Here is a 114021-nt window from a genome sequence, read left to right as displayed (position 1 = left end):
ACGCCGGTCACGGCGGCAAAGATCGTGTTGGCGGCAACGGTGGCGACGCCCAGGCCGCAGACCATGCGTCGCAGCAACTCTTCTGCCACCTCGAAGGTATCGCGCCCGACGTTGGACACGCTGACCAGCAACCCCATCAGGACAAACAGCGGGATCGTGGCAAAGAGGTAGTCGGCGATGCCGGAATAGGCGGTCAGCTCCAGCATCCGGAACGCCAGGCCGATGTTGTCGCGGATCAGCCAGATCCCGACAAAGGCCACGCCGAACAGCGCATAGGCGATCTGCATTCCCAGGAGGACCAGCAGGACAAGTACGCCGATCAGGACGAAACCGAAAGCAAGCGTTGTCATGTCGCGCGCCCCATGCTGCGCAGTTCGGCAACCGCGCGGTAAAGCGCGGCAAGAACGGCGGTAAAGGCCCCAAGCACGGTGATTGCGCGGAAAGGCCATGTCGGGATGGTCCAGACACCCTGTACGCCAAAGAACTCTGCGCTGTGCCAACTCTGGATGAATTTCGGCCACGAAGCCCATAGCACCAGCGCAAAGACCACCGCCCCGGCAATGCAAAAGACCGCTTCGAGCAGGGACACCGCCGTCGGAGAGGCACGCTCGATCCGCCGCACGAGGAAATCGGCCCGCGTCAGGCGACTTTGCAGGATGGCGGCGGGCACCTGAAGAAAGACGATGGCCACCACGGACCGCGCCGCGATCTCGGACACGCCGGTGATCGGCATGTTCATGAAGTTGCGCCCAAGCACATCGGCCACGATCAGCAGCATCAGCGCGCCAATGGCCGCCGTGCCGACCGCGGACATGGCCGCCGCGACTCCGCCCAGCGCCGCGCCCAGGGGCGCCTCGGAAAAGGACGGGACAAACCCGTCGTCGAACTCGGCCGTGTTGTCTTCGCTCATGCCCCGATCCTGCTTTCAAGAACGCACCCGCCCGGCGCCAGACTGCCGGGCGGGTGCCGTGCCATTACGTTCCGATCAGAGACCTTCGTCCCAGTCCCGCAAGGGGGTTGCCCCTCGCTCGCGAAGGGCCGCGAAATAGGCCTTGAGCACGGTCTTGCCCGCCTCGCCGGTCTGTTCCAGCCAGGGCTCGACAATGTTGGGCAGCCCGTCGACCCACTTGGCCTTTTCGGCATCGGGCAGCTGGTGGATGGTCAGCCCCGCTTCCTTCATCTCGTCCAGGGCGCGCGCGGCGAGGTCGGCGACATAGTCGCCATGCGCGATCGAGGTCGCCTGTGCTGCCTCGCGGAAGGCCTCTTGCACAGGCGCGGGCAGCCCCTCGTAAAAGTCCTTGTTGGCCGCGATCCCGCCGAAATACATCGAACCGATGCCGACACGGGTCAGCTCCGGGGCGACCTCGTAGACACGGGTCGGCAGGATGCCGGAGGCAAAGGACAGGGTGCCTTCGGTCACGCCGGTCTGGATGTTGGTGTAATAGGTGGTCAGGGCGCCATCCACCGGCGTCGCTCCGGTTTCGCGCAGCCAGTTGGCCGAGGTTCCCGGCGCGTTCAGCTTGCGGTTCTGCAGGTCGTCCATCGAGGAGACCGGGAAGGTGGCGTAGATATCGTAGCTGTCGGTGATCAGAGACGACAGGTGCACCATGCCGTTCTGCGCCCAGCTGTCTTTCAGCTCGGGCAGGTTCTCGGACAGGTCGTCGAAGATCTCGATGATCATGCGGTGATCTTCGGTGGCGAAGGGTGTGAAATAGGTCACGTTCTGCAGGGGCATGTTGGCGCCTTCCCAGACCGTGCCCACCATGCCCACGTCGACGATACCGTCCATCACGGCCTCGCGCGTGTCGGTGAACTTGTAGAGCGTTCCGGCGTAGCTCTCGACCCAGTTCACGGTGTATTCGTTGCCGCCCTCGGCCAGGATGCGGTTCACCTCTGGCTGAAAGGTGTTCTTCATCGCGTAGACCCAAATGTTGGCCTCCGGGTGCGACGAGCCGATGTTGACGGTGATCGTCTGCTGGGCATAGGCCGTGCCACCCATCAGGATCGCGGTGGCAGCTGCCATTGCGGTGATCTTCATGTGTTTCCTCCCTTGGTCGAGGCGCCTCCCGCGCCTGCTGGTTCAGTCGTCGATCTTGCCCAGGGCACGCAGGATGCGTTCCGGCGTGAAAGGCATTTCGGTCACCTGCGCGCCGAACGGGCGCAGGGCGTCGTTGATGGCATTCATGACGGCGGCCGGAGCCCCGGCGGTGCCGGCCTCTCCGGCCCCCTTGGCGCCCAGTTCGCTTTCGCCGGTGGGGGTCTCGACGTGGCCGATCTGCATGTCCGGCATCTCGCCCGCCATCGGCACCAGGTAATCCGCCATCGACCCGTTCAGAAGCTGGCCGTCCTCGTCATAGTGGATCTCCTCGTAGAGCGCGCCGCCCAGCCCCTGGACGATGCCGCCCCGGATCTGTTCATCCACAAGCTGCGGGTTAATGACGCGCCCGCAATCCTCGACGCACCAGTGTTTCAGCAGGGTGACGACGCCGGTGTCGGTATCCACCTCAAGATAGCTGGCCTGCACGCCGTTGGTGAAAGCAAAGGGATAATCCATGGTGATGAAGTGCCGGGTCTGTACCAGTTCGCGGGGCAGGCCCTTGGGCAGGGTGTCGCCCCGGAAATAGACGATGCGGCCCAGTTCCTCGAGCGGCATGCGCGCTTCGCCGCTGTCGGCATCGACCACCTGGCCCGCGCGGATGTCCAGCTTGGCCGCATCGGACTGCAGCATTGACGCCGCCACCTCGAGGATCGACCCGCGCAGCGCGCGCGCCGCCTGCAGCGCGGCCTCGCCGCCGATGCCCGCCCCGCGCGAGGCCCAGGTGCCCCCGCCGTAGGGGGTCACCTGCGTGTCGCCGGTGATGATGCGCACCTTGTCCGGGGTCACGCCGACGCCCTCGGCCACCACCTGGCTCAGCATCGCCTCGGTGCCCTGCCCCTGCTCTGTCACACCGGACAGCGCCACGACCGAGCCGTCCGGATCCATCCGCACCGTACAGCCGTCCTGGGCCGAGATCCGCGCCCCGCCTATGCCGTACATGAAGGGCGACGGGTTGGTCAGCTCGATGAAACTGGCGATGCCGATGCCGCGATGCTTCCCTTGTTTGCGCCCCTCTTCCTGGTCGGCACGAAGGGCATCGTAATCAATCATCTCCATAAGCTTGTTCATGGAGGCGTGGTGCGACAGCCCCTCGAACCGCATCTTGGCAGGCGACGTGACCGGATAGGCATCGTCGGCATACATGTTGCGACGCCGGATCTCGACAGGGTCCATGCCGATGGCAGCGGCCGCCATGTCCACCAGTCCCTCGGTGATCGCCACGGCGATGGGATGACCCACTGCGCGATACTGGCAGGTCGGCGCCTTGTTCTGGAAGACAACCGTGGTCTGCGCACGGTAGTTCGCGAAATCGTAGGGCCCGCCGCAGAGGTTCACCACCTGATTGCCCTCGATGGCGGAGGTGCGCGGATAGACCGAATAGGGACCGATCCCGGTCCAGTCGTCCACGTCGATGGCCAGGATCTTGCCATCTTCGGCAACGGCGATCTTGGCCTCAATCTCATGGTCGCGGGCATGGATGTCAGAGGTGAAACTTTCCAGCCGGTCGGCGATGAACTTCACCGGGCGCGCCATGACCCTTGCGATCGCTGCGGTCGCCACCTCGTCGGGATAGACGTGCACCTTGATCCCGTAGGAGCCTCCGACGTCGCCGCAGATCACGCGCACGCGGCTTTCGGGAATGTCCAGGTGCGTGGCCAGCACGGTCTGCATCATGTGCGGCGCCTGCGTGGCGTGCCATGCGGTCATCTGCCCTTCGGCCGGGTTCCAGTCGACGAGGATCGACCGCGGCTCCAGCGTGACTCCGGTGTGGCGCGCGGTGCGAAACCGGGCCGAGACGACCTTGTGCGCGGTCGCCATGGCGGCGTCCACGTCGCCTTCCTCGTGGAGGCGGCGAAACGCCAGGTTGTCGCCCAAGTCGGGGTGGATGACCGGCGTGTCCGCATCAAGTGCGGTCATCGTATCGGTCACGGCCGGCAACGGATCGTAATCGACCTCGACCAGCGTGGCAGCCTCTTCGGCGGCGGCGCGTGTCGTTGCGACGACGGCCACCACCGGCTCTCCGACCCAGCAGGCACGCTCCACGGCCAGCGCGTGCTGCGGCGGGGATTTCAACCCCTTGAGATGCGCCAGGACCCCCACCCAAGGGGTGCAGACCTCGGCCAGGTCGGCGCCGGTAAAGACCCGCAGCACCCCCTTGACCGCCTTCGCCGCCTCGGTGTCGATGCCGATGATCCGGGCATGGGCCAGCGGCGCCCGGACAAAGGCCACATGCACCATGCGCGGCAGGGTGATGTCGTCGACATAGCGCCCGCGCCCTTGCACCAGTTTCTCCGCGTTGGGACGCGGCACCGTCTTGCCTATGTACGAATTGGGCCGGTCGGGATTTCCGAATGCGATGGTCATGCCGTCCCCTTTCCGGCGCGCGCCCGCGCCACGTCCTCGACCGCGTCCACGATGGCCTCGTAGCCGGTGCACCGGCAGTAGTTGCCCGACAGGTGTTCACGGATTTCGACGCGCGTGGGGACTCCGCCCTGCGCCAACAACTCCTCGGCCGCGACGATCATGCCCGGTGTGCAAAACCCGCATTGCAGGGCGTTTCGCGCCACGAAGGCCCGCTGCAGATCACGGCTGCTGCCCTGTTCGGTCAACCCCTCGACCGTCCAGACTTCGGCCCCGTCCGCCTGGGCGGCCAGCATGAGGCAGCCGCGCACGGCCTGGCCATCGACACGCAGGGTGCAGGCGCCGCAGACTCCGTGTTCACATGAGGCATGCGCCCCGGTAAGGCCAAGCGCCTGCCGCAGGAAATCCACCAGGTGCTGACCCGCCGGAACGCGTCCCTCGACCGGCTCTCCGTTCACCGTCAGCGCGATGTCCACCTTGTCCGAAAAGACTGCCGTCATGCCTGCTTCTCCCCGATCCGGGCCACGGCCCTGTGCAGCAGGACCCCGGCAAGATGTTTGCGATAGGCCGCGCTGGCCTGCGTGTCCGAAGGCGGGTCAAGCGCGTCCTTCAGGGCCGTAACCGCCCCGTCCATGTCGCCCGCATCCAGTGCGGCCATCGCATCCGTTGCCAGCAGGGGCGCCGGACCGACCGAAAACACCACCAACCTGTGCCCTGCTGACCGTTTTACCAGGCACATTCCCGCCAGCGCGTAGTCTCCGCAACGGCGCGCGACCTCTTCGAGAAGCTGTACCTCCCCCTTTTCCGCCTTGGGTATGGTGATGCCGGTCAGGATCTCGTCCTCGGCCAGGGCCGTCGTGAACACGTCCTGAAAGAAATCCTCCGCCGCGATCTGCCGCGTCCCGTCCGGCCCCTCGGCGTGCAGCGTGGCGCCCAGCGCAAGGATACAGGCGGGAAATTCGGCGGCAGGATCGGCATGGGCCAGTGCCCCGCCAATGGTGCCCCGGTTGCGGATGGCCGCATGGGCGATGTGATCGACAGCGGCGGTCAACAGGGGAACATGCGCCCGGATCAACGGATCGGCCCCAATGTCCGCGTGACGCGTCAGTGCGCCGATGCGAAGCACGGCGCCCTCGTCGGCCACCCCGCTCAGCCCGCTGATCCGCGAGATATCGACCAGCATGTCCCCCTCGGACAGCCGCATGTTCATCGCGGCCACAAGACTTTGCCCACCCGCCAGGATGCGGCCCATGCCGTCGGACGCGGCCAGCAGGTCAAGCGCGTGCCGCACGTCCCTGGCCCGGGCATATCCGCCCGCCGATGCCTTCATGGCGATCTCCTCCCGTCTTGTCCTTGCGCCTCTCCCTGACGCAATTGAGCATCTGCTCACTATTGTTGATCGCATGATCTATAAAAAGATGAACAGATCAAGTAAAAACTGCTAAACGGGGTCACAGAGGCAAAACGATGGATGGTCGGTTGGAAAGCGAAAACGCAGAATCCGAGAGCGGAACGGCGCGCCGGCGCCTGCCCCCGAAAGAGCGGCGCGAGCAGATCGTGAACGAGGCGGTGCGCTTTTTTGCCGAGGTCGGGCTAGAGGGCAACACGCGGCAATTGGCCAAGCGCCTGGGCGTCACGCAATCCCTTCTTTTCAATTACTTCGCGACCAAGGACGAACTCTTGGAAGCGGTCTACGAAAAGGTCTACCTGGATCGCCTGTCACCGGACTGGCCCGACCGGTTGACAGATCGCACCGTCCCCCTGCGGGCCCGACTGCTTGCCTTCTACACCGAGTACAGCGGGCTGATCTTCGAACGCGACTGGATGCGGATCTTCATGTCCTCGGGGCTGGCGGGCGCGGTACTGAACCGCCGCTACCTGATGCACCTAGGCGACGTGATTCTCCGCCCCGTGCTGGCCGAAACAGAGGCCCTGGCGCGGGGCGAGACCCGGCCGACGATGGAGGACATCTGGAACCTGCACGGCGGAATCGTCTACATCGGCATCCGGACGCATATCTACGGCATGCCCGGACCCGATGACCCGGAAACCGTGATCGCCCAGTCCATCGACAAGTACCTGCTGTATTTCGGGATCGGGCCGGAGGACTGAGAACCGCCGCTATCCCTGCAGGGGATCCACCCTCCGTTCGCGCCAGATGACATAGAGACCGCTGGCGATGATCACCGCGGCCCCGTAGAACGCGGTGCGGTCAGGCACCTCGCCCCAGACCAGCCAGCCGAAGGCCGTGGCCCAGACAATCGCGGTGTAATCCATCGGCGCGACAATCGCGGCGGGCGCCAGGCGAAAGGCCTGCGTCATCATAGTCATGCCCGCCGTACCGAACAGGGCGATCGCCGCGAACAACCACAGGTCGCCAAGCCGGACCGGCACCCAGACAAAGGGCACGATGAAGGCGCTCAGGAAGGCGCTGGCCCCCGTCAGGTACAAAAGCATCGTCCAGACGCTTTCGCGGGCATCGACCCAACGCGCGCTCAGCATCAGCAGGGCATAAAGGAAAGCTGTCAGGACCGGCAACAGAGAAGCAGGCTGAAAGGCCGATGCGCCGGGGCGGATGACGATCAGAACCCCGACGAATCCCAGGCAGACTGCCAGCCAACGCCGGGGGCCGACCAGTTCTTTCAGAAAGAGCGCCGAGATGGCCGTGGTGAACAGGGGCGCCACAAAGATCAACGCCGTCGCCTCGGCCAGGTCGAGGTAGAGGAAACTGGTGAAGAACAGTACCGTCGCGGCGATCCAGAGCACCCCCCGGACGAGATGCGCGACCGGCCGTCCGGACCGAAGCGCCCCGGCGCCCCCCATCTTCAGTGTCAGCAGGATGGCAAAAGGCAAGGCGATCACGTTGCGCAGGAACAGGATCTGCACGGGCGAATAGTCTGCAACAAGGAACTTGGCGAGCGCGTCATTGGCGCTGAGACTGGCAACGCCGACGCACATCAGACCGAGCCCGGCCGTGGCACTCCCGCTGGCCTGCCCGATCCGCCCCTGCATGACTCGCCCCCACCTGCCGTCGATTGCACCCATCGCGCCATTCCGGCAGCGCTGGCCGGATCAGGCTAGGCAAATCCGAATTTGCTGTAAAATATATAGAAAGAGCGCCATTCATATAATGGGCATATCAACAGGGGGAAGTGGATGGATCTGCGCCAGATCAGGCAGTTCATCGCGGTTGCGGAGGAACTGCATTTCGGCCGCGCCGCGCAACGGCTGAACATGACTCAACCGCCGCTCAGCATGTCGATCCGCGGCCTTGAGGAGGCCCTCGGCGTGCAGTTGTTCAACCGCACACGCAAGAGCGTTTCGCTGACGGCCGCCGGGGCAATCTGGTTGGACCACGCGCGCCGTGTCCTGACTGAGGCAGAGCGCCTGCCCGCCATCGCCCGGCGCGCCGCCCGGGGAGAGATGGGGGAACTTCGGCTCGCCTTTGTCAGCATCGCCAGCTACAGCCTGCTGCCGAACCTGGTCCGCCGCTTTCGCGATGCCTACCCCGATGTCCGGGTCGACCTGCGCGAGGCCACCAGCGACATGCAGTTCGAGGCGCTGGCCAGGGGCGAGATCGACGCGGGCATCATCATCCGACCCGGCGAGGCATTCCGCCCCTCGCTGTCCCATCGCCCACTGCCCAGCGAAGCACTGGTCGCCGTGGTTCCAGACCGATGGGCCCCGACGGACGCGAATGCCGCCGGATCTATCGATTTCGAACGGATCGCAGACGCGCCACTGGTCTTCTTTCCCCGCCATGTCGCCCCCGCCTATTACGACGCCGTGGCGGATCATTATGCTGAGCACGGGCGCCCGCTGCGGATTTACCAGGAAGCCATCCAGATGCAGACCATCATCGGCCTGGTCGCCGCTGGCCTCGGGATTTCCCTCGTTCCCCGGTCGATGACCGGGATGAACCGCAGCGGCGCGCATTACCTTGAACTGAAGGGCCATCAGCCACGGATCGACGTCTGCGTGATCTGGAAGGACGGACCCGACCAACCGGCGCTGACCTCCTTTCTGGCTCTTCTCGACACGCCCCCGGGCTGACGAGCAACCGGGGTCAAATACCCACCGACAAGGCCGAAACCCGCTTGCAAAACACCCGAGGCCGCCGCCCGTGAAAGCACGGATGGAAAAAGTTTTTTCGATCTCGTGACGGTCAGTGACGGCACAAATCGGGAGAACATCATGAATCTCAGACAGCCCCGTCTTGCAGCGCGATTGGCTCTTCGCAGATCGGCACTGAAGTGGACTGGCGCGCCGCGGAGCCGACCGCGACCAAGCAGGAGGCTGAGGTGCCGGGCAATGGCTGTGCGACCTTGTGCAGGCCGCGCTCTATGTCCCGCCCGGCTTTCGGAACAGCCTTGTCTGCTCGAACAAATTGTCCAACCGTTCGTACCTGTCCTTGGTGTTCGGCCAGGCCTCTTCCTGCGTTGCGGAAATCAGCGCCTCCAGCAACATGAGAGTCGAGACGTTGGAATCCCAGGCCGAGGGGATTTCCACCCAGCAGTTGAAACTATGCGTCGCGATCTCGGCCACCGGGCTGGACCACTGGTCGGTGATCAGCACCACCTCGACGCCGCGTTCCCGTGCCAGTTCCGCCAATCGCAACAGGTTGGACTCGTACCGGCGTATGTCGAACATCAGCAACGTATCGCCCTTTTCCATGTCCAGCAGGTAGTGCGGCCAGGTCGCCGAGGACGAGGTCAGGTGGATGACCCGGGGCCGCACTGCCTGCAGGTGGGTAAAGGCATAATCCGCAAGCGCATGGGTGATCCGCCCACCAACGATGAACAACGTGTGATCCGTGTCCGCCAGCAGGTGCGCCGCGTCGTCGAAAGCCTCGCTGGGCACGTTGCTGAAAGTGGTCTGGAGGTTCTGCGTCACCGCCTTGGCAAAACGGTTCAACAGATGCGACTCGGGCGCCTCTGTCGCCCAGTTCGCCCGCCGTTCGGTCGGGCCGGACACCTTGGCCTGCAGTTCCTTAAGCAGCGCCTTGTGGAACTGCGGGAACCCCTTGAACCCCAGTTTCTGCACCATGCGCGCGATGGTAGGTGTCGATACCCCGGTCTGCCCCGCAACGATCGTGATCGAGGCCAGGCCCGCCGCCGGGTAGTTTTCCAACAGGGCGTTGGCAAACTTGCGCTCTGACAACGTCAGGTCCGGATAGTGCTGCCGGATCAATTCCCGGACGGTCGAACTGGGCTGGGTCACGGCTTGTTTCCTTGCATCGCCAACACTGCTTTTTTGTGCGAGGCGCGCCCCGATGCGTGTCAACCGCATGAATCTGCCCGCCGCCTCGTGAAGAAATATTGACACAACCCGCACCAATGTGGAGAGTTTTTTTCAGAACAGGGGGACCTGCATGTCGGAAAGTGACCACGGCGGCTGTGAAACCGCCGTCAGCGTGATCAATGCCGAAGGCACGGGCGACGCCCTGCTGCTATGTGAACACGCGTCGGCCTTTATTCCCGAACGCTACGGCGAACTCGGGCTGCGCCCCGAGTGGCGGCAAAGCCATGCCGCCTGGGATCCCGGTGCGCTGGCCCTCGCCCGGATCCTGTCGACCGAGCTTGATTCGCCCCTTGTGGCCGGACGCGTGTCGCGGCTGGTCTATGACATCAATCGCCCGCCAGAGGCCGAGGGCGCGATGCCCGTGCGTTCGGAAGTGGTGGAGATCCCCGGCAACGCAAACCTGACACCCGCTCAAAGGGCCGAGCGTGTCGAGACCGTCTATCGCCCCTTCTGCAAAGCCGTCGACCGGCTGCTGTCAGACAGGCCAAGGGCCATCGTCACCGTGCACAGCTTTACCCCTGTCTACCACGGTGTGGCACGCGCGACCGAGATCGGCATCCTGCACGACAGCGACAGCCGACTTGCCGAGGTGATGCTGGCCCAGGCGCCCGAAGATCACCGGCAGGTCGACCGTAACAAGCCATACGGCCCCGAGGACGGCGTGACCCATTCGCTGAAACTGCACGGTATCTCGCGCGGATTGCCCAACGTGATGATCGAGGTCCGCAACGACCTGCTGACCACGCCGGAGGACGTTCAGGCCATCGCGACCGAGCTTCTGGCGATGCTGCGCCCGGCTCTGGCGGCCGTGCCCGCGGAGGTGACCGATGCCTAGGATCATCACGGGGTTCGTACATGGCGTCGACGCGATGAACCGCTTTATCGGGCGCATCGCCATGTACCTGATCTTTGTCCTCGTGGGCGTGCTGCTGTGGTCCTCTGTGTCCAAGGTGGCTTTCCTGCCCTCGCTCTGGACGCTGGAGACCGCGCAGTTCGTCATGGTGGCCTATTACGTCCTTGGCGGCCCCTACTCGATCCAGCTGGGGTCGAACGTGCGGATGGACCTGTTCTATGGCGGCTGGTCGGTCAAGACCAAGGCCTGGGTCGATGCCTTCACCGTCTTCTTCCTGATGTTCTACCTCGTCGTCCTGCTGTACGGCGCGCTTGGCTCTCTGGCTTACGCGATGGGCTATTTCGGGATGCAGCCGCTGGAGTATTTCGCCGAGTTCTTCGGCGCGCTGTTCACGGGTGGCTTCGAGGCGGCAGGCGAAAAGCTGGGCTATCTCGAACGGTCCTCGACCGCCTGGCGCCCTTTCCTCTGGCCGGTCAAGCTGGTGCTGGCCTTTGGTATCTTCCTGATGCTGCTGCAAACCCTCGCCGAGCTGTTCCGTGATATTGGCCGCATCCGCGGGGTGGAGATCTGATGTCCTACGAAATGATCGCCATCCTCATGTTTTCGGGCATGATGCTGATGTTGCTGACCGGGCAACGCGTGTTCGGCGCCATCGGCTTTGTCGGAGCACTGGCCGGGTTGCTGCTGTGGGGGACGGGGGGCGTCGATGTGCCGTTTGCCGCCGCCATGAAGCTGATGAAATGGTATCCGCTGCTGACACTGCCGATGTTCATCTTCATGGGCTACGTCCTGTCGGAATCGAAGATCGCCGACGACCTGTATCGCATGTTCCACGTCTGGATGGGCCCGGTGCGCGGCGGTCTGGCCATCGGAACCATCGGGCTGATGGTGCTGATTTCCGCCATGAACGGGCTGTCCGTCGCCGGCATGGCAATCGGCGCCACCATCGCCCTGCCGGAATTGCTGCGCCGGGGCTATGACAAGATCATGGTGACAGGCGTGATCCAGGCGGGCTCGTCGCTGGGCATCCTCGTGCCGCCCTCCGTCGTGCTGGTGCTTTACGCGATGATCGCGCGGCAGCCGGTGGGACAGTTGTGGCTGGCCGGCGTGATCCCCGGCCTGATGATGGCGACGATGTTCATCATCTACATCTACGTCCGTTGCCGGCTGCAGCCGCACCTTGGCCCGCCCCTGCCCGAGGATGGGCGCAATGTCAGCCGGGCCGAAAAGCTGCGCCTGTTGCGCGCGGGCATCCTGCCGCTGGTGATCTTTGCCGTGATGATGGTGCCCTTCGTCAAGGGGTGGACCAGCCTCGTCGAAAGCTCGGCCATCGGCGCGATGGCGGCCTTCATCGCGGCCATCCTCAAGGGCCGCATGACGCGCGAGGTTTTCGAAACATCGGTGCGCCAGACCCTGGCCATTTCCTGCATGTTCATGTGGATCATCCTCGCCGCACTGGGCTTTGGCGCGATCTTCGACGGTCTGGGCGCGGTGCGGGCGATCGAGTCACTGTTCACCGAGCAACTCGGCCTCAGCCCCTGGATGATCCTGATCCTGATGCAGCTGTCCTTCATCATCATGGGGACATTCCTCGATGACACTGCCATGCTGGTCATCGTCGCCCCGCTTTACGTGCCACTGGTTGGGGCGCTGGGGTTCGACCTGATCTGGTACGGCGTGCTGTATACGATCACCACCCAGATCGCCTATATGACGCCGCCCTTCGGCTATAATCTCTTCCTGATGCGCGCGATGGCGCCGCCTGAAATCGGCCTCAGGGACATCTATCGCTCGATCATCCCCTTTGCGCTGGTGATGGTGCTGGCCCTGTCACTGGTCATGATCTTCCCGCAGATCGCGCTTTGGCTGCCGGAACTCGTATACGGAAAATAACCCCCCAGAAGCCTCGAAAAGAGGACAGATTTTCAACAAGGAGAACGGACATGACAACTTCGAGAAGAAAGTTTCTGAAAACCGCCGGTGTGGGCGTTGCTGCCGCACCGCTGGCCGCCCCGGCGCTGGCCCAATCCACCATCACCTGGCGGATGCAGACCTACGCCGGCGCCGCCCTGGCCGAACACGTCGTGAAACCGGCCATCGACCGGTTCAACGCCATCGCCGGCGACCGGATGCAGATCGAACTGTTCTACGCCGACCAGCTTGTGCCCACGGGCGAGCTGTTCCGCGCCATGCAGCGGGGCACCATCGACGCGGTGCAGTCGGATGACGACTCGATGGCCTCGCCGACCGAGGTCACGGTCTTCGGCGGCTATTTCCCTTTCGCTTCACGCTACTCTCTGGATGTTCCGGTGCTGTTCAACCAGTACGGCCTGAACGAGATCTGGGCAGAGGAATACGCCAAGGTCGGCGTCAAGCACATCAGCGCAGGCAGCTGGGACCCCTGCCATTTCGCCACCAAGGACCCGATCAACAGCCTGGCCGATCTGCAGGGCAAGCGCGTCTTTACCTTCCCCACCGCGGGCCGCTTCCTGAGCCAGTTCGGCGTCGTGCCCGTCACCCTGCCCTGGGAGGACATCGAAGTCGCGGTGCAGACCGGCGAACTGGACGGCATCGCGTGGTCGGGTATCACCGAGGACTACACGGTGGGTTGGGCGGATGTGACCAACTACTTCCTGACCAACAACATTTCCGGCGCCTGGATCGGGCATTTCTTTGCCAACATGGGCCGCTGGGAAGAGCTGCCCGAGGACCTGAAACTGCTGCTGGCCACCTGCATGGAGCAGTCGCACTATTACCGCCAGTGGTGGTACTGGGGCGGCGAGGCGCGGCTGCGCGTCAACGGCGAGAAAATGCAACTGACCTCGATCCCCGATGCCGAGTGGGACCAGGTCGAGGCCGCCGCGCGCACCTTCTGGGACGAGATCGCGGCAGAGTCCGAGACCAAGGCAAAGGTTGTCGAGATCTTCAAGCAGTACAACGCGGACATGGCCAAGGCAGGCCGCCCCTACCGCTACGGCTGACCCCATGCCCCCGGGAGTGTCCGGGGGCATATCCCGGCCCCGGCGCATCAACTGCGCCGGGGCCACCCCTTTGAGAGACAAACAGAAGGACTGCCAGATGCCCGGCCCCATGACATTCGATGACCTCAAGGCGCAGGTCTCCTCCGGCGAGGTGGACACCGTCCTGGCCTGCATCGTGGACATGCAGGGCCGCCTGATGGGCAAACGCTTTCACGCCGCCCATTTCGTGAACAGCGCCTGGGAGGAAACCCACTGCTGCAACTACCTGCTGGCCACCGACCTGATGATGGCCACGCCAGAGGGCTATGCCGCAACCTCCTGGGAGAAGGGCTACGGCGACTACGTGATGAAGCCGGACCTGACCACCCTGCGCCCCATGCCCTGGCTGGAGGGCACGGTCATGGTGCTGTGTGACGTGCTGGATCACCACACCCACGAAGAGGTGCCGCATTCCCCCCGCGCCATGCTGAAAAAGATGGTCGCCCGGGCAGAGGCGATGGGGTTCACCCCGATGATGGCGACGGAACTGGAGTTCTTTCTCTTCGAGAAGAGCTTTGACGAGATCCGCAAATCCGGTTTCCGCGACTTGGCGACGCTGTCGGGCTACAACGAGGATTACAACATCCAGCTGACCAGCCGCGAAGAACACGTCATGCGCCCGGTGCGCAATCATCTCTACGCCGCCGGCCTGCCGATCGAAAACTCCAAGGGTGAGGCCGAGACCGGGCAGGAAGAGTTGAACATCAAGTACGCCCCGGCGCTGGACACGGCAGAGTACCACACCATCGCAAAACACGCGGTCAAGGAAATCGCCCACCAGCAGGGCCACGCCGCCAGCTTTCTGCCGAAATGGCATCATGACAAGGTCGGTTCATCCAGCCATGTGCACCAGTCGCTCTGGCAGGACGGCAAACCCGTCTTCTTTGACGAGAGCGACGCCCTGGGCATGTCGGCACTGATGAAAAACTATGTCGCCGGCCTGCTGAAATATGCGCCCGATTACATGGTTTTCCTGGCCCCCTACATCAACAGCTACAAGCGGTTCCAGGTCGGCACCTTCGCCCCTACTCGCGTGATCTGGTCGATCGACAACCGCACCGCCGGCTTCCGCCTCTGCGGCGACGGATCAAAGGCGGTACGGATCGAATGCCGGGTCGGCGGGTCGGACATGAACCCCTACCTCGCGATGGCGGCGATGCTGGCCGCGGGCCTGAAGGGCATCGAGGACGGGCTGGAGCTGGCCCCTGCCTTTTCCGGCGATGCCTACGCGGGCGAAGCGCCCGAACTGCCCACCACCCTGCCCGCGGCGCGGAGCGCGCTGATGCAATCCGACCTGCTGCGCGAAGCCTTTGGCGAAGAGGTGGTCGCCCATTATTCCCGTGCAGCCGAGGTGGAAATCGAGGACTTCAACCGCGTCGTGACCGACTACGAGATCGCGCGCGGGTTCGAACTTGCCTAAGGGCCGACCGGCCCGATCCATAGAGGACAGAATGAGCAATACACTGAAATGCATCTCCCCCATCGACGGCTCGGTCTTTGCCGAACGCCCCACGCTGTCGCTGGACGAGGCGAAATCCGCTGCCGCCAAGGGCCGTGCCGCGCAGGCGGCCTGGGCCGCCCGTCCCTTGCAGGAGCGGGTCGACCTTGTCATGGCTGGCGTCGCGGCCGTGGGCGCGATGAACGACGAGATCGTCCCGGAACTGGCGCATATGATGGGACGCCCTGTGCGCTTTGGCGGCGAATTCGGCGGCTTTGAAGAGCGCGCATCCTACATGGCAGGGATCGCGGCAGAGGCGCTGGCCCCCATCCAGGTGGGCGAGGACGCGACCTTCAAACGCTACATCAAGCGCGTGCCGCTGGGCCTGGTGCTGGTCGTGGCCCCCTGGAACTACCCCTATATGACCGCCATCAACACCGTTGCACCCGCGCTGATCGCGGGCAATTCGGTGATGCTGAAACATGCCACGCAGACCCTGTTAGTGGGCGAAAGCATGGCGCGGGCCTTCCACGAGGCGGGCGTCCCCGAGGAGGTGTTCCAGAACGTCTTTCTCAGCCACGACACGACCTCTGACCTGATCGGCGCCAAGGCCTTTGACTTCGTGAATTTCACCGGCTCTGTCAGTGGCGGCAAGGCGATGGAACGCGCGGCAGCGGGCACCTTTACCGGCATCGGGCTGGAACTGGGCGGCAAGGACCCGGGCTATGTCATGGAGGATGCGGACGTCGATGCGGCGGTCGATACGCTGATCGACGGCGCGATGTTCAATTCCGGCCAGTGCTGCTGCGGGATCGAACGGATCTACGTTCATGAATCGCTCTATGACAGTTTTCTGGAAAAGGCGCTGGCCGTGGTCCGCGGCTACAAGCTGGGCAATCCACTGGACTCGGAGACGACCATCGGCCCGATGGCCAACGCCCGTTTCGCAGCCGAGGTCCGCGCCCAGATCAAGGAGGCCGTCGAGGCCGGTGCGACAGCCCATATTGATACATTTCCCGAGGATGACGGCGGCACCTACCTGACACCGCAGATCCTGACCGATGTGACCCACGACATGCGCGTCATGCGCGACGAGAGCTTTGGCCCCGTGGTCGGCATCATGAAGGTCAAGGATGATGAAGAGGCCATCGCTCTCATGAACGACAGCGATTTCGGCCTGACGGCCTCGCTTTGGACACAGGACGTTGCGCGGGCCGAAAGCGTCGGCGACCGGATCGAGACGGGGACCGTCTTCATGAACCGCGCCGATTACCTCGATCCCGGCCTCTGCTGGACCGGCTGCAAGCAGACCGGGCGCGGCGGCGGTCTGTCCGTCATCGGCTACCACAACCTCACACGCCCCAAATCCTATCACTTGAAGAAGGTGACGAAATGAGCCTGACCGGAAACTGGTCCTATCCCACCGCCATCAAGTTCGGCGCGGGCCGCATCTCTGAACTGCCGGGCGCTTGCGCGCAGGCGGGCATCTCGCGCCCGCTGCTGGTCACCGATCGCGGACTGGCCGACCTGCCGATCACCGCCCAGACGCTGGACGTGCTGGAACAGGCGGGCCTTGGCCGCGCGCTCTTTGCCGACGTGGACCCGAACCCCAACGAAAAGAACCTGGCGGCGGGCGTGAAGGCCTATAACGACGGCGGCCACGATGGCGTGATCGCCTTTGGCGGCGGCTCCGGCCTCGACCTGGGCAAGATGGTCGCCTTCATGGCCGGTCAGACGCGCCCGGTCTGGGATTTCGAGGATATCGGCGACTGGTGGACTCGCGCGGATGCGGATGTCATCGCCCCCATCGTCGCCGTGCCGACCACCGCCGGAACCGGGTCCGAGGTGGGCCGCGCCAGCGTCATCACCAATTCCGAGACGCATGAAAAGAAGATCATCTTTCACCCCAAGGTTCTGCCCGAGGTCGTGATCTGCGACCCGGAACTGACCGTGGGAATGCCGGGCTTCATCACCGCGGGCACCGGGCTTGATGCCTTTGCCCACTGTGTCGAGGCTTTCAGCAGCCCGCATTACCACCCCATGAGCCAGGGCATCGCGCTGGAAGGCATGCGACTGGTCAAGGAATACCTCCCCCGCGCCTTCGCCAACGGCCAGGACATCGAGGCTCGCGCCCAGATGATGAGCGCCGCCATGATGGGCGCCACCGCCTTTCAGAAGGGCCTTGGCGCGATCCACGCCATGAGCCATCCCATCGGCGCGCATTTCAACACTCACCACGGCACCACCAACGCGGTCTGCATGCCCACGGTGCTGGCCTTCAACGCCGACGCGATCCGCGACCGTTTCGACACGGCGGCGGCCTACCTCGGGATCGAGGGCGGCTTTGACGGGTTCCGCGCCTTCGTGCAGGATCTCAACGACGGCCTGAACATCCCGCGCCGCCTGTCCGATCTCGGCGTGACCGAAGAGGCGATCCCGACGCTGGCCAAGGGCGCGATCACCGACCCGTCCTGCGGCGGCAACCCGCTCGAACTGACCGAGCAGAACCTGACCGCGCTGTTCAAGGCGGCGCTCTGACATCTGTCCCGGCGGAATTGCCGCCGGGGCAACCTTCTGGAATCACGCTGATTTCATGTAAACGTCAAACAAGAGGCCCATAAGGTCCAAATCGTCCCGGGCAAGCCCTGCCCTTTTCATCGGCAGACCCCGGGACAGAACCATGACCCGACAGAGGAGAGACCCATGTCCAGAACCATCCTTTTGACCACCACGCTGATCGCCGGGCTGGCCACCACCGCCTCCGCCGACACGCTGCGCCTGTTGACCTGGGGCGGCTACGCCCCCGACGAGGTCATCGAGCTGTTCGAGCAGAAGACCGGACACACCGTCGAGGTGACCAAGTCCAACAACGAGGAAATGATCGCCAAACTGCGCGCCACCGGCGGCGGCGGTTTCGACCTGGTCCAGCCCAGCCAGGACCGCGTCATGGGCCCGCAGATGGAATTCGGCATCTACAAGCCGATCGACATGTCGAAGATCGACGAGTCGCTGTTCATCCCGTCCATGCTGACGGCCACCATGGCCAACACCACCGTGAACGGCGACGTCTACGGCGTGCCCCATGTCTGGGGGACCTCCGGCCTGGTGCTGAACACCGCCGAGGCGGGTGACACCGTCAAGGATTACACCGACCTCTGCGATCCGGCCGTGGCGGGCAAGGTGACCTACCGCCTGAAGCGTCCGACGCTGATCGGCTTTGCCTTCGCCATGGGCGAAGATCCCTTCGCCGCCTACGGCGACGAGGAAAAGTACAAGGAGATCATGGGCAAGGTCGAAACCAAGCTGACCGAGTGCAAAGCCAACGTCAAAACCTACTGGGGTGGCGGCGACGAGCTGATGAACCTTGTCCGTTCGGGCGAAGTCACCGCCTCGATGGCCTGGGACACCGGCGGCTGGAAGCTGAACGACGACAACGCCGACATCACCTTCGTCGCCCCTGCCTCGGGTGCACTGGGCTGGATCGACACTTTTGTCCTGCCCGCCAAAGGCCAGGCAGACGATGTGGCCTATGAATGGATCAACTTTGTCATGCAGCCGGAAATCGCGGCCATGATCACCGCGGCAGCGGGCAACTTTACCGCCTCCGCCGGGGCCGACGAATACGTTGAGGACGGTCTGAAGGCCAAGTACCAGAACAGCTTCCCGCAGGAAGCCATCGATAACATCAAGTGGTATCCGCCGGTGCCCGCCGGTCTCGAAGCCATCGAAGGCGAGGTTCTGGACCGCGTCCAGGCCGCCAACTGATCTGACACGGGCGGCATCCGGTCCTCCGGGTGCCGCCATATGAACGGACTTCCCGCATGACCCCTGATCTCGAATGCGCCGACCTCGTCAAACGGTTCGGTGAAACAACCGCCGTCGACAACGTGTCGTTTTCCGTGCCGCCGGGCAGTTTCTTTTCGATCCTGGGGCCGTCGGGCTGCGGCAAGACGACGATCATGCGGATGATCGCCGGGTTTCTCGATCCCACCTCCGGGGATATCCGGATCAAGGGGAAATCGGTTCTGGACACGCCACCGAACAAGCGGCCCGTGAACATGGTGTTCCAGCATCTGGCCCTGTTCCCGATGATGACCATCGCCGAGAATATCGGCTACGGGCTGCGGCGCCAGAAGATGCCCAAGGACCAGATCGCCCGCAAGGTGGACGAGGCGCTGGAGCGCATCGGCCTGCCGGGGATCGGCGGACGCAAGGTCGATGAGCTTTCGGGCGGTCAGAAACAGCGCGTCGCCATTGCGCGCTGCATGGTGCTGGAACCGGACGTTTTGCTGCTGGACGAACCGCTGGGCGCGCTGGACCTGAAGCTGCGCGAACACATGAAGGTCGAGCTCAAGGCGCTTCAGGCCGCTTTTGACACCACATTTGTCTACATCACCCACGACCAGTCAGAGGCGCTGGTCATGTCCGACCAGATCGCCGTCATGAATGCCGGACGGTTCGAGCAGGTCGGCACCGGGCAGGATTTGTACTATCGCCCCGACACGCCTTTTGTCGCCGGGTTCATCGGGGAATCGAACCGCTGGAAAGGCCGCATCGACCGTGTCGAGGGCGAGGCCCTGCAGATGCGCACCGACAGCGGGCTGGCCATGCGGGCAACAGCCGCGTCTCCACTGGCCGCAGGCGACACGGCGGAAATCTTTGTCCGCCCGGAATCCATCCGCCTGGCCGCCAGCGCCGAGGCGCTTTCCGGTTTCGACAACCAGTTGCAGGGCAAGGTGACAAGCATCCTGTTCAACGGTGCCGCCTCGCGCGTGTTGGTGCAGGACGACGCAGGCGAGACACTGGAAGTCACCCTGCCGCAGTCCGGCGAATTCGCGACGCTGAAACGGGGGGATGCCGTGCACATCGGGTGGGGCGCGGCCCAGGCGACCTGTTTCAAGGGGGCCGCCTGATGCGCGCGCATACCCGGATCGGATTCATCCTGCTGCTGACGCCACTGGTGCTGTGGCTGGGCCTGCTGATCATCATTCCGCATATCGACATGTTTCTCATCTCGATCCGCGAGCGCATCAGCTTTGGCGTCTACGAAACCAGCCTTGCCCAGTACGAGAAAGCCCTGACGGAACCGCTGTACCTGCGCACCTTCTGGCGGACGGCGGTGATGTCGGTCCTGGCCACGGCCATCACGCTGGTGATCGCCTTTCCGGTCTCCTACTACATTGCCAAGATGGCCAAGGGGCGCCTGCAGCAGGTGCTGTTCATGCTGTGCCTCATTCCCTTCTACGTCTCGGAACTGGTGCGCACCTTTGGCTGGATGATCCTGCTGCGCGAAACCGGGCTGGTGTCGAACCTGCTGCAGTGGGCAGGTCTGGCCGATCAGCCGGTCGAGATGCTGTATAACGACGCCGCCATGATGGTGGGCCTTGTCTATACCTCGATGCTGTTCATGGTCGTGCCGCTGGTCACGACACTGGAAAGCCTGGACGACAGCGTGATCGAGGCCGGCTATGACCTTGGCGGCAGCGGCCTGTCGGTTCTGCGCGAGATCATCATTCCACATGCCATGCCGGGCATCGTCTCGGGCTGCATCGTCGTCTTCATGCTGTCTCTGGGCAACTACCTGACGCCAACGATGCTGGGCGGCAAGGACAGCCTGTGGTTCACCGAGATGATCTACAACCAGTTCATCGTGCGCTCGAACTGGGAGCTGGGCGCGGCCTTCGGCTTCATGCTGCTGGTGCTGTCGTCGGTGATCGTCTGGGGAATGCTGCGCCTGACCGGCCGCACCCTTCAGGAAACGATGGGATAAGCCGATGATCCCCACCATCCCCCAATCCCGCAGCTTTCGCCTGATCTACGGCAGCTACGTGCTGCTGTTCTTCCTCTACCTCGCTTTGCCGTTGACCGTCGTCGCGGTCTTTGCCTTCAACGACAGCCAGTTTCCCTCCCTCCCTTGGGAAGGGTTCACCTGGAACTGGTTCTTTGGCGACGAGCGTCCGCAGATCGGCGTGTTCCAAGAGCGTGGCATCCTGCGCGCCGTGGGAACCTCTGCCTTTGTGGCCATGTGCGTCGCGCTTTTGTCGGTCTGTGTCGGCACAACGAATGCCTTCCTGTTCAACCGGTACGAATTCCGGGGAAAGGGGCTGCTCTATGTCCTGATGCTGCTGCCTCTGGTCATTCCGGGCATCGTGCTGGGCATTTCCATCCTGGTCTTTTCATCGACCCTGGCGAACGGGATCTGGGACCTGGCGCAGATGGACATTCAGGCGCTGCGGCCCGGTTTGCTGTTGGTGATCCTTGGCCAGTTTTCCTTCATCACGACGATCGCCACGCTGGTGATCACCGCCCGCCTGCAGAAATTCGACCGCACGCTGGAAGAGGCGGCGCTGAACCTGGGCGCCACGCGATTGACCGCGGTGCGCACGATCACCATTCCCTTCCTGATGCCGGCGATGATCGGTGCGGTGGTCGTTGCCTTCCTGATGAGCTTCGAGAACTTCAACACCACGCTGATGCTGGTCGGCTCTGACGCGCCGCTGACCATCGCCATGTTCGACCGTCTGAAAGAGGGGTCAACGCCGCTGCTGAACGCGGTGTCGCTGCTTCTGATGCTGGGTTCGTCGCTGCTGGCACTGGTGGTGATCCTGTTCCAGCGCCGCTGAGCGCGGGCCAGACAGACGCAGCGGCCGCTGTCACGGCCGACAAGATCCGATCCCGGGTCCGGGCTCAGTGGTCTGTTCCATCGAGGCCCGCGCACCCCGGAGCAGGCTCATATCTGCGCCGCGGCCCGGACCACCACCTCGTCCAGCCCGTCGCCCCCTTGCGCAACGTGACTGCGCAACTGGTCGCGCATCCGCGGCTCCCAGAAGTCCGATATATGCGCCGCGACCCGCGCGGGGACATCTTCGTTGGGCTGGGTCTTGAAGAAGGTGGCGATCTGGTTCGCCATGCGGATCATCTTGTCAGGCGACATGTGGTGTCTCGTCTATGATACGGTGCTGATGGGAATAGATGTCGAAACCGCCGCCCCGGGCAAAGGCGGCCAGGGTTATTCCCGCCTCCTGCGCCAGGCGTACGGCGGCCCCGGTAGGGGCGGACACGGCCACAAGGACCGGGATACCCGCCAGCGCGCATTTCTGGACCAGTTCGATCGACAGACGCGATGTCATGACGGCGGCCCCTTGGGTAGCGTCGACCCCCTCATGCGCCAGCGCGCCGATGAGCTTGTCCAGCGCGTTGTGCCGGCCCACATCCTCGCGCGCCATGAAGACGCCGCGCCCCGAGGTCATGAAGCCCGCCGCATGGGTGGCGCGGGTCATGTCGTGCAGGCGCTGATGGCGCCGAAGCGCGTCCGTGGCGCGGGCGACATCGGATACCTCCAGCCGCAGGTCCGAGGTCACCCGAGGCACACGGCGCAGCGCCTGCTCCAGGCTGTCGATCCCGCACAGCCCGCAGCCCACCGGCCCCGCCAAGTAGCGCCGGCGCTCGGACAGCGCGCGGGCTCGACCGTCGTCCAGCAGAAAGCGCGCCTCGATGCCCTGCGCGTGTTCGACGAGTTGGAAATCCTCTACCTGCGACGGGTCGGTGACGATGCCCTCTGTCAGGGCAAAGCCAAGGGCGAAATCCGCCAGGTCGGCGGGACTGGCCATCATGACCGCCTGCGTGGTGCCATTGAAGACCAGTGCCACCGGCACCTCTTCGGGCAGGGTGCGATGGATCGCCAACGTGCCCTCGGACTGGTGCGACCGGCCCGAGGCGCTGACGGTTGCGGCGCGCGCACTCATTCCGCCGCCGGAAGGATACGACGCGACCGTTCGGCCTGTGCGGCGTAGTCCTCTTGCCAGTCGGTCGGCCCGTTCGATGGCGCGACCTGCACCGCCGTCACCTTGTATTCCGGGCAGTTCGTGGCCCAGTCGGAATAGTCGGTGGTGATGACGTTGGCCTGCGTATCCGGGTGGTGGAAGGTGGTGTAGACCACGCCGGGGCTGACCCGATCCGTGACCTGTGCCCTCAATGTCGTTTCACCCGACCGCGAGGCCAGCCGCACCCAGTCGCCATCGTTGAGGCCGCGGTTCTCGGCATCATGGGGATGGATTTCCAGCACGTCGGCCTCATGCCAGACCACGTTCTCCGTGCGCCGGGTCTGCGCGCCCACGTTGTACTGCGACAGGATGCGCCCGGTGGTCAGCAAGAGCGGGAAACGCGGGCCGGTCTTTTCGTCGGTGGCGACGTATTCGGTGACGATGAACCGTCCCTTGCCGCGCACGAACTCATCGACATGCATCAGCGGCGTGCCTTCGGGATGCGCCTCGTTGCAGGGCCATTGCACCGATCCCTGTTCCTCCAGCAGGGCATAGTCCACCCCGGCGAAAGAGGGCGTGGTGGCGGCGATTTCCTCCATGATCTGGCTGGGATGGGTATAGGACCAGCCCGCCCCCATCGCATTGGCCAGCAGTTGCGTCACCTCCCAGTCGGCATAGCCGTTCCTGGGTGCCATGACGCGGCGCACCCGGTTGATGCGACGCTCGGCATTGGTGAAGGTGCCGTCCTTTTCCAGGAAGGTCGACCCGGGCAGGAAGACATGGGCGTAGTTCGCGGTCTCGTTCAGGAAGAGGTCATGCACGATGACGCACTCCATCGCCGCAAGACCCGCGGCAACGTGCTTTGTGTCCGGATCCGATTGCAGGATGTCCTCACCCTGACAATAAAGCCCCTTGAAGGTGCCTTCGACCGCGGCGTCCAGCATGTTCGGGATACGCAGGCCCGGTTCCGGGTCGATCTCGACACCCCAGGCGGTCTCGAAGATGTCGCGCACCTCCGCGCCTTTCACATGGCGATACCCCGGCAGTTCATGCGGGAAGGACCCCATGTCACAGGACCCTTGCACGTTGTTCTGGCCCCGCAGCGGGTTCACGCCCACGCCGGGACGCCCGACGTTGCCGGTCAGCATGGCAAGATTGGCGATCCCCATGACGGTGGTCGACCCCTGGCTGTGCTCGGTCACGCCAAGGCCGTAGTAGATCGAACCATTGCCGCCCTTGGCAAAGGCTCGCGCGGCGGCCCGCAGTTCCTGCGCGTTGACGCCGGTCAGCAGGGCGGTCGCCTCGGGCGAGTGACGCGGATCTCTGACGAACTCGGCATAGACCTGGAATTCGTCCCAGTCACAGCGGGTGCGGATGAACGTCTCGTCCATCAGGCCCTCGGTCACGATCACATGCGCCAGCGCGGTGACCACGGCAACGTTGGTGCCGGGCTTCAGCGCCAGGTGATGCGCGGCCTCGATATGGGCGGATTTCACCAGGTCGATGCGGCGCGGGTCGATCACGATCAGCTTGGCCCCGGCCCGCAGGCGCTTTTTCAGACGGCTGGCAAAGACCGGGTGGCCATCGGTGGGATTGGCCCCGATGACGATGACCACGTCTGTCTGCTCGACACTGTCGAAATCCTGCGTGCCGGCGGATGTGCCAAAGGTCTGGCCAAGGCCATAGCCGGTCGGCGAATGGCAGACGCGGGCGCAGGTGTCGGTGTTGTTGTTGCCAAAGACCGCCCGGGTCAGTTTCTGCACCAGGTAGGTTTCCTCGTTGGTGCAGCGGCTGGAAGTGATGACACCGATGCTCTTTTTGCCGTGCTTTTGCTGAAGGCCGCGCAAGCGGCCCGCGGCAAAGCCCAAAGCCTCGTCCCAGCTGACCTCGCGCCAGGGCTCGTCGATCGAGTCGCGGATCATCGGGTTCAGGATCCGGTCCTTGTGGTTGGCATAGCCATAGGCAAATCGGCCCTTGACGCAGCTGTGCCCCCGGTTCGCCTTGCCGTGCTTGTAGGGCACCATGCGGACCAGTTCATCGCCCTGCATTTCCGCCTTGAAGGAACAGCCGACGCCGCAATAGGCGCAGGTGGTCACGACAGACCGGTCCGGCGTGCCCATCTCGATCACGGATTTTTCCTGCAGGGTCGCGGTGGGGCAGGCCTGCACGCAGGCGCCGCAGGACACGCAATCCGACCCCAGGAAATCGTCATCGGCGCCCCCTGCCGACACGCGGCTGTCGAACCCGCGCCCCGAGATCGTCAGCGCAAAGGTACCCTGGACCTCTTCGCAGGCGCGGACGCAGCGGTTGCAGACGATGCACTTGGCGGGATCGTAGGTGAAATAGGGGTTGCTGTCGTCCTTGGGCAGCCACTCGGGGTTGACCTCGCCAGAGGTGTTGCGGGCCGCGAAATGGTTGGCCAGCCCGCCCTGTTCCGGCGCCTTGTAGCGCACGTCGCGCAGGCCGACGGCCCCTGCCATGTCCTGCAACTCGCAATCGCCGTTGGCCGAACAGGTCAGGCAGTCCAGTGGGTGATCCGAGATATAGAGTTCCATCACGCCCTTGCGGATCTTGCGCACCTTTTGCGACTGCGTGTCCACGATCATGCCCGGCGCCACCGGCGTCGTGCAGGATGCGGGCGTGCCGCGTCGGCCTTCGATTTCCACCGCACATAGACGGCAGGATCCGAACGCCTCGAGGTTGTCCGAGGCGCAGAGCTTGGGCACCGAAATGCCAATCTCGGCGGCGGCGCGCATGACGCTGGTGCCCTCGGGAACGGTGACTTCGAACCCATCGATGGTCAGGGTGACGGGCGCGCCCTGGCGGGCGGGGGTGCCCATGTCACGGTCGTCGGTCGGCAGGATGAAATCCTTCATTCGGCGGCCTCCTTCTGGCAGGCGAAATCGTCGGGGAAATGAGTGACGGCAGACATGACCGGGAACGGCGTGAAGCCCCCGAGCGCGCAAAGCGACCCGTCCGTCATCGTCTCGCAGAGGTCCGTCAGCAGGGGCAGCGCGGCGGCGTCGCCCTCGGCAATCCGGTCCAGCGTCTCGACACCGCGCACGGCGCCGATCCGGCAGGGCGTGCACTTGCCACAGCTTTCCACGGCGCAGAACTCCATTGCGAAGCGCGCCATGCCCAGCATGTCGGTGCCGTCGTCGAAAACAGTCAAGCCCGCGTGGCCGATCAATCCGCCCGCCTGATCGAATTCCTCGTAGCCAAGTGGCGTGTCGAATTTCGATACGGGCATATAGGCGCCCAAGGGGCCGCCCACCTGCACCGCCTTGACCGGGCGGCCAGAGGCCGTACCGCCCCCCAGGTCATTGACCACCTCGCCCAAGGATATGCCAAAGGCGGTTTCGAAAAGCCCGCCACGCGCCACGTTGCCCGCGATCTGCAAGGTCACGGTACCGCGTGACCGGCCAAGGCCGAAATCCGCATAGTGTTGCGCGCCCTTCTCGAAAATCACCGGCACGGTCGCCAGGCTGATGACGTTGTTCACCACCGTCGGACGGCCCAGGAAGCCCTCCAGCGCCGGCAAGGGCGGCTTGGCCCGCACCACGCCGCGCTTGCCTTCAAGCGAATTGAGCAAGGAAGTTTCCTCGCCGCAGACATAGGCGCCCGCCCCCTTGCGGATCTCCATGTCGAAGGCGCGGCCAGACCCCAGAATGTCGTGGCCCAGCACGCCGGCAGCGCGGGCCAGTTCCACCGCACGGGTCATGACGGCGATGGCATCCGGATATTCCGAACGCAGGTAAACATAGCCCTTGGTCGCGCCAACACCCAGCCCGGCGATGGCCATGCCCTCGATCAGGGTAAAGGGGTCGCCCTCCATGATCATGCGATCGGCAAAGGTGCCGCTGTCACCCTCGTCAGCATTGCAGACGATGTATTTCTGCGGCGCTTCCGCGTCATGCACGGTCTGCCACTTGATGCCGGTCGGGAAACCGGCCCCGCCACGGCCGCGCAGGCCGGAGGTTTTTACCTCGTCAACAACCTGCTGGGCCGACAGGTCGAGCGCGATGCGCAACCCCTTCAGCCCGCCATGTGCCTGGTAGTCGTCCAGCGACAACGGGTCGATCACGCCGACGCGGGCAAAGGTGAGGCGGGTCTGGCGCTTCATCCAGTCTAGTTCTTCGACCGGACCAAGTGCCTTGGCGCTGGTTCCGTCGAGAATGCCCGCCACATCGCCGGGCTCCGCCGGGCCGAACCCGTGACGCACCCCGTCGATCTCGACCTCGACCAGCGGTTCGAGCCAGATCATCCCGCGCGTGCCGGTACGGATGATTTCAGCTTTCGGGTCTGCCGCGCGCAGGGCGGTAACCACGTCCTCGGCCCCTAGCGCCTTGGCGGCGCTGTCCATTGGAACGTAGATCTTCATGCGCCCGCCTCCGCCAGCAATCTGTCCAGCCTGGCTGCGTCGATGCGGCCAACGACACGGTCATCCACCATTGCCGCAGGTGCACAGGCGCAGAGGCCAAGGCAGTAGACCGGCTCGATCGTGACCGCGCCGTTCGGGGTGGTCCCGTGCCAGTCCAGTCCGAGTTTCGACAGCAGGCCTTCGGCCAGTTCGCTGCCGCCGACGGACTGGCAGGCCTCGGCACGGCAGATCTTCAGCACATGTCGGCCTGCCGGAGCTTCGCGGAAGTCATGGTAGAAGCTGATGACCCCGTGCAACTCGGCCCGGGTGATGTTCAGCGCATCACAGATCTGCGCGTGCGCCTTGGCCGGTATGTGACCAAAGCTGTCCTGGATGGCATGCAGCAGCGGCAGCAGCGGCCCTTCGAGGGACTGATGCGCGGCGATGATGAGTTTCAGCTCGGCTGCGTCGAAATCGGCGCTGGCAGGCATATGGCGATCCTCCTGAATTGGCGCCAACTGGCACGTTCGGAGGGGGGACCTTCAATAACGCTGTTCCGTCAGTCGATAGAAATTTCCGATCAAACTGGCGGCAGCTTGCGCGCCTCTTTCAATAGCGCGTCCAGAACCGGTGTGCGCGGATCCCTGTGAGGCAGGATCAATCCGACCTTGTGATAGCGTCCCGCCCCTTGCAGCGAGACCAGTGAAATGTCCTTGCCAGCCGCAAGGAACCGCGCGAGATCTCCGGGCAGAACGGTCACGCATTGCCCTTGGATCACGCTGGCCACCAGGGCGATGACCGAGTTCGTTTCGATGCAGGTGCTGGGCCTGACGCCGTTCTTGGTGAACAGGCGATTGATGATCCGCCTGTTCTGCATGTCGGGCGTCAAAAGGGCCAGTTGCACGCCGCTGAGGGCCGACCAGTCGACGCAATCCCGCCCGGCGAAATGAGAAGATGTCGCGCAGACAAGCATGTAGCTTTCTTCGTACAATTCGGCCGTATCGACACGGCCAAGGGGCTCGTTGTCGAGATAGGAAATCCCGGCGTCCGCCTCGAAATCGTCCAGCAATTGCAGGATCTCGCGCGAGTTGCGGGACAGGATCCGGAACCGGACATTCGGGTGACGGGCCGCGAAGACCGTGCAGAGGTGTCCGGCCCAGGACTGGGCCGTGGGGATCACGGCAAGCCGCACTTCACCAGCAAGGCCCGTCCGGCTCATCCGCATTTCGTCCCGCAACTGACGGGCATCGCCGGTGATCCGCTTGGCCCATGTCAGCGCGGTCTGGCCTTCGGGGGTCAGCCCCCCGAATCGCGAGCCCCGATACACCAGCTGGACGCCAAGCTGCTCTTCAAGCTGCTTGATCCCCGCCGACAAGGTGGGTTGCGCGATGTTCATGCGCTCCGCGGCCCGCCCGAAATGGCCTTCACGGGCCAAGGCGATGAACATTTCCAACTTGTCGAGCATGATACCGTTTTCCTATCGTAAACAGCCCTCTCGATCCTGAATTTCGATGAAAAAGTCCAGAGGCGGCGCTCATTCTGCCGGATTGCCGCGCCTTGCCTTGGCGCTTTCGATCAGAACGCGCGCCATCTTTTCGGCGGTGCGGGCCGCCTCGGGCATGTTCCGGACATGCGCCGTGGCGATGGCCCCTTCCTTGAGAAGGGCAAGCTGCTCGGCTAGGCCTTCCGGATCGGGCAACCCCGCGTCACGGCAGAGTTCGACGAGGTAGTCGACGATTCGACGCTTGTGCTCCGCCGCCAGACGATGCGCCGGATGGGCTTGGTCCCCGAACTCACCCGCCGCGTTTATGAAGGCACACCCGTAGAAACCGATCCCCTTGAACGCCTTGCCCAAGAACCATGTTTCCAGTGCGGGAAACATCGCCATCAGCCGCTCTTCGGGATCGGTCGACGACTTCTCCATCTCGGCCATGAGCCAGTTGCGAAACCGTTCGTCGCGCAGCTGCAGGGCGGCGAGGATCAATTCGTCCTTCGAGCGGAAGTGCTTGTAGAGGGTCATCTTCGCCACACCTGATTCGCTCAGGATGCGGTCGATGCCGGTCGCGTTGAAGCCGTGGACATAGAAAAGATTCAGGGCAGTATCGACAAGATCATCACGGCGCGACTTCAAATCGTTCTCTCCAGTTATCAGACAGTTCTGTCTATTTATCCTGCTTTTTGAAACCTATTTCAATGTGAAAGCGCTGGAGACATTTTTCACAGCTTGGTGATAGGGGTTTGACAAATATACAGACCTGTCTGTTTTATAAGTGACGTTCAAACGCGTTCACTGAAACCACACCAAGAGAGATCCCATGACCCGTATCCCCCTTCCGGCCACCATCGAAGACGCCCCCGCCGCCTCGCGCCCACTGCTCGAGGCGGTCAAGGCCTCGCTTGGTTCGGCACCCAACCTCTTTCGGCTGACGGCCAACAGCCCCGCAGCCTTGGGCGGCTACCTCGAACTGAGCGGCGCCCTGTCCAAGGGGGACCTGCCCGCTGCCACCCGCGAACGCATCGCTTTGGCCGTCGCGCAGGTGAATGGCTGCGACTACTGCCTGTCGGCCCATGCCTTCATCGGCAAGAACATGGCCAAGCTCGACGACGCCGAGATCGTGGCCAACCGCCGGGGCGGTTCGACGGACCCCAAGGCCGATGCCGCCGTCCGCTTTGCCGTGTCGCTGGTCAAGGCGCGCGGCAACGTGACCGAGGCCGAGGTCTCTGCCGTCAAACTCGCCGGCTACAGCGACGCGCAGATCGTCGAGATCGTCGCCCATGTCGCGCTCAACACGCTGACCAACTACCTCAACGAGGCCTTCGGAACCCCGATCGACTTTCCGGTCGTAAACTCTGACGCTGCCTGATCCCGCAGGTCCCCCCAGGGCGCCCCGGCACATTCCCTGTCCCTTGTCCCCCGCCGGGGTGCCCACCTTTCCCCGAGGAACCAAAGATGACCCGACCCCCGATCCCCCCATTCAGCAGCGAAACCGCCGCGCAAAAGGTCCGCCTGGCCGAAGATGCATGGAACACGCGCCAGCCCGAAAAAGTGGCGCTGGCCTATACGGCCGACAGCCAATGGCGCAACCGCGCCGAGCGTTTCGAGGGCCGTGACCGCATCGTCGACTTTCTGTCGCGCAAATGGGCGCGCGAACATGACTACCGCCTGATCAAGGAGCTTTGGGCCCATGATGGCAACCGCATCGCCGTGCGCTTTGCCTATGAATACCGCGACGACAGCGGCGCGTGGTTCCGAGCCTACGGCAACGAAAACTGGGAGTTCGCGCCCGATGGCCGGATGCAGCGCCGCGTCGCCTCGATCAACGATCTGCCAATTCGGGAAGATGAGCGCCTGATGCACTGGCCGCAAGGCCCGCGCCCGCAGGATCACCCCGGCCTGACCGACCTGGGGCTATAAGGAGAAAGACCATGGCCAATGCCTATGCCCGGATCGCCTTTACGCCCACCGTGCGTGCGGAACAGCATCAGCACGGCTCGGACGAGATCTACGCGCGCGTCCTCTCCCCCGACCGCAACGATGGTGCCGAACTGACCGAACGCGAAGCCGCCTTCATCCAGGCCCGCGACGGCATGTTCCAGGCCACGGTGTCCGAGACAGGCTGGCCCTATGTCCAGTTTCGCGGCGGCACACCCGGGTTTCTCAAGGTGATCGACCCGCAGACCGTCGCCTATGCGGATTACAGCGGGAACAAGCAGTACATCAGCACCGGAAACCTGCGCAGGAATGACCGCATCTCGATCCTCGCGGTGGATTTTGCGCGGCGCAAGCGGCTCAAGCTGCTGGGAAATGCCCGGATCACCGAGGATCCGTCGGTGATTGCCCATCTGAATGGTCCGGATGCGCCGCCCGCCGAACGCGCCATCGTTGTCCACGTGGCCGCCTTCGACTGGAATTGCCCGCAGCACATTCCGGTCCGCCGCACCGATGCCGAATACGGCGAGGAAATCCGCCGCTTGCGCGAGCGCATCGCCGAACTGGAACAACAGCGTTCCACCAGTCCCTGACCCTGCCCCGACACCGCCCCCGGATCATCCCCGGGGGCGGTTTTCATTTCCCTGCAAAGAATTGGAGCCTGCCATGCCCACCGTCACCGCAGCCTTTGTCCACGCCCTCACCAAGGCCGCCAAACTGACCCTGACCCCGAAGGGGGACATCCTCTCCGGCGGTGTCCAGGTTCACAGGGTGGCCCCTCTCGTGGACGGGCAATTGGACGACCAGAGCTTTTTCGATCTCATCTGCTGGATTGCGCGGCGTCATCCCGACCGCGTCAGCCTGATGGCGGCCTATGCCGATGCAATCCGGATGGATGACCTTGGTGTTCTGGGGCTCGCGCTCAAGACCGCGCCAACCCTGCGCGCCTCGCTGGTGCGGCTGGAACGCTATTTTCGCCTGCTGACGGACACCGCTGTCTACCTGCTGGACACCAGCCTTTCGCCGGCGCGGCTGATGCTCGAAGGAAGGACGCCGGATCACCCGGCCCTCACCCTGCGAAACGAATGCGCGCTTGCCGGGTTTGCCCGCAACGCGCGGGATTTCGTGCGCGACGAGCTACAGCTGGAGTTCGTCACCTTCCGGCACAGCTGTTCCGGCGATCCGGCACGCTACGAGGCACATTTCGGCTGCCCTGTCCTCTTTGGCGCCGACCGCGATTCCATCGCCCTGTCATTACGCTCCCTCGACCTGCCCAACCGTCTCGGAGACGAGGCTCTGTCGGAGTTCATGACGCGGCACCTGGACCAGGAACTAGCCCCCCAAGAAACGGAGCCGCCACTGCGGGCGGACCTGTGCCGCCGCCTGTCCACCGCGCTCAGCACCGGGGTCCCGCGCGCGGCCTGCCTCGCGCGGGATATGGGGATGAGCGAACGGACCTTCTTTCGCCGCCTTTCGGACGAAGGCACCACCTATCGCGACGTGGTCCGCGAGGTTCAGGTCAAACTTGCGCGCGATCTGCTGGAACACAGCGACTGTAGTATTGCCGAGGTCGCATTTCTCACCGGCTTTGCCGAGCAGAGCGCCTTTGGCCGTGCCTTCAAACGCTGGGTTGGGCAGGCCCCGGCGCAGTACCGTAACCGCGCCTGCGACGTGCCGCGCCTACCCCAGGGCGCGGTCATGGCAGGGACTGTCCAAAGGCTGGCAGGCGGGGCCGATACTGTCAGGGCCGGGGCGGTTTAATCTCATTTCATCAACAAGATGAGGCGCCGACCCTCGTAATCGAAATTCGGGGCCAGCGCCCCGGGCAACGCGAACACGAAAGGCCCAAGACATGGAACTGACATCCGCACCGGCCCGCCCGGGTCCCGACGCACAACGCCTTTGCCGCGTAACCGTCATACATGCTCCGCAAGGCTCGCCCAGGATGCGTGGCATCCGCGAGATGACCTCGCTCTTGATCGCGGCCTTGGCCGGCGCCCTGGCCACCGGCGGGCTGGCCACGCTCATCATGATGTCCGCCCCGGCCTATGCCGGCAGCACACCCGAAGGAGGACCGCGACTCCTGGTCCGCCTCCCGCGAACAACCGACGAGGTCGACTGGCGCGCCGAGGGCGCCTTTCCCGAGGACCTGCCCGACCTTGCCCCGCTGCCCGGCCCCCAGGCCTTGACGCCGCCGCCGGTCTGCACCTGCATCCTGCCGCCCGCGGTGGACTGACCCCATTCCCGGGCCGCCCCACCTGGCAGCCCGGTCCCCAAGGACAGCGAAAGACACACGGACAAACGCGGCACGCCAAAGGCCGCGACTGGCACCGCCATGCGGCGTCCCCACTTTCGCGGCCCTGGCAGCGCGACCGCGCTGTCCCACCCCGCTCTGACCCAAAGGAGAGAGACCATGAACCACGACGATCACGACATTTGCGGATGCAACGTCACGCCCGAACAGGTGGACACGGCACGCCGCCGCCTTTTGGCCGGCGCTGCGGCCACCGGGGCCGCGGCCATTGCCGGCTCTGCCGCTCATGCCGCCACGCCGGAGGCCCGCGCGCTGTATGCGGATCCGGCCGACCCCGGCCTGCCCCAGGTCGACATGGACATCACGCCGGGCCGCACCGCGCTGGTGGTGACGGATCCGCAGATCGACTTCCTGTCCGAGGACGGCGTGACCTGGGGCGTCGTGGGTGAAAGCGTGACCGAACAGGGCACCGTCGACAATATCGAACGCCTCTTTGCCGCCGCCAAGTCAGCGGGAATGCCGGTCTTCATCTCGCCCCACTACTACTACCCGCATGACCACAAGTGGCACTTCGAGGGGACGCTGGAAAAGACCATGCACGCCATCGGCATGTTCGACCGTCCCGGGCCGCTGAACCTTGACGGCTTCGACGGCTCGGGCGCCGACTGGATGCCGCAGTACAAGAAATACATCGAGGATGGCGAAACCATCGTCTGTTCGCCGCACAAGGTCTACAGCCCGGCGCAGAACGATCTGAACCTGCAGCTGCGCAAGCGCGGCATCGACAAGGTCATCCTGGCGGGCATGTCGGCCAATCTCTGCACCCAGGCGCATCTCTACGAACTGCTGGAGCTGGGCTACGAGGTTGCCGTGGTTCGGGATGCCACCGCCGGCGCGAAGGTGCCGGAGGGCGACGGATACCTCGCCGCCATCATCAATTTCCGAATGGTTGCCAACGGCGTCTGGTGGACAGACGACGCTGTGACCCGCATCGCTCGCGGCGCGTAAGCGGCGCAGCACTTCTCCTCCCTGAAAACTCCCTGAAGACAAGGACCAAGACCATGACCAAACTGACCTTTGCCGCCGCCATCTCTGCATCTTTGATCGCGCTGGCCTCGGCCGCCTTTGCCGCCGACGAGTACAATGTCTCGAACGGGCTGACGCTGACCGGCCATCCGCTGGGCATGCACGGCTTTGACCCGGTGTCGATGTTCAAGGCCGACGCGCCGGAAATCGGTGACGCGGAATTCACCTCGGAACACGACGGCGTCGACTACTATTTTGCCAATGCCGAATCCAAGGCCGCCTTCGACGCAGACCCGGCGGCCATGCTGCCCCAGTTCGGCGGGTTCTGCGCCTTTGGCGTCTACGCCGGCAAGAAGCTGGACGGTGACGTGCGTTATGCCGACATCGTCGATGGAAAACTGTACCTCTTTGTGAACAAGGCCATCTTCGACAAGTACCTGGAAGACCGTGACACCGTGATCTCCGGCGCCTTTGCCAAGTGGCCCGAGATCATGGAAACACCGATCGACGAACTCTGATCGCTGCAGTTCGGCAAACAGGCCGGGCCGCGGGACATCCCGCGGCCCGATCCAGTGCACCCTAGCCTTTGACGCCGGCAGAAATCATCACCGCTTCGGTCACGCGTTTCTGAAAGACCAGGTAGCCGATGATGACCGGTGCCGCAGCCAGAAGGGCCAATGCCATCATGCGGGCATAGGCGACCCCGAAGCTGTCGTTGACCTGCGTAATGCCGACCGGGATCGTCATCATGTTTTCACTGGTGGCGATCAGGAACGGCCAGAAAAAATTGTTCCAGGCCGAGATGAAGGTGATGATCGCCAACGCCGCCGTGATGCCCCAGTTCAGCGGCAGGTAGAGCTTGAACAGCAGGGTGAACTCTCCACCCCCATCCAGCAGCACCGCCTCACGCATCTCGCGCGGGATGGCGTCAAAGAACTGCTTGTAGACGATCACCACCACCGGAACGATCAGCTGCGGCAGGATGATCCCCCACCAAGTGTTGACCAGGTCCAGATCGCTCATCAGCACGAATTGTGCCACGTAGAGCGCCGGGACCGGCACCATGAAGCTGGCCACCACCACGAGATACAGCATCTTTCGCCCGGGAAACCGCAGTTGCGACAGCGCGTAGGCGCACATCATGCCTGTCACCAGAACAATGATCGTGATGATGAGAGAGGTCCCCACCGAGTTGAGATACCAGATCGGCAGCTTGGAATTGGACAGCACCGACAGGTAGGCGGAAAAGTTCAGCTCGTCGATGAGAACACCGGCATCCGACACGATCCGGTTCTCGCTGCGAAGGGACGTGGTCAGCGCCCAGTAGAGCGGAAAGATCCAGATCGCGGCGGCGATCAGCACAATGCCCGAAAAGGCAAGATCCCTGGCGCGTTTGACGGTCATTTGCGGCCTCCGATGCGCAAGAGTTGGAACTGCAGGACAGAGACGATCACGATGAAGAGGAACAACACCATCGCGATGGCAGAGGCGTAGCCACCGTTGTTCAGCTGGAACGCCTCTCGGTACATCTGCATCAGGACGACGTAGGACTGGTTGAAGGGGCCACCGTTCGACAGCAGGTACACCTGGTCAAAAAGCTTGAGTTGCAGGATCAGTTGCAGTGTCAGGACCAGCGCGGTGATCGGCCAGAGCAGCGGCCAGGTCACCCGCCAGAAGCGCTGCCAGGAGGTCGCGCCATCCAGCGCCGCAGCCTCGTAGAGGTCGGGCGGAATATTGCGCAGACCGGCAATCAGCAGCAGCACGTTGAACCCGTTGGTCCACCAGATCGTGACAACGGCGATCATGGGCATCACCCAGTGGGGGTTCTTGAACACCGGCACGGGCTTGCCCGTGATGGCCGCGATCAGCGGCTGCAGGATGCCGAACTGGAAATCCAGCATCCAGGTCCAGATCATAGTCACGACAGAAACCGGCAGGACGTAGGGCAGGAAAAACAGCGTCAGCACCAGCGCCTGCATCCGCCCTTTCAGCTTGCTGACGGCCAGCGCGATCAGCAGGGCGATCACCGTCGTCGGGATGACCGTCAGCAGCACGAAATAGAGGTTGTTCCAGAGCGAGGTATAAAACAGCCGGTCGTTCAGCAGCTTGGCGTAGTTGTCCACACCGATCCACTGTCCCTCACCGATCAGCGGCGCGTCGGTAAAGCTGAGCGCAATCACGCTGAAGGTGGGGTAGAGAAAGAAAACGATGAAGATGAACAGGAACGGCGCGGTCATCAGGAACGACGCCCGCAGTTCGCGGCGTCGGCGCTTTGGTATCGACATCAGGGCCTCCCTTTCCCCTCCCATGTGGGGCCGGGGACCGGCATGGCAGGTCCCCGGCTGTCAGTCTCAGTCAAGCAGGGACTGCAACTGTGCCTTCATCTGCTCGGCGGCATCCTCGGCGCTGAGGAACCCGTGCACGGCCGGGGCGATCAGGTTGTCCACTGCGTCATAGACCGGCGAAGCAACCCCCGCGATCTTGGACCGCGGATCAAAGGCCGCGTTGTCCGCCAGCGAAGCATAGGTCGCATTGGGCTGCAGCGCCGCGTAGTCGTCGCTTTCGACGGTGGGCTTGTAGGCCGGGATATGGCCGGCACCGGCCCAGGCCAGCGAATGCTCCTGCATCCAGCCGATGACCGTCAACACGGCGGTGCGCTTTTCGTCGGTCATGTCCGGGTCGTTGGGAATGGCGAAGGCGTGGGAATCCGCCCAGGTCGCCGGCATGCCCATCATCTGCGGCACTTCGTTGGCGAACCAGTCAAAGCCCAGCGAACCATCGTCGGTCGAGTCCTTGAAGGTCGGAACCTCCCAGACACCATTGATGTGCAGCACCGATTTCCCGCCCGAGAACAACGCCACCGACGCCTCGTAGGCGGCCTGCTCGGGGATCAGCCCTTCGGCGCGCCAATCCGCAAGGGTCTGGATCGCGGTCACGGCCTTGTCCATGTTGTCACCGGCCAGCACCTCGCCATCGGTCAGCATCTCGCCGCCCTGCTGGCGCAGCAGCGTGTAGAACATGCGCCAGGTGCCGCCACCGCCTTCGGACTGAAAGCTCAACGGATCGGAAAAGCCCTCTTCCTTGGCCCAGGTCAACAGTTCGGTCATCTCCGCGATGGAGGAAATGCCCGTCAGATTGCCGTCAGCGTCCAGCCACTTGGTGCCGTCCAGCGCCGTGCGGTTGTAGTGAACAACGACGGCGTGAATGTCGAATGGCACGGCCATCAACTGCCCGTCATCGGTCGACGCGGCGGTGATTGACGCCTCGAAGAAATCGTCTTTGGACAGCCCCGCCGTCTCGAGGTCGGCATCGCTGATCGGGGACAGCACGTCCTCTTCCAGTGCCAGCGGCAACCGCGACAAGTGGTAGGTCATGATATCGGGACCCTGGCCAACCGCAACCGCGGTGCGCACCTTGGTATAGAAGGGCAGACCCCATTCCAGCGTCGTACCGCTGATCTGGATATCGGGGTGTTCCGCGTTGAACTGGTCGATCAGCGCCTTCATGCGCACGCCATCCCCACCGGCCAGAAAGTCCCACCACTCGACTTCGACCTGGGCCCAGGCCGGACCGGAGAGTCCCAGCGCCACCGCGGTTGCCGCGGCCAGCTTGCCAAACTTCATAGTCATTTCAGTCCTCCTCCTGACTGTCGTTGTCTCATCGAATGCGATCGCCTTTGCCGTCGAAGACGAAAATGCGCCCGATCTCGGGCGTCACCGTCTGGACCGTTCCGTGCATCCCGTGCCGGGCGCCGGTCTGCTGAAAGATCACCGGCTCGCCACCTTCCAGGGTGCCGTGCTGGTAGGACACGCCGCCCAGTTCCTCTGCCACGTCGACCGTGACCCGAAGACCCCGCCCCTCAGTCACCTGCAGGTGTTCGGGGCGCATCCCCAGCGCGATCCGCGCACCCTGCGCGGGCTTGTCGGCCAGCGGTATGTCAAAGCTGATGTCCGGCTGGCCGGTCAGCGTCGCGCTCACACCGTCGTCCCTGTGCCCCGACACCGTCGCATCTAGGAAATTCATCGACGGCGACCCGATGAAACCCGCAACAAAGCGGTTCGACGGGTCGTCATACAGGTCCAGTGGCGCGCCGCTCTGCTGCACATGCCCGCCCTGGAGAACAAAGATCGTATCGGCCAGCGTCATCGCCTCGACCTGGTCGTGCGTGACGTAGATCATCGTCGCGCCCAGCGCCTTGTGCAGCCGCGCCAGTTCCAGGCGCATCTGCACCCGCAATTCGGCATCCAGATTGGACAGGGGTTCGTCGAAAAGGAACACCTCTGGCGCGCGCACAATAGCCCGCCCGATGGCCACCCGCTGACGCTGGCCACCAGAGAGTTGCGCCGGCTTCTTGTCCAAGTGTTCGACGAGTTGCAGGATACCGGCGGCCTCGCGGACCTTTTCATCCACCTCGGCCTTGGGCCGCTTGGCCAGCCGCAGGCTGAATGCCATGTTTTCATAGACCGAAAGGTGCGGATACAGCGCATAGGACTGAAAGACCATCGCCACGCCGCGATCCGCCGGATCCTCATGCGTCACGTCACGGTCACCGATGGCGATCTGGCCGCCGCTGGTTTCTTCCAAACCTGCGATCATCCGCAACAGCGTGGACTTGCCGCATCCCGACGGGCCGACGAAGACCGCGAACTGACCGCGCTGGATGTCCATGTCGACGCCACGGATCACGTCGATCGCACCAAAGCTCTTCTCGATCCCTCTCAGATGAACGCCTGTGTCCTTCATCGCGCCTCCCCCTCTTTCGTTGCTCCCGGGCCGGGCACCCCTGCCTCAGCCGACCGAAAGCCGGATCATGCTGTAGGAAAAGGCCGGCAGCTCGCCCTTGAGACCTCCCTCGCCCACGGCCAGCCTGTCCCCCTTGCGCGGGGTGACCTTGTTCGGCTCGGCGCAGGTGTTGGCGACGCGCGCCAGGCTGCTGTCGCCGCCCATCACCTGGTGGTCGATCAGCTTGAGATCGTCAAAACCGTGCAACGCAAGATCAAGCTCCATCGCCTCGTCCGGGCTTCGGTTGATGGCGAACACCGTGATCGATCTGCCGTCCGGCGCCAGCACCGCGGCCACGTCAAGGTAGTTCACATCCTGCGCCACCGCCTCGTCGTAACGCGGGCAGTCCACGGCGACATTCAGCGCCGTGCCGCGACCGTAAAGGCTTGCAAACTGGTAGGGATAGTAGATCGAGGTCGCCCAGGCCTTGCCCCCGCGTTCGGTACGGATCGGGGCGATCACGTTCACAAGCTGCGCGATACAGGCGATCTTGACCCGGTCGGACCGGCGGATGAACTCGTTCAGCAACCCGCCGACAAAAATCGCGTCCTCGAGGTTGTAATCCTCTTCCAGCAGCGCCGGCGCCTCTGGCCAGTCCCAGCTGTGCCAGTTCTTACTGTCCTGTTCGCGGTTGTGATACCAGACGTTCCATTCATCGAAGCAGATGTAGATGTCGTTCTTGGCCCGCTTCTTGGCCTTGACGTAGTCGATCACCCCGGCAATCGACTGGATGTAGCGCCCGGTCTCCTCGACCTTGGCAAAGTAGTTCAGGCTGTTGCGGCTGTTGTTGCCGAAATACTTATGCAACGAGATGTAGTCGACATTCTCGTAACACTCTTCCAGCACCTGCCGCTCCCAGTCCGGGTAGGTCGGCATCTGGTCGTTCGAAGAGCCGCAGACCACCGTCTCGATCCCCTTGCCGAAGGCCTTGACCGCCTTCGATGTCTCGTCAGCCAGGCGTCCGTATTCCTTGGCCTCCATGTGCCCGATCTGCCAGGGGCCGTCCATTTCATTGCCCAGGCACCACATGTTGACGCCATAGGGGTCTTCGACGCCGTGGCTGCGGCGCAGGTCGCTCCAGTAGGTGCCGGAAGGGTGGTTGCAGTATTCGACGAAGTTGCGCGCCTCTTCGATTCCGCGGGTGCCGAGGTTCACGGCCAGCATCATCTCGATCTCGGCATCCCTTGCCCAGCGGGCAAATTCGTTGATGCCCACCTGGTTGGTTTCCTTGGACCGCCAGGCCAGGTCCAGCCGGACCGGGCGATCCTCTTTCGGGCCGACGCCGTCCTCCCACTTGTAGGCTGAGACGAAGTTGCCGCCCGGATAACGGATCGCCGGGATCTTCAACGCACGCACGAGATCTAGCACATCGCTGCGGAACCCATCGGCGTTTGCGGTGGGGTGATCGGGTTCGTAGATGCCGCTGTAGATTGCCCGCCCCATGTGCTCGATGAACGCCGAATAAAGACGGTCATCGATCTGCGCGATGCTGAAATCCCGATGTATCGAAGCGCGGCCCTTCATGTCCCCTCCCAGGTGTGAATGTCGTGTTGGGGGCACAGTAGGGTCGCGGCTCGTTTACAATCAATTTACATCTCGGCCTATCGCGTTGACAGAACCGGTAACATGATTGCCGTCATCTCCTTGCTTCCCCAACCGCGTCTCGACAAGCCCAAGCAGCCGCCGGGCGGCCGCCGACATCAGGCGATCCCGTGGACAGAGGATGTGGTAGGGTTCGATCGGGATGGGCCTGATCGTGTCCAGAAGCACCAGATCGGCGCAATAGGGCGGCGACAGCAGCAGGTCGGCCACCTCCTGCGTTACCACCGCGATGACATCGGAATCGCGCAGCAGGGCCATGATGGCCACCACGGAGGCGGTCTTGATCAGGTTGTCGGGCAGGTCCGTGCCTTCCTCGTGAAAGGCGATTTCCAGGGCGTGCCGGATCGGCGCGCCCCGGTCCTGCATCGTCCAGAGGCTGTCGGACAGATCCGCCAGCGATACCTGCCCCACGGCGGCCATCGGATGGCCGCGCCGGACCATCAAGAGAACTTCCTCGTCATGGGCGGGCCGGATGTCGAAGTCGCGAGAGTAATCGTGCGGGCCGACCCGGCTCAGCGTGAAATCGTAGTCGCCGCGTTCCAGCCCCCGCATCAACTGCGACGACGATGAGACATCAAGCGACACGTCGATGCCCGGCGCCACGGCCTTCAGCTCGAGGATCGCCGGGATCATGGCGGCAAGCGCCCCGCCTGTCACGGCCCCCACCCGCACCGAGCCTCCCATGCCGCCCAGGTGCTCGGAGAAATCCTGTGACATCCGGTCGATATCGTGGACCAGCTTGCGCGCATGGGTCACAAGCACCGTCCCCTCGGGCGTAGCGCGCATCCCCTTGGGTGTCCGTTCGAACAGGACCGAACCGATGTTCTCTTCCATGTCGGCCAGCATCCGCGAGGCGGCGGGCGTGGTCATCCCGCAGACATCCGCCGCAAGACGCAGTTTGCCATGACTGGCAATCGCACTGATGAGGCGCAGCTGAACCGGCCGAAGAGAGCGAAGATAATGTGACACGGCCGCGGCCCCCAATACGCACCCGACCGCCGCGCCGGGCAACTGGCGCCAGACTTGCGCTGCGCCCAATGTTTAGCAACCCCGCAAAGGAAAAGGCGCGCCATAAGGCACGCCTCCCCTTTGTCGGATCCGTGCCGGGATCACTCGGACAGAGTGAAGGGCGCGGTGTACTTGTCGACGTTGTCCGGCGTGATCAGGGCGCAGTCGAACAGCTGCTTTTCCTGGGCCACTTTCGGTTCGCCGTTCTTGATGTAGTAATCCGCCTGGATCACGGCCTCGCGCGAGAAGACGGCGACCGGCTGCAACACGGTATAGGCCATCTCGCCGGCGCGCACCGCCTCGACCGCATCGGGCGAACCGTCGAAACCGCCGACGATGGTGCCTTCAAGCTTGCCGGCTTCCTTCAGCGCGACGATAGCCCCCAGCGCCATTTCGTCGTTACCCGAGATGACGGCGTCGATGACCGGGTTCGCCTGGATGATCGACTGCATCTTGGTATAGCCTTGGGTCCGGTCCCAGTTGGCCACTTCCTGTGCGACCTTCTCGAGGCCCGGATACTGGCTCAGCACGGTATTGTACCCGTTGGAGCGTGTGGCCGCGTTGTTGTCGGCCGGGTTGCCGAAGAACTCGACGTATTTGGCCTCGTCTCCGACCAGCTCCTGCCATGCCACGGCGCCCAGCGCTGCACCCTGCGCGTTGTTCGACACCAGCTGCGCGATGGCGATGCCGGACTCGTTGATCTCGGCGTTCACCAGGAAGACCGGGATACCGGCCTCGGTTGCCTTGCGCACCACGCCCACGGACCCGTCCGCATTGGCCGGGTCAAGGATGATCGCCTTGGCACCATTGGTGATGGCCGCGTCGATCAGATTGGATTCGACGTTGGTGTCGCCCTTGTGCGCGGCAACGGTGGCTTCGTAGCCCAGCTCTTCGGCGGTTTCCTTGGCGACCTGACCTTCGGTGAACCAGTAGGGGTTGGCCGGGTCGGTCACGATGATGGAGATCAGGCCCTCGGCCCAGGCCGAGCCTGCCATCAGGGGCAGCGACGCGGCGGCGGCCAGCAGGGCGCGTTTGGTGAACTTGATCATGAGAATTCTCTCCCTTGGGTTGGTTGTTGCCGGGGTCCGGCTTGACTTCGCGTCGGGTCTCCTCTTGCCCGAGAAACCGCGAAACTTGGGTGGGGCGGGCCTAGCCTTTCTTGGCCTTGCCCCCGTATTGGATGGAGTTCAGCATCACGGCGAGCACGATGACCGCGCCGGTAAAGACCGTCTGCCAGTAGGACGAGACGCCGATGATCACGAGGCCGTCCGACAGGAAACCGATGACGAAGGCGCCCAGCAGCGTGCCGCGTACGGTGCCGCGTCCACCCATCAGGCTGGCTCCGCCCACCACGACCGCCGCGATGGCCGTCAATTCGTAGGTGGTGCCCGCGGTGGGCCCGGCAGAGGTCAGCTGAGAACTGAGGACGAGCCCCGCGATCGCCGCGCACATGCCCGACAGGACGTAGACGGTGATCTGCACCTTCTTGACCGGCACGCCGGACAGTTCGGCAGCACGTTCGTTGCCGCCCGAGGAATAAAGCCAGCGGCCAAAGGCGGTCCGCGACAGCAGCAGTCCGGCGGCAATCGCGACCACGGCCAGGATGATGACCCCGATCGGCACGCCGCCGATACGGTTGAAGCCAAGCCAGTCAAAGCCGGTATTGCCCAGGCTCTCGTTGCCGGACAGGTTGTTGAACGTCAGGCCGTTGGTCATCAGCAGCGCGACACCGCGCGCCACGTAGAGCGAACCAAGCGTCGCCACGAAGGCCGGCACCCGGAAATAGGCAACCAGCACGCCGTTGACCGCGCCGACGAAGGCGCCCAGGCCCAGCGTCAGGACCACGACAGCCCAGACCGGCGGGTACAGGATCACCCCGGCGGCTTCCAGTTCGACGCCCTGCATCAGGAAACCGGCGAAGACCCCGGTCAAGCCCAGGACAGAGCCGACCGACAGGTCGATCCCGCCGTTCAAGATCACCAGCATCATGCCGATGGACAGCAGCCCGAAAATGGCAACGTGGTTGGCCATGATCAGGAAGTTCGACACCGTCGCGTAGTTCGGCGAAAGGATCGAAAAGATGATGATGATCGCGATCAGGGCAAAGAAGGCGCGACCTTCCAGCAGGATCTGAACGAGATTGGCATCCTCGCCAAAGATCGAGGCGATCAGCCCGCCTGACCCCTGTTTCTTGTTGGTGGTGACATCGGTCATTTCCGCGATCTCCAGTTCAGTGCTGCGCCGTGTCGGGCTTGTCCATGTCGACAATTGCCCGGGCTGTATGTTCGTCGATGATCAATCCGCTGAGCAGTCCGCTTTCGAGAACGGCCTTGATCGCCTGTGTCTTGATTTCTCCCCCGGCCACGGCGACGATGCGGCGGCCCTTCAGCCGCTCCAGCGGCTGGGTCAGGATGCGGTCGGTGATCTCGCGGCCCACGGGTTTGCCACGCTTGTCAAAGAAATGCCCCAGCATCTCGCCGACGCCGCCGGCCTCGGCAATGGCAGCCATTTCCGCCTGCTCGATCATGCCTGTCGTGACCAGTTCCGCCTGCGTCCCGGTTGTGCCAATGCCCACGACCATCAAATCGGCCTCAGCGGCCAGGTCCGCGGCCTGCTGCGCCGCCTTCTGGCCCAGCAACACGTCACGGTCCGCGGTGGAATTGGCGATGAAGGGAACGGGCATCGAGGCGGCCTCGGCCCCGGTCTTGTCCGCCAGCCGGGTGACGACCGCGTGCGGGTTCATGTCCGCCCCGGCGGTCAGCGCGCCCATCACCGAAACGACCCGCAACTTCGGTGACGATTGCGGCGCAAGGTTCTCGACACAGGACAACAGGGTCCTCCCGTGTCCGACCCCGATGACTTTCACGCTGCCCTCACCGATGACATCGGCCAGGAAACGCCCCCCTGCCGCGCCAAGCGGGCCAAGCGCCAGGTCCTCCTGGTGCAGGTCGGTGACGACCTCGCAATGGTCCAGGCCAAAGGCCGCGGTCAGGCTTTGTTGCAAGTCCACCTCGCCCGAGGCGGCCATGATCTGTTCCTTGGTGGCATCCGGCCCGAAGGTGGCCGAGATCTTGCCCTTGTGCATGACGATGATGCGATGGGCGATGGACAGGCACTCGCTGACCTCGGATGTGGAATAGACCACGGCGAGGCCCTCTTTCGCCCCTTCGGACAACAGGCGGAACACCTCGGCCTTGGCGCCGATATCGATGCCGCGGCTGGGTTCGTCCAGCAGCACGACAGAGGGTTTGGTGGCCAGCATCTTGCCGATCACGACCTTTTGCTGGTTCCCCCCCGAGAGCGAGCCGATGGCCGCGCCGCCGCCGTCGGTCTTGATCGTGACCTCGCGGATGGATCGTTCGATGATTTCCTGCTCATCCGCCTTCGACGTCAGCAGGCGCCGGGTAAAGGCCCCGATCGACGCCAGAGAGAGGTTCTGACCCACGGTCATGGTCTGCACCAGCCCATCCCGCTGACGATCTTCGGGTGTCAGGACCAGGCCCGCCTCAATCCGTTGGGCAATGGTCATTCCGGCCAGGTCCTGTCCATGAAGGCGGATCTTGCCGCCAGAGGCAGGCAGGCGGCCCGCGATACATTCCATCAACTCGGTGCGCCCTGCGCCCATCAGCCCGTAGATGCAGACGATTTCGCCCTGCCGCACGTTCAACGACAGGCGGTCCACGACCGAATAGCCGGACCCGCCGGGCGCGGGCACGCTCAACCCTTCGATCGACAGGGCCGTTTCGCCGAACGCGTAGCCCGTCGGCGGCGAGCCAAGGTCAAAGTTCTCGCCCACCATGTTGCGGACGATCCATTCCAGGTCGATTTCCGCGCGGGGCGCATAGGCGGTCATGACACCGTCACGCAGGACGACCGCGTGATCGGTGATGGTCAGCGCCTCTTCGAGGTGGTGCGAAATGTAGACGATCGAGACGCCGCGCGCCTTGAGGTCATGGATCACCTTGAACAGCACCTCGACTTCGGCCGCCGACAAGGCCGAGGTCGGCTCGTCCATGATCAGGATGCGGGAATTGACGCTCAGCGCGCGGGCGATCTCGACGATCTGCTGCTGGCCCAGGCGCAGGTCCTCGACCGGGGTCAGCGGGTCGATGTCCTCTTCCAGCTCTTCCATCAGGATGCGGCATTGGCGCTCTTCCTCGGCAAAGTTGACGCCGCGCGGCCCCATGATCTCGCGCCCCAGAAAGATGTTGTCGCGCACGTTCATGTTGGGGGCGAGCGAGAGTTCCTGGTGAATGATGGAAATGCCCAGTTCGCGCGCCTCGACGGTCGAGCGGATCTCGACCGGCGCGCCGTCCAGGATCAATTCGCCCGTCGTGGGCATGTGCACGCCGGACAGGATCTTCATCAACGTGGACTTGCCGGCGCCGTTTTCGCCAAAGAGCGTCGTCACCTGGCCGCGGTGAACGTCAAAGTTCACCCCCTTCAACGCATGGACCGCCCCAAAGCTCTTGGTCACGTCGCGCGCGGCAAGAACCACCTCGGCCTTGTCCGGCGTGGCAGTCGGCGTTTCGTCGTGCTCGGGTGCCTTCATCACTGCACCTCAAGCGCGACTGGCGTGACCAGCCAGTTCTTCGGGTTGATCATGGTGAAGGCACCGGTAACCGAGATGGTCTTGCCTTGCAGGCTGTCGCGGTCGAGATCGGCCAGCACATCCGCCGACATCGCCCGGTTGATGCCCGCGCCCGCGTCCTGGTACTCGATCTGGTTCTTGAAAGCGCCGAATTCGATGTCGCCGACGATGTCCCGCAGTTCGGTCCCGTTGATCGCCGGGCCGGTCTGAACGCGGATCCCTGTCCCCTCCGGCATGTCCGGCACGTCGATGTTGAAGATGCCGGATTTCCCTTCGCCCACGGTGCCGGTGAATTTCACCGTCATGACCGGAAAAGCCCCCGCCATCGTGCCGTAGGCCGCCGTTGCCGCCGCCTTGTCCTCGGCCAGTTCGCGGGCAAGATCGGCCGCCTCGGGTGCACGGTCCATCACGAACTCGCGGATGCGGGGAAACTCGTCGACGCCAAAGCGATCCGGGTCAAAGGCCTGCTGTCGCAGGTCTTCCTCGCCTCCGATGGCCACGACCTTGGTGTCGAGCGCGATCGCGCCCAGCAACACAACTCCTGCGATCGCGATGATTACATTCCTGCGCTTGGCCTTGCTGGCGCTGGCAGATGCTGTGCCGGTGGTAGCCATGTCAGGCGTGCCCCCTCTTGCGATTCTGCCCGGCGGACCGGGCGGTTCCGTTTCTTCCTGCCAAACGACAGGAACCTGTCTGTAAAGGGAACTGCAACCAATTGAAGTTGCTTCGCTCCTCCCCTTTCGCCGAGCCCGGAACTCCTCAATTCCCTGGATGGGCCGACGATTCGTCGCCGTGAAACCACTGCAACCGTTTGAACCAACCATAAGTGAAAAAAATTACGTTGTCTGCAAAAAAAATCACTGCATCGAGATTCTTTGTGTTACACCAATTGCAACCGGGCGCAGTGCGGACAGGCGTCAGACCGCCCTGAGAACGCGCGGCGCATGGCTGCCCCGAGGGCAGGAAAATACAAGCGTCACAAGGGGGAGGCCGAGGTGACCGAACGTGAAAAGGGAGGCGGTGATGTCCGATTCGTCTGACGTGATCATCGGCGTCGATGCGGGCACCTCCGTGATCAAGGCCGTCGCCTTCGATCTTGCAGGGCGCCAACTGGCCGCCTCATCGGTGCGCAACAGGTACACGATGGGCGCCGATGGCTCTGCGACCCAGTCCCCGCCTCAGACATGGGCCGATTGTGCCGCCGCCCTGCGTGGCCTGGTCGAAAAGATGCCCGGGTTGGCACAGCGAACCGCCGCACTCGCCCTGACCGGCCAGGGTGACGGCACCTGGCTGGCAGGCAAGGGCAACGCAGCAGTGAGTGACGCCTGGCTCTGGCTGGATGCGCGGGCCGCGCCCACGGTCCGGCGGCTGTCTGCAGGTACGGACGAACGCGCGAGGTTCGAGGCGACAGGAACCGGGCTGAACACCTGTCAGCAGGGCAGCCAGCTTGCGCATATGGCTGCGACCTGCCCGGAGCTGCTGGACCGGGCCGAGGTGGCCCTGCACTGCAAGGACTGGCTGTTCCTCAACCTGACCGGCGTGCGCGCGACCGACCCTTCGGAAGCAAGCTTTACCTTCGGGGACTTCCGCAACCGGCGCTACAGCGACACGGTGATTTCTTCCCTCGGGCTGCAGGCGTACCGCCATCTTCTGCCAGAGATCATCGACGGCGCGCAGGAAACCCGCCCGCTGACCCCCGAGGCGGCAGAGGCCACGGGGCTGCTGGCCGGAACGCCGGTTTCGCTGGGCTATGTCGATATGGTCATGACCGCGCTTGGCGCGGGTGTGCACACGGGCGACGCAGGTGCGGCCTGCTCCACGGTCGGGTCCACCGGCGTGCACATGCGCGCCGTGACCTCGGACCAAGTGCACCTCAACGCCGAAGGCACCGGCTATGTGATCTGTCTTCCGGTGCCCGACCTGGTGACACAAGTGCAGACCAACATGGCCGCAACGCTGAACATCGACTGGGCACTGGCCCTAGCCGAAGACCTGATCGGCGAGTTCGGCGAGGCGCCGACACATGCCGATCTTGTCGCCCGAATTGACGGCTGGATGGACAGGTCGCGCCCCGGCGCGCTGATCTATCACCCCTATATCTCCGAGGCCGGAGAGCGCGGCCCCTTCGTCAATGCCGATGCGCGGGCAAGCCTTGTCGGGCTCAACGCCGCACACAGGTTTCCGGACGTGATCCGCGCCGTCGTCGAGGGGCTAGGGATGGCCGCGCGGGATTGCTATGCCGCGATGGGCGAGATGCCCAGCGAACTACGCCTGACCGGCGGCGCGGCACGCTCTGCCGCCCTGCGCCGTGTCCTGGCGGCCTCGTTGAATACGCCCGTCCGCGTCTCTGCCCGCGAGGAAGCCGGCGCCGCGGGCTGTGCGATGATGGCTGCCGTGGCGATCGGCGCCTATGCCGACATGGACGTCTGCATCGCGCAATGGACAACCCCCCTGCTGGGCGGCTCCGAGGCGCCCGATCCGGGCCTCGTGCCCGTCTACGACACCCTGTTCACCACCTATCGCCAGGCACGCGACGGCCTTGCCCCCGTTTGGGACGGGCTGGCCGCGGCGCGTGCGGCTGAAGGAGCTTGAGAGATGACTGATATGTCCAAGGTCGACCTCTTCGTGATCGGCGGCGGTATCAACGGCGCGGGCATTGCCCGCGACGCCGCCGGCCGGGGCCTGAGCGTCGTGCTCTGTGAAAAGGACGACCTGGCCGAGGGCACCTCGTCCCGGTCCGGCAAACTGGTCCACGGTGGGTTGCGCTACCTTGAATACTACGAGTTCCGGCTGGTGCGCGAGGCACTGATCGAACGCGAAGTGCTGATGAGGAATGCGCCGCATATCATCTGGCCGATGCGCTTTGTCCTGCCGCACAGCCCCCAGGACCGGCCGGCCTGGCTGGTCCGGCTGGGTCTGTTTCTTTACGATCATCTGGGCGGACGCAAGAAACTCCCGGGCACCCGGACGCTGGACCTGCGTCGCGACCCCGAAGGTGCGGCGATCAAGGACAAGTACACGCGCGGCTTCGAATACTCGGACTGCTGGGTCGATGACGCGCGGCTCGTGGTTTTGAACGCGGTCGATGCGGCGGAGCGCGGGGCCGAGGTACTGACACGCTCTCCCTGTATCTCGGCGCGGCGCGAAAACGGCGCCTGGCGGGTGACGACGAAAAACTCCGTCACCGGCGAGACACGGGAATTCGAGGCCAAGCTGCTGGTCAATGCCGCCGGCCCCTGGGTGACGGACGTGGTGACCCGTGTGGCCGGATCGAACAGCGCGCGCAACGTGCGGCTGGTCAAGGGCAGCCACATCATCGTGCCAAAGTTCTGGAAAGGAGAGAATGCCTACCTGGTCCAGAACCACGACAAGCGCGTGATCTTCATCAACCCCTACGAGCGCGACAAGGCCCTGATCGGCACCACCGACATCGCCTACGATGGCCGCGCCGAGGATGTGACCGCCGACGAGAGCGAGGTGCAGTACCTGATCGACGCGGTGAACCGCTACTTCAAGGAAGAGCTGACCCGCGACGACGTCGAAACCACCTTTTCCGGGGTGCGGCCGCTGTTCGATGATGGACAGGGCAACCCCTCGGCCGTGACGCGCGACTATGTCTTTGACGTTGACGAAACCGGCGGCGCGCCCCTGCTGAACATCTTTGGCGGCAAGATCACCACCTTCCGCGAGCTGGCAGAGCGCGGGATGCACAAGATCGAGAAATTCTTTCCCAAGATGGGCAAGGACTGGACCGAAAACGCCCCCCTGCCCGGCGGCGATCTTAAGGGCGCCGACTACGAGCTGTTCCGCAACACGATGAAACAGGAATACCCCTGGATGCCGCGCGAATTGCGCCGTCATTACGGGCGTTGCTACGGCAGCCGAGTGCGCCAGATCGCGGGCGATGCTACCTCGCTGGAGGGGCTGGGCCGGCACTTTGGCGGCCAGCTCTACGAGGCCGAGGTGACTTATCTGGTGAACCACGAATGGGCGCAGACCGCCGAGGACATCCTGTGGCGGCGGACAAAACACCGCCTGCACATGACCGAGGCGGAACAAGCGGCCTTTGCCAAGTGGTTCGATGCCCGGCAGGAGGCCGCGTGACATGGCGCTGACCCTTTCGCTGAACACCAACCCGCTGGTGAACCGCTTTGCCGAGCCAGACGACCTGATCGACGCCATCGCGCGCGACATCCGGATCCGCGACATCCAGTTGACGCATGAGTTCATCAATCCCGGCTGGCCCGCGCCGGTGATCCGGCGGCTGACCCGGCAGATGGGCGCCGCGCTGGCGCGCACTGGCGCCCGCGTGACCAGCGGCATGACCGGCCCTTACGGACGGCTCAACCATTTTGGCCATCCCGACCGCGACGTGCGGCGCTACTACGTCGATTGGTTCAAGACATTTGCCGACATCATCGGTGATCTGGGCGGCACCTCTGTCGGGACACAATTCGCGATCTTCACCTTTCGGGACTACGACGACCCCGCCCGGCGCGAAGAGCTGTTGCAGATCGCCATCGACTGCTGGGCCGAGGTGGCCGAACACGCGAAGGCCGCCGGTCTGGACTACGTCTTCTGGGAGCCGATGAGCGTTGGCCGCGAATTCGGCGAGACCATCGCAGAATGCATCAAGCTGCAGGACCGACTGAGTGCGGCGAACATGGCTGTCCCGATGTGGATGATGGCCGACATCGACCACGGCGACGTGACCTCGCCCAATCCGGATGACACAGATCCCTACGCCTGGGCACGCGCGGTGCCGAAGGTCAGCCCGATCATCCACATCAAGCAGTCGATGATGGACAAGTCCGGCCACCGCCCCTTTACCGCCGAATTCAACGCGAAAGGGGCGATTCAGCCCGACCCGCTGCTCAAGGCCCTTGCCGAAGGCGGCGCCGTGGACAACGAGATCTGCCTTGAACTGTCCTTCAAGGAACGCGAGCCGAACGACCGCCAGGTGATCCCCCAGATTGCCGAAAGCGTGGCCTTTTGGGCGCCACATATCGACAGCGGGGTGAATGACCTGAATGTCTGATCGGGGTCGCCGATATCGCGAACCTGTCGCAAAGGCGCTTGCCTTTTCCGCCGCTTGGCGCCAAACCTTGCCGCGTTCTCAGGGCGGGGTGCAATTCCCCACCGGCGGTGATAGCCCGCGAGCGCCTTTCGGCGAAATCCGGAAGGGTCCAGCAGACACCGGTGAAATTCCGGGGCCGACGGTAACAGTCCGGATGAAAGAGAACCAGCCGACGGGCCATCCGGCCTGCGCGGATGGCATCGCCTTGGGACCATTTGTGAAACGCAAAGGATGGTTCCATGTCTGAAACATTGAAAATCGCCTTCATCAAGGCCCGCTGGCACGCCGATATCGTCGACAATGCGCTGGTCGGGTTCGAAAAACGGATCGCCGAGGCCGGCGCGTCCGCCGAGGTCACGCCCTTTGACGTGCCCGGCGCCTTCGAGATGCCGCTCCTGGCCAAGAAGCTGGGACAGAGCGACAAGTACGACGCCGTGGTCTGCGCCGCGCTCGTGGTCGATGGCGGGATCTACCGCCATGACTTCGTCGCCCAGGCCGTGGTCGACGGGTTGATGCAGGCGCAGCTTGAAACCGGCGTCCCGACCTTCTCGGTCTCGCTGACACCGCATCACTTCCAACCGACCGAGGAACATGTCGGCTTCTTCCGCGACCACTTCGTCAAGAAGGGCGCCGAGGCGGCGGATGCGGTCCTGATGATTGCCAAGCTGGAGGTCTGAGCCATGTCCCTGCCCGCTTTCTCCTTTGCCACGGCCACGCAAATCCGCTTTGGCCGGGGAGAGGCCGGGCGGGCAGTGCCCGACCTGGCCGCCCGCGGACAGCGCGTGCTGCTGGTTCAGGGCGGCACCCCGGCGCGGGCCGACTGGCTGTGCGCCGCGCTCGAGGCCGAGGGATGTTCCGTCGACCGCCTCAGTGTCTCGGCGGAACCCGATCTGGCGATGATCGAGGCCGGCGTGGCCGCAGCCCGCGACGGCGGGGCGCAGATAGTCGTCGCCCTTGGCGGCGGCGCGGTCTTAGACGCGGGCAAGGCCATCGCCGCGCTTGTTCCCGCGACGCGCCCGCTGCTGGATCACCTGGAGGTGGTCGGCAAGGGCCTACCGTTGGACGCAGCCCCCCTGCCCTTTGCCGCCATTCCGACCACTGCCGGAACCGGCGCCGAAGTCACCCGCAACGCGGTGATCGCCGTGCCCGAGGCGCAGCGCAAGGTCAGCCTGCGGGACGCACGCATGTTGCCCTGGATGGCGATTGTCGACCCCTCGCTGACGGACAACTGCCCGCGCGGCGTGACCCTGGCCTCGGGGCTGGATGCGGTGACGCAGGTGATCGAACCCTATGTCTGCACCCGGGCCAACCCGATGACCGATGCCCTGTGCCGCCCCGCCATATCCTCGGGACTGTCGGCATTGGTGACGCTGATGCAGGAGGAGGACCCCGACGCGCGGGACCAGATCGCCTTGACCAGCCTGTCTGGCGGACTTGCGCTGGCCAACGCGGGGCTGGGAGCCGTGCATGGCCTGGCCGGTCCGCTGGGCGGCCTGTCCGGCGCCGCACACGGGGCGATCTGCGGCATCCTGCTGCCCCATGTGCTGGAAGAAAACGCGGCCCGCGCGACAGGCGACGCCGCCCGTCGCCTTGCCGCCCTGCGCGAGGACCTGGGCCAGGTTCTGGGCACAGAGCCCGCGCAGGCCTTTGCCGCGCTGGCGGAATGGTCACGACGGGCCGGGCTGCCCGGTCTCGACGCCCAGGGTGTGAACGGGGAACATAGGGCCGAGGCCGCGCGGATGGCCGCCAGCTCATCGTCGATGAAAGCCAACCCCGTTCCCCTTGATGCCGAGGCGCTGACCGGGATCATGGAGCGAGCGCGGTAGACGCCGGAGTGTGGAGGACATGAGATGGCGAAAGATCGGATGTCGGGCGATGCCGAGCATTCCTTGGCGATCCGCGCCGCATGGCTGCACTATGTCGGCGGCATGCGGCAGGCCGAAGTGGCCAAGCGGCTGGGCGTGCAATCGGTCAAGGCGCATCGCCTGATCGCCCGCGCGGTGGCCGAGGGCGCCGTCAAGGTCAGCATCGAAGGCAACATCATCGACTGCTTCGAACTCGAGCAAGCGCTTTGCCTGCGCTACGGGCTCTCCACTTGCGAGGTCGCGCCCGATCTGGACGAGGAGGATATACCGCTGCGAGCGCTCGGCGCCGCCGGGGCTTCCTGGCTGCGGCGTTGCCTGGAAAATGGCGAGGATCAGACCATCGCGCTCAGCCACGGCCGCACGTTGACCGCTGCCGTCCGGACCATGCCGCACATGTCTCTGCCAAATCAGCGTTTCGTCTCTCTTCTGGGGGGCCTCACGCGAAACTTCGCCGCCAATCCCCACGATGTCATGCACCTTTTGGCCGAAAAGACCGGGGCGCAGGCCTACGTGATGCCGGTGCCCTTCTTCGCCAATTCCGCAGAGGATCGAACGGTTCTGCTGGCACAACGCGGGATATCGGAGGTTCTGCAAATGGCCGAGGCGGCACCTCTCAAGCTCGTCGGGGTCGGCACTGCATCCTATGACGCGCAACTTGTCGTCGCCGGGTTGATCCAGTCGAGCGAGATAGAAGCGATATCGGCGGAGGGCGGTTGCGGTGAAATCCTGGGGCATTTCTTCGATGCCGAGGGCAATATCCTCGACACGCCCCTGACCAAGCGAACCATTGCAGCGTCGCTGGGCGACGGAAAGGACCGCAAGGATCGCATCATCGCGCTGGCGGGCGGGCCGCACAAGGTTGGCGCGATCCGCGCCGTACTGAGCAGCGGTCGACTGTCCGGCCTCATCACCGACGAACGCACCGCCAGAACCCTGATGGAGGGATAGGCAGGCCCGCCGCAACTGCGCCGGACCCGCCAATAGGGCTCACAGGATCGACTGTCCGGTCGCGGCCCAGTCCTTGGCGAATTGGTCCAGGCCCTTGTCGGTCAGCGCATGGGCCGCCAGCCCCTTGATAACGCCCGGCGGGATCGTCGCCACGTCCGCGCCCGCGATGGCAGCCTCCTTGACGTGATTGGCCGAACGGATCGAGGCGGCCAGGATTTCCGTCTTGAAGCCGTAGTTGTCAAAGATGGTGCGGATCTCGTGGATCAGTTCCATCCCGTCGATGTTCAGGTCGTCCAGCCGTCCGACAAAGGGCGAGATATAGGTCGCGCCCGCCTTGGCCGCCAGCAGCGCCTGGTTGGCCGCAAAGCAAAGCGTGACATTGGTCTTGATGCCCTTAGACGTGAAGTGACGGCAGGCCTTCAGCCCGTCCAAGGTCAGCGGCAGCTTGATCACCACGTTATCGGCGATCTTTGCCAGGTGCTCGCCCTCGGCGACCATCCCGTCGAAGTCCATTGCCGCGACCTCGGCCGAAACCGGTCCGGCCACGACGTTGCAGATTTCCGCGATGACTTCTTTGAAGTCGCGCCCCGACTTGGCGATCAGCGAGGGGTTCGTCGTCACGCCATCCAGGAGCCCGTAGTCGTTCAGCTCCTTGATGTCGTCGGTATTGGCTGTGTCCACGAAGAATTTCATAGCTCAGTCTCCTTTCGGGGGATCAATAGGCCATGGCCATGTCGGACAGCGAGCGCGTGCGGATGCGCTCGGCCTGACCTGCGGTGCCGAAGGCCTCGAATTTCTCGATGCATTGCGCCTTCATGCCGTCCATGGCCGGTTTCAGGTACTTGCGGGGGTCGAACTCGGCGGGGGCGCTCATCAGGGTCTTGCGGATCGCCGCCGTGGCCGCCAGCCGCAGGTCGGTGTCGATGTTGACCTTGCGCACGCCGTGGCGGATGCCGCGCCGGATCTCGTCCAGGGGCACGCCCCAGGTCGGCTTGATCTCGCCGCCGTACTCGTTGATCAGCAGGCGCAACTCCTCGGGCACCGAGGAGGATCCATGCATGACCAGGTGAGTGCTGGGCAGGCGCTGGTGGATCGCCTCGATCACCTCCATCGCCAGCACGTCCCCATCGGGTTGGCGGGTGAATTTGTAGGCGCCATGACTGGTGCCCATCGCCACCGCCAGCGCGTCGACGCCGGTATCGGCCACGAAACGTTCTGCTTCTTCGGGATCGGTCAGCAGTTGGTCCTGCGACAGGGTGCCCGTCGCGCCATGCCCGTCTTCCTGGTCGCCCTGCCCCGTCTCCAGCGAGCCCAGAACTCCCAGCTCCCCCTCGACCGACACACCGGCGGCATGGGCAATCTCCACCACCGCGCGGGTGATCCGCACGTTGTAGGCATAATCGGCAGGCGTGGTGCCGTCTTCCTTCAGCGACCCGTCCATCATGACAGAGGTGAACCCGTGCTGAATGGCAGTGACGCAGGTCGCCAGGGTATTGCCGTGGTCGAGGTGCATGCAGACCGGGATATGCGGGTAGATTTCCACCAGCGCGTCGATCAGCTTGGCCAGCACCGTGTCGTTGGCATAGCTGCGTGCGCCGCGGCTGGCCTGCAGGATCACCGGCGACCCGGTTTCATTGGCCGCGGCCATGATCGCCAGCCCCTGTTCCATGTTGGACATGTTGAAGGCGGGCACGGCATAGCCGTTGTCCGCCGCGTGATCGAGCAGCTGGCGCAGGGTGATACGGGGCATCTGGGGCTCCTGTCAGTCGGAGGGGGAAAGGTAGTCGCAGAGCTTTGCCACCTCATCGCGGCTGCCAAAGATCAGCGGCACACGGTCATGCAGGTGGGCGGGCGACTGGTCGAGGATGGCTGTCCGCCCGTCAGTCGCCGTACCACCGGCCTGTTCGATCAGGTAGGCAATCGGGAAGGCCTCGTAGGCAAGCCGCAGAAAACCGTCTTCGTAGCCCGGGCGGGTATCGCCGGGATACATGAACAGCCCGCCCCGGCGCAGGATACGGTGCAAGTCACCGACTGCGGCGGCGATCCAGCGCATGTTGAAATCCCGCCCGCGCGGCCCCTCGGCCCCGTGCAGCAGGTCCTCGGTATAGCGTTGCAGCCCCTCGGACCAGCGCCGCCGGTTCGAGGCATTGAAGGCCACGGTCGAGGTCTCGGGCTTGATCGTGACGGCGGTGGTATCGACGTGAAAGACCCCGGTCACCGGGTCCAGCGTGGCGATGTCGACACCCGCCCCGGTGCTGAAGCCGAAGTCGACCGAATGTCCAAAAGAGACATAGCAGGCGGCAATCATCTCGCGCCCCTTGCGCAGGAAACTGTCGCCCGCCGGGAAAATCGCAAAGAGCGCGCCAAGTGGTGCACCGATGCCGATGCTGCCGGATCCGTCGATCGGGTCCATCGCCAGGTCGAATGCGCCGTCCGGGTCGATGGTCTCGACCTCCTCGGCCTCTTCGGACAGGACCCGCGCCACCGACATGCCGCGCAGCATCTCGATGAAATGGTCATGCGCGCCCATGTCCAGCGCCTTTTGCTTGTCGCCGGAATCGTTGGTGCCGATCACATGCGTCGGGTCGCCGGTCAGATGCCCCTGCGCCAGGCGTCTGGCCAGCGGCACGCTGGCCTCCGCGAGACGGTTCAGAAGTGCCGCCAGCGCGCCGCGCGCAGGGTCTTCGCCCGCCCAATCCGCCAGATGCGCGGTCAGGGTGGGGGCGGTGACGGCCGTATCGCCGTCCAGTTTCAAGGGCGCCTGCATGGCCTCAGCCCTTCCCATTCAGCAATGCATCCGCCTTGGCGACGATGGCCTCGCGCGTGATGCCGAAACTGCGGTACAGATCCTCTGCCGGGCCGGAGGCCCCAAAGCCCCGCATCCCGATCACCTCCTCCTCGGAGTCGACATACCGGGTCCAGCCATAGGTGCTGGCTGCCTCGACGGCGATACGGGGCGCGGTGCCCAGCACCTCGGCGCGGTATTCTGCCGGTTGCGCCTCGAACAGCTCCCAGGACGGCATCGAGACGACGGCCACGCCCAAACGCCGTTCCGCCAGCGTCTCGGCAGCCTCGACCGCTAGGCTGACCTCTGTGCCCGTTGCCAGCAGGGTCAGGTCGCGCCCTGCACCGTAGCTGCGCAGGACATAGGCGCCCTTCGCGCTCAGGTTCTCGTCGCCGGCCTCCAGCCGCAATTGCGGCACGCCCTGCCGGCTGAGCGCCAGCAGCGAGGGGGTGCCGCGTGACCGGATGGCGATGTCCCAGCATTCCAGCGTCTCGACCGCGTCGGCGGGCCGGAAAGTATGGAGGTTCGGGATCGCGCGCAGCGAGGTCAGGTGCTCCACCGGCTGATGGGTCGGACCATCCTCACCCAGGCCGATGCTGTCGTGGGTCATGACATAGATCGTACCAACCCCCATCAGCGCAGACAGCCGGATCGCGTTCCGGGCATAGTCCGAAAAGACGAGGAAGGTGCCGCCGTAGGGGATCAACCCGCCATGGGTGTTCATGCCGTTCATGGCCGCCGCCATGCCGAACTCTCGCACTCCGTAGCCAACGTAACGGCCGGGCTGCTGGCGCGAGAACTGACTGTCCACCGCCGGGACCCGGGTCAAGTTGGAGCCGGTCAGGTCGGCCGAACCGCCGATCAGCTCTGGCAATGCGGGCGCCAGCGCCTCCAGCGCGACCTGGCTGGCCTTGCGGGTGGCGATCCTTTGCGGTTCCGCGAAGAGCGCCGCGCGGGCCTGCGCCACCGCCGCGTCAAATCCTCCGGGCAGCTCGCGCGCCATGCGGCGCGAGAACTCTGCCCGGTCGGGCGAGGCGGCAAGCCGGGCTTCCCACTCCTCGCGGGCAGCACTGCCCCGTGCCCCGATGGCCCGCCATTCGGCGGCCAGGTCTGCAGGCACCTCGAAGGGGGCGGCCTCCCAGCCCAGTGCTGCCTTCGTGGCGGCAGCCTCTTCGGCGCCCAGCGGCGCACCATGCGCCGAGGCCGTGCCCGCCTTTGACGGCGCACCAAAACCGATGGTCGTCGTCATGGCGATCAGGGTCGGCTTGCCCGTTTCCGCCTTGGCCTCTGCGATAGCGGTCGAAACGGCGGAAATATCATGCCCGTCACATTCCAGCACATGCCAGCCGCAAGCCCGCAGGCGCGCCGGCACATCCTCGGAAAACGACACCGAGGTCGGCCCGTCGATGGTGATCCGGTTGTCGTCGTAGAGAACGATCAGCTTGCCCAGCCCCAGGTGCCCGGCCAACGAGATCGCCTCCTGCCCGATGCCCTCTTGCAGGCAGCCATCACCGAGGAACACATAGGTGTGGTGATCGACAAGATCGGCACCGAACTCGGCGCCCAATGCGCGTTCGGCCATCGCCATGCCGACGGCACTGGCAATACCCTGCCCCAATGGCCCGGTCGTCGTCTCGATCCCCTTGGCATGGCCGTATTCCGGATGGCCCGCGGTGCGGGCGCCAAGCTGGCGGAAGTTGCGCAGCTCTTCGATGGTCATGTCGGCATAGCCGGTCAGGTGCAGCAGCGAATACAACAGCATCGACGCGTGGCCGTTGGACAGCACCACCCGGTCACGGTCCGGCCAGTCGGGGGCGGAGGCATCGAACTTCAGGTGATCGCGGAACAGCGCAGTGGCCGCATCCGCCATGCCCATCGGCGCGCCGGGATGACCCGATTTCGCCGCTTCGACCGCGTCGATCGAAAGCGCACGGATACAGTTCGCCAGGGCAAAGCCCCCAGGGTCCAGCGCAGCTTTGGCAGCAATCGCCTGCGGCATCGAATCTTTGGGCATCATGTCCTCCTGCGTTGCCCCGGTGTTACGCGAACCTGATAAAAATCACAACATGAAATCCCAAAATAACATAATTGACGGTAAATCTGTGATGTGAGATGTTACGTTCAGGAGGTGACCGGTGAAAAGAGACGACAGGCAACAGGCGATCATGGACCTGCTGGTCACGGACGGAGAGGTCGAGCTTGATGCGCTTGCCGATCGTTTCGCCGTGTCTCGCATGACCATCCATCGCGACCTCGACGACCTCGAAAGCGCGGGGCTCTTGCGCAAGATCCGCGGTGGCGCCACGATCCGCTCCGGCACCCAGTTCGAAAGCGATTTCCGCTTTCGCGAACGGCAGGGCGCACCGGCCAAGATGGCGATGGCCAGGGCCGCGCTGCGCCTGGTCGAGCCGGGCATGACGGTCATGATCAATGACGGTTCGATGGCCGCGATCCTGGGACAGCAGCTTGCCGCGTGCCGTCCGCTGACCGTGATCACCAACAACGCGGCGGTCATGGACGCGCTGAGAGCAGAGGCCGGGATCACCCTGATCGCCCTCGGCGGCGTCTATTCCGCCAAGTTCAACGCCTATCTCGGCAAGGTGACAGAGGATGCGCTGGCGCATCTGCGCGCCGACGTGGCCTTTATCTCCTCTCCCGCCGTGTCGGGGCTGGAGGTGTTTCACATGGATGAAACCGTGGTCCGGTCAAAGCAAGCGATGATGCGGCAGGCGGCGTGCCGGGTGCTGCTGGTCAACCACAGCCGCTTTGGCAATGCCGCCCTGCACCGGCTGGCCGCCCTGTCCGAGTTCGACCACATCATCACCGACCAGCCCCCCGCCCCCGAGGCCCGCGCGGCCCTGGAGCAGGCCGGGCTGCCCCTGACATTCGCAGACACCCAAGAGGCCGAGGCATGACACACCCGCAGTTCTGGATCGGAACCAGCTGGAAGATGAACAAGACGTTGGCAGAGGCACAGGCCTTTGCCTCCGCGCTGGCAGGGGCGGACGCGGATCGCGACCCGCGCATACAACGCTTCGTCATCCCGCCCTTCACCGCCGTGCGCGAGGTCAAGCAGATCCTTGCGGACAATTCGGTCAAGGTCGGCGCCCAGAACATGCACTGGGCCGACGAGGGGGCCTGGACCGGAGAGGTCTCTCCGCTCATGCTCACCGATTGCGGGCTGGACATCGTCGAACTGGGCCATTCCGAACGACGTGAACATTTTGGCGAGACCGACGAGACCGTGGGCCTCAAGACCGAGGCCGCCGTGCGCCATGGATTGATCCCACTTATCTGCATCGGCGAGACCCTGGCCGAGCGCGAAGCGGGCCGTGCGCAAGAGGTGCTGGAAGCGCAGGTGCGCGGCGCCCTGGGCAAGCTGGACGACACCCGGAAAACCGCGCCGATCCTGCTGGCCTATGAACCCGTCTGGGCCATCGGAGAGAACGGTATCCCCGCCACATCGGACTATGCCGACGACCGGCAAGGTGAGATCATCGCAGTTGCCGAAGAGGTTCTGGGACGCCGCGTGCCCTGTCTCTACGGCGGGTCGGTCAACCCCGGCAATTGCGAGGAACTCATCCAGTGCCCGCATATCGACGGGCTTTTCATCGGGCGCTCTGCCTGGAATGTCGAGGGTTACCTCGACATCCTTGCCAGGTGCTCCACCGCCATCTGAACGAAAGGACACGATCCCATGAAGATTGCAGTTGCAGGCGACAGCGCAGGCGAAGAACTGGCAAAGGTCCTCGCCGACCATCTCAAGGACAAGCACGACGTCGCGGAAATCTCGCGCACCAGCGAAGGGCCGGACCCGTTCTATGCCAATCTCTCGGACCGCGTGGCCAGCGCCGTCATGGCAGGCGAATACGACCGCGCGATCCTGATCTGCGGCACCGGCATCGGCGTTGCCATGTCTGCCAACAAGATCCCCGGCATCCGCGCCGCGCAGTGCCATGACACCTATTCGGCGGGCAAGGCCTCGACCTCGAACAACGCGCAGATCATCACCATGGGCGCACGCGTGATCGGGGCGGAACTGGCCAAGGACATCGCCGATGCCTTCCTGTCGACCTCCTTCGACCCCGAGGGCCGCTCGGCCGGGAACGTGAAGGCGATCAACGAGGTCGACGCGAAATACAACAAGGCGTGATGCCGGTGCGCCCACGGGCGCCAAGCATGCACGCCACATCCGGAGCCCGGCCTTCCTCCCCCGGGCTCCGTCCTTTTCCCGGACAAACCCGAGGGGCATGACATGGACCGGATCCTGGCCATCGACAGCGGTCTTACCGTGACCAAGGCGGTGATCTTCGACCTGAAGGGAACGCAGCTGGCCGTCGTACGCCGCAACGTGACCCAGCTGAAACCCGCCCCACGCCGGGTTGAGCGGGACATGGACGACTTTTGGCGGCAGACCGCCTCGGCCATCCGCGACGTGCTCGAAACCAGCGGGACCGACCCGGCGCGCATCGTCGCCGTGGCGGCCACCGCACATGGCGACGGGATCTACCTGCTGGACAAGGCGGGCGCCCCGCTGGGGACCGGCATCCTGTCGCTGGACAGCCGCGCCTTTCAGATCGTCGAGGACTGGCAGGCCGACGGGACGGATCAGCGCGCGCTGGCCCTGACCGGACAGGTGCCGCATGTCTCGGCCCACTCCGCTCTACTTAGCTGGATTCAACGCCACGAACCGGACCGCTATGCGCAGATCGGTCATGTCCTCGCAAGCAAGGACTGGCTGTGCTATTGCCTCAGCGGTCGCATCGGCACCGATCACACCGAGGCCAGTACCTCCTTCACCGACGTGCAATCACAGGTCTGGTCGCAAGAAGCGCTGGATCTCTTCGGCCTGGGCAAATTGCAGGATGCCCTGCCCCGCGCCGACCATTCCGCCAGCCTCGTCGGAGAGATCACGCAAGAGGCGGCAGACGCAACCGGTCTGCGCCCCGGAACCCCCGTGGCGGCAGGTCTGCATGACGTGACCGCCTCGGCGCTGGGTATCGGCGCGCATCGGCCCGGGGTCGTTGGGATCGTTGCGGGCACCTATTCGATCAACGAAAGCGTCTCGACCCAGCCGATCGTGGATGCGCGATGGTTCTGCCGCAATGCCATCGACGGGGGCCAGTGGAACAACATGTCCATCTCGCCCGCCTCGACCACGAATTACGACTGGTTCCTGGATACTTTCTGCGCCGTGGAGCGCGCGCAAGCCCGAGCCGAGGGCCAGGATATCCACGCACTGCTGCGCCCCGAGATCGACGCGGCGCTGAGCCGCCCCTCCTCGATCCTCTATCACCCCTATCTCTTCGGCTCACCGATGGGCGCGGCGCCCAGCGCCGGTTTTCTGGGCCTGCGGGGCTGGCACGAACGTGGCGACCTTCTGGCCGCGCTGCTCGAAGGCGTGGCTTTCAACCACCGTGATCACGTCGATGCACTGCGGGACAGTTTCGGCGGCAGCGAGGCCCGGTTGACCGGAGGCGCCTCGCGCAACCCGTCGGTGGCACAGCTGTTTGCCGATGTGCTGGACATGCCCGTGACCGTCACCGACACGGACGAGGCTGCCGCCTGGGGCGCCGCACTTTGTGCCGGGGCCGCGGTGGGCGCCTTCGCGGGCTGGAACGCGGATCCGCGTGACCTCGCCACGCTGGAAACCACCTATCTGCCCGCGCCTGAACGCGCCGCGCATTATGCCCGGCGCTACGCAGTCTACCACGAGATTGCCGAAGACATGGGGGCGGCCTGGGATCGCCTGAACAGCCTTGAAACCCTTGCCCGGGGCAACACCGATGACTGACCCCGAGGCAGAAGAGTTTGACGTGCTGATCATCGGCGCCGGGGTGAATGGCGCCGGCGTGTTCCGCGATCTCTGCGCGCAGGGGCTGAAATGCATGATCGTCGACAAGGGCGATTTCGGGTCAGGCACCAGTGCGGCCCCGTCACGCCTGATCCACGGCGGGCTGAAATACCTCGAGACCGGGGAATTTCGCCTCGTCGCGGAATCCACCTATGAACGGAACCTGCTGCTGAAGAACGCGGCACACCTCGTCCGCCCCCTGCCCACCGTGATCCCGATCCAGTCCTGGACAAAGGGCGTTTGGGCCGCGCTACGCACCTTTTTCGGTTCCAAGACCGCGCCACGCAGCCGTGGGGCGCTGCTGATCAAGGCCGGGCTGGCGATCTACGATTTCTACGGTGCGAAAGCGCGCCAGATGCCCCGGCACAGCATGTTGGGCCGGGCGCGCGCCCTTGCCCAGATCCCGGCGTTGACACCCCGGATCGTCGCCGTGGGCACCTACTACGACGCCACCGTGACCGCCCCGGAACGGCTGGTGATGGAGCTGGCCTCTGACGGGGTCGCCCTGTCGCCCGCGTCAGAGGCACTGAACTGGACCGCCGTCGAGGGACATCGTGACGGCGCCGTGTCCCTGCGCGGGCCGCAGGGACAACCCCGTGTCGTTCGCCCGCGTTTCGTGGTCAATGCCGCGGGGCCCTGGATCGATCGCGTGAACGCAATTCTGGGGCTGGAGACCCGGCTGATCGGCGGCACAAAGGGTTCGCATATCCTGCTGGATCACCCCGACCTGCTGGATCAGTTGGACGGGCGGATGATCTATTTCGAAGGGGACGACGGGCGCATCCTGCTGGTCTTTCCCTTTCACGGCAAGGCACTGGTCGGATCCACCGACATCCCGGCGAAAGACCCCGATGCCGTGATCTGCACCGAGGCCGAGACCGACTATTTCATCCAGAGCCTGCGCGACCTGCTGCCCGGGCTTCACTTCGATCACGACCAGATCGTCTATGCCTACGCGGGCATTCGCCCCCTTCCCAACTCCGAGGGCGTGGCCCCCGGGCTCATCAGCCGCGACCATTCCGCTCCGCTGGAACCGGCGACGCCACGGCGCGCCTTTCCGGTCATGTCCTTGGTGGGCGGCAAATGGACCACCTTCCGCGCTTTTTCGGCAGAGGTCAGCGACCGGATCCTGGCCGAGCTTGGCAAGCCGCGACAGCAAACGACCGACGACCTGCCCATCGGCGGCGGGCGGGACATGCCCCGGACAGAGGATGCGCTCCGGGACTGGATCGCTGACGTGGCGGCAAAGACCGCCGTTGCGCCGGACCGGTTGACCGTGCTGCTGGACCGTTACGGGACCACCGCACGCCAGATCGCCGCGCATGAGGGCGCCGAGGCCACCGCCCTGCCCGACGCGCCGGACCACACCGACCGCGAGATCGACTGGATAGCACGGCACGAGGCGGTCCAGCACCTGTCCGACATCCTGTTGCGCCGCACATCGCTGGCCATCAGTGGCCGCCTGACACCCGCCCTGTGCCGCGCGGTCGCAGCGATTGCGGGCGGCGCTCTGGGCTGGGGCCCAGACGGGACGCAGCAGGAACTCGCGGACCTGGCGACACTCCTGTCCGAAAGGCATGGCGTTCACCTCGACTTGCGCTAGCCTGCGCCGAAAGGGAGGCCGCATCATGTCGCAGAAGCACCGCAAGCTGATCAACGATCCCGACCACCTGATCGAGGACCTCGTGTCCGGCATGGTCTCGGCCCATCCCGACCTGATCTGCGTCGAAGGCGATACCGGCCGGGCCATCGTCGCGCTGAACGGCCCGCGCGATGGCAAGGTCGGTATCGTCATCGGGGGTGGCTCGGGTCACGAACCTGCCTTCGCGGGCTATGTGGGCAAGGGGCTGGCCGATGCGGCCCCCCTTGGCAACATCTTTGCCTCTCCCTCACCGAAGCAGATCATGGACGCGGGATTTGCCGCCGATGGCGGCGCGGGGGTGCTGTTCCTCTACGGCAATTACACCGGGGACGTGATGAATTTCGGCATGGCCGAAGAGGGACTGGCAGAACACGGGATCACCGCGCGCTCTTTCCTCGTGACCGATGACATCGCCTCTGCCCCGCCGGACCGGGCAGAAGAGCGTCGCGGGATCGCCGGGGATTTCTTTGTCTTCAAGGTCGCCGGGGCGGCGGCGGATCTTGGCCTGCCATTTGATGCCGTCGAACGGGCCGCCGCGCGCGCGAACGCGGCCACGCGAACGATGGGCGTGGCGCTCTCTGCCTGCATCCTGCCCCAGACCGGGCGCCCCAATTTCGACCTGCCCGTGGGCGAGATGGAGATCGGCATGGGCATCCACGGCGAGCCGGGCATCGAACGCGGTCCTGCCGAGGGGGCAGACGCCGTCGTGGACCGCCTGCTGCCGCCGATCCTTGATGAATTGGCCTGCACGGCGGGCGACCGGGTTGCCGTGCTGGTCAACGGGCTGGGCTCGACCAGCCTGATGGAGCTTTACCTGCTGCACCGGCGTGTCGCGCACCTGCTGGACGACCGGCAGATCACGATCCACCACAGCTGGGTCGGCGAATACTGCACATCGCTGGACATGGAAGGCGCCTCGATCACGCTGATGAAGCTGGACGCAGAGCTGCAGGAATGGCTTGACCATCCCTGCGAGACACCCGCCCTGCGCGTCGGCAAACCCGATGTGACCCGCACCGCCCGCCCGCGCAGGCATAGACACAGGGCCGATCGCGTGGCGGACGCCAGAGATCGTGCCAACCTGCGCACCGATGGCGACGTCACCCCGGCAGAGTTTCGCGCCATGATGCGGGCGGGGGCCGAGGCGATCTTTGCGGCGGTTGACCGGCTTTGCGCGCTCGACGGAGAAATCGGCGATGGCGATCACGGCATCACGATGGAACTCGGCTGGAAGGCCGTGCTGGACGCGATGGACGACGCCGATCGCGACATGACCATCACCGGCCTCTGCGAAGTGATCGCCAACAGCTTTCTTTCTGCCGTCGGCGCCTCGGCCGGGCCGCTCTATGCCTCGGGCTTTGGCGCGGCCGGACGGGCCGTCTCCGACCGCTGGGCGCTGGATGCAGGGGCGCTCGCCGCCTGGCTGGATGGCATGGCGCAGGGCATCGCGGGGCGTGGTGGCGCGACGCTTGGCGACAAGACCATGCTGGACGCCTGGCTGCCCGCCGCAGAGGCGGCAAAGCTTGCGTCCAACGAGGGGGCCTCGTTGCGCGAAACGCTGGAACGCGCCCGCGACACAGCCCGACGTGGCGCAGAGGCCACCGCGCAGATGCAAAGCGCCAAGGGCCGATCCCGGAAACTGGGCCAGCGGTCCATCGGCCACGTCGACCCGGGCGCGGTCTCGGCCGCTTTGCTGCTGGCCGCCTGGGCGGATGCGCTGTAGCACCGGACCGACCGTTGAAAGACTGTCACATTGCTCTGATAGCCCGTCGCCGATGTAACCAAATCATGGAGACCCTCATGCGTTTCGCCCTTACCGCGCTTGCTGCCGCGCTGCTTTCGACTTCGGCGATGGCCGAGGTGTCGGGCAAGCTGGTGCTGTATACCTCGCAGCCCAATGCCGATGCACAACAAACGGTCGACGCCTTCCAGGCCAAGTACCCGGAGGTCGAGGTCGAATGGATTCGCGACGGCACCACCAAGGTCATGGCAAAGCTGCGCGCCGAATTTGCCGCCGGCGCCCCGCAGCCCGACGTCCTGCTGATCGCCGACATGGTCACGATGGAAGGGCTCGAGGCCGAAGGTCGCCTGATGGCCTACCCCGAGGCCGACACCAGCGCCTATGACCCCGCGCTGATGGATGCCGAAGGGCATTATTTCTCGACCAAGCTGATCACCACCGGCATCGTCTACAACACCGGCGCCGAGATGGTCCCGACCTCTTATGCCGACCTGCTGAAAGAGGCGGCCAAGGACAAGCTGGCGATGCCTTCGCCGCTGACATCCGGCGCGGCGACCATCCACATGGCCGCCATCACCGCGCATCCCGACCTGGGCTGGGATTTCTACGAAGGCCTGGCCGCTCAGGGCGCCATCCCCGAAGGCGGCAATGGCGGCACCTACAAGGCCGTCGCCGGGGGCGAAAAACTCTATGGGTTCGTGGTCGACTTCCTGCCGATCCGCAACAAGCTGGACGGCGCCCCGGTTGAGTTCGTCTTCCCCGAGGAAGGGGTCTCGGCCGTGACAGAGCCGGTCGCCATCCTGTCGACCGCGCAGAACCCGGACGCCGCCAAGGCCTTTGTCGACTTCCTGATCTCGGAAGAAGGCCAGCAACTGGCCGCCGACATGGGATACCTGCCCGCGCACCCCGCCATCACCCCGCCCGAGGGGTTCCCTGCGCTGAACGACATCAAGCTGCTGGACTTCGACCCGGCCAAGGCCCTGGAAAGCGACCAGGCCAACAAGATGAAGTTCACCGAGATCTTCGGCGGCTGACCTCTTGCGGCTGGTGAACTTCCTGCGCAGCGGCGAGGGCCTGACCCTTGCCGCTGTCACCTTTTTCGCGCTGGCCCTGCTGGTCTTTCCGCTGGGCCTGCTGGCGCGTGTCGGCGTGACACAGGACGACGTCCTTTCGCTGGCGCCCCTGTCGGATGCGCTGTCCTCGCGCTCGGTCTGGCGCGCCTTCACGCATTCACTGGAAAGCGCCCTTTTCTCGTCGCTTATCTCGCTGGTCGCGGGCACCGGGATCGCGCTGGCCATCGGTCTGACCGATATCCGCTGGAAAGGTATCTTCACCTTTCTTCTGCTGATCCCGATGATGATTCCACCGCACGTCACGGCGATTGCCTGGATCCAGGCGATGGGCCCGTCCTCTCCGATCCTGCGCAGCCTGGGGATCGCGCCGGAACTGGGCACCACGCACCCCCTCTATTCCCCCGGCGGGCTGATTTTTCTGCTGGGCGTCCAGCATACGCCGCTGGTCTTTCTTGTTGTCCTGGCCGCGCTCCGCGCCCTGCCGCGCGAGATGAGCGATGCCGCACGGATCGCCGGCGCCGGTGGCGGCAGACTGCTCCGGCGCATCATCCTGCCGCTGCTGGCCCCGACACTGATCGCCGGATATGCGCTGGCCTTCGTCTCGGCGCTGGGGAATTTCGGCATCCAGGCGCTGCTGGGCATTCCCGCGCGCTACATCACCCTGCCGGTGCTGATCTGGCAACGGCTGGCCAGCTTCGGCCCCTCTGTGCTGACCGACGTGGCGGTGATCGCCTCGATCCTGGCGCTCCTGGCGGTGATGGTGATCCTGCTGCAGATGCTGCTGCTGCGGAATGCCCGCAGCACACTGATCGGCCCGCCTCAGCCACCGCTGCACATCCGCCTGGGACGCATGCGCGGCTGGACCGAGGCCGGACTGTCCCTGCTGGTGCTGGGCACGCTGGTTCTGCCCATCGCGGCGCTGGTGGCGACGGCCCTGGTGCGCACCTACGGCCTGCCGCTGAACGGCGACACGATCACGCTGGACAATTTTGCCGAGATCCTGTTCCGGCAATCCGTCACCGCGCGCGCCTTTCTGAATTCTTCGCTGACGGCCGCCACGGCTGCGGGAATCATCGCCCTGGGCAGCATCCTTGTCGCGCATTTCATGTCCTCGCCCCGGCGTCCCGTGCGGGGCACCGGCCTGGGCATCGCAACGCTGAGCGAGATGACCTACGCCATTCCGGGCCTGGTGATCTCGATCGCCTTCATCCTCGCCTTTCTCAAGCCCCTGCCGCTGTTCAACGTCTCGCTCTACAACACGCTGGGGATCATCCTTGTCGCCTATCTCTGCGCGTTCTTCTCCATCGCGCTGAAACCCGTCAGCGCCGCCTTCGTGCAACTGGACCCCGCGCTGGACGAGGCCGCCCGGATCTCGGGCGCGTGCTACGGACTTCGGATGCGACGGATCTTTCTGCCGCTCATCGCACCGGCGGCAGCCTCGGGGGCGATCCTTGTCTTTCTGACCGCCTACAACGAGGTCACGGTTTCGGCCCTGCTGTGGTCTAGCGGGAACGAGACCATCGGCACGACGATCTACAATTACGAGGATGGCGGTTACACGACCCTTGCTGCCGCGATGGCCAGCGTGACGGTGGTGGCCACGATCCTTTTAATGGCCGCATTGGATCGGCTGGGACGACAGGCGCCGCGCGGCGTGGTGCCCTGGCGGATATGACCCGCCTCAGGACAGGAGCGGCGCGAATTCGACGTCGATCCGCTCGAACAGGGGCAAGTGGTCAGCGGTCGTTTCCAGCAGCGCGGGGTTGCCCGCGTGCCTTTGGCGTATGTCCGCGATCCGTTGGGACAGGGTCAGGGTCTCTCCGTTCGGGCCGGACCGGTTGTCGCAAAAGGTCAGCGCCCGGCTGAGCGCCGTATCCATCATCCGGCAGGTCGGCCCGTAGTGCCCGGCGAGGTCCGGCCGCGTCCGCAGGCAGAGCCCGCGCGCGCCGGAATGGTGCAACACGGCATCGACAACCTCGGCACCGCAGCCGTCGGACCGGGCCAGAATGGCCCCGTCGACCGGGTGAAATCCTGTCTTGGCAAAGGTCTCGGCATAGCCGATGTCATGGTAGGCGGCGGCAATGACCAGCCGTCCGCCGAAATCCTGCCGCGCCTCGACCCTTCGGGCCAGTTCCATGACCCGCCTGATATGGGCCAGTCGGGGCGCGTCCGGTGGAAACCAGTCTTCGGGCGCCTTCATCCCGGCAGGACCCAGGCCCGCTTGATCCGCAGGGCCAGCCGGTCCCCGACCCGCATCGGCGCATGATGGGCCACCGTCAGGCTGGCGCCCGCATCGAGGTCCAGAACCGCTTCCCAGATTCCGCCGCGATAGAGAACATTGCGCACCGTTCCTGCCAAATGCCCTTCGTCGCCGTCCTCCAGGATCTCGATCCCCTCGGGGCGCACCAGCGCCTGCGCCGGCCCCTCCGGCTGTCCGGGTGCGGTGGTGACATCAAACCGGCAGCCGGACAGCTCTGCCATGCCGTCACGATAAAGGACGTCGACGACGCTGCCATGACCGATGAATTCCGCCACCTCGACGGACCCGGGCCGTTCGTAGATCTCCTGCGGCGTTCCCACCTGCAGAAAGCGCCCCCCTTTCATCACCGCCATGCGGTCCGCCAGGGCCATCGCCTCGCGCTGGTCGTGGGTGATGTACAGCGTGGTTGCCCCGGACGAGCGATGGAAATGCAGCAATTCGCGTTCCATCGTTCCGCGCAGGTGCGGATCCAGATTGGCCAGCGGTTCGTCCATGAGGATCGTCCGCGCCCCGCCCGCCAGGCAGCGCGCCAGCGCCACGCGTTGGCGCTGGCCGCCGGACAAGGCCTCGGGCTTGCGCCCCGCCATGTCCTGCAAGGAAACGGTTTCAAGGTGCGTCTCGACCGAGCGCGCCGCCGCCTTGCGCGACATGCCTCCCGCTTCCAGCGGAAAGGCCACGTTGTCCCGGACGGTCATGTGCGGCCAGAGCGCATAGGACTGAAAGACAAACCCGGTTCCGCGTTGTTCGGGCGGCACCATCGTGCCCTGCCCTGCCACCCTGTCGCCGTGGAGGAGGATCTCGCCGCGATCCGGCGTTTCAAGACCCGCGATCAGGCGCAAAAGCGTGCTCTTGCCACAGCCGGATTCCCCGACGATGACAAAGAGCTCGCGGTCGGCCACCGTGAACGAAACCTCGGCGACGGCCGATTTCCCCGCATAGTCCTTGCCGATGTTTCGGACCTCGATACCCGTCGTCATGCGCCCCTACCTCGCTGCGCGCAGGCCCCGGTGATTCCGGCGGATCCCGGCGTCTGGTGGCGGACACCCGGCGTCCGCCTTGCTGGCCGATGCTTACGACCGGCACCGGCGCAACCGCAACCCGATGCCGCGGAAATGCCTGCCCCGCAGCCGAAAAACCCCAGCTGCATGCCGTTTTGCTCCGGGTACCGGGCAGTCATCGCCTTGGGGTTGGACCACGATGCGGCACGATGGGTAAACTGGACCGCATGGGCTATGTGACATCCCTTTTCCCGCGCAAGGTGATCGCGGCCGTCGGACTGGCGGTCGACGGCCCCGGCTTGCTGCGCGGGCTGGGACTGGACCACGACGCGCCCTGGGACCCCAAGATCATGGTGCCCGTGACCATCTATTACGACATGCTGGAACAGATCGCCGAAACGGTCGACCCGACCGACCTGCCGCTGAAGGTCGGCGCCTCCATGCGTTGTGACGAATACGGGGCACTGGGCCTGGCCTGGAAGGCCGCCCCCGACCTCATGGGATCGCTTTCGCGAATCGAACGCTATGCGCGTGTCTGGACCAGCGTTGTGGAATACGAACTGCGTCCCGATCCGCGCGGCGTCCTGCTGGTCCTGCAACGGGCCGGGATGCGGCGGCTCGGTCTCAGGCTCTCGAACGAGACGTCGCTGGCCAGCGCGGTCTCAATTGCCCGGCAGGTCAGCCCGGTGCCCTTTGCCCCGCTCGAGGTCCGGTTTCAACATCCGCCGCCGCGCACCCTGTCCCACCACGAAAGCTGGTTCGGCTGCCCGGTCCGTTTCGACAGTGATCAGGACGCGCTACTGATTTCCCACGAGTCGGTCAGACAGCCGAATATCCTGGGCGATGAGGGCATCACGCGCTTCCTGATCTCGCATCTGGACGAGGAACTGTCCGAGATTGTCGGGGAGGATACGCTGGAATCCCGGTCCAAGGCCGCCATCGCCCGCGCGCTAAGCGAGGGCCTGCCCAGAATGGGCGATATCGCCCGGGGCCTTGGCCTCAGCGCGCGCAGCTTTCACCGGCGGCTGTCCGAACAAGGGCTGAGCTTTCAGACCCTGACCGACGAGACCCGCCGCGAACTGGCCGAAGGGCTGCTGCGCGACGAGGGGTATTCGCTGGCAGAGGTCGCCTTCCTGACCGGGTTTTCCGAGCAGAGTTCCTTTACCCGCGCGTTCAAGCGCTGGGTCGGGCGCACCCCGGCGAGCTACCGCAAGGCCTACGGCGCGGGCTGACGCCCCATTGGCAACAACGGTCAAAACGCTGGCGATGGCGGTCAATACCCGCTGCCCGCCGCCGGCCTATTCCCTTGTCATCACTTCCAGACAAGGAGACAGACCATGCACCCCATTCTCGTCATCGGCGCAACCGGCAAGACAGGTTCGCGCGTCGCAAGCAAACTTCAGGCGCTTGGCCATGCCGTGCGTCTTGGATCGCGCAATGCGCCGATCCCCTTCGATTGGGAGGCGCCGGAAACCTGGGCCCCTGCCCTGTCCGGTGTCCGCGCCGCCTATGTCACCTATTTCCCCGACCTGGCCTTTCCCGGCGCCGTCGACAAGCTGGACGCGTTGTGCCGCACCGCCCGCGCCGCCGGTGTCGAACACCTCGTGTTGCTTTCGGGGCGGGGCGAACACCACGCCCGTCTGGGTGAAGAGGTTGTGCGCAATGCCGGTCCGGATTTCACCATCGTGCGCGCCGCCTGGTTCGCGCAGAACTTCAGCGAAGGCTACCTGCGCGATCCGGTGCTGGCCGGCGTCCTGCCGATGCCTGGCGGTGACGTCGTGGAACCGATCATCGACGTGGAAGACATTTCCGCCGTCGTGGTCGCCGCACTGACCGAAGGCGGCCACGAAGGCGAGTTGTACGAGGTGACGGGCCCCCGCCTGATGAGCTTTGCCGACATGGCCGGGGAATTGTCCACCGCCATCGGTCGCCCGATCCGGCACCTCCCGATTTCATTCGAGGAGTTCCACGCCAACGTGGCCAGCGCCGGGGGCGAGTTCGTCGCTGACGTCTTTACCGCCATCGCGCGCGAAACGCTGGACGGCCGCAACGCCAGTCTCGGTGATGGCGTGCAGCGCGCTCTTGGCCGGGCGCCCCGGGACTTCGCCGACTTTGCGCGCGCGGCAGCCCAGGCCGGCAAATGGCCGCTCGCGGCCTGACCTTCACCCTGTCGCAGGAAAGGATCTCAAATGGCTTTTTCACCTTTTCAGAAGATCACGCTCGGGATCGCGGGCATCACGGCGCTGGCCATCGGTCTCTGCATCCTTGCCATCCCGCACCGGTTCTATGCCGGCTACGGCATCACCTTGCCACATGACGCGAGCCTGCTGAGCGAGCTGCGTGCGCCCGGGGCCGGGCTGGCCGTGCTGGGCGGTCTGATGCTGTGGGGCATGGTGAACAGTGCCATGCGCCGGGTTGCACAGGTGGCCGCGCTGACCGTGTACATCGGCTTCCCGGCGGGCCGACTTATCGGTCTGCTGGCCGACGGAGTGCCCTCTGGCGGTATCCTCGGGGCACTGGCCTTCGAGATCGGCATCGCCGTGCTTTGCCTTCTGGCCTTTCGCCGGGGTCTGCGGACCTCTGCACCACAAGGCGCCGTCCCGACGACCTGACATCGCCTTGGCGGGACGGTGTCTGCCGTCCCGCCCCGAGATTGCCTGAAAAAGGACCCCTGACATGACGACGATCTTCCTGGCCCTCCTGCAGGGCGCCATTCTTGCCTATGCCCTGTTGGCCGGCGTTTTCCTGGCCTTCTCCGATTTCATCATGCGCTCACTTTCCCGGACCAGCGGGTCCGGCGGCGTCGAGGCCATGCAGGTCATCAACCGCGAGGTCTTCCGCTGGGTCTTCATGATCCTCTTCATGGGGATGGCCCCCGTGTCGCTGCTGCTGTCGGGATTTGCCGTGCTGAGCCTGGACACCCCTGCCAACAGGCTGATCCTGCTTGCCGGGCTGGTCTACCTGGTCGGGTGTTTCGGTGTCACCGTGATCCGCAACGTGCCGATGAACGAGCGGTTGGCGGTAATGGATCCGACCGGCGCAACGGCGCTGGAGTATTGGACCGGGACCTACCTGCCGCGCTGGACATTCTGGAACACGGTACGGACAATCGCCTGTGCGCTGTCCTCTCTCCTGTTGATGACCGCCCTGATCTGGATCGCCGGGGCGCCCTAGCGGCCCGGTGGGCGGGTCAGACGGCCGTAAACCGCATAGCCCCGGTACAGGCAGCATGCGCTCAGGGCTGCGGTGCCTTCTGCCATCTCCTGCAACGCCGCCCCCAATGTATCGCGCGGCGTGACATGGAACCGGGCCAACCAGCCGCGCAAGCCGCGTTTGAACCAGTCCGGCAGGCGCCCCTGGTCGCCGAAATCCACGACATGCAGGGTGCCGCCCGGGGCGAGGTGGCGCATGGCCTCGGCCAGCGCGCCTTGCCAGTCGGGGATCATCGACAGGCTGTAGGAGAACACGATGTGGTCGAATTGCGCCTCACCGAACAGCGCCTCGGGGTCGAATGAACAGGCGTCGGCCTGCGCCAGACGCGCCGCGCCGTCCAGTTTGCGGCGCGCGGAGATCAGCATCTGGTCCGAGATATCCAGCCCGAAGAGCAGCGCGCGCGGATGCCGCTCGCGGATCGCGGCCAGGTTGCGCCCGGTGCCACAGGCCACTTCCAGCACCCGGTCACCCGGCTGGACCTGCATGTTGGCGATCAGGTGGTCACGGCCCAGCAGATAGTACTTGCGGCTGATGTCGTAAAATAGACGTTGGTAGCGATAGACATCGTCCATCAGCCGCCCGTGATCCGCGACCTCGCTCATCCGCTCACGCCTTCCGACGATAGAGGTGGACGCCGCCGTAGATTGCCGAGCGATCCTCGGCAAAGGCGCGCTCTGACGCGGTGGCGTCGTAGGCCCACTGATCCAGCAGCTCTGCCGGGACCCGCCCGGGCAGGATGTCCGGGCCACCGCCGGTGCGGAAAAGGACCCGCGCCCCGGGCATGGCCGTGCGGGTGATCTCGCGCCACAGGGCGGCCAGCTGGTCGTCCGTCATCCAGTCCTGCGCATCCAGCAGGACATAGACCGATTTCGACGCTGCCGGGGCCTCTGCCAGCACATCGGTGATGGAGCGGTTCAGCACCGTCGCGCGGCCCGCCGTGGCGCGCAGCGCCTCGAAATTCCGCTTTTCCAGGTATGGGGGCACCGGGCCAGTGCCGTCTTCCTTGTAGCCGCGATTGGCGGCCTGCCAGGCAAAGTAATTCTCGCCGATCGGGAAGTCGCAAAACAGCTTGCGAGTGCGTTCCTCAAGCACCTTGACGATGTCGCCATCGGCATCGGCGGCCAGCTTGTCGTATTGCGCCGGGGGAATGCCCAGCCCAAACAGCGAGGCCCGGCGCCGGGCGGCAAACCGGACAAGGCGCGAACGGTAGAGCGGCTTGATCTCGTCCTCGAAAAAGGCGCGCTGGTCGTCCAGCGTCCGGGCATTCAGAAGCCGGGTGAAATCCACGCCGCCGATCCGCGCCACGAGATGCACTGTCCCCAGAAAGGTGCCCAGCACGCCGAAACGGTAGAACCCGCGTGCAAACATGGACTTGCGGCGGCGGAAACGCTCGCGCCCGTTCCAGAAGGCGCGCGCCTGCGAGTCAAGGTAGGGCAAGACATAGCGATCCAGCAACGCCGGGTTTTCCGCCCTGTCCGCATGGCCGAACAGCGCGTAGAAACTCGCGTGATCGGGCAGGCGCTGCGCGGCCTCCAGTTTCAGCCTATTCAACTCGACGTGCCAGGGCGACAGGTCCACCGCGGTGACCGACGCAGGCCGCGCGGTCAGATAGCTCATCATGTTGCAGCCGCCCGAGGCGATGCAGACGACGTGATCCTCGCGGCCAAGGTTCAAGGCTGTCATGTCGCAGACCGGATCCTCCCAGATCTGCGGATAGACCAATCCCCGGAACAGCCGTGCAAAGACCCGGTCGGACAGAGACGCGAGTGAGAAGGACCTGTTCTGGTAGACCGCTTCGCCGATCAGTTCGCTGGTCGTGTCGCTCATCATGCTTCCTGTCTGGTCTGTCTTTTCTGGCTGTTTCGGGCCCGGCGCCTGGCGCGCTGTTTCAGCATGTGTTGACGGTTGTTCCGGGCTTCCCAGTCGACCAGCCGCATCTCGCCTGCGTGGTTCTCGATGATCGCGGTGCAGCTTTCGACCCAGTCGCCGGTGTTGATGTAGCGGATCTCGCCGATTTCGCGGATCGCCGCGTGGTGGATATGGCCGCAGATCACCCCGTCATAGCCTTTTTGGCGCGCGTCCTGGGCCAGCACTTCCTCGAACTTGCAGATGTAGTTGACCGCCTGCTTGACCTGCTGCTTGCTCCACTTGGACAGCGACCAGTAGCGGCGGGACCACAGGCGGCGGACCCGGTTGATCCGGGGGTTCAGCCAGATCAGCATGGCGTAGGCGCTGTCGCCCAGGTGGGCCAGCCACTTGGCGTTCATCACCACCGCGTCGAATTCGTCGCCATGCGTCACCAGGTAACGCCTGCCGTCGGCGGCGCGGAAATCGTCCTGGTTCTTGACCTCGATGCCCCCGAAATGGACGCCGAAGTAGTTGCGCATGACCTCGTCGTGGTTGCCGGGGATGAACACGACGCGGGTGCCGTTGTGCGCCTTTTCCAGCACCGCCTGCACGACGTCGTTATGCGCCTCCGGCCAGTGCCAGCCGCGCTGCAACCGCCACCCGTCGAAGATATCCCCGACCAGGTAGAGCGTCTCGGCGTCGTGCTTGTTCAGGAACTGGACAAGCAGTTCCGCCCGGCAGCCCCGGGTTCCCAAATGGACATCGGACAAGAAGATCGTGCGGTCGGACACCGGTCTGCCAGCTTGTTGTTCGCGTTTCGGCAGCGCCTAGACCCTCAGTGCTTCACCCAGGTGACAGATTTGTTGCGTTCCTGTGAACCCTGCCCACCTGCGGCGATCGGACCGCTTCAGCCGTCCTCTTCCGCAAGTTGCCGGCGCAAGTCTGTTTTCAGCACCTTGCCATAGTTGTTCTTGGGCAGCGCCTCGGCAAAGCGGTAGTGTTTCGGACGCTTGAACCGCGCAATCCGGTCAAGGCAGAGCCTGTCCAGTTCCGACGAATCCACGATCTGTCCGGGCTGGCAGACGACAAAGGCCACCACGACCTCTCCCCATTCCGGATCCCGCTGGCCAACGACGGCAACCTCGCTGACCGAGGGATGCGACAACAGCACTTCCTCGACCTCGCGCGGGTAGATGTTCGACCCGCCAGAGATGATCATGTCCCTGGACCTGTCGTGCAGGGTCACATAGCCCTCGGCATCCATGCGGCCCATGTCGCCGGTCCAGAGCCAGCCGTCGCGCAGCGCGCTTGCCGTGGCCTCGGGATTGCGCCAGTAGCCGGGCATCACTGTGGCACCGCGCACAGCGATTTCCCCCACTTCGCCAGCGGGCAGTTCCGCGCCTTCGTCGTCCAGGATCGCGACCTCGACCAGGCTTTGCGCGCGCCCGACAGAGTTCAGCCGTGCGCGCCAGCCCGGCGTCCGGCGGTCAGCCACGTCTGCACGCGGCAGGGCGGTGATTCCCATCGGGCATTCCCCCTGCCCGTAGATCTGCACGAAACGCGGCCCCATTTGCTGAACCGCCTCCAGAATATCCGCCTCGTACATCGGTCCTCCGGCATAGACCACGGTGCGCAAGCCCTCGCCGGTACTGCCGTTTGCCTTGGCCACGTCCACCAGCCGGCGCACCATCGTGGGCGCGGCGAACATCGACACGGGACCGATTTCGGGGGCGATCCGCAGGATTTCCCCAGCGTCGAACCCGCCGCTTTCGGGAACAACGTGACGGGCCCCGCGCAGCACATGCATGAAGTTGTACAGACCGGCACCGTGGCTCATCGGGGCGGCATAAAGGATCGCATCCTCCGCATGTACGTCGTCCACATCCGCGAAATAGCTCATCGTCATGGCGGCGATGTTTTCGCAGGTAATCGTCACCCCCTTGGGGCGTCCGGTCGTGCCGGAAGTATAGAACAGCCAGGCCATGTCATCCCGGGCCAGGGATGCAGGGCCGCCCAAAGAGGCCATTGCGCGCAAGTCATGAAACTCAACACCCTCGGTCGAGATCATCGGCGCCGGGCTCATCCCGATCAGTGCGCTGGCGCTCTTGTCATCGGTAAAGACCAGCGCCGCCTCCGCGTCCTTGACGATCCAGGCCGCTTCGCGCGGATGCAGTTTTCCGTTGATCGGCACCGCGGCGGCCCCGGCCCACCAGACGCCATAGAGCGCCTCTAGGTACTCGGTGCGGTTCGCCATGAAAAGCGCCACCCGGTCGCCGCGGCCAATCCCACGCGCGGCAAGAGCCGCGCCAATGCCCGCAGCCCGGGCGGCAAAGGCGCTGTAATCCGCATCGCAGGCCATGCCCTTGAACAGCGCCGGACGCGCGGGCCAGCGGGTCGCAGTGCGGGTCAGCCATTCGGCAGGGTTCATGCCACGGTCTCCCCCCCTCGAAACGAAATGCCCCCGCCGGATCGCTCCGGCGGGGGCCATTGTCCGGCTGACTGGTTCAGCCGCCCTTGAGCCGCTGCATCAGCACGACCTCGGCACCCTCGGGCACCTTGGTATGGCGGTTCGGAGCGACCTCACCGTCGACGACGACCGAAACGCCCGCTTCGATGATCGGTTCAAGCCCCGGATGGGCCGCGACCAACCCATCCAGTGCGCCCCCGACAGTTTCGGCCTCGACCTCGACCACGCGGGCGCCCTCGGTAAAGCGCGTCAGGCTGGACCAAAGGTTGATGGCAACCATCAGCCCCCCTTTGCCTTGATCGCCGCCAGCACTTTGGGCGGCGACATCGGCAGATCGCAAAGGCGCGCGCCGGTTGCTTCCTGGATTGCGTTGGCGATGGCGGGCAGCGGCGGCGTGATGCCGGTCTCGCCCACGCCGCGCACGCCGTAGGGGTGGCCCGGGTTCGGCACCTCGACGATGACCGTGTCGATCATCGGCAGGTCAGAGGCCACCGGCACGCGGTAATCCAGGAAGACCGAGTTCTGCAGACGCCCGTCCTCGCCATAGATATAAGCCTCGTTCAGGGCCCAGCCGATGCCCTGCGCGGCACCGCCCTGGTACTGGCCCTCGACATAGGCGGGGTGGATGGCGCGACCCGCGTCCTGCACGACCAGGTAGCGCAGGATCGTGGTGCGCCCGGTTTCCGGATCGACCTCGACATCGACGACATGACAGCCGAACGAGGCGCCGACGCCCTCGGGCACGGATTCGTGGTGGCCCGAGATCGGCCCGCCGGTCGATCCCATCTTGCCCGCGATCTCGGCGATGGTCATGGGCGGGAATTTCCCCGCGTTGTCACCCGCCGGCTGCGCCGCACCGTCGACCCATTCCACGGCCTCGGGATCGATGCCCCATTCATTCGCCGCGCGCTTGCACATCTCGGTAATGGCATGGCCCGCCGCGACCACCGCAGCCTTGCCACTGGCAAAGGTCGCACGGCTGCCGTGGGTCGGCTCGTTCACGCCCAAGGCGCCGGTTTCGACCACGTTCACGCGCACATCCTCGTAGGGGATGCCCAGTGTTTCCGCCGTCATCAGCGCGATCGAGGCACGGCTGCCGCCGATGTCCGGTGTGCCCACCGACACCTGCGCGGTCCCGTCCTCGGAAATCGCCAGGCTGACAGAGGTCTCGCCATTGTGGTTGAACCAGTACCCGGCAGCGATCCCCCTGCCCTGGTTCGGTCCCAGCGGGATAGAGAGGTTGGGATGCGCCTTGGTCGCCTCCAGCGTCTCGACCAGCCCGATGGAGCCGTATTTCGGCCCGTAGCTGGCGGTATCGCCTTCGCGCACCGCGTTCTTCAGGCGCATTTCCAGCGGGTCGACGCCCAGTTCGCGACACATCTCGTCCAGCAGGCTTTCAACCGCGAAGGCGCCCATCGGCGACCCCGGCGCGCGGTAGGCGGCGCATTTCGGACGGTTGGCCAGCACGTCATAGCCAATGTGTTCGACGTTCTCCAGCTTGTAGGGCGCAAAGCAGCAGTACAGCGCCATGTCCACCGGAGAGCCGGGAAAGGCGCCGCCCTGCATCCGGAACTCTGCCCGGGCGCCAGTGATGGTGCCGTCCTTCTTCATGCCGATCTTGACGTCCATCGAGGCCGAGGCCGTCGGTCCGGTGGCGCGCAGCACCTCGGACCGGCTCATGACCAGCTTGACCGGTTTGCCACCCGCCTTCTTCGACAGCGCCAGAGACAGCGGCTCCATGAAGATGGTTGTCTTGCCGCCAAAGCCGCCGCCGATTTCGGACGGTGTCACGCGCAGCTGCGAGGTTTCCAGCCCCAGCACGGCGGTGCACATCTTGCGGATGAACCACTGGCCCTGGGTGCAGACCCACATCTCGCCTTTGCCGTCGGCGCCCATCTGGCCCATGCAGGCGTGCGGTTCGATATAGCCCTGGTGCGTGGCCTCGGTCTTGTAGGTCTTTTCCATGACCAGGTCGGCCGCGGCAAAGCCCGCTTCCACGTCGCCGCGGCCGAACTCCATGTAGCGCACGACGTTGGGCGGCATGCCCTCGGGCACCGTGGCGTCGGCGGCGCCTTCGCGGATCACCGGCGCGTCGGGTTTGATCGCATCATCCACGTCGATGACATGGGGAAGGACCTCGTATTCGACCTCGATCAGGCGCACGGCCTCTTCGGCCCGCAGCTTGGACGTGGCGGCGACGGCGGCGACGGCATGACCGTCATAAAGCGCGCGTTCCCCGGCCATCGTGTTTTCCTGCAGGTTCCAGTCCTCGCCGGTCAGCCCGGTGGGAAAATCGGCCCGCGTGATCACCGCCTTGACGCCGCTCAGGGCCTCGGCCTTCGACGTGTCTATCTTGACGATCCGCGCATGGGCATGCGGGCTGCGCAGCACCGCGGCCCAGAGCATTCCCGGCGCCGAGATATCGGCACCGTAACGCGCGCGGCCCGTGACCTTGTCCAGACCGTCCGGGCGATCGGGGCGCGTGCCGACCAGCTTGAATTCCTTGAACTCGTCCTTTGCCATCACGCAGCCTCCTGCCGAAGTTCCGCAGCCGCATCCATGACGGCGCGGATGATCTTGTCATACCCGGTGCAGCGGCAGAGGTTGCCCGCCAGCCAGTAGCGGACCTCTTCCTCTGTCGGGTTCGGGTTCGTTTCCAACAGCTTCTTCGCCGCGACCAGGATGCCCGGCGTGCAGAAACCGCACTGCAGGGCCGCATGTTCGATGAACTTGCGCTGCAGCGGGTGCAGCTCTGCGCCGTCTGCCATGCCCTCGATGGTCTCGACGCGCTTGCCGTCCGCCTCGACCCCCAGGACGAGGCAGGAACAAACCAGCGCGCCGTCCAGCGTGACAGAACAGGCACCGCAGTCGCCGGTGCCGCAGCCCTCTTTCGAGCCGGTCAGGCCGATGTGATCGCGCAGGCAATCCAGCAGCGTTTCGCGCGGATCGGCCAGGAACTCGACCTCGTCGCCGTTCACGCTCGTGGTGACATGAACCTTGCTCATGCGGTGTCTCCTTTTGCGCGGGCCTTGGCGATCAACGCCGCCCGTTTTGTCAGCACGCCGGCCACCTCCGTCCGGAAAGCGACCGTGCCGCGTTTGTCGTCGATGGGCGAACAGGCAGCGCTGGCCGCCTTGGCCAGTGCCTCCAGCGCCGATTCATCCAATGTAGTTCCGATGATGGCCTCTGCCGCCTCGGGCACCAGCTTGACCGTTGGTGCGACGGCGCCCAGCGCGACGCGGGCCTCGGAAACGGTGTCGCCGTCAAGGCGCAGGCTGACCGCGCTGCCGACGACGGCGATGTCCATTTCCGTGCGCGGGATGAACCGAAGGTAGGCGTCACCCGCGTTCTGGCCGCGCGGCGGCAGCAGGATGGCCGAGATCAGCTCTCCGGCCTCCAGAGCGGTCTTGCCCGGGCTGACGGGGATGTCCTCGACCGGCACTGTGCGGGTTCCATCCGGTCCCGTGATCTCGACCGAGGCGCCCGCCGCGACCAGCCCGGGCACCGAATCCGCCGCAGGTGATCCGTTGCAGAGGTTGCCCGTCAGCGTCGCGCGCCCCTGGATCTGTGTCGAGCCGACAAGCTCCATCCCTTCGACCACGCCGGGCCAGTCGGCGCACAGCCCCTCATGCGCGCCCAGCGCGATGCCCGGAACCGCGACTCCGATGCGCCAGCCGCCATCGTCCGTGGCCGTGATTTCGGAAACACCGGCGATCTTTTTCAGGTCGATCAGGTCATCCGGCTGCACCATGCCGGCCCGCATCTGGACCAGCACATCGGTGCCCCCGGCCAGAAACCGCGTCAGCCCCTTGGCCTGTGCGGCCAGTTGCGCGGCATCCTCGAATGTCGTTGGTGTGTGATATCGCAAGGTCACCTCCCTTTGTCGGTTGCCGCGGCGCTGTGCATGACCGTCGCGGATATGCCGGGTGTCGCGCCGTTTTCGCGCCCACCGTTCATGGCTGTCAATTACAAGATCTAAGCACCCATTCAGTTCGCCGCCAGTTGGAATTCACCAAGAGGGCGGAGGCCGGGCAGCCCGGACAGTCGTCTCGGTCGCAATGTTACGCAGTCCGAGCAGCAAAGGGCAAGGCACCGCAAACAGTAAAGGCCGCCGCGTCGGGCAAAAGCTCTCGGCCCGTCCGAGCCAGAACCATATTCGGGTGGCAGTCCGCCAGTCGCCGGGCCGTGCGGGCAAAGCCTGCGTCGCCTGAATGCTGAGCGGCGACCCGGTCCTCCAGCACGTCGATAACCGCAAGCAGGCGGTTGCTCGCAGGCCCTTCGACCTGGAACAGCCGCCCGAAGAATCAATCACGCCAGGTGTCGCCCTCGGCCTGTAGAACCGTCGAGATCAGCTCTTCCTTGGAGCGGAAGTGATGATAAAGCGGCGCCTTGGCGGTGCCGGCCCGGTCCAGGATGGCGTCGAACCCGTGGCTGCAAATAGATGCGAGACCGAGCTCATGATGCGGTCACGCGCGTTCCTTGCCGGCATCGACGCAAAGCTCCAGCCGCCGCTGTCATCCAGGTAGACCTCGTTCAGACCATCATCCATCGCGCCACCTTTTGCTTGCGACGCGCGCCCGTCGCGCGCGGTCGAGCCGATACCCGCATCCCGCATCAGGAGGCAAATACAAGACAGATTGGTCCGATTTTCCACTGACGCGGTGACAGAGGCACATTTCGCGGCATCTGGGTGATTCTGGCGGATACGCATTTTCAAACATATATCGACAACGTTTCCATTCGCCTGAACCGCTCAAAAAATCCGCGTTTTTACCTGACTGCAAACCCCCTAGGGTCTGGACTCATTGAGTTTCAAAGCCAGTAGATGACGGCTGCGGCGAGAGCGATGGCTGATAGGAAGACCTTCGGGCATCTGTCGTACCGGGTCGCAACACGCCGCCAGTCCTTCAGCCTGCCGAACATGATCTCGATCCGGTTGCGCCGTTTGTAGCGACGCTTGTCGTACTTTACAGGTTTCTTGCGCTGCTTTCGACCGGGGATACATGCGCGTATCCCTTTGTCTTGCAACGCTTCTCGGAACCAGTCGGCATCATAGCCGCGGTCACCAAGCAACCAATCGACGTTCGGCAGGCTGCTGAGCAAGGCGCGCGCCCCGATGTAGTCGCTCACCTGTCCGGCGGTCACGAACAGATCAAGCGGGCGTCCTTGGCTGTCGCAGATGGCATGCAGCTTGGTGTTCATGCCGCCCTTGGTGCGACCAATCAGGCGCCCACGCCCCCCTTTTTGACGCCCATGCTGGTCGCTGTCCGGTGGGCCTTGAGGTATGTCGCGTCGATCATGACTGTCTTCGTCTCACCGTGTTCAGCAGCCAAACCAGCCATCATTCGGGCAAAAACGCCTTTATCACTCCATCGCTTCCAGCGGTTGTAGAGCGTCTTGTGTGGACCATAGGCTGCAGGCGCATCGCGCCATCGTAACCCATTGCGGTTGATAAAGATAATCCCACTCAGCACACGCCGATCATCGACGCGGGGTTTGCCGTGGGACTTCGGAAAGAAAGGCTCGAGACGCGCCACCTGGGCATCGGTCAGCCAGAATAGATCAGACATGTTCACCGCTCTTTTTCGAACCGTGAATCACGACACCCCTCTGAAATCAATGGGTCCTGACCCTAGCCCGAATACGGGCAGTCCACCTGATTTCATGACCAAAAAATTGACCGGTCTGAATACTTCGGCGTCACCTCCGGGCTTGGCTACGCGATCAACGATGTCCGCGACACGCTGGATTACTCGCGGCTAGTCGCCGGTCCTGCTGGGCGACGGCACGGCGCCGAACCCCTCCGAGGCCTCGCCGACCGCGCTGAGATCCTGCATCGCAGTCGGTCTGCACGCCAATGCGGTGGCACGCTACATCACTGTGCAGAAGCTGGAACTGCAGCTGGAAGGCGATCTGAACATCACCGGCGTGTCGGGCACCGGCGAGATCCTGGGCGGCACCGGCATGTCGGACCCGATGAAGGCCATTGCCGAGACCGAAAGACTGAAGCTCAAGGCGGTCCGCGTCGACGGCGGCTATCGCGTCAAGGGCGCCCTGCCCTGGATGTCGAATCTGTTGGCCAATGGCTGGTTCGGCGTCATGTTCTCGGTCGTCGGCGAGGACGAGACTGGCATGGCCATCGCCCACGCGGACGAGACCGAAGGCGTGAAACTCAAGCTGATGACCCATGAATGACGGCGACCCGATGTAGGCCGCCGCCCCCTCTCACTTTGCCAACTGGAAAGGACTGACCTCATGGAAAGCGCACTGATCTCACCTGCCGAACCGCAGCCCCTCATGCCCGGCAGCAACATCGTCCTGATCGATGGCGGGATATCACCTCGACCCGAAACCGCCGCCGACAGGGGCATCCCGCTCAAGCACCCGCCGCCTGAACGACAGCGGCGTCAGCGCGTCGCGTCGCGGTACCATGCCACGATCGTTGCGCGACTTTCGGCATCCATGGTCGAGATCGCGTTGGGCGGCGGCATCGCGTGGCTCACCCCGGACTGCAGGAAGATCTGCTTGGCATGGCGGGCCACGTCGGACTCCGTCTCCAGCACCACGCCCTTGGGCGGCCAGAGCACGCCGTCCCAGACGGGTTCACGCGCATGGCACATCGAGCAGTTGCCCAGAACCACGTCGTAGGCCTCCGAGAACCCCTCGGCCGAGGCGAATTGCTGTTCGTAGGGCGACAGCGGGCGCGCCTCGGCCTCGTCATAGGTGTCCAGCATCGGCGCGGTCGACAGCCAGGCGATGACGATGAAGAGCACCACCGTGACGGCCCAGGTCCAGTTCGGCTGACCTTTGCGGGCATGCATCGAGTTGAAGTAGTGCCGGATGGTGACCCCCATCAGGAACACGAGGCTGGCGATGATCCAGGCGTAGTCGGTGGCAAAGGCCAGCGGATAGTGGTTCGACAGCATCAGGAAAATGACCGGCAAGGTCAGGTAGTTGTTGTGCGTCGATCGCAGCTTGGCGATCTTGCCGTACTTGGGATCGGGGGTGCGGCCTTCTTGCAGGTCCTTCACCACGATGCGCTGGTTCGGCATGATAATGAAAAAGACGTTGGCCGTCATGATCGTCGCCGTGAAGGCCCCCAGATGCAGCAGCGCGGCGCGTCCTGTGAACACCTGGTTCAGACCCCAGCTCATCACCACGATGATCAGGAACAGCACCAGCATCATGGCGGTCGGGTAATCGCCCAGTTTCGACTTGCACAGGAAATCGTACAGCAGCCAGCCCACACCGATCGTCGCGGCCGAGACCAGGATGCCCTGCCACAGCGACAGGTCCGCCTTGGTCGGGTCCAGCAGGAACAGCTCTCCGCCGACCCAGTAGACGATCATCAAGAGCCCCGCGCCGGACAGCCAGGTGGCGTAGCTTTCCCATTTGAACCAGGTCAGGTGGTCCGGCATCTGCTCGGGCGCGACCAGGTATTTCTGGATGTGATAGAAGCCGCCGCCGTGGACCTGCCATTCCTCGCCATGTGCGCCGACAGGCAGATGCGGCACCTTCCGCAGGCCAAGGTCCAGCGCGATGAAATAGAACGATGAGCCAATCCAGGCGATGGCAGTGATGACATGCAGCCAGCGGACGGCAAAGGCCGCCCAATCCCACATGATGGCCAGGTCGTACATGGCAAGCCTCCTAAAGGGTCGAATCCTCCGCAGACTATGCGGAGCCAAATTGTTCTGGTATCGCTGCTGAATACCAAGCAGCATCAAAAATAGCAGAACAATGTCCTATCTCGACAATATCCGCACCTTCGTGCGTGTCTATGAACTCGGCAGCATGTCGGCAGCGGGGCGGGACTTGCGCATTTCACCGGCTGTAACTTCATCACGAATATCCCAACTTGAGGAACATCTCAGCGTTCGGCTGTTCCAGCGCACCACGCGCAGTCTGACACCCACGGAACATGGCCGGGCGTTTTACAGCGGCGCCTGCGAGATCCTGGAATCGGTCGAGAACGCCGAGGCGCAGGTGGTCAGCATCACCGAGAACCCCAAGGGATCGCTGTTCGTGGCGGCCCCTCTGGGGGTCGGACGGCGCCTGATCGCGCCACAGGTCCCGGACTTTCTGGAAACCTACCCGGAGGTCAACGTGCGCCTGCGCCTGACCGACCGCAAGGTCGACCTGACGACCGAGGGCCTGGACCTGGCGTTCTTTCTTGGCCAGCCCGAGGACAGCAACCTGCGCATCCGCAAGATTTCGGATGTCGAAAGGGTGCTCTGCGCCGCGCCGTCCTACCTGGAGGCGCGTGGCACGCCGATGACCGGCGACGAGATCCTGGAAAAGGGGCACGAATGCCTGAACCTTCGCTTTCCCGGCGCGACCGAATTCCAGTGGCGGCTGAAGACCCCGGAGGGTGTGCGCAAATTCCCGATCGCGGGCCGCTACGAATCCGATGACGGGGACGTTTTGACCGACTGGGCGCTTGGGGGACATGGAATCGCGCTGAAGCCGATCTTCGAGATCGCGGATCACCTTGAAGCCGGTCGACTGGTTCCCGTCGCGACGCAGACGCCGCCGGAGCCCATCCAGATGGCCTGCCTGTTCACCCATCGGCGCAGGCAGGACCCCAAGACACGGATGTTCATGGAATTCGTGATAGACCGCATCGGCGCCGTCGTCCGCGACGCCGAAAAGCGGGTTCAGCTGCCGCGATAGGTACTCATGCCGAAAGGCGACAGCAACAGCGGGACATGATAATGGGCGTCGGGATCCGACATGCCAAAGCGAATGGGCACCTGATCCAGAAACAGGATGTCGTCGTTCGCCTGTCCGGTCCGACGCAGGTAGTCGCCAGCAAAGAAAACCAGCTCGTAAGTGCCGGTCTTGAATTTCTCCGCCGGAAGGATCGGCGCATCGGTGCGGCCGTCGTCATTGGTTACGGTCTCGGCGATCTTGCGATGCGAGTTTCCTGAAACCCGGTAAAGGGCGATCTTGATGCCCTCTGCGGGGCACCCGCGCGCAGTGTCGAGAACATGGGTCGTCAGGTATCCGGCCATTGCTGCAAACTCCCTTGCTTGCCGTCTTATAAGGCGGGTTCGCCTCCTGGTGCAAAACCTGCGGGGCTTAAGGCTCCTTCAAACGTTTTTTGAAAAACCGCCCGATTATTCTGGTTTATGAATACCCAAATTCGATGAGGGCAGAAGTGACACGTTATCCAAGAGACATGACCGGCTATGGCGCCACGCCGCCCGCCGCAAATTGGCCGGGCGGCGCCAGGATCGCCGTCCAGATCGTTCTGAACTACGAGGAAGGCGGCGAGAACTGCACCCTGCATGGCGATCCCGCGTCCGAAGCCTTCCTGTCTGAAATCACCGGGGCGCAGCCCTGGCCGGGCCAGCGCCACTGGAACATGGAATCGATCTATGAATACGGCGCGCGCGCCGGGTTCTGGCGGGTACATCGCGCCCTGCGCGACCTGCCGGTGACCGTCTACGGCGTCGCAACGGCACTGGCTCGGGCCCCGGAACAGGTCAAGGCCATGAAAGAGGCCGGTTGGGAAATCGCCAGCCACGGGCTGAAGTGGATCGAACACAAGGACATGACCGAGACAGAGGAGCGCGCGCAGATTCGCGAGGCGATCGCGTTGCACACAGAGGTCACCGGCACGCCGCCGCGCGGCTGGTACACCGGGCGGTGCTCCATGAACACGGTCGATCTTGCCGCAGAAGAAGGTCAGTTCGCCTATATTTCAGACAGTTACGCGGATGATCTGCCCTATTGGCACCGGGCGAATGGCCGCGACCAGCTGATCGTGCCTTACACTATGGATTGCAATGACATGCGCTTTGCGATCCAGGCCGGCTTTACCCACGGCGACCCGTTCGAGGCGATGCTGAAGGATTCCTTCGACATTCTCTACGCCGAGGGCACGGATGGCGCGCCCAAGATGATGTCGATCGGTCTCCATTGCCGGCTGATCGGACGGCCCAGCCGGATGGCCGCGCTGAAACGCGCGCTGGACTACATGCGATCGCACGAGGGTGTCTGGTTCGCCACCCGCCTGCAGATTGCCGAACACTGGACGAAGGAGCACCCGCCGATGACCCGCCGACGCCCCTCTGACATGGATCGCGACAGCTTTGTGGCGGAATTTGGCGGCGTCTTCGAGCACAGCCCCTGGATTGCAGAGGGCGCCCATGCACTGGAACTGGGGCCGACCCATGACACCGCCGCGGGCGTGCATTCGGCGCTGGCGCGGGTGTTCCGTGCCGCGGACGAGGACAGGCGCCTGGGCGTGCTCACCGCGCACCCCGACCTTGCCGGCAAACTGGCCGAGGCCAAGCGCCTGACGGCGGAGTCGACGGCGGAACAGGCCTCTGTCGGGCTCGATGCGCTGACCGACGAGGAACGCGCTACCTTTACCGAATTGAACACCGCCTACACCCAAAAGTTCGGCTTTCCCTTCATCATCGCGGTCCGTGACAACACCAAGGCCACGATCATGGAGGCCTTCAAGCGCCGCGTCGCCAATGACCGCGACACCGAATTCGCCGAGGCCTGCCGCCAAGTAGAGCGGATCGCCGAATTGCGCCTGGAGGAGAAATTCACCGCATGAGCCGCAGCATCGTCGCAGCCCCCCTGACCCACGAGGCCTTTGCCGGTTTCGGCGACGTGATCGACACGGCGGGCGAGGCCGACAAGATCATCAACCAGGGGCTTTGCGGCCGTTATCATGACCGCGCGCACCTTGACTTTGCCGGGGGGCGCCCGGGCGTCAGCCTGTTCAAGGCAGAACCGCGCAGCCTACCCCTGACGCTGGAGATGGTCGAACGTCATCCCGAGGGCAGCCAGTGCTTCATCCCGATGAGCATGGACGGTTTCCTGGTTGTCGTCGCCAAGGATGACGACGGCAAACCGGGGCGGCCCCGCGCCTTTTTGACCACCCCGGGGCAGGCCATCAACTTTCACCGCGGAACCTGGCACGGCGTCCTTACGCCGCTGGCGGCACCGGGTCTTTTCGCGGTTGTGGACCGGATCGGAGAGGGTCCGAACCTGGAAGAACACTGGTTCGAGGAGCCTTACGAAATCGAAACCTGAACGGGCCGCCGGAGGAGGAGCCGGCACCCGCATCCAACGGAGGAAACATCATGGCCGACACATCCATCGGGACACCGGCGCAGCTCCGCGACCCGAATTACACCCCACCCTTGCACAAGGCGGTGCCACTGGGCATCCAGCATGTACTTGCCATGTTCGTTTCGAACGTGACCCCTGCCATCATCGTCTGCGGCGCGGCGGGCTTCGGCTTCGGCTCGAACTCGCCAGACTTTCCGCAGATGATCTACATGATCCAGATGTCGATGTTCTTTGCCGGCATCGCGACGCTGTTCCAGTCCATCGGCCTTGGCCCGGTGGGCGCGCGTCTGCCGATCGTCCAGGGCACATCCTTTGCCTTCATCCCGATCATGATCCCGCTGGTCGCCGGCAAGGGCGTGGACGCCATTGCCGTACTGATGGGCGGCATCCTGGCAGGCGGCATTTTCCACGCCTTCCTGGGCCTTTTCATCGGCAAGATCCGGTTTGCCCTGCCGCCGCTTGTCACCGGGCTGGTGGTGACGATGATCGGCCTGGCCCTGGTCAAGGTCGGGGTCCAGTACGCGGCTGGCGGCGTTCCGGCCATCGGAACACCTGAATACGGATCGGGCATCAACTGGCTGATGGCGGGGACGGTGATCATCGTGACGCTGGGGCTGAAGTTCTTTGCCCGTGGCATGCTGTCGGTCTCGGCGGTGCTGGTGGGCCTGCTGGTCGGCTATGCGCTGGCCTTCATGTTGGGACAGGTCAATCTTGGCAACGTCGGCCGGGCGGCCTCTTTCGCGCTGCCGAACCCGCTTCACTTCGGGCTGGAATTCTCTGTCGCGGCGGTTGTCGGCTTCTGCCTGATGTCCTTCGTCTCGGCGGTGGAAACCGTGGGCGACGTGTCCGGCATCACCAAGGGCGGCGCGGGTCGCGAAGCGACGGACAAGGAAATCCAGGGGGCGACCTTTGCCGACGGGATCGGTACGGCGATTTCCGGCCTGTTCGGCGCCCTGCCCAACACTTCGTTCAGCCAGAACGTCGGCCTGATCGCCATGACCGGCGTCATGAGCCGGACCGTCGTCACCATCGGCGCCTTCTTCCTGATTCTCTGCGGCCTGGTGCCAAAGATCGGCGCCGTCATCTCCTCGGTCCCGATCGAGGTTCTGGGCGGCGGCGTGATCGTGATGTTCGGCATGGTGGTCGCGGCGGGTGTCTCGATGCTGTCGGACGTGCATTGGAACCGCCGCAACATGGTGATCTTTGCCATTGCCCTGTCGCTGGGCCTTGGCCTGCAACTCGAACCCGAGGCGCTGCAGTACCTGCCCAGCACCGTCAAGGTCCTGGCAACCTCGGGCATCCTGCCCGCGGCCCTGATCGCCATCGTGCTGAACCTGCTCTTGCCGCAGGAACTGGCCGATGAATCCACCGAGGAAGTCTCGGGGGGCTTGGCCGGTCACGGCGACGGATCGCTGAAGCAGAACTGATCTACTCTACGAGAAACGACCAAGGCCCGCTGGTGTCCAGTGGGCCTTTTTTCGTGCCACGCAGTACGACAACATCAATCGCATAAAAAAGGGCCGGCATGGAAACCATGCCGGCCCTTCTTGGTCCTGCCTTGGTGCGGATCAGCCGCGCGCCGTCAACCGCAGCGGCATGTGCCGGTTCACATCCTTGTAGAGCAGGTAGCGAAAACGCCCCGGCCCGCCAGCATAGCAGGCCTGCGGGCAGAAGGCGCGCAGCCACATGTAATCCCCGGCCTCGACCTCGACCCAGTCGGAGTTGAGCCGGTAGACCGCCTTGCCTTCGAGAACGTAAAGCCCGTGTTCCATGACATGGGTTTCGGCAAAGGGGATCACGCCGCCCGGTTCAAACGTCACGATGGTCACATGCATGTCGTGGCGCAGATCAGCCTGGTCGACGAACCGCGTGGTCGCCCATTTGCCATCCGTGCCGGGCATGGCGGCGGGCGTGATGTCCCTTTCGTTGGTCACAAAGGCCTCGGGCGCGGGCAGTCCCTCGACCGCCTCATAGGCTTTGCGGATCCAGTGGAACTTCAGCAACGCGTCTCCCGTGTTCCGCAAGGTCCAGTCGGTCGCGGGCGGCAGGAAGGCATAGCTGCCAGGTTCCAGCGCATGGGCCGTCCCGTCGACGGTCAGCGTGCCCGTGCCCTCGACAACAAAGATCACGGCCTCGGCGCCGGGATCGGTTTCGGGCCTGTCGGACCCGCCCCCGGGCGCGACTTCCATGATGTATTGCGAAAACGTCTCGGCAAAGCCGCTCAGCGGACGCGACAGCACCCACAGGCGGGTTTCTTCCCAGAAGGGCAGAAAGCTGGTGACGATGTCGCGCATCGTGCCCTTGGGGATCACCGCATAGGCGTCGGTGAACACGGCGCGGTCCGTCATGATCTGCTCTTGAGGAGGATGTCCCCCCATCTGTGCATAGTAGCGTGCGGTCATAATAGCCTCTGGGACATTGGGATTTCCCCGAAACTAGCCTGACGCCCGACAACGGGCCAGCAAGTGGATGCCGACAACTCTATTCCGGAAAACTTGATAATGGGCCGGATTTCCCCGTTTGAGCAGGGTTGTCGGCGGGCCGGGCTGATCACCCCGGCCAGCCGTCAGCACCCGTCAGGCACCGCGCCGGGCAGCTTTCTTTTTCTTGGCCCAGAACGGCGGCACGTCACCTGCCATGATGCAGCCGTAAGGATCGATGTAGTCCTCGATCTCGGCCAGTCCGTAGGACTTGATCTGCGCCACGACGCTGTCGGCATCCTTGTAGCTGGACGGCAGTTCGGACGCATCCACCGCCCCGGCGTGAAACCGGATGTCCAGGCCCTCGGTCTCGGCCTTCAGCATCTGGTCGGGCGTGACCGATCCCATGCGGCGTCGATGCTCCGAGCGCGAGAAATTGCGCCCGGCCCCATGCGGGCTGAACCCCAGCCCGCTGGCCGCATCGAGCCCGCGCGTCACCAGAACCGGCTGCGCCATGTTGAGCGGGATCAGGGTCAGCCCGCTGGCGTCATCGGCATAGCCCTTCCAGGCCGGGGTCGCCCCCTTGCCGTGAAAGTAAAGATCACCCCGCTTGAAGACGAAGTTGTGCTCGTTCCAGAAACGGTCACCCACCCCGGCGCCGGCAGCCGCTGCCGTCGCGTCGTGGATCATCTCGTGGTTGGTTTTGGTCCACTGGCGAATGATCTGCAGCGCGTCCCAGTAATCCTGCCCATCGTCGCTGTCCGCCGGGATCCAGGCATTCTGTTTCAGTGTCTCGGGCGACAGTTCCCGGCGATAGCGTTCCGCCACGATCATCCCCTCCTTGTAGAGCACCGCCCCCGGCCCGCGAGACCCGTGATGCGTCACCATCGCCGTGCGCCCGGTCTTGCGCGAGCGTCCGACGAACAGGAAATGATTGCCGTCCCCCTGCGTCCCCAGGTGCGCCTGCGCCATGTGCATGATCTTTTGCGTACAGAGAAAGGAATTGTCGCGCATCTCGTCCAGCAGATCGACCGGCAGGGTATAACGCTTGCCTTGAGGCCGCCCGCCGGGGCCGAAATGCGTGACCGACTGCGCGGCATCCAGCACCGCCTTGGGATCGGCCATGCCCATGTCCGAGATCATGACCGAACAACAGATGTCGGCCGAATGCATCCCCGGGTGAATCGCGTTGCTGGCGGCGGCCACGCCCCCCACCGGGATCGTGCCCTCGGGCCCTGCCGGACAGGCGTCAGGCATGATCGCCCCGGCCTCGATCGTGGGCGTGCGCATCAGTTCGCGCATGGTGGCGCGCACCTTGGCGACGTTCTCCTGTTCATCGGGATGCGAAATCTCGATGTTCTCGGAAAAGGCAAGATCCCCGGGTGCGCGCAGCGCCAGCGTGTCCGGCTCTGGCGGGGCCATGCCGTCCAGTTCCTGCCGGATGCGCACAAGTCCATAGCCCTCGGCCCGCATCGCGTTGGCTTTTTCCAGCAGCACGGGGAAATGCTTGCCAGGGCGATGGCCCCAGTCCTGCAGGTGGTGCCCGGTGACCGGATCAAATGCAGCGTTATCCGATATCGTCATGAAAAGATCTCCGTAAATGGCCCCCGGCGACAAGAGAGAAGAAACATCTCCGGGACCCGCCCCGCGCAGGACGCGCGTTTGCCGTCTGGGCGATTGCCAAAGGCGGAGTCGAACCGCCCGGTGACCCGGTTTGGTTGGAGGCATGTAGTTCCTTCGGCATTCGCCGGGGGCGTCCTTTCGTATTCGGGTGGGAGGACAAGATGTTGCGAGGTTTGGCGTTGTTGAAAGACAAGTAACCCCGCAGGCATTCCTCCCGATCGTGTTGCCCAGGGATGAAGGAGTTGAACCTTCGGCTTTCGCACTCCGGGTGGGGCACTCTGCCAAGCTGGGTTGGTCCCTGGCATTGTGTCCCGGCGACAAAGGGGTGGCGAAACATGACCTGCTCTTCCGATTGAGCTACGCGGCCATAATCCCCGTTGGGGAACCGATCCGACAGACGGGAATACCTTGCCTGTGGATGGTCTGTGGCGGCCGCGACGGGATTCGAACCCGCAACCTGGGCGTTAACAGCGCTGTAGTTCCGCCGGCATTCGCCGGGACATTGCTCCTTTCGTGTCTCGTTTCCGATGTGGGCCAGGCGGACAAGTAAATGACGAGACAGGTACATGTCCTGAAAATGTAGTCCCGTCGGCATTCCGCCTGACCCTTTGGTGTCAGGGCTCAGAGCTCGATCTTCTCGATCTCCTGCACCCAGTGTTCGGACCCTGTCCGGCCCTTCGCGAAATCCGCGATCCGGTCAAAGACCGCGTCCGAGAACCCGCCGATGTTCAGCACATCCTCACGAGTCTGCGCCTGCGTCGTGCCGTAGGGCGCGATGTCGATGCAGACCAGCCTGGCCCCCGGGTTGCGCCGTTTCAGCGCCGCCCATTCGTGCATCATCGCCGTCGACTGGCGCCCGCCCCGGGCATCCACCCAGGACTGGTTGTCGGACACGAAGACCACCAGGTCCGGTGCGCGACGGCGCTCGTTGAGCTGCCGCAGCGGTGCCGAACAGTTGGTCCCGCCCCCGGCCAGGGCCGACAGGCGTTCCGCGTTGGTCAGGATCGTGTCGCGCGGGTTCAGGCGTGCGTTGCGCACCTTCACCTCGAACGGCAGAACCTGGCACTTGCGGTTCACCCGCATGAACGACGCCGCAACCAATGCGGCCACGTCCACGTGACGCACGGCAGAGCTTGCGCCCTTGCGGTAGCCGGTCACCGGCCCCGTCATGGACGCCGAGACGTCCGGGCAGACCACGACCTCGCCAGAGACCTTCGGCACATTGCGCACCGCCAACTCCATCGCACCATGCAGCGCATCCACGATCTCGCGGGGCATCTCGTCGCTTGCGTGCCTCGCCGCGACCATCATCTGGTACGGAAAGGCCCGCGCCTTCGAGACCGCCTTGGGGTCACGCAGCTTTGCCGCGACCTGTTCGACCATCTGCGCATCGGCAAAGATGCCCTTGCGCAGGAAGGTATTCAGGTTCTGGCGCACCATCTGCCACGAACCCTTTTGCGCGATCTGCGCCCAGTGGTCCGCGGTCAGCGGCAGCTGCGTCAGCATCTGGAACGGCACGTCGGGCAATGCTCCCTCGGCCCCTTCGTTAAAGGTCATCCAGTTCTGCACCGACTCCGGCAGTTTCGACACGTCGCAGGGCCGCCCGACGATCCAGGCGAACAGCGCCTCGCGCTCTGCCGTATCCGGCTTCGGGTGCACCATCCTGATCACGTCCTTCAGCGACGGATCGTTGCCGATGTTGGCATTCAGGATGGCCCGGTCCGAGGCCGTGTTCAGCCAGTGCTGCACCATTGCCTTGGGCGCCGAGCCCAGCGACTTGCGCCCGGTCTGGCCCGACCGCACGATCTGCACGAAGGTCCGCAGCATCTTGCCGTGATCCACCACGCGGCCAAAGACCGCCCGGAAGAGCGCCGGATCGCGCCGCGCCAGCACCGCCAAGAGCACCGCCGGCATGTCCTTCATGTAGCCCGACTGGCGAGCGTAGATCGCCGTCCGGGCAAGGAACTCCGGTTCCACCTTTTCGGCCAGTTCGACCACGCGGGTCAGTTCGTCCTGGGCGGACTGGTAGAACAGGCCACCGAATGTGCCTGTGGCCGCCGATTGCGCCAGGGCATGTGCATCGGAGTAGGCGTAGGCCGGTGCGCCTTCGGCATTCCTTGCGGTCGCTTTCGGCAGCAACCGGCCCTTCATCGATGCAAACACGGATTTGTTTGCCATTGCTCTGGTCCTTCGTTGTTGATGAGGATGTTTTGCCATGCGCAACGCGGCTGCCCGAGAAAAATCGGAAATCCAGTCAGAGCACTGAATCGAAACACTTATCCCCGACATTGCCGAAATCGTGCCAAGCCAGTACGATATCAGTGGATATAGATTTATCGGATTGGATAGGAATTTGCGCAACGTCGTCCTCGGATTCCTCGGAACGCAGCTCGACATGGGGCGCAGGCGGCGCTGGAAGCCGACGGTGAGCCTGGTCACGCATGATGGATTTCCCGTGGACCGGCTCGAAATCCTCTATGACATGCGGTTCAAAACCCTGGCCGAGATCGTCCGGACCGAGGTGCAGGGGACCAATCCGCAGACAGAGGTCATGCTGCGCAACCTCGACCTCTCCGACCCCTGGGACTTCCAGGAGGTCTACGGCAAGCTATTCGACTTTGCCCGCGGCTACGGCTTTGACGAGGACCGTGAACGCTATCACGTCCACCTGACCACCGGCACGCATGTGGCGCAGATCTGTTGGTTCCTGCTGACCGAAAGCCGCCACATCCCCGCGAGGCTGATCCAGACCGGCCCGCCCGGGCCGGAGGAGGACAAGGCCAAGTTCGACCTCATCGACCTCGACCTCAGCCGCTACAACGCGCTGCAACAGCGGTTCGACCAGCTGTCGCGCGAATACAGCGATCAGTTGAAGGGCGGGATCGAGACCTTGAACCCCGCCTACAACGCGCTGATCGACCGGATCGAACTGGTGGCCAGCAATTCCAACGAACCGATCCTTCTCTTGGGCGAAACCGGCACCGGCAAGACTCACCTGGCCGAGCGCATCCATTCGCTGAAACTGGACCGGCGCCGACTGAAGGGTCGGCTGGTGCATGTCAACTGTGCCACGCTGCGCGGGCAGGATGCGCGCGCCACGCTTTTCGGCCAGAGACGCAGTTTTACCGGGCAGGCGGGGACCGAACGCAGTGGCCTTTTGCGCGAGGCGGACGGCGGGGTCCTGTTTCTCGACGAGGTCGACGAACTGGGCCTGAACGAACAGAGCATCCTGTTGCACGCCATCGAAAGCGGGCGATTTTACCCGTTGGGGTCCGATCATGAGGTCACAAGCCGGTTCCAGATCATCGCGGGCGCCAATCGCGACCTTCGCGCGCTGACGTCGCAGGGGCTGTTCCGGCCGGATCTGCTGGCGCGCCTGAACATGTGGAGTTTCCGGCTGCCCGCCCTGCGGGAGCGGCGCGAGGACATCGAACCCAACCTGCGGTTCGAACTGGACCGCGCGGAAAAGGACCTGGGCAACAGGGTGGGCTTCAACACCGATGCGCGGGACCGCTACCTGCGGTTTGCCTCGGATCCGGGCACGCCTTGGCCCGGCAACTTCCGTGACTTCGGCGGGTCGATCCGGCGGCTGTGCGTGCTGGCCCCGCGCGGGCGGATCACCCTGGCGATGGTAGAGGAGGAAATCGCGACCCTGCAGGCCGACTGGCGCAGCGCCGAGCGGGATGATGATGCACGACTTGTCCGCACGGTCTTGGGCGAGGTGGCTGCCGAAATCGACCGGTTCGACCTCGTTCAACTGGCCGAGGTGATCCGCTGCTGCCAAAGCTCTGCCAGCCTCAGCGCGGCAGGACGCACACTGTTCGCCGCCTCTCGCGCGAAACGCGCCTCGACCAATGATGCCGACCGGCTGCGCAAGTACTTGGCGCGGTTTGGCCTGGACTGGGGCGCGGTCAGCGAAAAGGTGTGAGTCGCCTACTCGATCTCTCGCCGGTCCCGTTTCTGGGTGCTGAGCAAGGTCGCATCCATCGTGTCGCGATGGGCAAGATCGGCGATCAGCAGCGCCTCACCCGTCCCGGCCCGCGCCAGTGGATTCCCATCTGGCCCGACGATGGCAGAGTGACCGCCAAATGCCAGGCCGGCCTCGCTGCCGTGATAATTCGCATAGACCACGGTGATCGCGTTCTCAAAGGCGCGCGCAGGCACCAGCACGTCGGCGACATTCTCGAACCCCGCAGGATTCGCCGTCGGCACCAGCAGCAGGTCGACTCCACGCCGGGAAAGTGCCGTGACGTGGTGGGCAAATTCCACGTCGTAACAGATCAGCAGGGCAGCCCGGAAACCGCCCATGTCGAAGGTGCAATAGCTCCCGCCCGGCGCGAAACTCACCGCCTCCATCGGGCCGAACAGCTGCACCTTGCGGTAATGCGCCAGTTTGGCGCCGGTATGGTCAAAACAACTGGCCGCGTTGAAGACCTTGTCGCCGTCCCGTTCAGCCCAACCAAGTGTCAGCCCGACGCCGGTCACCCGGCACAGTTCGGCCAGGCGCCGCTCCCAGTCCGCGCCCTGTTCCTGTGACAGGGCGGAATGCAGATCGGGACGGTTGTAGCCGGGCAGGAACAATTCGGGGAACACGGCCATGCCCGCGCCCATCGCGCCAGCCGCGGTCAGGACTCTTTCGATGTGGTCAAAGGCGCCGTCGATGTCGCCATCGGTGGGCGCCCCCTGGTAAAGGGCCAGTTTCATGGGCGTCAGGCATCCTCTGTCACGCGGCGGGCATTGCCCTGATATGCCATGTAGCCGCGCTGGATGTCGATCTGGTCGGCGATGAACTTGGCATCGTGCCAGACGCCCCAGATAAAGGACGACCCGCGCCGCGTCTGCCAGGGCAGACCGACGAAATAAAGCCCCGGCTCCTTGGACACACCGCGCTGGTGTATCGGGCGGCCGCGATCATCAAAGGTGTCCGCCTTGATCCAGCTGAAATCGAAGGCATAGCCGGTGGCCCAGAGCACCGTGCCGATCCCGGCCTCTGCGAGGTCCAGTTCCAGGATCGGATCCCGCACACAAGCTGGGTCCTCTGGGATGGTACGGGCCGCGGGCTCTTCCGGCAGGTCCAGACCGTGGCGCGCGATATAGGCGTCCGCCTCGTCCAGAACGGAGAGATAGTTGGCGTCGCCCTTGTCGAGGTTTGCTTTCAGATCCGGCGCAAAGCGCAACTTGCCGCCGTCATACCCTGAGGTCATACCCAAAAGCGTCATGCCCTGTTCCGCCAGCCTGCGGAAATCCACGGTCTTGCCCCCTTCGGCCCCACTGACGGCGATGGTCACATGCTCGGTCCCCGGACCGGGCGAGTCCGCGTTCCACTTGCCCAGCACGCCCAGCCACCAGACATTGTCGCGCCCACGATAGCGGCGCGGCGGGCGGTCATGGGGACCAATCGACAGGTAGACACGGCGTCCCGCCTTCATCAGTTCCTCTGCGATCTGCACGCCGGACGACCCGCCGCCAACGACCAGCACCGCGCCCTCGGGCAATTGGCCGGGATTGCGGTAGGCGTTGGAATGCATCTGCAAAGGCCCGGCATCCTCGGGCAGGATCGGCGGGATCGCCGGGCGCTGAAAGGGTCCGGTGGCGGCCACGACATGCCGCGCCTCCATCAGACCTTGCGAGGTCTCCACCCGGAAACCGGGCCGTCCGTCCAGAGGCGTCACAGCGGTCACCTCGACCCCGGTCCGCACCGGCGCGCCGATCTTCTCGGCGTAGGCCGCGAAATAATCGGCCACGCTTTCCTTGTCCGGAAAGGCGTCGCCATCGCAGGCGAATTCCATGTTCGGGAAACGATCGTGCCAGGCCGGACCATTGGCCACCAGGGAATCCCAGCGCCCCGTGCGCCAGCGTTCGGCGATGCGGTCACGCTCCAGCACGACATGGGGCACGCCCAGCTTGCCCAGGTGCTCGCTCATGGCGATGCCGGCCTGACCGCCGCCAACGACAACCGTATCCGTGCTTTCCATTCCCGCGGTCCTCCGATCCATCAATGCCGGGCACCCTAGGACCGGCGGGGACGCCGCCGAAACACGGTTTTCGTGAAGCCTTGGTTGGGTCTAGGCTAAGCGCGGTTAGGGGGGCCCTAAGCCGCGATGAGGCTATCCGTTCTTTCCGCCAGCCCCCGCACAAGGGGATGTTCGCCGCGATACACCGACAGGAGACCGACATGGCGCACAAGCGCATCCGCACGTTCAACACGCGCGACACTTACCCGGAACAGAACCTGGACAACGACCTTTGCCAGGCTGTCGTCACGCGTGGCGGAAGCACGGTCTGGATGCGCGGTCAGTGCCCGCAGGACCTGGACACGGCGAAGAATATCGACAGTCACGATCCCGCCGAGCAGACCCACAAGGTGATGCAGAACATCCGTCAACTTGTCGAGGAAGCCGGGGGCGAGATGAGCCATGTGGTCAAGCTGGTGGTCTATATCACCGACGTCCGCCACCGAGAGGCGATCTACCGGGTCATGGGCGAATACATCAAGGGCGTGCACCCGGTCTGCACCGGCCTTGTCGTGCAGGCGCTGGCGCGGCCCGAGTGGCTGGTCGAGATCGATGCCACTGCCGTCATCCCGGATTGAGGGCGTAGATTTGAGTATTTTTGCAGAGAAGAAGCACAGGGGACGGAAATGACCTTTTCGCTTGTCGCACGCTGCGCCGAGACCGGCATGTTCGGCGTGGCGATTTCATCGTCCTCTCCGGCGGTGGCGGCGCGCTGTTCCTATGCGCGCGCCGGTGTCGGCGCCGTGGCCTCGCAGAACGTGACCGACCCGACACTGGGCCCCTTGGCGCTGGACCTGATGGCGAAGGGCATGAGCGCGACCGAGGCCGTGGCCGAGGTGCAGGTGCGGGGCAAGTTCATCGAGTACCGGCAGGTGCTGGCGGTGGATGGGTCCGGCGGCACGGCCATTCACTCGGGCCCGAATTCTCTGGGGATCTGGACGCAGGCGCAGGGGCGTAACGTGGCCTCGGGCGGCAACCTGCTGGACAACGACGGGGTGCCGGACGCCATCGTCGCCGGGTTCGAGGCGGCGAAGGGCCACCTTGGCGACCGGCTGATCGCGGCGATGCGCGCCGGGCTGGCGGCGGGCGGCGAGGCAGGACCGGTCCATTCGGCGGGCATGATGCTGGTCGACCGCGTCCCCTGGCCCGTGGCCGATCTGCGCTGCGACTGGACCGAAGACTGCCCCATCGAGGCCGTCGCCAGGGCCTGGGAGGTCTACAAGCCGCAACTGGACGCCTACGTCCAGCGGGCGCTGGACCCGCGCGAAGCGCCCTCTTACGGGGTGCCCGGGGACGAATGACCGGCGCCCGGCGCGCTTGCAACCCCGGGACGTCTGGACAAAGCTTGAACGGGCCAACTGTTCAAGGACGCGGAATGCTGCGCTACACCCTCCGGCAACTGGAATACTTCGTCGCCGTGGGCGAGGCGGGCAGCATCGCGCGCGCCTCGGAGCGAATCAACGTGTCTTCTCCGTCCATCTCCGCCGCCATTGCCCAGCTGGAACAGGAATTCGGCCTGCCGCTTTTCGTGCGTCAGCACGCTCAGGGCCTGTCGCTGACGCAGGGGGGCCGGCAGATGATGGAACAGGCGCGGCTGGTGCTGCGCGAGGCCGCGGCGCTGACCGACATTGCGGGGGACATCGCGGGCAAGGTGCGGGGGCCGCTGTCGGTCGGTTGCCTGCTGACCTTCGCGCAACTGGTGCTGCCGGGCCTCCGGCGTGGGTTCGAGGCGCAATACCCCGAGGTGCGCCTGCGGCAGGTCGAGTTGAACCAGGTCGAATTGTTCAGCGCCCTGCGCCGGTCCGAGATCGACCTCGCGCTGACCTACGACCTCGATGTGCCCGCCGACCTGCAGTTCACCGGCCTCGTCCGCCTGCCGCCGATCGCATTGATGGGCACCGGGCACCCCCTGGCCGACCGTGATGCCGTGTCGATCGAGGAACTCAAGGACCACCCGATGGTGCTGCTGGATCTACCGCTCAGCGCCGACTACTTCCTGTCCTTCTTCGACGGGGTCGGCGGCAAGCCCGTGATCGCCGAACGCACCCGCGACATGGCCGTGATGCGCAGCCTTGTCGCCAATGACTTTGGGTATTCCATCGCCAATGTCCGCCCGCTGAGCAACAGCGCCCCGGACGGCAACCCGGTGCGCTGCGTGCCGATCACGGGCCGCGTGCGTCCGCTGCGCATGGGGTTCCTGACGGCACAGGACGCCGACCGGTCGAACGCGGTGCGTGCGTTCATCGAATTTGGCTCGGAGCTCGTGCGCGCGGGCAAGCTGGCCCGCATCGGGGGCGAGCCCATCGTGCCGGCTTAGTGCCTTCCTAAGCAACGCTTTCGCAGGGCGGACTTTCGACGTCTTGCCCTTTCGCTATCCTGCGCCCGACAGCCAATGGAGCAGACCTTGCGCGACCCCCGCTACGACATTCTTTTCGAACCGCTGGCCATCGGGCCGGTCACCGCGAAAAACCGGTTCTACCAGGTGCCGCATTGCAACGGAGGTGGCTATCGCGATCCCTCCGCCGCTGCCGCCATGCGCGGCATCAAATCCGAGGGCGGCTGGGGCGTCGTTTTCACCGAACAGTGCGAGATGCACCACACCTCCGAGATCACGCCTTTCATCGAGTTGCGGCTGTGGGAGGACAAGGACATCCCGATGCTGGCCAAGATGGCCGGCAAGATGAAGGAACACGGTGCACTGGCAGGCATCCAGCTGGCCTATTCCGGGATCAACGGGCCGAACCTCTATACCAAGGAAGTGCCGCTGGCGGTCTCGCCCGGGCCGATCCGGACCTTCACCAATGACCCGGTACAGGCGCGCGCCCTGTCCAAGGACGAGATCAAGGACCTGCGCCGCTGGTTCGTGAACGCCGCCAAGCGCGCCAAGGCCGCCGGCTTCGACCTGATCTGCCTCTACGGCGCACATGGGTTCGGCATCTTCCAGCATTTCCTCAGCCGCGCGACCAACATGCGCGATGACGAATACGGCGGCTCACTGGAGAACCGCTCGCGTTTTGCACGCGAGGTGATCGCCGACATGCGCGAGGCCGTGGGGGACACGATGGGCCTGACCCTGCGGGTGTCGCTGGACGAAACCATCGGCGATCTGGGCTTTTCCAATGCCGAGGTGCGCGAGTTCGTCGAGATGAACAAGGATCTGCCCGACCTCTGGGATCTTGCGCATGGCACCTGGGAGGATTGCTCGGGTCCCAGCAGGTTCAAGGAGGAGGCCGCGCAGGAAGCGCTGGTGAAAGGCATCCGGGAACTGTCGTCGAAACCCGTGGTGGGGGTGGGCCGCTTTACCTCGCCGGATGTGATGGCACGGATGATCCGGCAGGGCACCTTGGATGCCATCGGCTGTGCGCGTCCCTCGATCGCCGATCCTTTCCTGCCCAAAAAGGTCGAGGAAGGGCGGATCGACGATATCCGCGAATGCATCGGCTGCAACATCTGCATCACCGGCGACATGACCATGTCGATCAGCCGCTGCACCCAGAACCCCACCTTCATGGAAGAATGGCGCAAGGGCTGGCACCCGGAACGTATGAACGCCAAGGGCGACAGCCAGTCGGTGCTGGTGGTCGGCTCCGGCCCCGCCGGGCTGGAGGCGACACGCGCCCTCGCGGAACGCGGCTATGACGTGGCATTGGCCGAGGCAGGCACGACGCTGGGCGGGCGCGTGGCACGCGAGAGGCTGCTGCCGGGCCTGTCGGCCTGGGGCCGGGTCGCGGATTACCGCGAATACCAGATCAGCCAGAAACCCAACGTCGAAACCTATTTCGACAGCGCGCTGGACGCCGAAAGCATCCTTGAATTCGGCTTTGAACACGTCTGCCTGGCCACCGGCGCCAAATGGCGCCGCGACGGCGTCAGCCGCCAGCATGTCGTACCGATGCCGATGGACGGCAGCATGTCGATCTACACGCCCGACGACATCATGGACGGCAAGCGCCCCGCGGGACATGTCGTGATCTACGACGACGATCACTATTACATGGGTGGGGTGCTGGCCGAACTCTTGCGGCAGGAGGGGTGTCAGGTGACCATCGTCACGCCCTCGGCCTATCTGTCGGACTGGACGGTCAACACGCTGGAACAGCACACGATCCACAAGCGGCTGGCCGAGATGGGCGTCGAGATCGTGCTGAACCGGGGCGTGACGGAGATCGGCAAGGGGCATGTCGTGACCAACTGCACCTATACCGACCGCACCACCGAGATGGGCTGCGACGCGGTGGTAGTCGTCGCCTCGAAACTGGAAAACAACCTGGTCTATACCGACCTGAAAGCGCGCGAGGCGGATTGGTCCGATGCGGGGATCAAGACGGTCCGGATCATCGGCGACGCCGAGGCCCCCGGCCCCATCGCCTGGGCAACCTATGCCGGTCACCGCTATGCCCGCGAACTGGACGGAGAGGACATCGGCGACGCCCTGCCCTTCCGCCGCGAGATCACGGAATTGGCTGCAGAGTGACCGACGACCCCTTTCCCTTCCCGCCCGGTGCCACCCGCGAGATCCTGGACTGGACCGAACGGCGTATCGCCGAGGGGCCGGACCCGAAGCACGGCGCACAGGCATTCGCCGCGCTGGAACCCGTGCTGGGCGGGTCGATCACCGCCGAAGGCATCGGCGCGGAACAGGCGTTCAGCCTGTTTTCGGACACCATCGTGCCCTCGACCAGGCCTTTTGGCCATCCCACGAGCCTGTCCTTCGTCGCCTCGGCCCCCAGCCGCGCGGCGCTGAGTTTCGATGCGGCGCTTGGCGCGGCGGGGATCTTTGCCGGGAACTGGGACGGCGGCGCAGGCGCCATCCACGCCGAGAACCAGGCGCTGCGCTGGATCGCGGACCTTGCCGGCTGGCCCGCCAGCGCGGGCGGTGTGTTCGTCGCCGGGGGCACACTGGGAAACTTGTCGGCCCTGCACGCCGCGCGCGAATGGCACCGGCGCAACCGCCCCGGCGAGGGACGCGGTGCGATCCTGTGCTCATCCGAGGCACACAGCTCGATCCAGGCGGTCGCGCGGGTCATGGATGTGGAGGTTGTCGTCATCGAGGCCGATGAGACCGGACGCATGACCGCGCAGGCGGCGGCGCCTCATGTCACCGAGAAAGCCTTTGCCATCGTCGCCAATGGCGGGGCGACCAACTGCGGCGCGGTGGACGACATCGCCGGGCTGGCCGATCTGGCGCAGGAGCACGGTCTCTGGCTGCATGTCGACGGGGCTTATGGTGGTGCGGCCCTGGCCGATCCCGCGATGCGCCCTGCCTTCGACGGGATCGAACAGGCCGACAGCCTGATCGTCGATCCGCACAAGTGGCTTTTTGCCCCCTACGACAGTTGCGCGCTGCTCTACCGTGATGCGGGCCACGGCGCGGCGGCGCATGGACAACAGGCGGTCTACCTCGACACGGTGGACAAGACCCAGTGGAACCCGTCCGACTATGCGCTGCACCTGACACGGCGGGCACGCGGACTGCCGCTCTGGTACTCGTTGGCGGTGCACGGGACCGATGCCTATGCCAAGGCCATCGCGACCACCTGCAAGGTCGCCGGGGACATCGCCAAGGGCATCGACGCCATGCCGGGCCTCGACCTGCTGCTTGGCCCGCAATTGACAGTGATCCTCTTCCGCCCGCAAGACATGGACGAGGCACAGATGATCGCATGGGGCGAGACGCACCGTCGTTCGGGCGAGCTGCTCTGTCTGCCGACGCGCTGGCGGGGCGAGATGGTCTTTCGCCTCTGCATCGTGAACCCGGCCACCCGTTCGGACGAGGTGCTGGCAATCCTGGAGACGCTCACCCAATGACCCAGACGCTGGAGATCCTCGACCGGCTCATCTCTTTCGACACCGTCAGCACCCGATCCAACCTAGAGCTGATCGCCTATGTCGAGGATTTCCTGAAGACCCGCGGCTTTGCCGTGACCCGCGTGGCGGACCCGACAGAACCCAAGGCCGGCCTGTACGCCAGTATCGGGCCGGAAGGCGCGGGCCTGATGCTGTCGGCGCACACGGATGTGGTCCCCGTCGCGGGGCAGGAGTGGACGAAAGACCCGTTCAAACTGACGACCGAGGGCAACCGGCTGTACGGACGCGGAACCACGGACATGAAGGGCTTTCTTGCCGCCATGCTGGCGGTGGCGGACAAGGCCGCGCATACGCCGCTGCGCGAGCCGCTGAAACTGGCCATTTCCTACGACGAGGAAATCGGCTGTGTCGGTATCGCCCGGATGATCGACGCACTGGAACCGGCCATGGGCCTGCCACGCGCCTGCATCGTCGGAGAACCGACGGAAATGCAGGTTGCCGTCGGTCACAAGGGCAAGCAGGGGCTGCGCGCCATATGCCACGGCGAGGCCGGGCATTCGGCGCTGGCGCCCCGCTTCACCAACGCGCTGCACCTTGCGGCGGAGCTTGTCACCGGACTGCGCGAGCTGCAGGACGATCTGGCCCGGAACGGCGCGCGCGACGCGGAGTATGCCGTGCCCTACAGCACCGTGCATGCTGGTGTGCTCAAGGGCGGCACCGTCCTCAACATCGTCCCCGACCGGGCCGAGCTGCTGTTCGAGTTCCGCCACCTTGCCGCCGATGCGCCCGCGGACCTCATGGCGCGGATCAGGGCGCTGGCCTCCCGGATCGCCGCACGGCACGGCGCCGCCATCGACCTGCAAGAGGTCACAGGCTATCCCGGTCTCGACACCGCGCCGGACGCCGAAGTCACGCGGCTGACCCAACGCCTTGCGCGGAGCCAGGAACTGACCAAGGTCGCCTTTGGCACCGAGGCTGGGTTCTTTGATGCCCTCGGCATCCCCACCGTCGTTTGCGGCCCGGGCAGCATGGAGGGTCAGGGCCACAAGCCGGACGAATACCTCGAACGCGGCCAGCTGGCGGCCTGTGACACGATGCTGGACGCGCTGCTGGACGAATTGCGCTGACCCGACCCATTTCCGTCATGCACAGTTTTCCAGCGCCCGCGCCCAACTATCGGGCGACCACCGCCAAGCACCGGGAAAACCGCTCGAAATCAGGTGCTTCCCGATAGATTAGGCTAAGGCTAAGGCGCGCTGAGGCAGTCGTTTCTTCGGACATCCGGGCGCATATCCCTATGCTCCGGCGCAGGGAAACGGACACTTGGGCGGGACAGGCGTGACCAGCAAGACAAACGACGCGATCGAGGTACGCAACGCGGTCAAGCGCTATGGCGACTTCACGGCGCTGAAACGGGTATCGCTGACGATCTCGGACAACGAATTCTTCACGCTGCTTGGCCCGTCGGGCTGTGGCAAGACCACGCTCCTGAGGATGATCGCCGGGTTCGAGGACGTGACCGAAGGCGGCATCTTTCTCTTTGGCGAAGAGATCGAGGGCCTGCCGCCGCACAAGCGTCCGATCAACACCGTATTCCAGAACTACGCGCTGTTCCCGCACATGACCGTGCTCGACAACGTCGGCTTTGGGCTGGAGATGCTGGGCAAGTCGAAGTCCGAGGCCCGCAAACGTGCCGGCGAGGTGCTGGAGATGGTGCAGCTGTCTCAATTCTCGACCCGCAAGCCGTCCCAGCTGTCCGGCGGCCAGCAACAACGCGTCGCGCTGGCCCGTGCCTTGGCACCGCGCCCCAAGGTCCTCCTGCTGGACGAACCGCTGAGCGCGCTGGACCTCAAGCTGCGCAAGGCCATGCAGATCGAGCTGAAGCACCTGCAAAAGGAAACCGGGATCACCTTCATCTTTGTCACCCACGACCAGGAAGAAGCACTGACCATGTCCGACCGCGTCGCCGTGATGTCGGCGGGCGAGGTTCAGCAACTGGGCGATGCGCGCGACATATATGAACGTCCGAGCAACATGTTCGTGGCCGATTTCATCGGAGAGACCAACCTGCTGGAGGTCACGGTGGACCGCATCGAGGCGGGGCGCGCCGCGTGCCACCTGGGCGGCGGCCACCGGCTGACCTGCGATGCCGTTGACGGGATCGGCGCCGGCGCCAAGGTGCACATGTCGCTGCGTCCCGAGCGGCTGTTCCTGTCGTCGGACGCAACCGAGAGCGAAGGCCTCAAGGCGCGCGTGCGGGAAAACATCTTCATCGGCACCGACATTTCCACCATCCTCGACCTCGACGATGGGCCGGAGTTCCGCGTGCGGGCCTCCAACTCCAGCCGGGGCACGTCGCGGGTCTTCGAACCGGGCACAGAGGTCTTCGTCAACATGGAGCAGGGGGCCGCGCGCCTCCTGGTAGACTGATGGCGGGCGGTGCGGCAACGGGCGGTTCCTCGACCAGCGACACCTATGCAGAGGCGCGCACATGGCTCTTGCTGCCGGCCTGGGTGACGCTGGGCATCCTGGTTCTGGCCCCGGTGGCGATCATGCTGGTCTATTCCTTCCTGACCAAGGAATTCCGCGGCGGCGTCATCTGGGAGTTCAGTCTGGGCGCCTATGACCAGTTCTTCTGCAATCGCGGGCTGTTCGGGGATGAACCCTGTTCCATCGAATGGACCTATATCCAGATCTTCTGGCGTTCGATCTGGCAGGCGGGGGCGGCGACCCTTCTCAGCCTCGCGATCGGATTTCCCACCGCCTATTTCATCGCCACCCGCCCCCCAAGGCAGCGCACGTTATGGGTATTCCTCGTGACGATCCCCTACTGGGTCAACCTGCTGATCCGGACCGTCTCGATGAAATTCCTTCTGCGCGACGAGGGGCCACTCAACGATTTCCTGACCGGCACCGGCCTGCTGAGCGAACCGCTGGCCATCGTGAACACAAACTTCGCGGTGCAACTGGGCCTGTTCTATTCCTATCTGCCTTTCATGGTGCTGCCGATCTATGCCGCCGTGGAACGCTACAACTTTGCCCTGTCAGAGGCTGCATCGGACCTTTACGCCCCACGCTGGACGGTGCTGCGGCGCATCCTGCTGCCCTCGGTCAAACCGGGGATCATCGCGGGCTGCATCCTGGTCTTCGTGCCCTCGCTGGGGTCCTTCCTGGCGCCTGACCTGCTGGGTGGGGCGCGGAACTTCATGATCGGTTCGCTGATCGAGGAACAGTTCAAGGGCAACGCCGGCAACTGGCCTTTCGGGGCCGCGGCCTCGATGATCCTGCTGACGATGGTCCTGATCATCCTGCTGATCTTTGCCCGCCAGCAAGCCAAGGCGGAGGGCTGATCATGGCAAAGGGAAAATACGACCTGCGGGTCTACCCCGGCTTTCGCGCGATCACGCTGCTTTGCCTGGTGATCCTCTATTCCCCGCTCATCGTCGTCATGGCCTACAGCTTCAACGCCTCGCCCTCGATCACCAACTGGGAAGGGCTGTCGCTGCGCTGGTACGCCGATGTCTTCACCGGCCCCGAAAGCGCCAAGTTCAAGGCGGCGGCGCGCAACAGCTTTGTCATCGCCCTGATCGCCGCCACAGTGGCCACCACCATCGCCACGCTTTCGGCCACGGCCATCCTGCGCGGTGGCAAGTTCCGGCTGCGCACCGTGTCCTTTGGCCTGATCTCCCTGCCGCTGATGGTGCCGGAGATCGTGACCGCCGTCGCCACGCTGATCTTCTTCAATGCCATCGGGTTCGACCGGGGACTGCTGACCATCCTTCTGGCGCATATCGCCTTCTGCATCCCCTTTGCCTACCTGCCGATCTCGGCCCGGATGCAGGGGATCGAGGCCACATATGAACAGGCCGCGATGGACCTATATGCGACCAAGAGGCAGGCCTTCACCCGCGTGCTGCTGCCGCTGATGGCACCCGGCATCGTCTCGGGCTTCATCCTGGCTTTCATCGTCTCGCTCGACGATTTCATCATCACCAACTTCGTCAAGGGCGCGGGTGTCGAAACCCTGCCGACGGCGATCTTCGGCGCGGTCAAACAGGGCATAAAGCCCAACATCATGGCCATTTCCACGATGCTTCTTGGCGTATCGGTGGTCATGGTGACATTGTCATGGCTGATCAGCCGCAAGGACCGGAAGACCTGATCCAACAGAGGGGAAAACACATGAAAAAACTCGTCACCACAGCCGCAGCGCTGGCCCTGACCGCCGGCATGGCCTCGGCCGAGGGCAAGCTGGTCATCTACCACTGGTTCGAATACATCCCGCAGGAGCTGCTGGACAAGTTCAGCGAGGAACACGACGTCGAGGTGGTCATGGACACCTACGACAGCAACGAGGCCCTGCTGGCCTCGCTCAAGGCAGGCGCCATCGGCACTTATGACGTGGCCGTGCCCGGCGACTACATGGTGCAGATCATGGCCGGTGAGGGCCTGCTGGACACCATCGAAGAGGGGGAACTGGCCAACAAGGGCAACATCCAGCCGGAATGGGCCGATCCCGCATTCGATCCGGGCCGAGCACATTCGATCCCCTACCAATGGGGCTCGACCAGCTTCGCCGTGAACCGGGACGATTACGATGGCCCCATCGACAGCACCGACATCCTTTTCAACCCGCCCGCCGCGCTTTCGGGCAAGATCAACATGCTGGACAGCCAGGGTGAGGTCATGGCGATGGCCGCGCTGCATATGGGCATCCCGCAGTGTTCCACCGACCGCGAGCAACTCAAGGCGCTGAACGCCATGCTGCAGGAGGCGAAACAGCACTGGGCCTCGTTCAACTCGGACACCGCGAAAGAGGTTCTGGTCTCGGGCGATGCGTCGGTCGGGCAGATCTACGACGGCTTTGCCGCCAAGGCCCGCCAGGAAGGCGCGAACATCGAATATGCCTTCCCGAAAGAAGGCTACGTCGTCTGGATGGACAACGTCGTCCTGCTCAAGGATGCGCCCAACCGCGAGAACGCGCTGAAGTTCATGGATTTCCTGCTGGAACCCGAGAACATCGCCGCGGTGACCAATTACGCGCGCTACGTCGCAGGTGTCGATGGCGTCGGTCCCTTCCTTGACCCGGAACTGGCCAAGCAACCGGAATCCAATCCGCCCGCCGACGCCGGCAAGGGCGTGTTCATCGAGGTCTGCGACCAGAAAACGCAGGAGGTCTACGACCAGATCTGGACCAACCTGAAGAAATAGCACAACAGATCAACCCATCCGAGAGGGGAGCGCGACTCGCTCCCCTTTTCGCGTTCAGACTCGGCACAGCGCAAACAGGGACCCGCGCGAGGAAATACCCAGTTTTTCGTAGGCCCGGGTCCGATAGGTGGCAATGGTCGACACCGCCACGCCCAACTCCCCCGCGATCACCTCGGCCTTCTTTCCCGACAGGATACCAAGGCAAACGTCCCGCTCGCGCTGGGACAGGACGGCCAGCGGGGCGGGATAGCCGCATTCGGCACGGGACTCGAAATGCAAGAGCGCAAGCCGAGCCAGTACGCGGATGGCTACCTCTGCCGCGGCACCTTGCGCCTCCGGCCAGTAGAAATTCACCGCAAGGCACAACGCATTTCCACGCACCAGAACGGCGGTTTTTCCCTCCAGCCCCGGACGATCATAGAACCATGCGCGATAATCCCCAGTCATCTCGTCGATGACGGCCCCGCTTTCGATCACCTCCAGCGCACCGGTTTCCAGCGCAAGGGCACGGCGGAACAGGGGGTCCTGACGGTACCATCCGCCGAGGTAATCCTCTGCCAGCCGAGGCCCCAACGCCCCACTGCGAAAGTTGCGCGACAAGAGACAGGCGGCACTCTCCTCACGGTAGGAAAACACCATGACCTGCGCCGCCCCGGTCGCGGCCACGCGGGGAACAAAGGCATCGGCCCAGGCATCCCGCCCGGCCAGCGCAAGGCAGGTGTCGATCCCGGCCAGCAGGACCGTCGTTCCCGGTATCGTCCTGTCCTCCATTTTGTCGGACATAATCCACCCGCGCGCTCTGGTACACATCCTGCAAGACCAGACGAGGAGGACGGGACATGCGCCCAAGGGGACGCGGCGAGCTGGACTCGCTTTACTTCGACTACCCGCATTTCGACCCGCCCAGGCGGCCCGAGGTCGAACCGCAAGCGCCGGTTGCCGTGGTAGGCGCCGGGCCGGTCGGCATGGTCGCCGCGCTGACGCTGGCACAGCACGGGGTGCGCAGCGTTCTGCTCGACGCCAAGGACACCTTCAACGACGGCAGCCGCGCCATCTGCATGTCGCGGTCCAGCTATCATGTCCTTGACCAGTTGGGCATCGCAGCGCCTTTTCTGGAGAAATCCCTGGGCTGGACGAAGGGGCGGTCGTTCTATCGCGGGCGGCAGATCCTGGAATTCGACATGCCCGACAGCGCGGACGAAAAGTTCCGCCCCATGTACAACCTGCAACAGCAGTATATCGAGGCATTCCTCTGGAAGGCGGTCGCCAGTGCGCCGCTGATCGAGACACGCTGGCAAAGCAAAGTGACGGGCCTGGATCAGGGACCGGGCGGCGCGGTACTGACGGTCGAGGATCCGAGCGGCAGCTACGCCCTGCCCGCCTGCTGGGTGATCGCCGCCGATGGCGCGCGCAGTGCGGTTCGGGGCATGTGCGGGCTGCGCCTGAAGGGAGAGAACCACGAGGGCCGCTATGTCATCGCCGATGTGAAGATGACGCATGACTACCCCACGATCCGCCGCGCGCTCTTTGATCCGGTCTGCCGTCCGGGCGGCACCGTGCTGATCCACCGCCAACCCGACGACATCTGGCGCATCGACTACCAGTTGCGCGAGGACGAGACGACGGAGGAGGCCACGCGCGAAGAGAACGTACGCGCCTCTGTCGAAGGCGTGCTGGCGGAAATCGGCCTCGGTGACGGGTACGAGCTGGAATGGTGGAGCGTCTATTCTGCCAATACGCTGCTTCTGGACGATTACCGGCAAGAACGGGTCATCTTTGCGGGGGACAGCGCGCATATCGTGCCGATCTTTGGCGTGCGTGGTCTGAACAACGGCATCGCGGACGGCCACAACATAGGCTGGAAACTGGCCGCCGTGCTGAACCGAAAGGCCGGTGAAAGCCTGCTGGACAGTTACACGCCCGAACGGCGCGGAGCGACGTTGGATGTCTTTGCGAATGCCACCAAAAGCACGCGGTTCATGACTCCGCCGTCGCACGGCTGGCGAGTGATGCGGGACGCGGCGCTGTCGTTGGCGTTGAGCCGAGAGAGCGCTGGGCAACTCGCCAACCCGCGCCAGATGACACCACATACCTATGCCGACAGCCCGGCCACCACGCCGGACGATCCGGGTTTCGACGCCGGGCCGATCCCGGGTGCGATGATCCGCGACGTGGCGCTGGGGGATGGTTTCCTGAGCGACCGGCTGGGCAAGGGCCTGACTCTGCTGGCCTTCGATCGACCGGGCTTCGACGTCCCGCCGGGGCTGTCGGTGCTGCGCTTGCCCGCTAATGGCCCCGTGGCCCGGGCCTATGGCGCGGTGCAGGAAAGCGCGTACCTGGTGCGGCCCGATCTGCACGTCGCCGCGCGCTGGCGCAGCGTCACGGAGGAAAAACTGCTTCAGGCCCTGGGGCGCATGGCAATCTGCGAGGAGGAAACCGCATGACCCAGGCAGAGCTGGAACGCGTCTACGAGGCGATGGCAGAGGCGATCGACGACGTCGGTCCGAAACAGGGCGACGTCTTTTTGGCCAAGCTGGCACTGGCCCTAGCCGAGGATCTTGGCCACACGGAACGCGTGCTGGAAGTGATCGCAGAGTGCCGCGGGGGGCTGGTGCGCCGGGACTGACTGAAGGTCAGGCGGCACGGATCCCGGCCACCGGGATCGCAGGTGCCGCGGCTTCGGGCCAGGTGACAAGGATCACGGCACAGCCCTTGCACCCGACCTCCTGCAGGCGCTCTTCCAACGAGACGAGGGGACAGGTCAGCAGCTGCTCGCCGGGTTTCGATACCTCGATCGCGACGCGCACCGGGGCCTGAGGCGGCATCCCGCGTGCCATCAGGTCGTCGCGGATACGGGCCGCCTGCCCCACCGACATGTAAAAGGCCGAGGTCGTCCCCGGCGCCGCATGCCGCGTGCTGTCCGGCAGCGCCGCGCCTTCGCGCGACATGCCGGTGGTCAGGATAAGCGTGTCCGAAATGCCCCGTTCGGTCAGCGGCTCGCCCAGCGCGGCCCCGGCGGCTGAGGCTGCCGTGATGCCCGGCACCAGTTCCACGGCGATACCTGCAGCGCGCAACACCGCAATCTCCTCGCCCGCGCGGCCAAAGACGCCGGGATCGCCGGACTTCAGCCGCACCACTTGCTTGCCCTGCCGCGCGGCGGCAAGGATCACCGCGTTGATGCGCTCTTGCGGCCAGCTATGCGCGCCGACGTGCTTGCCCACGAAGACCCGCTCAGCATCGCGGCGCGCCAGTTCCAGAACCTCGGGGTCCACCAGCCGATCGTAGAAGATCACGTCGGCCTCTTGCAGACGTTCCACCGCACGCAACGTCAGCAGGTCACGCGCGCCCGGCCCGGCGCCGACAAGGGCGACATGGCCGTGCCCCGCCTCACCGGGTGCACTGCCCGATGCGATGGCTGACTTTATCACTTGCGCGGCCTCGCGTTCGCCGCCCCGGGTCCATGTCACGCGCGGCGCGCCCTTGAAGACCCAGGCCCAGAAGGCGCGGCGCTTGCTGCGCGGCACACGGGCATTGACCAACGGGCGCAGCCGCCCGGCCAGCGCCGCCAGCCCTCCCAGGGAGGGCGCCAGCATCTCTTCGAGCCGGGTCTTGATCTCGCGGGTCAGGACCGGGGCCGTGCCTTCGCTGCCGATGGCAATGACGACCGGATCGCGGTCGACAAGCGCGGGCGTGGTCAGGTCGCACAGGTCGGGCCGGTCGACAACGTTGACCGGGCAGCGCATGGCCTTGGCCAGCGCATGGGCCGATGCGTCGAGCGCCGGGCAGCCCGTGGCGATGAAGCCCATCGCGGCATCCTCGAACACCGCGGCGGAAAGCTGGCCCTGGTGACGGGCACGGCCTTCGGCAACCAGCGCCTGCAATTCCAGGTCAAGCTCGGGCGCGACCAATAGGATCTGGGCGTCGGTCTTGAGGATTAGCCGTGCCTTTTGTGCCGCCTGTTCGCCACCACCGACGATGATGACCTTTCGGCCGGTGGTGCGGATGAACATGGGAAAGCTTTTCATGGCGGGTCTCCTGTCAGGCGGTCTGCAGAACGGGGCGCGCGTGCCACAGCGCGGAAAGGTCGGGCGACCGGCCCAGCGTGGCAAAGGCCAGAGCGGCGGTGCCGAGGACGATCTGCCGGGCGAACTCCGGCCCCTCGTCACGGACCCAAAGCGCGGTGAGCGCCTCGG

Annotated in this window: 107 protein-coding genes, 1 tRNA gene and 1 riboswitch (2 of these 109 running past the window's edge); of the genes, 56 read left to right on the top strand and 52 right to left on the bottom strand. The window is 64.7% G+C overall.

Annotated elements, in window-relative coordinates:
* From ACQY5B_RS01770 to ACQY5B_RS01745, 6 genes are all read right to left on the bottom strand, one after another.
* A protein-coding gene (locus tag ACQY5B_RS01770) for a TRAP transporter large permease (RefSeq protein WP_305967793.1) crosses the window boundary here: on the bottom strand, window positions 1–350 show its 5' portion. The gene continues 979 nt to the left of window position 1, outside the view; the window shows 350 of its 1329 coding nt (coding positions 1–350); its start codon is at window positions 348–350; its stop codon lies beyond the left edge, outside the window.
* The gene (locus ACQY5B_RS01765; RefSeq protein ID WP_420326660.1) at window positions 347–910 is read right to left on the bottom strand and encodes a TRAP transporter small permease subunit; all 564 of its coding nucleotides are present in this window, start codon (window positions 908–910) and stop codon (window positions 347–349) included. Before ACQY5B_RS01765 ends, ACQY5B_RS01770 begins: the two co-directional genes overlap by 4 nt.
* Before the next feature lie 75 nt (window positions 911–985).
* Window positions 986–2038 (bottom strand): C4-dicarboxylate TRAP transporter substrate-binding protein, encoded by a 1053-nt coding sequence (locus tag ACQY5B_RS01760; protein ID WP_420326661.1) that lies wholly within the window; start codon window positions 2036–2038, stop codon window positions 986–988.
* Between the two features lie 42 nt (window positions 2039–2080).
* Window positions 2081–4462 (bottom strand): xanthine dehydrogenase family protein molybdopterin-binding subunit, encoded by a 2382-nt coding sequence (locus tag ACQY5B_RS01755; RefSeq protein WP_420326663.1) that lies wholly within the window; start codon window positions 4460–4462, stop codon window positions 2081–2083.
* Window positions 4459–4959, bottom strand: coding sequence for a (2Fe-2S)-binding protein (locus tag ACQY5B_RS01750; RefSeq protein ID WP_420326664.1), 501 nt, complete (start codon window positions 4957–4959; stop codon window positions 4459–4461). The genes ACQY5B_RS01755 and ACQY5B_RS01750 overlap by 4 nt, the downstream gene beginning before the upstream one ends.
* Window positions 4956–5789 (bottom strand): FAD binding domain-containing protein, encoded by an 834-nt coding sequence (locus tag ACQY5B_RS01745; protein ID WP_420326665.1) that lies wholly within the window; start codon window positions 5787–5789, stop codon window positions 4956–4958. The genes ACQY5B_RS01750 and ACQY5B_RS01745 overlap by 4 nt, the downstream gene beginning before the upstream one ends.
* A 137-nt stretch (window positions 5790–5926) precedes the next feature.
* Here ACQY5B_RS01745 and ACQY5B_RS01740 point away from each other — a divergent pair, with 137 nt between their 5' ends.
* Entirely contained in the window at window positions 5927–6571 is a 645-nt protein-coding gene (locus ACQY5B_RS01740; RefSeq protein WP_305967787.1) for a TetR/AcrR family transcriptional regulator, read from the top strand.
* A gap of 9 nt (window positions 6572–6580) precedes the next feature.
* Here ACQY5B_RS01740 and ACQY5B_RS01735 read toward each other — a convergent pair whose 3' ends face one another.
* Window positions 6581–7471: a DMT family transporter gene (locus ACQY5B_RS01735; RefSeq protein WP_420326667.1), complete on the bottom strand. Its 891-nt coding sequence runs from the start codon at window positions 7469–7471 to the stop codon at window positions 6581–6583.
* Window positions 7472–7615: 144 nt separating this feature from the next.
* Here ACQY5B_RS01735 and ACQY5B_RS01730 point away from each other — a divergent pair, with 144 nt between their 5' ends.
* Window positions 7616–8512: a LysR family transcriptional regulator gene (locus ACQY5B_RS01730; protein ID WP_420326669.1), complete on the top strand. Its 897-nt coding sequence runs from the start codon at window positions 7616–7618 to the stop codon at window positions 8510–8512.
* Between the two features lie 288 nt (window positions 8513–8800).
* On the opposite strand, the gene ACQY5B_RS01725 is transcribed toward ACQY5B_RS01730, so the two are convergent.
* Complete coding sequence (locus tag ACQY5B_RS01725) at window positions 8801–9679, bottom strand: MurR/RpiR family transcriptional regulator (protein WP_305967784.1); 879 nt, start codon at window positions 9677–9679, stop codon at window positions 8801–8803.
* 151 nt (window positions 9680–9830) lie between these two features.
* Here ACQY5B_RS01725 and ACQY5B_RS01720 point away from each other — a divergent pair, with 151 nt between their 5' ends.
* The 11 genes from ACQY5B_RS01720 to ACQY5B_RS01670 all read left to right on the top strand — a co-directional run bounded on the left by ACQY5B_RS01720 (window position 9831) and on the right by ACQY5B_RS01670 (window position 21694).
* Complete coding sequence (locus ACQY5B_RS01720; RefSeq protein WP_420326671.1) at window positions 9831–10595, top strand: N-formylglutamate amidohydrolase; 765 nt, start codon at window positions 9831–9833, stop codon at window positions 10593–10595.
* Window positions 10588–11184 carry a TRAP transporter small permease subunit gene (locus ACQY5B_RS01715; RefSeq protein WP_305967782.1) on the top strand — a complete coding sequence of 199 codons (597 nt, stop codon included), beginning with the start codon at window positions 10588–10590 and terminating at the stop codon, window positions 11182–11184. Before ACQY5B_RS01720 ends, ACQY5B_RS01715 begins: the two co-directional genes overlap by 8 nt.
* The gene (locus ACQY5B_RS01710) at window positions 11184–12506 is read left to right on the top strand and encodes a TRAP transporter large permease (protein ID WP_420326672.1); all 1323 of its coding nucleotides are present in this window, start codon (window positions 11184–11186) and stop codon (window positions 12504–12506) included. Before ACQY5B_RS01715 ends, ACQY5B_RS01710 begins: the two co-directional genes overlap by 1 nt.
* 50 nt (window positions 12507–12556) lie before the next feature.
* On the top strand, window positions 12557–13594 hold the full coding sequence (locus tag ACQY5B_RS01705) for a TRAP transporter substrate-binding protein (protein ID WP_305967780.1): 1038 nt from the start codon (window positions 12557–12559) through the stop codon (window positions 13592–13594).
* 97 nt (window positions 13595–13691) lie between these two features.
* Window positions 13692–15053 (top strand): glutamine synthetase family protein, encoded by a 1362-nt coding sequence (locus tag ACQY5B_RS01700; RefSeq protein WP_420326674.1) that lies wholly within the window; start codon window positions 13692–13694, stop codon window positions 15051–15053.
* Between the two features lie 31 nt (window positions 15054–15084).
* Complete coding sequence (locus ACQY5B_RS01695; protein WP_420326675.1) at window positions 15085–16467, top strand: aldehyde dehydrogenase family protein; 1383 nt, start codon at window positions 15085–15087, stop codon at window positions 16465–16467.
* Window positions 16464–17609: an iron-containing alcohol dehydrogenase gene (locus tag ACQY5B_RS01690; protein ID WP_420326676.1), complete on the top strand. Its 1146-nt coding sequence runs from the start codon at window positions 16464–16466 to the stop codon at window positions 17607–17609. Before ACQY5B_RS01695 ends, ACQY5B_RS01690 begins: the two co-directional genes overlap by 4 nt.
* Window positions 17610–17774: 165 nt before the next feature.
* The gene (locus ACQY5B_RS01685; RefSeq protein ID WP_305967776.1) at window positions 17775–18836 is read left to right on the top strand and encodes an extracellular solute-binding protein; all 1062 of its coding nucleotides are present in this window, start codon (window positions 17775–17777) and stop codon (window positions 18834–18836) included.
* A gap of 56 nt (window positions 18837–18892) precedes the next feature.
* Window positions 18893–19984 (top strand): ABC transporter ATP-binding protein, encoded by a 1092-nt coding sequence (locus tag ACQY5B_RS01680; protein ID WP_305967775.1) that lies wholly within the window; start codon window positions 18893–18895, stop codon window positions 19982–19984.
* A complete protein-coding gene (locus tag ACQY5B_RS01675) occupies window positions 19984–20841 on the top strand; it encodes an ABC transporter permease (RefSeq protein ID WP_088714327.1) in 858 nt (285 codons plus the stop codon). Before ACQY5B_RS01680 ends, ACQY5B_RS01675 begins: the two co-directional genes overlap by 1 nt.
* 4 nt (window positions 20842–20845) lie before the next feature.
* Window positions 20846–21694 (top strand): ABC transporter permease, encoded by an 849-nt coding sequence (locus ACQY5B_RS01670; protein ID WP_420326677.1) that lies wholly within the window; start codon window positions 20846–20848, stop codon window positions 21692–21694.
* A 107-nt stretch (window positions 21695–21801) separates the two neighbouring features.
* On the opposite strand, the gene ACQY5B_RS01665 is transcribed toward ACQY5B_RS01670, so the two are convergent.
* The 7 genes from ACQY5B_RS01665 to ACQY5B_RS01635 all read right to left on the bottom strand — a co-directional run bounded on the left by ACQY5B_RS01665 (window position 21802) and on the right by ACQY5B_RS01635 (window position 29325).
* The gene (locus ACQY5B_RS01665; protein ID WP_420326679.1) at window positions 21802–22005 is read right to left on the bottom strand and encodes a formate dehydrogenase subunit delta; all 204 of its coding nucleotides are present in this window, start codon (window positions 22003–22005) and stop codon (window positions 21802–21804) included.
* The gene (fdhD, locus tag ACQY5B_RS01660) at window positions 21995–22816 is read right to left on the bottom strand and encodes a formate dehydrogenase accessory sulfurtransferase FdhD (RefSeq protein WP_420326681.1); all 822 of its coding nucleotides are present in this window, start codon (window positions 22814–22816) and stop codon (window positions 21995–21997) included. The genes ACQY5B_RS01665 and fdhD overlap by 11 nt, the downstream gene beginning before the upstream one ends.
* The gene (fdhF, locus tag ACQY5B_RS01655; RefSeq protein WP_420326683.1) at window positions 22813–25710 is read right to left on the bottom strand and encodes a formate dehydrogenase subunit alpha; all 2898 of its coding nucleotides are present in this window, start codon (window positions 25708–25710) and stop codon (window positions 22813–22815) included. The genes fdhD and fdhF overlap by 4 nt, the downstream gene beginning before the upstream one ends.
* The gene (locus tag ACQY5B_RS01650; protein ID WP_420326685.1) at window positions 25707–27215 is read right to left on the bottom strand and encodes a formate dehydrogenase beta subunit; all 1509 of its coding nucleotides are present in this window, start codon (window positions 27213–27215) and stop codon (window positions 25707–25709) included. Before ACQY5B_RS01650 ends, fdhF begins: the two co-directional genes overlap by 4 nt.
* On the bottom strand, window positions 27212–27685 hold the full coding sequence (locus tag ACQY5B_RS01645) for a formate dehydrogenase subunit gamma (protein ID WP_420326687.1): 474 nt from the start codon (window positions 27683–27685) through the stop codon (window positions 27212–27214). Before ACQY5B_RS01645 ends, ACQY5B_RS01650 begins: the two co-directional genes overlap by 4 nt.
* A gap of 89 nt (window positions 27686–27774) precedes the next feature.
* Window positions 27775–28659: a LysR family transcriptional regulator gene (locus ACQY5B_RS01640; RefSeq protein WP_420326689.1), complete on the bottom strand. Its 885-nt coding sequence runs from the start codon at window positions 28657–28659 to the stop codon at window positions 27775–27777.
* 69 nt (window positions 28660–28728) lie between these two features.
* Complete coding sequence (locus ACQY5B_RS01635) at window positions 28729–29325, bottom strand: TetR/AcrR family transcriptional regulator (RefSeq protein ID WP_420326690.1); 597 nt, start codon at window positions 29323–29325, stop codon at window positions 28729–28731.
* A 184-nt stretch (window positions 29326–29509) separates the two neighbouring features.
* Between ACQY5B_RS01635 and ACQY5B_RS01630 the strand changes: the two genes are divergently transcribed.
* The 7 genes from ACQY5B_RS01630 to ACQY5B_RS01600 all read left to right on the top strand — a co-directional run bounded on the left by ACQY5B_RS01630 (window position 29510) and on the right by ACQY5B_RS01600 (window position 34422).
* The gene (locus tag ACQY5B_RS01630) at window positions 29510–30058 is read left to right on the top strand and encodes a carboxymuconolactone decarboxylase family protein (protein ID WP_420326691.1); all 549 of its coding nucleotides are present in this window, start codon (window positions 29510–29512) and stop codon (window positions 30056–30058) included.
* 86 nt (window positions 30059–30144) lie between these two features.
* Window positions 30145–30609, top strand: coding sequence for a nuclear transport factor 2 family protein (locus tag ACQY5B_RS01625; protein ID WP_420326692.1), 465 nt, complete (start codon window positions 30145–30147; stop codon window positions 30607–30609).
* An 11-nt stretch (window positions 30610–30620) separates the two neighbouring features.
* A complete protein-coding gene (locus ACQY5B_RS01620; protein WP_420326693.1) occupies window positions 30621–31217 on the top strand; it encodes a pyridoxamine 5'-phosphate oxidase family protein in 597 nt (198 codons plus the stop codon).
* 73 nt (window positions 31218–31290) lie between these two features.
* On the top strand, window positions 31291–32385 hold the full coding sequence (locus ACQY5B_RS01615; RefSeq protein ID WP_420326694.1) for an AraC family transcriptional regulator: 1095 nt from the start codon (window positions 31291–31293) through the stop codon (window positions 32383–32385).
* Between the two features lie 184 nt (window positions 32386–32569).
* Window positions 32570–32860: a hypothetical protein gene (locus tag ACQY5B_RS01610; protein ID WP_305967762.1), complete on the top strand. Its 291-nt coding sequence runs from the start codon at window positions 32570–32572 to the stop codon at window positions 32858–32860.
* Between the two features lie 177 nt (window positions 32861–33037).
* Window positions 33038–33886 (top strand): cysteine hydrolase family protein, encoded by an 849-nt coding sequence (locus tag ACQY5B_RS01605; RefSeq protein WP_420326697.1) that lies wholly within the window; start codon window positions 33038–33040, stop codon window positions 33884–33886.
* A 53-nt stretch (window positions 33887–33939) separates the two neighbouring features.
* Window positions 33940–34422, top strand: a complete 483-nt coding sequence (locus ACQY5B_RS01600; protein ID WP_420326698.1) for a YHS domain-containing (seleno)protein — start codon at window positions 33940–33942, stop codon at window positions 34420–34422.
* A 61-nt stretch (window positions 34423–34483) separates the two neighbouring features.
* Here ACQY5B_RS01600 and ACQY5B_RS01595 read toward each other — a convergent pair whose 3' ends face one another.
* From ACQY5B_RS01595 to ACQY5B_RS01550, 10 genes are all read right to left on the bottom strand, one after another.
* Entirely contained in the window at window positions 34484–35308 is an 825-nt protein-coding gene (locus tag ACQY5B_RS01595) for a carbohydrate ABC transporter permease (RefSeq protein WP_305967759.1), read from the bottom strand.
* Window positions 35305–36189: a carbohydrate ABC transporter permease gene (locus ACQY5B_RS01590; protein ID WP_305967758.1), complete on the bottom strand. Its 885-nt coding sequence runs from the start codon at window positions 36187–36189 to the stop codon at window positions 35305–35307. The genes ACQY5B_RS01595 and ACQY5B_RS01590 overlap by 4 nt, the downstream gene beginning before the upstream one ends.
* 66 nt (window positions 36190–36255) lie before the next feature.
* Entirely contained in the window at window positions 36256–37533 is a 1278-nt protein-coding gene (locus tag ACQY5B_RS01585; RefSeq protein ID WP_305967757.1) for an extracellular solute-binding protein, read from the bottom strand.
* Between the two features lie 28 nt (window positions 37534–37561).
* Window positions 37562–38647 (bottom strand): ABC transporter ATP-binding protein, encoded by a 1086-nt coding sequence (locus tag ACQY5B_RS01580; protein WP_305967756.1) that lies wholly within the window; start codon window positions 38645–38647, stop codon window positions 37562–37564.
* A 45-nt stretch (window positions 38648–38692) separates the two neighbouring features.
* Complete coding sequence (gene arfA, locus ACQY5B_RS01575) at window positions 38693–40210, bottom strand: arabinosylfuranosidase ArfA (RefSeq protein WP_420326700.1); 1518 nt, start codon at window positions 40208–40210, stop codon at window positions 38693–38695.
* 60 nt (window positions 40211–40270) lie between these two features.
* On the bottom strand, window positions 40271–41257 hold the full coding sequence (locus tag ACQY5B_RS01570) for a LysR family transcriptional regulator (RefSeq protein WP_420326702.1): 987 nt from the start codon (window positions 41255–41257) through the stop codon (window positions 40271–40273).
* A 140-nt stretch (window positions 41258–41397) separates the two neighbouring features.
* Window positions 41398–42345 carry a D-ribose ABC transporter substrate-binding protein gene (locus ACQY5B_RS01565; RefSeq protein WP_420326703.1) on the bottom strand — a complete coding sequence of 316 codons (948 nt, stop codon included), beginning with the start codon at window positions 42343–42345 and terminating at the stop codon, window positions 41398–41400.
* A gap of 100 nt (window positions 42346–42445) precedes the next feature.
* Window positions 42446–43510 (bottom strand): ABC transporter permease, encoded by a 1065-nt coding sequence (locus ACQY5B_RS01560; RefSeq protein WP_305967752.1) that lies wholly within the window; start codon window positions 43508–43510, stop codon window positions 42446–42448.
* 16 nt (window positions 43511–43526) lie between these two features.
* Window positions 43527–45848: a sugar-binding domain-containing protein gene (locus ACQY5B_RS01555; RefSeq protein ID WP_420326704.1), complete on the bottom strand. Its 2322-nt coding sequence runs from the start codon at window positions 45846–45848 to the stop codon at window positions 43527–43529.
* On the bottom strand, window positions 45848–46501 hold the full coding sequence (locus ACQY5B_RS01550; RefSeq protein WP_305967750.1) for a DUF2291 family protein: 654 nt from the start codon (window positions 46499–46501) through the stop codon (window positions 45848–45850). The genes ACQY5B_RS01555 and ACQY5B_RS01550 overlap by 1 nt, the downstream gene beginning before the upstream one ends.
* 409 nt (window positions 46502–46910) lie before the next feature.
* On the opposite strand from ACQY5B_RS01550, the gene ACQY5B_RS01545 reads away from it, so the two are divergent.
* From ACQY5B_RS01545 to ACQY5B_RS01520, 6 genes are all read left to right on the top strand, one after another.
* Window positions 46911–48479, top strand: a complete 1569-nt coding sequence (locus ACQY5B_RS01545) for an FGGY-family carbohydrate kinase (protein WP_420326705.1) — start codon at window positions 46911–46913, stop codon at window positions 48477–48479.
* 3 nt (window positions 48480–48482) lie between these two features.
* A complete protein-coding gene (locus ACQY5B_RS01540) occupies window positions 48483–49991 on the top strand; it encodes a glycerol-3-phosphate dehydrogenase (RefSeq protein ID WP_420326706.1) in 1509 nt (502 codons plus the stop codon).
* 1 nt (window position 49992) lies between these two features.
* Window positions 49993–50925: a sugar phosphate isomerase/epimerase family protein gene (locus ACQY5B_RS01535; RefSeq protein ID WP_420326707.1), complete on the top strand. Its 933-nt coding sequence runs from the start codon at window positions 49993–49995 to the stop codon at window positions 50923–50925.
* A gap of 70 nt (window positions 50926–50995) precedes the next feature.
* Window positions 50996–51134: riboswitch (FMN riboswitch) on the top strand.
* Between the two features lie 69 nt (window positions 51135–51203).
* On the top strand, window positions 51204–51641 hold the full coding sequence (locus ACQY5B_RS01530) for a 6,7-dimethyl-8-ribityllumazine synthase (protein ID WP_305967747.1): 438 nt from the start codon (window positions 51204–51206) through the stop codon (window positions 51639–51641).
* Window positions 51642–51650: 9 nt separating this feature from the next.
* A complete protein-coding gene (locus tag ACQY5B_RS01525) occupies window positions 51651–52790 on the top strand; it encodes an iron-containing alcohol dehydrogenase (RefSeq protein ID WP_420328553.1) in 1140 nt (379 codons plus the stop codon).
* Window positions 52791–52814: 24 nt separating this feature from the next.
* Window positions 52815–53777, top strand: a complete 963-nt coding sequence (locus tag ACQY5B_RS01520) for a sugar-binding transcriptional regulator (protein WP_420326708.1) — start codon at window positions 52815–52817, stop codon at window positions 53775–53777.
* Window positions 53778–53816: 39 nt separating this feature from the next.
* Here ACQY5B_RS01520 and fsa read toward each other — a convergent pair whose 3' ends face one another.
* The 4 genes from fsa to tkt are packed head-to-tail and all read right to left on the bottom strand — an operon-like array spanning window position 53817 to window position 58561.
* A complete protein-coding gene (fsa, locus tag ACQY5B_RS01515; RefSeq protein WP_305967744.1) occupies window positions 53817–54470 on the bottom strand; it encodes a fructose-6-phosphate aldolase in 654 nt (217 codons plus the stop codon).
* 22 nt (window positions 54471–54492) lie between these two features.
* On the bottom strand, window positions 54493–55527 hold the full coding sequence (gene fba, locus ACQY5B_RS01510) for a class II fructose-bisphosphate aldolase (RefSeq protein ID WP_420326709.1): 1035 nt from the start codon (window positions 55525–55527) through the stop codon (window positions 54493–54495).
* A gap of 12 nt (window positions 55528–55539) precedes the next feature.
* On the bottom strand, window positions 55540–56544 hold the full coding sequence (locus ACQY5B_RS01505) for a class 1 fructose-bisphosphatase (RefSeq protein ID WP_420326710.1): 1005 nt from the start codon (window positions 56542–56544) through the stop codon (window positions 55540–55542).
* 4 nt (window positions 56545–56548) lie between these two features.
* Window positions 56549–58561, bottom strand: a complete 2013-nt coding sequence (gene tkt, locus ACQY5B_RS01500) for a transketolase (RefSeq protein WP_420328554.1) — start codon at window positions 58559–58561, stop codon at window positions 56549–56551.
* A 136-nt stretch (window positions 58562–58697) separates the two neighbouring features.
* On the opposite strand from tkt, the gene ACQY5B_RS01495 reads away from it, so the two are divergent.
* From ACQY5B_RS01495 to ACQY5B_RS01460, 8 genes are all read left to right on the top strand, one after another.
* On the top strand, window positions 58698–59477 hold the full coding sequence (locus ACQY5B_RS01495; protein WP_420326712.1) for a DeoR/GlpR family DNA-binding transcription regulator: 780 nt from the start codon (window positions 58698–58700) through the stop codon (window positions 59475–59477).
* Window positions 59474–60241 (top strand): triose-phosphate isomerase, encoded by a 768-nt coding sequence (locus ACQY5B_RS01490; RefSeq protein WP_420326714.1) that lies wholly within the window; start codon window positions 59474–59476, stop codon window positions 60239–60241. The genes ACQY5B_RS01495 and ACQY5B_RS01490 overlap by 4 nt, the downstream gene beginning before the upstream one ends.
* 18 nt (window positions 60242–60259) lie before the next feature.
* Window positions 60260–60715: a D-erythrulose-4-phosphate isomerase gene (derI, locus tag ACQY5B_RS01485; RefSeq protein ID WP_305967739.1), complete on the top strand. Its 456-nt coding sequence runs from the start codon at window positions 60260–60262 to the stop codon at window positions 60713–60715.
* A gap of 102 nt (window positions 60716–60817) precedes the next feature.
* Window positions 60818–62356, top strand: coding sequence for an FGGY-family carbohydrate kinase (locus ACQY5B_RS01480; protein WP_420326715.1), 1539 nt, complete (start codon window positions 60818–60820; stop codon window positions 62354–62356).
* Complete coding sequence (locus ACQY5B_RS01475) at window positions 62349–64019, top strand: glycerol-3-phosphate dehydrogenase/oxidase (RefSeq protein ID WP_420326716.1); 1671 nt, start codon at window positions 62349–62351, stop codon at window positions 64017–64019. Before ACQY5B_RS01480 ends, ACQY5B_RS01475 begins: the two co-directional genes overlap by 8 nt.
* A gap of 25 nt (window positions 64020–64044) precedes the next feature.
* Complete coding sequence (gene dhaL / locus ACQY5B_RS01470; RefSeq protein WP_420326717.1) at window positions 64045–65781, top strand: dihydroxyacetone kinase subunit DhaL; 1737 nt, start codon at window positions 64045–64047, stop codon at window positions 65779–65781.
* A 77-nt stretch (window positions 65782–65858) separates the two neighbouring features.
* A complete protein-coding gene (locus ACQY5B_RS01465; RefSeq protein ID WP_420326719.1) occupies window positions 65859–66833 on the top strand; it encodes an ABC transporter substrate-binding protein in 975 nt (324 codons plus the stop codon).
* Window positions 66834–66846: 13 nt separating this feature from the next.
* Entirely contained in the window at window positions 66847–68547 is a 1701-nt protein-coding gene (locus ACQY5B_RS01460; RefSeq protein ID WP_420328555.1) for an ABC transporter permease, read from the top strand.
* A gap of 6 nt (window positions 68548–68553) precedes the next feature.
* Here ACQY5B_RS01460 and ACQY5B_RS01455 read toward each other — a convergent pair whose 3' ends face one another.
* Entirely contained in the window at window positions 68554–69072 is a 519-nt protein-coding gene (locus ACQY5B_RS01455) for an HD domain-containing protein (RefSeq protein ID WP_420326720.1), read from the bottom strand.
* Window positions 69069–70109 (bottom strand): ABC transporter ATP-binding protein, encoded by a 1041-nt coding sequence (locus ACQY5B_RS01450; RefSeq protein ID WP_420326721.1) that lies wholly within the window; start codon window positions 70107–70109, stop codon window positions 69069–69071. Before ACQY5B_RS01450 ends, ACQY5B_RS01455 begins: the two co-directional genes overlap by 4 nt.
* Before the next feature lie 230 nt (window positions 70110–70339).
* On the opposite strand from ACQY5B_RS01450, the gene ACQY5B_RS01445 reads away from it, so the two are divergent.
* From ACQY5B_RS01445 to ACQY5B_RS01430, 4 genes are all read left to right on the top strand, one after another.
* Window positions 70340–71362, top strand: a complete 1023-nt coding sequence (locus ACQY5B_RS01445) for an AraC family transcriptional regulator (protein WP_420326723.1) — start codon at window positions 70340–70342, stop codon at window positions 71360–71362.
* Between the two features lie 105 nt (window positions 71363–71467).
* Window positions 71468–72289, top strand: a complete 822-nt coding sequence (locus ACQY5B_RS01440; protein WP_420326724.1) for an SDR family oxidoreductase — start codon at window positions 71468–71470, stop codon at window positions 72287–72289.
* A 30-nt stretch (window positions 72290–72319) separates the two neighbouring features.
* Entirely contained in the window at window positions 72320–72742 is a 423-nt protein-coding gene (locus ACQY5B_RS01435) for a DUF4345 domain-containing protein (protein ID WP_420326725.1), read from the top strand.
* A 64-nt stretch (window positions 72743–72806) separates the two neighbouring features.
* On the top strand, window positions 72807–73304 hold the full coding sequence (locus tag ACQY5B_RS01430; protein WP_420326726.1) for an anthrone oxygenase family protein: 498 nt from the start codon (window positions 72807–72809) through the stop codon (window positions 73302–73304).
* On the opposite strand, the gene ACQY5B_RS01425 is transcribed toward ACQY5B_RS01430, so the two are convergent.
* The 10 genes from ACQY5B_RS01425 to ACQY5B_RS01380 form a co-directional block, all read right to left on the bottom strand.
* Window positions 73301–73945 carry a class I SAM-dependent methyltransferase gene (locus tag ACQY5B_RS01425; protein WP_420326728.1) on the bottom strand — a complete coding sequence of 215 codons (645 nt, stop codon included), beginning with the start codon at window positions 73943–73945 and terminating at the stop codon, window positions 73301–73303. The two genes, ACQY5B_RS01430 and ACQY5B_RS01425, sit on opposite strands and share 4 nt — an antisense overlap.
* A gap of 4 nt (window positions 73946–73949) precedes the next feature.
* On the bottom strand, window positions 73950–75170 hold the full coding sequence (locus tag ACQY5B_RS01420; RefSeq protein WP_420326729.1) for a BtaA family protein: 1221 nt from the start codon (window positions 75168–75170) through the stop codon (window positions 73950–73952).
* Window positions 75170–75961 (bottom strand): UDP-2,3-diacylglucosamine diphosphatase, encoded by a 792-nt coding sequence (locus ACQY5B_RS01415; protein ID WP_420326730.1) that lies wholly within the window; start codon window positions 75959–75961, stop codon window positions 75170–75172. Before ACQY5B_RS01415 ends, ACQY5B_RS01420 begins: the two co-directional genes overlap by 1 nt.
* A gap of 137 nt (window positions 75962–76098) precedes the next feature.
* A complete protein-coding gene (locus ACQY5B_RS01410; RefSeq protein WP_420326731.1) occupies window positions 76099–77619 on the bottom strand; it encodes an AMP-binding protein in 1521 nt (506 codons plus the stop codon).
* A gap of 76 nt (window positions 77620–77695) precedes the next feature.
* Entirely contained in the window at window positions 77696–77938 is a 243-nt protein-coding gene (locus tag ACQY5B_RS01405) for a MoaD/ThiS family protein (protein ID WP_420326732.1), read from the bottom strand.
* Window positions 77938–80181: a xanthine dehydrogenase family protein molybdopterin-binding subunit gene (locus ACQY5B_RS01400; RefSeq protein WP_420326734.1), complete on the bottom strand. Its 2244-nt coding sequence runs from the start codon at window positions 80179–80181 to the stop codon at window positions 77938–77940. The genes ACQY5B_RS01405 and ACQY5B_RS01400 overlap by 1 nt, the downstream gene beginning before the upstream one ends.
* A complete protein-coding gene (locus tag ACQY5B_RS01395; protein WP_305967721.1) occupies window positions 80181–80663 on the bottom strand; it encodes a (2Fe-2S)-binding protein in 483 nt (160 codons plus the stop codon). The genes ACQY5B_RS01400 and ACQY5B_RS01395 overlap by 1 nt, the downstream gene beginning before the upstream one ends.
* On the bottom strand, window positions 80660–81526 hold the full coding sequence (locus ACQY5B_RS01390) for an FAD binding domain-containing protein (RefSeq protein WP_420326736.1): 867 nt from the start codon (window positions 81524–81526) through the stop codon (window positions 80660–80662). Before ACQY5B_RS01390 ends, ACQY5B_RS01395 begins: the two co-directional genes overlap by 4 nt.
* A 436-nt stretch (window positions 81527–81962) precedes the next feature.
* Entirely contained in the window at window positions 81963–82070 is a 108-nt protein-coding gene (locus ACQY5B_RS01385) for a TetR family transcriptional regulator (protein WP_424976727.1), read from the bottom strand.
* Window positions 82071–82470: 400 nt separating this feature from the next.
* Window positions 82471–83228 (bottom strand): IS5 family transposase gene (locus ACQY5B_RS01380; protein ID WP_420328558.1). Its coding sequence is split into 2 segments (ribosomal slippage): window positions 82471–82907 and window positions 82907–83228, totalling 759 coding nucleotides; the frame shifts between segments, so codons are not numbered across the junction.
* Between the two features lie 292 nt (window positions 83229–83520).
* Between ACQY5B_RS01380 and ACQY5B_RS01375 the strand changes: the two genes are divergently transcribed.
* Complete coding sequence (locus ACQY5B_RS01375; RefSeq protein ID WP_420326737.1) at window positions 83521–83853, top strand: hypothetical protein; 333 nt, start codon at window positions 83521–83523, stop codon at window positions 83851–83853.
* Window positions 83854–84065: 212 nt separating this feature from the next.
* Here the strand turns inward: ACQY5B_RS01375 and ACQY5B_RS01370 are convergent, their stop codons facing one another.
* Entirely contained in the window at window positions 84066–85298 is a 1233-nt protein-coding gene (locus ACQY5B_RS01370; RefSeq protein ID WP_420326738.1) for a urate hydroxylase PuuD, read from the bottom strand.
* Between the two features lie 100 nt (window positions 85299–85398).
* On the opposite strand from ACQY5B_RS01370, the gene ACQY5B_RS01365 reads away from it, so the two are divergent.
* The gene (locus ACQY5B_RS01365; protein ID WP_305967716.1) at window positions 85399–86331 is read left to right on the top strand and encodes a LysR family transcriptional regulator; all 933 of its coding nucleotides are present in this window, start codon (window positions 85399–85401) and stop codon (window positions 86329–86331) included.
* Here the strand turns inward: ACQY5B_RS01365 and uraH are convergent.
* Complete coding sequence (gene uraH, locus ACQY5B_RS01360) at window positions 86316–86672, bottom strand: hydroxyisourate hydrolase (RefSeq protein WP_420326739.1); 357 nt, start codon at window positions 86670–86672, stop codon at window positions 86316–86318. The genes ACQY5B_RS01365 and uraH overlap by 16 nt on opposite strands.
* 146 nt (window positions 86673–86818) lie before the next feature.
* Here uraH and puuE point away from each other — a divergent pair, with 146 nt between their 5' ends.
* Genes puuE through ACQY5B_RS01345 form a run of 3 tightly spaced genes read left to right on the top strand, consistent with a single transcriptional unit; the run spans window position 86819 to window position 90179 of the window.
* Window positions 86819–88231, top strand: coding sequence for an allantoinase PuuE (gene puuE, locus ACQY5B_RS01355; protein WP_420326741.1), 1413 nt, complete (start codon window positions 86819–86821; stop codon window positions 88229–88231).
* Window positions 88228–88713 (top strand): ureidoglycolate lyase, encoded by a 486-nt coding sequence (locus tag ACQY5B_RS01350; protein WP_420326742.1) that lies wholly within the window; start codon window positions 88228–88230, stop codon window positions 88711–88713. The genes puuE and ACQY5B_RS01350 overlap by 4 nt, the downstream gene beginning before the upstream one ends.
* Before the next feature lie 50 nt (window positions 88714–88763).
* Window positions 88764–90179, top strand: coding sequence for a uracil-xanthine permease family protein (locus ACQY5B_RS01345; protein WP_305967712.1), 1416 nt, complete (start codon window positions 88764–88766; stop codon window positions 90177–90179).
* A 141-nt stretch (window positions 90180–90320) separates the two neighbouring features.
* On the opposite strand, the gene ACQY5B_RS01340 is transcribed toward ACQY5B_RS01345, so the two are convergent.
* From ACQY5B_RS01340 to ACQY5B_RS01325, 4 genes are all read right to left on the bottom strand, one after another.
* Window positions 90321–91154, bottom strand: a complete 834-nt coding sequence (locus ACQY5B_RS01340) for a bifunctional allantoicase/(S)-ureidoglycine aminohydrolase (protein ID WP_420326744.1) — start codon at window positions 91152–91154, stop codon at window positions 90321–90323.
* A gap of 174 nt (window positions 91155–91328) precedes the next feature.
* Entirely contained in the window at window positions 91329–92756 is a 1428-nt protein-coding gene (locus ACQY5B_RS01335; protein WP_420326746.1) for an RtcB family protein, read from the bottom strand.
* 265 nt (window positions 92757–93021) lie between these two features.
* A tRNA-Pro gene (locus ACQY5B_RS01330) sits at window positions 93022–93097 on the bottom strand.
* A gap of 319 nt (window positions 93098–93416) precedes the next feature.
* Window positions 93417–94973: an RNA-binding protein gene (locus ACQY5B_RS01325; RefSeq protein WP_420326748.1), complete on the bottom strand. Its 1557-nt coding sequence runs from the start codon at window positions 94971–94973 to the stop codon at window positions 93417–93419.
* Between the two features lie 175 nt (window positions 94974–95148).
* Here ACQY5B_RS01325 and rtcR point away from each other — a divergent pair, with 175 nt between their 5' ends.
* Complete coding sequence (gene rtcR / locus ACQY5B_RS01320) at window positions 95149–96723, top strand: RNA repair transcriptional activator RtcR (protein WP_420326750.1); 1575 nt, start codon at window positions 95149–95151, stop codon at window positions 96721–96723.
* Between the two features lie 5 nt (window positions 96724–96728).
* Here rtcR and ACQY5B_RS01315 read toward each other — a convergent pair whose 3' ends face one another.
* The gene (locus tag ACQY5B_RS01315; protein WP_420326752.1) at window positions 96729–97499 is read right to left on the bottom strand and encodes a carbon-nitrogen hydrolase family protein; all 771 of its coding nucleotides are present in this window, start codon (window positions 97497–97499) and stop codon (window positions 96729–96731) included.
* Between the two features lie 5 nt (window positions 97500–97504).
* Complete coding sequence (locus ACQY5B_RS01310) at window positions 97505–98770, bottom strand: flavin-containing monooxygenase (RefSeq protein WP_420326754.1); 1266 nt, start codon at window positions 98768–98770, stop codon at window positions 97505–97507.
* 200 nt (window positions 98771–98970) lie between these two features.
* Between ACQY5B_RS01310 and ACQY5B_RS01305 the strand changes: the two genes are divergently transcribed.
* The 10 genes from ACQY5B_RS01305 to ACQY5B_RS01260 all read left to right on the top strand — a co-directional run bounded on the left by ACQY5B_RS01305 (window position 98971) and on the right by ACQY5B_RS01260 (window position 109828).
* Complete coding sequence (locus ACQY5B_RS01305; RefSeq protein WP_305967705.1) at window positions 98971–99387, top strand: RidA family protein; 417 nt, start codon at window positions 98971–98973, stop codon at window positions 99385–99387.
* A 48-nt stretch (window positions 99388–99435) separates the two neighbouring features.
* On the top strand, window positions 99436–100110 hold the full coding sequence (locus tag ACQY5B_RS01300; RefSeq protein ID WP_420326755.1) for a DUF1028 domain-containing protein: 675 nt from the start codon (window positions 99436–99438) through the stop codon (window positions 100108–100110).
* Between the two features lie 74 nt (window positions 100111–100184).
* Window positions 100185–101126 (top strand): LysR family transcriptional regulator, encoded by a 942-nt coding sequence (locus ACQY5B_RS01295; protein ID WP_420326756.1) that lies wholly within the window; start codon window positions 100185–100187, stop codon window positions 101124–101126.
* A gap of 87 nt (window positions 101127–101213) precedes the next feature.
* A complete protein-coding gene (locus ACQY5B_RS01290) occupies window positions 101214–103283 on the top strand; it encodes an oxidoreductase (protein ID WP_420326758.1) in 2070 nt (689 codons plus the stop codon).
* Complete coding sequence (locus tag ACQY5B_RS01285; RefSeq protein WP_420326759.1) at window positions 103280–104617, top strand: pyridoxal phosphate-dependent decarboxylase family protein; 1338 nt, start codon at window positions 103280–103282, stop codon at window positions 104615–104617. Before ACQY5B_RS01290 ends, ACQY5B_RS01285 begins: the two co-directional genes overlap by 4 nt.
* A complete protein-coding gene (gene argE, locus ACQY5B_RS01280) occupies window positions 104614–105744 on the top strand; it encodes an acetylornithine deacetylase (protein ID WP_420326761.1) in 1131 nt (376 codons plus the stop codon). The genes ACQY5B_RS01285 and argE overlap by 4 nt, the downstream gene beginning before the upstream one ends.
* Before the next feature lie 211 nt (window positions 105745–105955).
* On the top strand, window positions 105956–107047 hold the full coding sequence (locus tag ACQY5B_RS01275; protein ID WP_420326763.1) for an ABC transporter ATP-binding protein: 1092 nt from the start codon (window positions 105956–105958) through the stop codon (window positions 107045–107047).
* Window positions 107047–107967: an ABC transporter permease gene (locus ACQY5B_RS01270; RefSeq protein WP_305967699.1), complete on the top strand. Its 921-nt coding sequence runs from the start codon at window positions 107047–107049 to the stop codon at window positions 107965–107967. The genes ACQY5B_RS01275 and ACQY5B_RS01270 overlap by 1 nt, the downstream gene beginning before the upstream one ends.
* A gap of 2 nt (window positions 107968–107969) precedes the next feature.
* Window positions 107970–108779, top strand: a complete 810-nt coding sequence (locus ACQY5B_RS01265) for an ABC transporter permease (protein ID WP_420326765.1) — start codon at window positions 107970–107972, stop codon at window positions 108777–108779.
* Between the two features lie 20 nt (window positions 108780–108799).
* Window positions 108800–109828, top strand: coding sequence for an extracellular solute-binding protein (locus tag ACQY5B_RS01260; protein WP_420326767.1), 1029 nt, complete (start codon window positions 108800–108802; stop codon window positions 109826–109828).
* Between the two features lie 54 nt (window positions 109829–109882).
* Here the strand turns inward: ACQY5B_RS01260 and ACQY5B_RS01255 are convergent, their stop codons facing one another.
* Complete coding sequence (locus ACQY5B_RS01255) at window positions 109883–110611, bottom strand: helix-turn-helix transcriptional regulator (RefSeq protein WP_420326769.1); 729 nt, start codon at window positions 110609–110611, stop codon at window positions 109883–109885.
* A gap of 56 nt (window positions 110612–110667) precedes the next feature.
* On the opposite strand from ACQY5B_RS01255, the gene ACQY5B_RS01250 reads away from it, so the two are divergent.
* Window positions 110668–112272, top strand: coding sequence for an FAD-dependent monooxygenase (locus ACQY5B_RS01250; RefSeq protein ID WP_420326771.1), 1605 nt, complete (start codon window positions 110668–110670; stop codon window positions 112270–112272).
* Complete coding sequence (locus tag ACQY5B_RS01245) at window positions 112269–112454, top strand: hypothetical protein (protein ID WP_420326773.1); 186 nt, start codon at window positions 112269–112271, stop codon at window positions 112452–112454. The genes ACQY5B_RS01250 and ACQY5B_RS01245 overlap by 4 nt, the downstream gene beginning before the upstream one ends.
* 7 nt (window positions 112455–112461) lie before the next feature.
* Here ACQY5B_RS01245 and cysG read toward each other — a convergent pair whose 3' ends face one another.
* A complete protein-coding gene (cysG, locus tag ACQY5B_RS01240; protein ID WP_420326775.1) occupies window positions 112462–113853 on the bottom strand; it encodes a siroheme synthase CysG in 1392 nt (463 codons plus the stop codon).
* A 13-nt stretch (window positions 113854–113866) separates the two neighbouring features.
* Window positions 113867–114021, bottom strand: partial view of a glycosyl transferase family protein gene (locus tag ACQY5B_RS01235; RefSeq protein ID WP_420326777.1) — the final stretch only. 790 nt of this gene lie beyond the right edge of the window; only the last 155 of its 945 coding nucleotides appear in the window; its start codon lies off the right edge, out of view; it ends in the stop codon at window positions 113867–113869.

Source organism: Antarctobacter sp. (genome assembly GCF_965277915.1).
In the GTDB taxonomy this organism is placed as follows: Bacteria; Pseudomonadota; Alphaproteobacteria; order Rhodobacterales; family Rhodobacteraceae; genus Antarctobacter.
Note: the sequence above shows the minus strand (reverse complement) of the source record. Positions and strands in the feature narration are given on the sequence as shown.

Bases quoted from the DNA above. Each gene is read 5' to 3' on its own strand.
- ACQY5B_RS01765 (WP_420326660.1), bottom strand. From the start codon at position 910: ATGAGCGAAGACAACACGGCCGAGTTCGACGACGGGTTTGTCCCGTCC.
- ACQY5B_RS01760 (WP_420326661.1), bottom strand. From the start codon at position 2,038: ATGAAGATCACCGCAATGGCAGCTGCCACCGCGATCCTGATGGGTGGC.
- ACQY5B_RS01755 (WP_420326663.1), bottom strand. From the start codon at position 4,462: ATGACCATCGCATTCGGAAATCCCGACCGGCCCAATTCGTACATAGGC.
- ACQY5B_RS01750 (WP_420326664.1), bottom strand. From the start codon at position 4,959: ATGACGGCAGTCTTTTCGGACAAGGTGGACATCGCGCTGACGGTGAAC.
- ACQY5B_RS01745 (WP_420326665.1), bottom strand. From the start codon at position 5,789: ATGAAGGCATCGGCGGGCGGATATGCCCGGGCCAGGGACGTGCGGCAC.
- ACQY5B_RS01740 (WP_305967787.1), top strand. From the start codon at position 5,927: ATGGATGGTCGGTTGGAAAGCGAAAACGCAGAATCCGAGAGCGGAACG.
- ACQY5B_RS01735 (WP_420326667.1), bottom strand. From the start codon at position 7,471: ATGCAGGGGCGGATCGGGCAGGCCAGCGGGAGTGCCACGGCCGGGCTC.
- ACQY5B_RS01730 (WP_420326669.1), top strand. From the start codon at position 7,616: ATGGATCTGCGCCAGATCAGGCAGTTCATCGCGGTTGCGGAGGAACTG.
- ACQY5B_RS01720 (WP_420326671.1), top strand. From the start codon at position 9,831: ATGTCGGAAAGTGACCACGGCGGCTGTGAAACCGCCGTCAGCGTGATC.
- ACQY5B_RS01715 (WP_305967782.1), top strand. From the start codon at position 10,588: ATGCCTAGGATCATCACGGGGTTCGTACATGGCGTCGACGCGATGAAC.
- ACQY5B_RS01710 (WP_420326672.1), top strand. From the start codon at position 11,184: ATGTCCTACGAAATGATCGCCATCCTCATGTTTTCGGGCATGATGCTG.
- ACQY5B_RS01705 (WP_305967780.1), top strand. From the start codon at position 12,557: ATGACAACTTCGAGAAGAAAGTTTCTGAAAACCGCCGGTGTGGGCGTT.
- ACQY5B_RS01700 (WP_420326674.1), top strand. From the start codon at position 13,692: ATGCCCGGCCCCATGACATTCGATGACCTCAAGGCGCAGGTCTCCTCC.
- ACQY5B_RS01695 (WP_420326675.1), top strand. From the start codon at position 15,085: ATGAGCAATACACTGAAATGCATCTCCCCCATCGACGGCTCGGTCTTT.
- ACQY5B_RS01690 (WP_420326676.1), top strand. From the start codon at position 16,464: ATGAGCCTGACCGGAAACTGGTCCTATCCCACCGCCATCAAGTTCGGC.
- ACQY5B_RS01685 (WP_305967776.1), top strand. From the start codon at position 17,775: ATGTCCAGAACCATCCTTTTGACCACCACGCTGATCGCCGGGCTGGCC.
- ACQY5B_RS01680 (WP_305967775.1), top strand. From the start codon at position 18,893: ATGACCCCTGATCTCGAATGCGCCGACCTCGTCAAACGGTTCGGTGAA.
- ACQY5B_RS01675 (WP_088714327.1), top strand. From the start codon at position 19,984: ATGCGCGCGCATACCCGGATCGGATTCATCCTGCTGCTGACGCCACTG.
- ACQY5B_RS01670 (WP_420326677.1), top strand. From the start codon at position 20,846: ATGATCCCCACCATCCCCCAATCCCGCAGCTTTCGCCTGATCTACGGC.
- ACQY5B_RS01665 (WP_420326679.1), bottom strand. From the start codon at position 22,005: ATGTCGCCTGACAAGATGATCCGCATGGCGAACCAGATCGCCACCTTC.
- fdhD (WP_420326681.1), bottom strand. From the start codon at position 22,816: ATGAGTGCGCGCGCCGCAACCGTCAGCGCCTCGGGCCGGTCGCACCAG.
- fdhF (WP_420326683.1), bottom strand. From the start codon at position 25,710: ATGAAGGATTTCATCCTGCCGACCGACGACCGTGACATGGGCACCCCC.
- ACQY5B_RS01650 (WP_420326685.1), bottom strand. From the start codon at position 27,215: ATGAAGATCTACGTTCCAATGGACAGCGCCGCCAAGGCGCTAGGGGCC.
- ACQY5B_RS01645 (WP_420326687.1), bottom strand. From the start codon at position 27,685: ATGCCTGCCAGCGCCGATTTCGACGCAGCCGAGCTGAAACTCATCATC.
- ACQY5B_RS01640 (WP_420326689.1), bottom strand. From the start codon at position 28,659: ATGCTCGACAAGTTGGAAATGTTCATCGCCTTGGCCCGTGAAGGCCAT.
- ACQY5B_RS01630 (WP_420326691.1), top strand. From the start codon at position 29,510: ATGACCCGTATCCCCCTTCCGGCCACCATCGAAGACGCCCCCGCCGCC.
- ACQY5B_RS01625 (WP_420326692.1), top strand. From the start codon at position 30,145: ATGACCCGACCCCCGATCCCCCCATTCAGCAGCGAAACCGCCGCGCAA.
- ACQY5B_RS01620 (WP_420326693.1), top strand. From the start codon at position 30,621: ATGGCCAATGCCTATGCCCGGATCGCCTTTACGCCCACCGTGCGTGCG.
- ACQY5B_RS01615 (WP_420326694.1), top strand. From the start codon at position 31,291: ATGCCCACCGTCACCGCAGCCTTTGTCCACGCCCTCACCAAGGCCGCC.
- ACQY5B_RS01610 (WP_305967762.1), top strand. From the start codon at position 32,570: ATGCGTGGCATCCGCGAGATGACCTCGCTCTTGATCGCGGCCTTGGCC.
- ACQY5B_RS01605 (WP_420326697.1), top strand. From the start codon at position 33,038: ATGAACCACGACGATCACGACATTTGCGGATGCAACGTCACGCCCGAA.
- ACQY5B_RS01600 (WP_420326698.1), top strand. From the start codon at position 33,940: ATGACCAAACTGACCTTTGCCGCCGCCATCTCTGCATCTTTGATCGCG.
- ACQY5B_RS01595 (WP_305967759.1), bottom strand. From the start codon at position 35,308: ATGACCGTCAAACGCGCCAGGGATCTTGCCTTTTCGGGCATTGTGCTG.
- ACQY5B_RS01590 (WP_305967758.1), bottom strand. From the start codon at position 36,189: ATGTCGATACCAAAGCGCCGACGCCGCGAACTGCGGGCGTCGTTCCTG.
- ACQY5B_RS01585 (WP_305967757.1), bottom strand. From the start codon at position 37,533: ATGACTATGAAGTTTGGCAAGCTGGCCGCGGCAACCGCGGTGGCGCTG.
- ACQY5B_RS01580 (WP_305967756.1), bottom strand. From the start codon at position 38,647: ATGAAGGACACAGGCGTTCATCTGAGAGGGATCGAGAAGAGCTTTGGT.
- arfA (WP_420326700.1), bottom strand. From the start codon at position 40,210: ATGAAGGGCCGCGCTTCGATACATCGGGATTTCAGCATCGCGCAGATC.
- ACQY5B_RS01565 (WP_420326703.1), bottom strand. From the start codon at position 42,345: ATGATCAAGTTCACCAAACGCGCCCTGCTGGCCGCCGCCGCGTCGCTG.
- ACQY5B_RS01560 (WP_305967752.1), bottom strand. From the start codon at position 43,510: ATGACCGATGTCACCACCAACAAGAAACAGGGGTCAGGCGGGCTGATC.
- ACQY5B_RS01555 (WP_420326704.1), bottom strand. From the start codon at position 45,848: ATGAAGGCACCCGAGCACGACGAAACGCCGACTGCCACGCCGGACAAG.
- ACQY5B_RS01550 (WP_305967750.1), bottom strand. From the start codon at position 46,501: ATGGCTACCACCGGCACAGCATCTGCCAGCGCCAGCAAGGCCAAGCGC.
- ACQY5B_RS01545 (WP_420326705.1), top strand. From the start codon at position 46,911: ATGTCCGATTCGTCTGACGTGATCATCGGCGTCGATGCGGGCACCTCC.
- ACQY5B_RS01540 (WP_420326706.1), top strand. From the start codon at position 48,483: ATGACTGATATGTCCAAGGTCGACCTCTTCGTGATCGGCGGCGGTATC.
- ACQY5B_RS01535 (WP_420326707.1), top strand. From the start codon at position 49,993: ATGGCGCTGACCCTTTCGCTGAACACCAACCCGCTGGTGAACCGCTTT.
- ACQY5B_RS01530 (WP_305967747.1), top strand. From the start codon at position 51,204: ATGTCTGAAACATTGAAAATCGCCTTCATCAAGGCCCGCTGGCACGCC.
- ACQY5B_RS01520 (WP_420326708.1), top strand. From the start codon at position 52,815: ATGGCGAAAGATCGGATGTCGGGCGATGCCGAGCATTCCTTGGCGATC.
- fsa (WP_305967744.1), bottom strand. From the start codon at position 54,470: ATGAAATTCTTCGTGGACACAGCCAATACCGACGACATCAAGGAGCTG.
- fba (WP_420326709.1), bottom strand. From the start codon at position 55,527: ATGCCCCGTATCACCCTGCGCCAGCTGCTCGATCACGCGGCGGACAAC.
- ACQY5B_RS01505 (WP_420326710.1), bottom strand. From the start codon at position 56,544: ATGCAGGCGCCCTTGAAACTGGACGGCGATACGGCCGTCACCGCCCCC.
- tkt (WP_420328554.1), bottom strand. From the start codon at position 58,561: ATGCCGCAGGCGATTGCTGCCAAAGCTGCGCTGGACCCTGGGGGCTTT.
- ACQY5B_RS01490 (WP_420326714.1), top strand. From the start codon at position 59,474: ATGACACACCCGCAGTTCTGGATCGGAACCAGCTGGAAGATGAACAAG.
- derI (WP_305967739.1), top strand. From the start codon at position 60,260: ATGAAGATTGCAGTTGCAGGCGACAGCGCAGGCGAAGAACTGGCAAAG.
- ACQY5B_RS01480 (WP_420326715.1), top strand. From the start codon at position 60,818: ATGGACCGGATCCTGGCCATCGACAGCGGTCTTACCGTGACCAAGGCG.
- ACQY5B_RS01475 (WP_420326716.1), top strand. From the start codon at position 62,349: ATGACTGACCCCGAGGCAGAAGAGTTTGACGTGCTGATCATCGGCGCC.
- dhaL (WP_420326717.1), top strand. From the start codon at position 64,045: ATGTCGCAGAAGCACCGCAAGCTGATCAACGATCCCGACCACCTGATC.
- ACQY5B_RS01465 (WP_420326719.1), top strand. From the start codon at position 65,859: ATGCGTTTCGCCCTTACCGCGCTTGCTGCCGCGCTGCTTTCGACTTCG.
- ACQY5B_RS01455 (WP_420326720.1), bottom strand. From the start codon at position 69,072: ATGAAGGCGCCCGAAGACTGGTTTCCACCGGACGCGCCCCGACTGGCC.
- ACQY5B_RS01450 (WP_420326721.1), bottom strand. From the start codon at position 70,109: ATGACGACGGGTATCGAGGTCCGAAACATCGGCAAGGACTATGCGGGG.
- ACQY5B_RS01445 (WP_420326723.1), top strand. From the start codon at position 70,340: ATGGGTAAACTGGACCGCATGGGCTATGTGACATCCCTTTTCCCGCGC.
- ACQY5B_RS01440 (WP_420326724.1), top strand. From the start codon at position 71,468: ATGCACCCCATTCTCGTCATCGGCGCAACCGGCAAGACAGGTTCGCGC.
- ACQY5B_RS01435 (WP_420326725.1), top strand. From the start codon at position 72,320: ATGGCTTTTTCACCTTTTCAGAAGATCACGCTCGGGATCGCGGGCATC.
- ACQY5B_RS01430 (WP_420326726.1), top strand. From the start codon at position 72,807: ATGACGACGATCTTCCTGGCCCTCCTGCAGGGCGCCATTCTTGCCTAT.
- ACQY5B_RS01425 (WP_420326728.1), bottom strand. From the start codon at position 73,945: ATGAGCGAGGTCGCGGATCACGGGCGGCTGATGGACGATGTCTATCGC.
- ACQY5B_RS01420 (WP_420326729.1), bottom strand. From the start codon at position 75,170: ATGAGCGACACGACCAGCGAACTGATCGGCGAAGCGGTCTACCAGAAC.
- ACQY5B_RS01410 (WP_420326731.1), bottom strand. From the start codon at position 77,619: ATGAACCCTGCCGAATGGCTGACCCGCACTGCGACCCGCTGGCCCGCG.
- ACQY5B_RS01405 (WP_420326732.1), bottom strand. From the start codon at position 77,938: ATGGTTGCCATCAACCTTTGGTCCAGCCTGACGCGCTTTACCGAGGGC.
- ACQY5B_RS01400 (WP_420326734.1), bottom strand. From the start codon at position 80,181: ATGGCAAAGGACGAGTTCAAGGAATTCAAGCTGGTCGGCACGCGCCCC.
- ACQY5B_RS01395 (WP_305967721.1), bottom strand. From the start codon at position 80,663: ATGAGCAAGGTTCATGTCACCACGAGCGTGAACGGCGACGAGGTCGAG.
- ACQY5B_RS01370 (WP_420326738.1), bottom strand. From the start codon at position 85,298: ATGTACGACCTGGCCATCATGTGGGATTGGGCGGCCTTTGCCGTCCGC.
- ACQY5B_RS01365 (WP_305967716.1), top strand. From the start codon at position 85,399: ATGTCCTATCTCGACAATATCCGCACCTTCGTGCGTGTCTATGAACTC.
- uraH (WP_420326739.1), bottom strand. From the start codon at position 86,672: ATGGCCGGATACCTGACGACCCATGTTCTCGACACTGCGCGCGGGTGC.
- ACQY5B_RS01350 (WP_420326742.1), top strand. From the start codon at position 88,228: ATGAGCCGCAGCATCGTCGCAGCCCCCCTGACCCACGAGGCCTTTGCC.
- ACQY5B_RS01345 (WP_305967712.1), top strand. From the start codon at position 88,764: ATGGCCGACACATCCATCGGGACACCGGCGCAGCTCCGCGACCCGAAT.
- ACQY5B_RS01340 (WP_420326744.1), bottom strand. From the start codon at position 91,154: ATGACCGCACGCTACTATGCACAGATGGGGGGACATCCTCCTCAAGAG.
- ACQY5B_RS01335 (WP_420326746.1), bottom strand. From the start codon at position 92,756: ATGACGATATCGGATAACGCTGCATTTGATCCGGTCACCGGGCACCAC.
- ACQY5B_RS01325 (WP_420326748.1), bottom strand. From the start codon at position 94,973: ATGGCAAACAAATCCGTGTTTGCATCGATGAAGGGCCGGTTGCTGCCG.
- ACQY5B_RS01315 (WP_420326752.1), bottom strand. From the start codon at position 97,499: ATGAAACTGGCCCTTTACCAGGGGGCGCCCACCGATGGCGACATCGAC.
- ACQY5B_RS01310 (WP_420326754.1), bottom strand. From the start codon at position 98,770: ATGGAAAGCACGGATACGGTTGTCGTTGGCGGCGGTCAGGCCGGCATC.
- ACQY5B_RS01305 (WP_305967705.1), top strand. From the start codon at position 98,971: ATGGCGCACAAGCGCATCCGCACGTTCAACACGCGCGACACTTACCCG.
- ACQY5B_RS01300 (WP_420326755.1), top strand. From the start codon at position 99,436: ATGACCTTTTCGCTTGTCGCACGCTGCGCCGAGACCGGCATGTTCGGC.
- ACQY5B_RS01295 (WP_420326756.1), top strand. From the start codon at position 100,185: ATGCTGCGCTACACCCTCCGGCAACTGGAATACTTCGTCGCCGTGGGC.
- argE (WP_420326761.1), top strand. From the start codon at position 104,614: ATGACCCAGACGCTGGAGATCCTCGACCGGCTCATCTCTTTCGACACC.
- ACQY5B_RS01270 (WP_305967699.1), top strand. From the start codon at position 107,047: ATGGCGGGCGGTGCGGCAACGGGCGGTTCCTCGACCAGCGACACCTAT.
- ACQY5B_RS01265 (WP_420326765.1), top strand. From the start codon at position 107,970: ATGGCAAAGGGAAAATACGACCTGCGGGTCTACCCCGGCTTTCGCGCG.
- ACQY5B_RS01260 (WP_420326767.1), top strand. From the start codon at position 108,800: ATGAAAAAACTCGTCACCACAGCCGCAGCGCTGGCCCTGACCGCCGGC.
- ACQY5B_RS01255 (WP_420326769.1), bottom strand. From the start codon at position 110,611: ATGTCCGACAAAATGGAGGACAGGACGATACCGGGAACGACGGTCCTG.
- ACQY5B_RS01250 (WP_420326771.1), top strand. From the start codon at position 110,668: ATGCGCCCAAGGGGACGCGGCGAGCTGGACTCGCTTTACTTCGACTAC.
- ACQY5B_RS01245 (WP_420326773.1), top strand. From the start codon at position 112,269: ATGACCCAGGCAGAGCTGGAACGCGTCTACGAGGCGATGGCAGAGGCG.
- cysG (WP_420326775.1), bottom strand. From the start codon at position 113,853: ATGAAAAGCTTTCCCATGTTCATCCGCACCACCGGCCGAAAGGTCATC.